The organism is Pseudokineococcus sp. 1T1Z-3 (assembly GCF_037482365.1).
In the GTDB taxonomy this organism is placed as follows: Bacteria; Actinomycetota; Actinomycetes; order Actinomycetales; family Quadrisphaeraceae; genus Pseudokineococcus.
Genome location: NZ_JBBHZF010000024.1, coordinates 57,067 through 153,241, shown reverse-complemented (window position 1 = coordinate 153,241; position 96,175 = coordinate 57,067). Strand labels below are relative to the sequence as shown.

Annotated in this window: 85 protein-coding genes (1 of these 85 cut by a window edge); 14 read left to right on the top strand and 71 right to left on the bottom strand. The window is 76.8% G+C overall.

Annotated features, from left to right (window positions below; all coding sequences use genetic code 11):
* Nucleotides 1-372: 372 nt before the first annotated feature.
* The 16 genes from tyrS to infC form a co-directional block, all read right to left on the bottom strand.
* A complete protein-coding gene (tyrS, locus tag WDV86_RS10695; RefSeq protein WP_339567619.1) occupies nt 373-1,650 on the bottom strand; it encodes a tyrosine--tRNA ligase in 1,278 nt (425 codons plus the stop codon).
* A gap of 134 nt (nt 1,651-1,784) precedes the next feature.
* A complete protein-coding gene (locus tag WDV86_RS10690) occupies nt 1,785-2,462 on the bottom strand; it encodes a DNA-3-methyladenine glycosylase (RefSeq protein WP_339567618.1) in 678 nt (225 codons plus the stop codon).
* Between the two features lie 14 nt (nt 2,463-2,476).
* Nucleotides 2,477-3,886 carry an argininosuccinate lyase gene (argH, locus tag WDV86_RS10685; RefSeq protein ID WP_445263034.1) on the bottom strand — a complete coding sequence of 470 codons (1,410 nt, stop codon included), beginning with the start codon at nt 3,884-3,886 and terminating at the stop codon, nt 2,477-2,479.
* A 55-nt stretch (nt 3,887-3,941) separates the two neighbouring features.
* On the bottom strand, nt 3,942-5,144 hold the full coding sequence (locus WDV86_RS10680; RefSeq protein WP_339567616.1) for an argininosuccinate synthase: 1,203 nt from the start codon (nt 5,142-5,144) through the stop codon (nt 3,942-3,944).
* A 117-nt stretch (nt 5,145-5,261) separates the two neighbouring features.
* Nucleotides 5,262-5,780: an arginine repressor gene (locus WDV86_RS10675; protein ID WP_339567615.1), complete on the bottom strand. Its 519-nt coding sequence runs from the start codon at nt 5,778-5,780 to the stop codon at nt 5,262-5,264.
* A complete protein-coding gene (locus tag WDV86_RS10670; RefSeq protein WP_339567614.1) occupies nt 5,777-7,090 on the bottom strand; it encodes an acetylornithine transaminase in 1,314 nt (437 codons plus the stop codon). Before WDV86_RS10670 ends, WDV86_RS10675 begins: the two co-directional genes overlap by 4 nt.
* The gene (gene argB / locus WDV86_RS10665) at nt 7,087-8,067 is read right to left on the bottom strand and encodes an acetylglutamate kinase (RefSeq protein ID WP_339567613.1); all 981 of its coding nucleotides are present in this window, start codon (nt 8,065-8,067) and stop codon (nt 7,087-7,089) included. Before argB ends, WDV86_RS10670 begins: the two co-directional genes overlap by 4 nt.
* An 11-nt stretch (nt 8,068-8,078) precedes the next feature.
* Nucleotides 8,079-9,230: a bifunctional glutamate N-acetyltransferase/amino-acid acetyltransferase ArgJ gene (gene argJ, locus WDV86_RS10660; RefSeq protein ID WP_339567612.1), complete on the bottom strand. Its 1,152-nt coding sequence runs from the start codon at nt 9,228-9,230 to the stop codon at nt 8,079-8,081.
* A 49-nt stretch (nt 9,231-9,279) separates the two neighbouring features.
* On the bottom strand, nt 9,280-10,323 hold the full coding sequence (gene argC / locus WDV86_RS10655; protein WP_339567611.1) for an N-acetyl-gamma-glutamyl-phosphate reductase: 1,044 nt from the start codon (nt 10,321-10,323) through the stop codon (nt 9,280-9,282).
* A 234-nt stretch (nt 10,324-10,557) separates the two neighbouring features.
* Nucleotides 10,558-13,179, bottom strand: coding sequence for a phenylalanine--tRNA ligase subunit beta (gene pheT, locus WDV86_RS10650; protein ID WP_339567610.1), 2,622 nt, complete (start codon nt 13,177-13,179; stop codon nt 10,558-10,560).
* The gene (locus tag WDV86_RS10645; RefSeq protein WP_339567609.1) at nt 13,179-14,381 is read right to left on the bottom strand and encodes a phenylalanine--tRNA ligase subunit alpha; all 1,203 of its coding nucleotides are present in this window, start codon (nt 14,379-14,381) and stop codon (nt 13,179-13,181) included. The genes pheT and WDV86_RS10645 overlap by 1 nt, the downstream gene beginning before the upstream one ends.
* A gap of 124 nt (nt 14,382-14,505) precedes the next feature.
* Nucleotides 14,506-15,624 (bottom strand): sensor histidine kinase, encoded by a 1,119-nt coding sequence (locus WDV86_RS10640; RefSeq protein WP_339567608.1) that lies wholly within the window; start codon nt 15,622-15,624, stop codon nt 14,506-14,508.
* Complete coding sequence (locus WDV86_RS10635) at nt 15,621-16,508, bottom strand: TrmH family RNA methyltransferase (RefSeq protein WP_339567607.1); 888 nt, start codon at nt 16,506-16,508, stop codon at nt 15,621-15,623. Before WDV86_RS10635 ends, WDV86_RS10640 begins: the two co-directional genes overlap by 4 nt.
* Nucleotides 16,509-16,519: 11 nt before the next feature.
* Entirely contained in the window at nt 16,520-16,930 is a 411-nt protein-coding gene (rplT, locus tag WDV86_RS10630; protein ID WP_339567606.1) for a 50S ribosomal protein L20, read from the bottom strand.
* Between the two features lie 163 nt (nt 16,931-17,093).
* Nucleotides 17,094-17,288 carry a 50S ribosomal protein L35 gene (gene rpmI, locus WDV86_RS10625; protein WP_339567605.1) on the bottom strand — a complete coding sequence of 65 codons (195 nt, stop codon included), beginning with the start codon at nt 17,286-17,288 and terminating at the stop codon, nt 17,094-17,096.
* A gap of 80 nt (nt 17,289-17,368) precedes the next feature.
* The gene (infC, locus tag WDV86_RS10620; RefSeq protein ID WP_445263033.1) at nt 17,369-17,950 is read right to left on the bottom strand and encodes a translation initiation factor IF-3; all 582 of its coding nucleotides are present in this window, start codon (nt 17,948-17,950) and stop codon (nt 17,369-17,371) included.
* Nucleotides 17,951-18,333: 383 nt separating this feature from the next.
* On the opposite strand from infC, the gene WDV86_RS10615 reads away from it, so the two are divergent.
* The 3 genes from WDV86_RS10615 (at nt 18,334) to WDV86_RS10605 (ending at nt 21,062) form a co-directional block, all read left to right on the top strand.
* Nucleotides 18,334-18,651, top strand: a complete 318-nt coding sequence (locus tag WDV86_RS10615) for a DUF1844 domain-containing protein (RefSeq protein WP_445263032.1) — start codon at nt 18,334-18,336, stop codon at nt 18,649-18,651.
* 137 nt (nt 18,652-18,788) lie between these two features.
* Nucleotides 18,789-19,289 (top strand): Fur family transcriptional regulator, encoded by a 501-nt coding sequence (locus WDV86_RS10610; protein ID WP_339567602.1) that lies wholly within the window; start codon nt 18,789-18,791, stop codon nt 19,287-19,289.
* Between the two features lie 249 nt (nt 19,290-19,538).
* Nucleotides 19,539-21,062, top strand: a complete 1,524-nt coding sequence (locus WDV86_RS10605; RefSeq protein ID WP_339567601.1) for a catalase — start codon at nt 19,539-19,541, stop codon at nt 21,060-21,062.
* 118 nt (nt 21,063-21,180) lie between these two features.
* Here WDV86_RS10605 and WDV86_RS10600 read toward each other — a convergent pair whose 3' ends face one another.
* The 5 genes from WDV86_RS10600 to WDV86_RS10580 all read right to left on the bottom strand — a co-directional run bounded on the left by WDV86_RS10600 (nt 21,181) and on the right by WDV86_RS10580 (nt 25,074).
* Nucleotides 21,181-22,173: a hypothetical protein gene (locus WDV86_RS10600; RefSeq protein ID WP_339567600.1), complete on the bottom strand. Its 993-nt coding sequence runs from the start codon at nt 22,171-22,173 to the stop codon at nt 21,181-21,183.
* On the bottom strand, nt 22,170-22,823 hold the full coding sequence (locus tag WDV86_RS10595) for a MerR family transcriptional regulator (protein ID WP_339567599.1): 654 nt from the start codon (nt 22,821-22,823) through the stop codon (nt 22,170-22,172). Before WDV86_RS10595 ends, WDV86_RS10600 begins: the two co-directional genes overlap by 4 nt.
* A gap of 253 nt (nt 22,824-23,076) precedes the next feature.
* Complete coding sequence (locus tag WDV86_RS10590) at nt 23,077-23,598, bottom strand: isoprenylcysteine carboxyl methyltransferase family protein (protein WP_339567598.1); 522 nt, start codon at nt 23,596-23,598, stop codon at nt 23,077-23,079.
* Nucleotides 23,595-24,731: a type III polyketide synthase gene (locus WDV86_RS10585; protein WP_339567597.1), complete on the bottom strand. Its 1,137-nt coding sequence runs from the start codon at nt 24,729-24,731 to the stop codon at nt 23,595-23,597. Before WDV86_RS10585 ends, WDV86_RS10590 begins: the two co-directional genes overlap by 4 nt.
* A gap of 109 nt (nt 24,732-24,840) precedes the next feature.
* Nucleotides 24,841-25,074 carry an RNA-binding S4 domain-containing protein gene (locus WDV86_RS10580; RefSeq protein ID WP_339567596.1) on the bottom strand — a complete coding sequence of 78 codons (234 nt, stop codon included), beginning with the start codon at nt 25,072-25,074 and terminating at the stop codon, nt 24,841-24,843.
* Between the two features lie 80 nt (nt 25,075-25,154).
* On the opposite strand from WDV86_RS10580, the gene WDV86_RS10575 reads away from it, so the two are divergent.
* From WDV86_RS10575 to WDV86_RS10565, 3 genes are all read left to right on the top strand, one after another.
* Nucleotides 25,155-26,189, top strand: a complete 1,035-nt coding sequence (locus tag WDV86_RS10575; RefSeq protein ID WP_339567595.1) for an MsnO8 family LLM class oxidoreductase — start codon at nt 25,155-25,157, stop codon at nt 26,187-26,189.
* Nucleotides 26,190-26,369: 180 nt separating this feature from the next.
* The gene (locus WDV86_RS10570; protein ID WP_339567594.1) at nt 26,370-27,965 is read left to right on the top strand and encodes an FAD-dependent monooxygenase; all 1,596 of its coding nucleotides are present in this window, start codon (nt 26,370-26,372) and stop codon (nt 27,963-27,965) included.
* On the top strand, nt 27,959-29,311 hold the full coding sequence (locus tag WDV86_RS10565) for a glycosyltransferase (RefSeq protein WP_339567593.1): 1,353 nt from the start codon (nt 27,959-27,961) through the stop codon (nt 29,309-29,311). The genes WDV86_RS10570 and WDV86_RS10565 overlap by 7 nt, the downstream gene beginning before the upstream one ends.
* Before the next feature lie 37 nt (nt 29,312-29,348).
* Here WDV86_RS10565 and WDV86_RS10560 read toward each other — a convergent pair whose 3' ends face one another.
* Entirely contained in the window at nt 29,349-30,125 is a 777-nt protein-coding gene (locus WDV86_RS10560; RefSeq protein WP_339567592.1) for an SseB family protein, read from the bottom strand.
* On the bottom strand, nt 30,122-30,856 hold the full coding sequence (gene priA, locus WDV86_RS10555; RefSeq protein WP_445263031.1) for a bifunctional 1-(5-phosphoribosyl)-5-((5-phosphoribosylamino)methylideneamino)imidazole-4-carboxamide isomerase/phosphoribosylanthranilate isomerase PriA: 735 nt from the start codon (nt 30,854-30,856) through the stop codon (nt 30,122-30,124). Before priA ends, WDV86_RS10560 begins: the two co-directional genes overlap by 4 nt.
* A gap of 102 nt (nt 30,857-30,958) precedes the next feature.
* On the opposite strand from priA, the gene WDV86_RS10550 reads away from it, so the two are divergent.
* Together WDV86_RS10550 and WDV86_RS10545 are read left to right on the top strand one after the other, a co-directional pair.
* A complete protein-coding gene (locus tag WDV86_RS10550; protein ID WP_339567590.1) occupies nt 30,959-31,441 on the top strand; it encodes a hypothetical protein in 483 nt (160 codons plus the stop codon).
* Nucleotides 31,438-31,986, top strand: a complete 549-nt coding sequence (locus tag WDV86_RS10545; RefSeq protein WP_339567589.1) for a hypothetical protein — start codon at nt 31,438-31,440, stop codon at nt 31,984-31,986. The genes WDV86_RS10550 and WDV86_RS10545 overlap by 4 nt, the downstream gene beginning before the upstream one ends.
* A gap of 26 nt (nt 31,987-32,012) precedes the next feature.
* On the opposite strand, the gene WDV86_RS10540 is transcribed toward WDV86_RS10545, so the two are convergent.
* The 6 genes from WDV86_RS10540 to hisD form a co-directional block, all read right to left on the bottom strand.
* Nucleotides 32,013-32,189 carry a hypothetical protein gene (locus WDV86_RS10540; RefSeq protein ID WP_339567588.1) on the bottom strand — a complete coding sequence of 59 codons (177 nt, stop codon included), beginning with the start codon at nt 32,187-32,189 and terminating at the stop codon, nt 32,013-32,015.
* Nucleotides 32,186-32,845, bottom strand: a complete 660-nt coding sequence (gene hisH / locus WDV86_RS10535) for an imidazole glycerol phosphate synthase subunit HisH (protein ID WP_339567587.1) — start codon at nt 32,843-32,845, stop codon at nt 32,186-32,188. Before hisH ends, WDV86_RS10540 begins: the two co-directional genes overlap by 4 nt.
* A gap of 200 nt (nt 32,846-33,045) precedes the next feature.
* On the bottom strand, nt 33,046-33,693 hold the full coding sequence (locus WDV86_RS10530) for a hypothetical protein (RefSeq protein WP_339567586.1): 648 nt from the start codon (nt 33,691-33,693) through the stop codon (nt 33,046-33,048).
* A gap of 89 nt (nt 33,694-33,782) precedes the next feature.
* The gene (hisB, locus tag WDV86_RS10525) at nt 33,783-34,439 is read right to left on the bottom strand and encodes an imidazoleglycerol-phosphate dehydratase HisB (protein ID WP_339567585.1); all 657 of its coding nucleotides are present in this window, start codon (nt 34,437-34,439) and stop codon (nt 33,783-33,785) included.
* Nucleotides 34,440-34,521: 82 nt separating this feature from the next.
* Entirely contained in the window at nt 34,522-35,667 is a 1,146-nt protein-coding gene (locus WDV86_RS10520) for a histidinol-phosphate transaminase (RefSeq protein ID WP_445263030.1), read from the bottom strand.
* Nucleotides 35,668-35,716: 49 nt separating this feature from the next.
* A complete protein-coding gene (gene hisD, locus WDV86_RS10515; RefSeq protein ID WP_445263020.1) occupies nt 35,717-37,066 on the bottom strand; it encodes a histidinol dehydrogenase in 1,350 nt (449 codons plus the stop codon).
* Between the two features lie 76 nt (nt 37,067-37,142).
* Here hisD and WDV86_RS10510 point away from each other — a divergent pair, with 76 nt between their 5' ends.
* The gene (locus WDV86_RS10510; protein ID WP_339567583.1) at nt 37,143-37,799 is read left to right on the top strand and encodes an LON peptidase substrate-binding domain-containing protein; all 657 of its coding nucleotides are present in this window, start codon (nt 37,143-37,145) and stop codon (nt 37,797-37,799) included.
* Between the two features lie 70 nt (nt 37,800-37,869).
* On the opposite strand, the gene WDV86_RS10505 is transcribed toward WDV86_RS10510, so the two are convergent.
* Both WDV86_RS10505 and dnaE read right to left on the bottom strand, forming a co-directional pair.
* A complete protein-coding gene (locus tag WDV86_RS10505; protein ID WP_339567582.1) occupies nt 37,870-38,427 on the bottom strand; it encodes a hypothetical protein in 558 nt (185 codons plus the stop codon).
* A gap of 4 nt (nt 38,428-38,431) precedes the next feature.
* Nucleotides 38,432-41,977, bottom strand: a complete 3,546-nt coding sequence (gene dnaE / locus WDV86_RS10500) for a DNA polymerase III subunit alpha (RefSeq protein WP_339567581.1) — start codon at nt 41,975-41,977, stop codon at nt 38,432-38,434.
* A 599-nt stretch (nt 41,978-42,576) separates the two neighbouring features.
* Between dnaE and WDV86_RS10495 the strand changes: the two genes are divergently transcribed.
* Nucleotides 42,577-44,103: an SLC13 family permease gene (locus WDV86_RS10495; RefSeq protein WP_445263029.1), complete on the top strand. Its 1,527-nt coding sequence runs from the start codon at nt 42,577-42,579 to the stop codon at nt 44,101-44,103.
* A gap of 102 nt (nt 44,104-44,205) precedes the next feature.
* Here the strand turns inward: WDV86_RS10495 and WDV86_RS10490 are convergent, their stop codons facing one another.
* From WDV86_RS10490 to mraZ, 20 genes are all read right to left on the bottom strand, one after another.
* On the bottom strand, nt 44,206-45,111 hold the full coding sequence (locus WDV86_RS10490) for an RluA family pseudouridine synthase (protein ID WP_339567579.1): 906 nt from the start codon (nt 45,109-45,111) through the stop codon (nt 44,206-44,208).
* A 10-nt stretch (nt 45,112-45,121) separates the two neighbouring features.
* Nucleotides 45,122-45,772: a signal peptidase II gene (gene lspA / locus WDV86_RS10485; RefSeq protein WP_339567578.1), complete on the bottom strand. Its 651-nt coding sequence runs from the start codon at nt 45,770-45,772 to the stop codon at nt 45,122-45,124.
* Between the two features lie 29 nt (nt 45,773-45,801).
* Entirely contained in the window at nt 45,802-46,473 is a 672-nt protein-coding gene (locus tag WDV86_RS10480) for a DivIVA domain-containing protein (RefSeq protein WP_339567577.1), read from the bottom strand.
* A gap of 142 nt (nt 46,474-46,615) precedes the next feature.
* Nucleotides 46,616-46,903, bottom strand: a complete 288-nt coding sequence (locus WDV86_RS10475) for a YggT family protein (protein WP_339567576.1) — start codon at nt 46,901-46,903, stop codon at nt 46,616-46,618.
* A 7-nt stretch (nt 46,904-46,910) separates the two neighbouring features.
* Nucleotides 46,911-47,498, bottom strand: coding sequence for a cell division protein SepF (locus WDV86_RS10470; RefSeq protein WP_339567575.1), 588 nt, complete (start codon nt 47,496-47,498; stop codon nt 46,911-46,913).
* 54 nt (nt 47,499-47,552) lie between these two features.
* On the bottom strand, nt 47,553-48,329 hold the full coding sequence (locus tag WDV86_RS10465; protein ID WP_339567574.1) for an alanine racemase: 777 nt from the start codon (nt 48,327-48,329) through the stop codon (nt 47,553-47,555).
* A 13-nt stretch (nt 48,330-48,342) separates the two neighbouring features.
* A complete protein-coding gene (locus tag WDV86_RS10460; RefSeq protein WP_339567573.1) occupies nt 48,343-49,263 on the bottom strand; it encodes a polyphenol oxidase family protein in 921 nt (306 codons plus the stop codon).
* A 17-nt stretch (nt 49,264-49,280) separates the two neighbouring features.
* Nucleotides 49,281-50,522 carry a cell division protein FtsZ gene (ftsZ, locus tag WDV86_RS10455; protein WP_339567572.1) on the bottom strand — a complete coding sequence of 414 codons (1,242 nt, stop codon included), beginning with the start codon at nt 50,520-50,522 and terminating at the stop codon, nt 49,281-49,283.
* 456 nt (nt 50,523-50,978) lie between these two features.
* Nucleotides 50,979-52,037 (bottom strand): cell division protein FtsQ/DivIB, encoded by a 1,059-nt coding sequence (locus WDV86_RS10450; RefSeq protein ID WP_339567571.1) that lies wholly within the window; start codon nt 52,035-52,037, stop codon nt 50,979-50,981.
* Nucleotides 52,034-53,551, bottom strand: coding sequence for a UDP-N-acetylmuramate--L-alanine ligase (gene murC / locus WDV86_RS10445; protein ID WP_339567570.1), 1,518 nt, complete (start codon nt 53,549-53,551; stop codon nt 52,034-52,036). The genes WDV86_RS10450 and murC overlap by 4 nt, the downstream gene beginning before the upstream one ends.
* Nucleotides 53,552-53,553: 2 nt before the next feature.
* Nucleotides 53,554-54,597: a UDP-N-acetylglucosamine--N-acetylmuramyl-(pentapeptide) pyrophosphoryl-undecaprenol N-acetylglucosamine transferase gene (locus tag WDV86_RS10440; RefSeq protein ID WP_445263028.1), complete on the bottom strand. Its 1,044-nt coding sequence runs from the start codon at nt 54,595-54,597 to the stop codon at nt 53,554-53,556.
* Nucleotides 54,598-54,656: 59 nt separating this feature from the next.
* Nucleotides 54,657-56,027: a putative lipid II flippase FtsW gene (ftsW, locus tag WDV86_RS10435; protein WP_339567568.1), complete on the bottom strand. Its 1,371-nt coding sequence runs from the start codon at nt 56,025-56,027 to the stop codon at nt 54,657-54,659.
* 3 nt (nt 56,028-56,030) lie between these two features.
* Nucleotides 56,031-57,629: a UDP-N-acetylmuramoyl-L-alanine--D-glutamate ligase gene (gene murD, locus WDV86_RS10430; protein ID WP_339567567.1), complete on the bottom strand. Its 1,599-nt coding sequence runs from the start codon at nt 57,627-57,629 to the stop codon at nt 56,031-56,033.
* Nucleotides 57,626-58,717: a phospho-N-acetylmuramoyl-pentapeptide-transferase gene (gene mraY, locus WDV86_RS10425; RefSeq protein WP_339567566.1), complete on the bottom strand. Its 1,092-nt coding sequence runs from the start codon at nt 58,715-58,717 to the stop codon at nt 57,626-57,628. Before mraY ends, murD begins: the two co-directional genes overlap by 4 nt.
* A complete protein-coding gene (locus WDV86_RS10420) occupies nt 58,711-60,246 on the bottom strand; it encodes a UDP-N-acetylmuramoyl-tripeptide--D-alanyl-D-alanine ligase (RefSeq protein ID WP_339567565.1) in 1,536 nt (511 codons plus the stop codon). Before WDV86_RS10420 ends, mraY begins: the two co-directional genes overlap by 7 nt.
* Nucleotides 60,243-61,925 carry a UDP-N-acetylmuramoyl-L-alanyl-D-glutamate--2,6-diaminopimelate ligase gene (locus WDV86_RS10415; protein WP_445263027.1) on the bottom strand — a complete coding sequence of 561 codons (1,683 nt, stop codon included), beginning with the start codon at nt 61,923-61,925 and terminating at the stop codon, nt 60,243-60,245. Before WDV86_RS10415 ends, WDV86_RS10420 begins: the two co-directional genes overlap by 4 nt.
* A gap of 139 nt (nt 61,926-62,064) precedes the next feature.
* Nucleotides 62,065-63,915, bottom strand: coding sequence for a peptidoglycan D,D-transpeptidase FtsI family protein (locus WDV86_RS10410; RefSeq protein ID WP_339567563.1), 1,851 nt, complete (start codon nt 63,913-63,915; stop codon nt 62,065-62,067).
* Entirely contained in the window at nt 63,915-64,574 is a 660-nt protein-coding gene (locus tag WDV86_RS10405) for a hypothetical protein (protein ID WP_339567562.1), read from the bottom strand. The genes WDV86_RS10410 and WDV86_RS10405 overlap by 1 nt, the downstream gene beginning before the upstream one ends.
* Nucleotides 64,571-65,581 (bottom strand): 16S rRNA (cytosine(1402)-N(4))-methyltransferase RsmH, encoded by a 1,011-nt coding sequence (rsmH, locus tag WDV86_RS10400; protein ID WP_339567561.1) that lies wholly within the window; start codon nt 65,579-65,581, stop codon nt 64,571-64,573. The genes WDV86_RS10405 and rsmH overlap by 4 nt, the downstream gene beginning before the upstream one ends.
* 403 nt (nt 65,582-65,984) lie before the next feature.
* Complete coding sequence (gene mraZ / locus WDV86_RS10395; protein ID WP_339567560.1) at nt 65,985-66,416, bottom strand: division/cell wall cluster transcriptional repressor MraZ; 432 nt, start codon at nt 66,414-66,416, stop codon at nt 65,985-65,987.
* Between the two features lie 522 nt (nt 66,417-66,938).
* Between mraZ and WDV86_RS10390 the strand changes: the two genes are divergently transcribed.
* The 3 genes from WDV86_RS10390 to WDV86_RS10380 are packed head-to-tail and all read left to right on the top strand — an operon-like array spanning nt 66,939 to nt 72,140.
* The gene (locus WDV86_RS10390) at nt 66,939-67,979 is read left to right on the top strand and encodes an AAA family ATPase (protein WP_339567559.1); all 1,041 of its coding nucleotides are present in this window, start codon (nt 66,939-66,941) and stop codon (nt 67,977-67,979) included.
* Between the two features lie 7 nt (nt 67,980-67,986).
* Nucleotides 67,987-69,582, top strand: a complete 1,596-nt coding sequence (locus tag WDV86_RS10385; RefSeq protein ID WP_339567558.1) for a DUF58 domain-containing protein — start codon at nt 67,987-67,989, stop codon at nt 69,580-69,582.
* Nucleotides 69,579-72,140, top strand: coding sequence for a transglutaminase family protein (locus WDV86_RS10380; RefSeq protein ID WP_339567557.1), 2,562 nt, complete (start codon nt 69,579-69,581; stop codon nt 72,138-72,140). Before WDV86_RS10385 ends, WDV86_RS10380 begins: the two co-directional genes overlap by 4 nt.
* A 329-nt stretch (nt 72,141-72,469) precedes the next feature.
* Here the strand turns inward: WDV86_RS10380 and WDV86_RS10375 are convergent, their stop codons facing one another.
* From WDV86_RS10375 to WDV86_RS10350, 6 genes are all read right to left on the bottom strand, one after another.
* Entirely contained in the window at nt 72,470-72,898 is a 429-nt protein-coding gene (locus tag WDV86_RS10375) for a DUF3040 domain-containing protein (RefSeq protein WP_339567556.1), read from the bottom strand.
* A gap of 268 nt (nt 72,899-73,166) precedes the next feature.
* Nucleotides 73,167-74,438, bottom strand: a complete 1,272-nt coding sequence (locus WDV86_RS10370) for a DNA polymerase IV (RefSeq protein ID WP_339567555.1) — start codon at nt 74,436-74,438, stop codon at nt 73,167-73,169.
* Nucleotides 74,439-74,598: 160 nt separating this feature from the next.
* Nucleotides 74,599-75,459: a class I SAM-dependent methyltransferase gene (locus tag WDV86_RS10365; RefSeq protein ID WP_339567554.1), complete on the bottom strand. Its 861-nt coding sequence runs from the start codon at nt 75,457-75,459 to the stop codon at nt 74,599-74,601.
* A gap of 226 nt (nt 75,460-75,685) precedes the next feature.
* The gene (locus WDV86_RS10360; protein ID WP_339567553.1) at nt 75,686-80,500 is read right to left on the bottom strand and encodes a PHP domain-containing protein; all 4,815 of its coding nucleotides are present in this window, start codon (nt 80,498-80,500) and stop codon (nt 75,686-75,688) included.
* Complete coding sequence (locus tag WDV86_RS10355; RefSeq protein ID WP_339567552.1) at nt 80,497-80,916, bottom strand: SAV_6107 family HEPN domain-containing protein; 420 nt, start codon at nt 80,914-80,916, stop codon at nt 80,497-80,499. The genes WDV86_RS10360 and WDV86_RS10355 overlap by 4 nt, the downstream gene beginning before the upstream one ends.
* 88 nt (nt 80,917-81,004) lie before the next feature.
* Entirely contained in the window at nt 81,005-81,445 is a 441-nt protein-coding gene (locus tag WDV86_RS10350; protein ID WP_339567551.1) for a DUF6504 family protein, read from the bottom strand.
* 202 nt (nt 81,446-81,647) lie between these two features.
* Here WDV86_RS10350 and WDV86_RS10345 point away from each other — a divergent pair, with 202 nt between their 5' ends.
* The gene (locus WDV86_RS10345) at nt 81,648-82,388 is read left to right on the top strand and encodes a YbaK/EbsC family protein (protein WP_339567550.1); all 741 of its coding nucleotides are present in this window, start codon (nt 81,648-81,650) and stop codon (nt 82,386-82,388) included.
* Nucleotides 82,389-82,462: 74 nt separating this feature from the next.
* Here WDV86_RS10345 and WDV86_RS10340 read toward each other — a convergent pair whose 3' ends face one another.
* From WDV86_RS10340 to WDV86_RS10275, 14 genes are all read right to left on the bottom strand, one after another.
* Entirely contained in the window at nt 82,463-82,768 is a 306-nt protein-coding gene (locus WDV86_RS10340) for a hypothetical protein (RefSeq protein ID WP_339567549.1), read from the bottom strand.
* A gap of 130 nt (nt 82,769-82,898) precedes the next feature.
* Nucleotides 82,899-83,219 (bottom strand): hypothetical protein, encoded by a 321-nt coding sequence (locus WDV86_RS10335; RefSeq protein WP_339567548.1) that lies wholly within the window; start codon nt 83,217-83,219, stop codon nt 82,899-82,901.
* Between the two features lie 106 nt (nt 83,220-83,325).
* Nucleotides 83,326-84,645 (bottom strand): thymidine phosphorylase, encoded by a 1,320-nt coding sequence (locus tag WDV86_RS10330; protein ID WP_339567547.1) that lies wholly within the window; start codon nt 84,643-84,645, stop codon nt 83,326-83,328.
* A 145-nt stretch (nt 84,646-84,790) separates the two neighbouring features.
* Nucleotides 84,791-86,116, bottom strand: coding sequence for an ABC transporter substrate-binding protein (locus WDV86_RS10325; RefSeq protein WP_339567546.1), 1,326 nt, complete (start codon nt 86,114-86,116; stop codon nt 84,791-84,793).
* An 85-nt stretch (nt 86,117-86,201) separates the two neighbouring features.
* Nucleotides 86,202-87,035, bottom strand: coding sequence for a carbohydrate ABC transporter permease (locus WDV86_RS10320; protein ID WP_445263026.1), 834 nt, complete (start codon nt 87,033-87,035; stop codon nt 86,202-86,204).
* A 188-nt stretch (nt 87,036-87,223) separates the two neighbouring features.
* Nucleotides 87,224-88,153, bottom strand: coding sequence for a carbohydrate ABC transporter permease (locus tag WDV86_RS10315; protein WP_339567544.1), 930 nt, complete (start codon nt 88,151-88,153; stop codon nt 87,224-87,226).
* A gap of 245 nt (nt 88,154-88,398) precedes the next feature.
* Nucleotides 88,399-91,338, bottom strand: coding sequence for a bacterial transcriptional activator domain-containing protein (locus tag WDV86_RS10310; RefSeq protein ID WP_339567543.1), 2,940 nt, complete (start codon nt 91,336-91,338; stop codon nt 88,399-88,401).
* Nucleotides 91,339-91,343: 5 nt separating this feature from the next.
* Nucleotides 91,344-91,862 (bottom strand): pilus assembly protein TadG-related protein, encoded by a 519-nt coding sequence (locus WDV86_RS10305; protein WP_339567542.1) that lies wholly within the window; start codon nt 91,860-91,862, stop codon nt 91,344-91,346.
* Nucleotides 91,862-92,305, bottom strand: coding sequence for a TadE/TadG family type IV pilus assembly protein (locus WDV86_RS10300; RefSeq protein ID WP_339567541.1), 444 nt, complete (start codon nt 92,303-92,305; stop codon nt 91,862-91,864). The genes WDV86_RS10305 and WDV86_RS10300 overlap by 1 nt, the downstream gene beginning before the upstream one ends.
* A complete protein-coding gene (locus WDV86_RS10295; protein ID WP_339567540.1) occupies nt 92,295-92,771 on the bottom strand; it encodes a TadE/TadG family type IV pilus assembly protein in 477 nt (158 codons plus the stop codon). Before WDV86_RS10295 ends, WDV86_RS10300 begins: the two co-directional genes overlap by 11 nt.
* Nucleotides 92,772-92,778: 7 nt before the next feature.
* Nucleotides 92,779-93,027 (bottom strand): hypothetical protein, encoded by a 249-nt coding sequence (locus WDV86_RS10290; protein ID WP_339567539.1) that lies wholly within the window; start codon nt 93,025-93,027, stop codon nt 92,779-92,781.
* Between the two features lie 86 nt (nt 93,028-93,113).
* Nucleotides 93,114-94,022: a type II secretion system F family protein gene (locus tag WDV86_RS10285; protein ID WP_339567538.1), complete on the bottom strand. Its 909-nt coding sequence runs from the start codon at nt 94,020-94,022 to the stop codon at nt 93,114-93,116.
* Entirely contained in the window at nt 94,019-95,023 is a 1,005-nt protein-coding gene (locus WDV86_RS10280) for a type II secretion system F family protein (RefSeq protein WP_339567537.1), read from the bottom strand. The genes WDV86_RS10285 and WDV86_RS10280 overlap by 4 nt, the downstream gene beginning before the upstream one ends.
* Nucleotides 95,020-96,175, bottom strand: partial view of a CpaF family protein gene (locus tag WDV86_RS10275; protein ID WP_339567536.1) — the 3' portion only. It continues 143 nt past the right edge of the window; 1,156 of the gene's 1,299 nt are visible here — the last part of the coding sequence; the start codon falls outside the window, past its right edge; the stop codon is at nt 95,020-95,022. Before WDV86_RS10275 ends, WDV86_RS10280 begins: the two co-directional genes overlap by 4 nt.

The following is a 96,175-nucleotide window of genomic DNA, read 5'->3' as shown; positions in this document are numbered from 1 at the left end:
CGACATCGGTACGCTGTTGAGTTCTCAAGAAGCAGACCCGCATCGCGGTGACGGCCTCTGGGGCCGCCCTCGTCGAGGGGCTGTGATCGCTACGTTACCCCACCATGCTGGCCGGTCTGACCGGCGAGCCTCTGGTCGAGGCGCCCGGGGCATCGTGACTGGCTCCCAGATCCAGATGGACCGGGGAGCTGGCACGAGCTCCGAGGTGGCCTACCCGCTGGGGACCGACCACCTCGCGGTGTCCGTTCCTCCCTCCCGGGCGACGTCGAGAACAGTAGACCGACGTCGCCGGCCGGTGCAAGTCCGTCGTCGGGGCGGCTCGCAGGAGCCCGCCGAGGGAGCGCCGCGACAGGCAGGCTCACGTGCGGCGACTCAGGCGGGGCGCGCGTCGACCGCCGCGAGCGTGCGCTTGCCGCGGCGCAGCAGCACCCACCGACCGTGCAGGAGCTGGTCCGCCGCCGGCTCGGCGTCGCCGTCCTCGACGACCACGTTGTTGACGTAGGCGCCGCGGTCCGCGACCGCTCGCCGGGCGGCCGACCGGCTCGGGGACAGACCGCTCGCGACGAGCAGCTCGACGACCGTCCGTGCCCCCTCCCCCACCACGGCGCGCGGCAGCTCGGCCAGGGCTGCCCGCAGCGTCGCCTCGTCCAGCGCCGCCAGCTCCCCGCGGCCGAAGAGCGCACCCGCGGCCTCCTCCGCGGCCGTGACCGCTGCCTGCCCGTGGACGAGGGCGGTGACGTCGTGGGCGAGCGCGCGCTGCGCCGTCCGCGCCCCCGGGCGCTCGGCCGTCGCGGTCGCCAGCTCGGCGAGCTCTTCCGGGCTGCGGTCGGTGAAGACGCGCAGGTACCGGTCGACGAGGGCGTCCTCGGCCTGCAGCCAGAACTGGTGGAAGGCGTACGGCGACGTGAGCCCCGGGTCCAGCCACACGGTGCCGCTCTCGGTCTTGCCGAACTTCGTGCCGTCGGCCTTGGTGACCAGCGGCACCGTGAAGGCGTGCACCTGCTGCTGCTCGACGCGGTGCACGAGGTCCACGCCGGCGGTGATGTTGCCCCACTGGTCGCTGCCCCCGAACTGGAGCGAGCACCCGTGCCGGCGCCACAGCTCGAGGTAGTCCATGCCCTGCAGGACCTGGTAGCTGAACTCGGTGTAGCTGATGCCCTCGGCGCTGGCCAGGCGCGCGGCGACGGCGTCCTTCGCGAGCATCCGGCCGACCCGGAAGTGCTGGCCGACGTCACGGAGCAGGTCGACCGCCGACAGCCGGGAGGTCCACTCCATGTTGTCGACCATCTGCGCCGCGCGGGGGCCGGTGAGGTCGACGTAGGGCTCGATCTGCGCGCGGACCCGCTGCACCCACCCCGCCACCACGTCCGCGTCGTTGAGCTGGCGCTCCGCCGTCGGCTTGGGGTCGCCGATGAGACCGGTGGCGCCGCCCACGAGCAGCAGCGGGGTGTGGCCGGCACGCTGCAGCCGCCGGGCCACGAGGATCTGCACCAGGCTGCCGATGTGCAGGCTGGGCGCCGTCGGGTCGAAGCCGACGTAGAAGGTGAGCGGCCTCGCGAGCGCGGACGCCAAGGCGTCCTCGTCCGTCGACTGCGCCAGCAACCCACGCCACCGCAGGTCTGCGAGCACGTCGCCCGCGACTGCACCCACCGCTCCGGCGTCCGCTCCACCCACCGCTCCACCCACCGCTGGGCCTCCCGCCTCCGCGCCGCCCGCCGGTCGGACGACGGCGTCAGCCTGCCACGGCGCACCGCGGCTCCCCCTCGCCCCAGACGGCGGCCGGCTCACCCCGTCGCGGTCGGCCGGGACGCCGGGCGAGACCGCCGAGGACGCCCGCCGGGGCGGTAGGCGGAGACGGACCGCTCGCCCGCCAGCGACAGCCTCCACGGGAAGGCCGCTCCGTCACCGCCCGGGCCGCTGACGCCGACGCGGGGCCCGGCGACGACGTCCTCGGGGCGGCGCTGCGACGGCTCGACCGGTGCCAGCAGGTGCGCTCCGGTGGGCGCCGTGAGCGGCGCCGCGTCGAGGCCGCCGTCGACGCCGCACGCGGCGGCGAGCCGGGCGGGGCCGCGGGCGAGGTCGCGGTCGGTGCGGGCCGCGGGGCGGCGGGCCCGGGCGAGGTCGTGGCCGTGCGTGACGTCGCCCGCGCGCAGCAGCACCGCCGACGCGCTGCCCTCGGGGCCCGTGACGACGTTGGCGCACCAGTGCATCCCGTAGGAGAAGTACACGTAGAGGTGCCCGGGCGGGCCGAACATCACCGCGGTGCGGGGCGTGCGCCCGCGGGCGGCGTGGGAGCCCGGGTCCTCGGCGCCGCCGTAGGCCTCGACCTCGGTGAGGCGGACGACGACGCGGCCGGCGCGCTGCCCCACCACGAGCCGGCACCCCAGCAGGTCGCGGGCGACCTCGAGCACCGGACGGTCGTAGAAGGCCGCGGGCAGAGGGGCGTCGCCGTCCGGAGGCACCGTCCCGCCGACGCTCAGGTGCGGGCCCCCGGCACCTGCCGCGCCCACTCCCGCAGCTGCCCGCTGCGCTCCCGCGCGCCCGCCAGCTGCTCGGCCACCCGCACCGGCGCCGTCCCGCCCACGGCGTCCCGCGAGGCGAGGGAGCCCTCGACGCTCAGCACCTCGCGCACGGCCGGGGACAGGTGCGGCGAGATGTCCGCGAGCTCGTCGTCGGTGAGCTCGTCGAGCTCGACGCCGCGCCCCTCGCAGCGGCGCACGCAGGCGCCCGCCACCTCGTGCGCCTCCCGGAAGGGGACGCCGGACCGCACGAGCCAGTCGGCGACGTCGGTCGCGAGCGAGAAGCCCTGCGGCGCCAGCTCGGCCATCCGCCCGGTGCGGAAGGTCAGCGTGGCGACCATGCCCGTCACCGCCGGCAGGAGGAGCTGCAGGGTGTCGACGGCGTCGAAGACCGGCTCCTTGTCCTCCTGCAGGTCGCGGTTGTAGGCCAGCGGCAGGCCCTTCAGCGTCGTCAGCAGCCCGGTGAGGTCGCCCACCAGGCGCCCCGCCTTGCCGCGGGCCAGCTCGGCGACGTCCGGGTTCTTCTTCTGCGGCATGATGCTCGACCCCGTCGAGAAGGCGTCGTCGAGCACGACGAAGGAGAACTCCTTCGTCGCCCACAGGACGACCTCCTCCGACAGCCGGGAGAGGTCGACGCCCGCCATCGCGAGGACGAAGCAGGCCTCGGCGACGACGTCGCGGGCCGCCGTCCCGTCGATCGAGTTCTCCACCGGTCCGTCGAACCCGAGCTCGGCGGCGACGGCTGCCGGGTCCAGGCCGAGGGAGGAGCCGGCGAGCGCCCCCGAGCCGTAGGGCGAGCGCGCGGCCCGGGCGTCCCAGTCCCGCAGCCGCTCGACGTCGCGCAGCAGCGGCCACGCGTGGGCGAGGAGGTGGTGGGACAGCAGCACCGGCTGGGCGTGCTGCAGGTGGGTGCGCCCCGGCATCGGCGCGCGCGGGTGGGCGGCGGCCTGGTCGGCGAGGGCGTCGACGAGGTCGAGCAGCAGGCCCGCGACGACGCGCAGCTCCTCGCGCATCCAGGCGCGCACGAGCGTCGCGATCTGGTCGTTGCGCGAGCGACCCGCGCGCAACCGCCCGCCCAGCTCGTCGCCGGCTCGCTCCAGGAGCCCGCGCTCGAGGGCGCCGTGGACGTCCTCGTCGGCCGGCGTCGGGGAGAAGGCGCCGGAGACGACGTCGGCCTCGAGCCGCTCGAGCGCCGCAAGCATCCCGGCGAGCTGCTCGTCGTCCAGCAGCCCGGCGCCGGCGAGCACCCGGGCGTGGGCCCGCGACCCCGCGAGGTCGTGGCGTGCCAGCCGCCAGTCGAAGTGCGTCGAGCGGGAGAGCTCGGTCAGCGCCTGCGCGCTCGTGCCGGCGAAGCGCCCTCCCCACAGGCGGCCCTCGCCCGTCGCGCCCGTCGCCGTGGTGGGGCCGGGGTCTGCCGACGCCTCAGCCACGAGCGCGCTGGTCGCGGCCGGCGGCGATCTTGCTGGGCAGGCCCCAGATGTCGACGAAGCCCTTGGCGAGGGACTGGTCGAAGGTGTCGCCGGAGTCGTAGGTGGCCAGGGAGAAGTCGTAGAGGCTCGTGTCGCTGCGCCGCCCCGTGACGACCGCGCGGCCGCCGTGCAGGACGAGCCGGACCTCGCCGTTGACGTGCTCCTGGCTGTCGGCGACGAAGCCGTCGAGCGCCCGCTTGAGCGGGCTGAACCACAGGCCGTCGTAGACGAGCTCGGACCAGCGCTGGGAGACGGTGCGCTTGAAGCGGGCGAGGTCGCGCTCGAGCGTGACGTTCTCCAGCTCCTCGTGCGCCGTCAGCAGGGCGATGGCGCCCGGCGCCTCGTAGACCTCGCGGCTCTTGATGCCGACGAGACGGTCCTCGACCATGTCGATGCGCCCGACGCCCTGCTCGCCCGCGCGCGCGTTGAGCTCGGTGATCGCCTGCAGCATCGTCACCGGGCGCCCGTCCAGGGCCACCGGGACCCCGCGCTCGAAGGTGACGACGACCTCGTCGGGACCCGGTGACTGACCCGGCTCGGAGGTGTAGGAGTACACGTCCTTCGTCGGGGCGTTCCAGATGTCCTCGAGGAAGCCGGTCTCGACGGCCCGGCCCCAGACGTTCTGGTCGATCGAGAAGGGGTTGTTCTTCGTCGTCTCGATCGGCAGCTCGCGGCTGGAGGCGAACTCGATGGCCTTGTCACGCGTCAGCGCCAGGTCCCGGACGGGCGCGATGCACGCCAGCTCGGGAGCCAGGCTCTGGATGCCGACCTCGAAGCGCACCTGGTCGTTGCCCTTGCCCGTGCAGCCGTGGGCGACGACGGAGGCGCCGTGCTGGCGCGCGGCCGCGACGAGGTGCTTGACGATGACGGGCCGCGAGATCGCCGAGACCAGCGGGTAGCGGTCCATGTACAGGGCGTTCGCCTGCAGGGCCGGCAGGCAGTACTCGTCGGCGAACTCGTCGCGGGCGTCGGCCACCTCGGCCTCGACGGCGCCGCAGGCGAGCGCCCGGTCGCGGATGGTCTGCAGGTCCTCGCCGCCCTGGCCGACGTCGACGGCCACGGCGACGACCTCGGCGCCGGTGCGCTCGGCGATCCAGCCGATGGCCACGGAGGTGTCGAGACCTCCGGAGTAGGCGAGGACGACGCGGTCGGTCACGGGGAGCTCCTGGTGCTCGGGGGTGTGCTGGTCGTGGTGGTGCTGGTCGTGGTGGTGCTGCAGGGGGCGCGTGCTGCGCCGAGCCTGCCGCCCGCGGCGCCGCCGCGGGGGCCGCGCTCAGCCTCCCGTGCGCCCGGCCGCGAGGTCGAGCAGGCGGCGGGCGGTCGCCTCGCCGTCGCTGCCGCGGCCGATGACGAGGACGGTGTCGTCGCCGGCGATGGTGCCGAGCACCTCGGGCAGCACGGTCGTGTCGACGGCGGAGGCGAGGTACTGCGCGGCGCCCGGCGGCGTGCGCAGGACGACGAGCGGGCCGGACGCCTCGGCGGTGACGAGCAGCTCCTCGCACAGCCGGGCGAGCCGCGCGAGCGAGGTCGCCGGGCCCTGCGCGGCCTGCAGGCTGCGGTCGCCGCCCTCGCCGGGCACGGCGTAGACGAGGCCGTGCTCGGGGTCGCGGACCTTGGTGGCGCCGAGCTCGACGAGGTCGCGCGAGAGCGTCGCCTGCGTCACCTCGACGCCGTCCGCGGCGAGCAGGCCCGCCAGCTCGGTCTGGGAGCGCACCGGCTGGCCCCTCAGCAGGTCGACGACGCGGGCGTGCCGGGCGGCCCGGGTACCCGGCCGGCTGGTCGAGGAGCTCATGCGCCCTCCTCCCGCGCCGCCGCGGCGAGGACGGAAGGCAGCGCGGCCGTGAAGGAGTCGGCCTGCTCGTCGGACAGGACGAGCGGCGGGGCGAGCCGGATCGCGTCCGGGGCCACGGCGTTGACGACGAAACCGGCCTCCAGCGCGGCGCGGGCGACCGCGGGCGCGGACGGGCGGCTCAGGACGAGCGCCAGCAGCAGGCCCTCACCGCGGACGCCGGCCAGCAGGCCGCCCGGGTCGTCGACGGCCGCCAGGTCGGCGCGCCACCGCGCACCGAGGTCGGCGGCGCGCCCGACGAGGCCGTCACGCTCCAGCACGTGCAGGACGGCGAGGGCCGCGGCGGCGCACACCGGGTTGCCGCCGAAGGTCGTCCCGTGCTGCCCGGCGCCGAGCAGGGCACCCGGGCCTTCGCCGAGGCCCACGACGGCGCCGACGGGCAGCCCGCCGCCGAGGCCCTTGGCGAGCGTGACGACGTCGGCGTCCACCCGGCCGTCCGGCCCGGCGCTGGCGAACCACCGCCCGGTGCGGCCGACACCGGTCTGCACCTCGTCGACGACGAGCAGCGCGCCGGCCGCGGCGGTGAGCTCCCGCGCCGCCGCGAGGTACCCCGGCGGCAGCGGCCTGACCCCGGCCTCGCCCTGGACGGGCTCGACGACGAGCGCGGCGACCTGCTGGCCGGCGTCGCCGCCCAGGGCGGCGGCAAGCGCGTCCAGGTCGCCGAAGGGCAGGTGCCGGACGCCGGCGGGCAGCGGCGCGAAGGGCTCGCGGATGGCCTGCTTGGCGGTCATCGCCAGGGCGCCCATCGTGCGGCCGTGGAAGGCGCCCTCCAGCGCGAGCACCTCGGGCCGACCGGTGCGCCGGGCCATCTTGAACGCGCCCTCGTTCGCCTCGGTCCCGCTGCTGCACAGGAAGACCCGGCTGCCCTCGGGAGCGCCCAGCAGCTCCAGGAGCCGCTCGGCGAGCGCCACCTGCGGGCCCGTCGCGAAGAAGTTCGAGACGTGCCCCAGCGTGGCCAGCTGCGCCGTCACGGCCGCCGTCAGCACGGGGTGGGCGTGCCCGAGGGCGTTGACGGCGATGCCGGCGAGCAGGTCGAGGTAGCGCCGTCCCTCGGCGTCCCACACCCATGCGCCCTCGCCGCGCACGAGCACCCGCTGCGGGGTGCCGTAGGTGCCCATGAGCGCCCGGCCGTGGCGACCGGCGACGTCGGCGCCCAGTGCTGAGAGGACCTCGGGCGCCGCGGCGGTGGCGCGGTCGAGGTCGGGGACCGGGACAGCCGCCGCGGCAGAGGTCGAGCGTGCGGTGGCGCTCACGACGGCACCACCTGCGTGCCGACGCCCTCGGGCGTGAAGACCTCGAGCAGGACGGCGTGCTCGACCCGCCCGTCGAGCACGGTGGCCTGCGGCACACCGGCTCTCACGGCACGCAGGCACGCCTCCATCTTGGGGATCATCCCGGCGTCCAGGCTCGGCAGCAGCGCCTCCAGCTCGCCCGCGCCGATCGAGCGCACGAGCGAGGACCGGTCGGGCCAGTCGGCGTAGAGGCCCTCGACGTCGGTGAGGACGACGAGCTTGGCGGCGCCGAGGGCCGCCGCGATGGCGGCGGCCGCGGTGTCGGCGTTGACGTTGAGCACGGCCGCGCCGTCCCCCACGGCCTCGCCGGCCGCGGCGCCGCCGTCGTCGCCGTCACCGTCGAGCCCGGAGATCTCGGGTGCCACCGTGGCGATGACCGGGATGCGCCCGGCCTCGAGCAGGTCGAGGACGGCGGTCGGGTCGACGTCGACGACGTCGCCGACGAGCCCGACGTCCACGTGCTCGCCGTCGACCAGGGCGTCACGCCGGACCGCCTGCAGGAGACCGGCGTCCTCGCCCGACAGGCCCACGGCGAGGGGCCCGTGGGCGTTGAGCAGCCCGACGAGCTCACGGCCCACCTGGCCCACGAGCACCATCCGGACGACGTCCATGGCCTCCGGCGTCGTCACGCGCAGGCCACCGCGGAACTCGCTCTCGATGCCGAGGCGCCCGAGCATGCTCGAGATCTGCGGGCCTCCGCCGTGGACCACGACGGGCCGCACGCCGACCGAGCGCAGGAAGACCATGTCGGCGGCGAAGGCACGCCGCAGGTCGTCGTCGACCATCGCGTTGCCGCCGTACTTCACCACGACGACCTGCCCGGCGAAGCGCTGGAGCCACGGCAGCGCCTCCACGAGGACGGCGGCCTTGGCACCGGCGGACAGGGGCTGGCTCGCCCCCGGCGCTGCGGCAGAGCCGGTCTCGGCTGCTGGGCTCACATGTCCTGCGCTCACGTCGAGTACGCCGAGTTCTCGTGCACGTAGGCGTGTGTGAGGTCGTTGGTCCACACGGTGGCCTCCTCGGCGCCCTCCTTGAGGTCGACCTCGATGGTCACCGCGCGGGCGCTGAGGTCGACGAGGTCGCGCGGCTCACCGATGCCGCCGTCACGGCAGAGCTGCACGCCGTTGAAGGCGACGTCGAGGACGGCCGGGTCGAAGGCCGCCGACGTCGTGCCGACGGCCGCCAGCACGCGGCCCCAGTTCGGGTCGCGCCCGAAGATCGCCGTCTTCAGCAGGCCGCTGCGGGCGACCGCCCGGCCGACGAGCAGGGCGTCGTCCTCGGTGGCGGCGCCGCGGACGGTGATGGCGACGTCGTGCTCGCTCCCCTCGGCGTCGCCGAGCAGCTGCGCCGCCAGGTCGGCGCACAGCGGCGTGAGGGCCTCGGCCAGCTCGGCGGCGCCGACGGAGACGCCGGAGGCGCCGGAGGCCAGCAGCGCGACGGTGTCGTTGGTGGACTGGCAGCCGTCGGAGTCGAGGCGGTCGAAGGTGGCCGCCGTCGCCGCCCGCAGGGCCTCGTCGGCGTCGGCAGGATCGACGACGGCGTCGGTCGTGAGGACGACGAGCATGGTGGCGAGCGCGGGAGCGAGCATCGCGGCTCCCTTGGCCATGCCGCCGGTCGACCAGCCCTCGCGCGCGACGACGGCCTCCTTGGGCCGGGTGTCCGTCGTCATGATGGCGAGCGCGGCGTCGTGGCCCGCGCCGGCGTCGAGGACGTCTGCTGCAGCGTCGATCCCGGCGAGCAGGCGGGGCCGGTCGAGCTGCTCGCCGATGAGGCCGGTGGAGCAGACGAGCACCTCGCCGGCGCCGCAGCCGAGCAGCCCGGCGACGCGCTCGGCACTCGCGTGCGTCGTCGCGAACCCCTCGGGGCCCGTGTAGCAGTTGGCCCCGCCGGAGTTGAGGACGACGGCGCGGCCCCGGGCGCCGCGGGCGACGACCTCCGACCACAGGACGGGCGCGGCGCGGCAGCGGTTGCTCGTGAACACGGCGGCGAGGGTGTCGGTCGGGCCGTCGTTGACGACGAGCGCGACGTCCGGGCGACCGCTCGCCTTCAGGCCGGCGGTGACGCCGGCGGCGCGGAAGCCGGCGGGGGCGGTGACGCTCACGGGAGCACCTCTCTGGCAGTGGCGGACGGCACACGCACGGGCGCGGCGGTCACGGCGCGAGCCCGACGGCGGACAGGCCGGCCCTCTCGGGCAGGCCGAGCGCGAGGTTGAGGCCCTGGACGGCGGCGCCGGCCGTCCCCTTGACGAGGTTGTCGACGGCGGCGACGGCGACGACCCGGCCCGCGCGCTCGTCGAGCGTCACCTGCAGGTGGACGGCGTTGGAGCCGGCGACGTCCTTGGTGCGCGGCCAGCGCCCCTCGGGCAGGAGCGCGACGAACGGCTCGTCGTCGTAGGCCTGCGCCCAGGCGGCGCGGACGTCGGCGGCCGTGGCGCCCGGGCGGGCCCTCGCCGTCGTCGTCGCGAGGATGCCGCGGGGCATCGGCGCGAGCGTCGGCGTGAAGGACACGGAGACGGCCTCCCCCGCAGCGGCTCCGAGTCCCTGCTCGATCTCGGGGGTGTGCCGGTGGGTGCCACCGACGCCGTACGGGCTCATCGACCCCATGACCTCGGCGCCGAGCATGGCGACCTTGGCGGCGCGACCCGCGCCCGAGGTGCCGGAGGCCGCGACGACGACGACGTCGGCGGGCTCCAGCAGCCCGGCGGTGAACCCGGGGGCGAGGGCGAGCGTGCACGCCGTCGGGTAGCAGCCGGGGACGGCCAGGCGCCGGGCCCCGACGAGGGCGTCGCGCTGGCGTCCACCGCCGGCGAGCGGCAGCTCGGGCAGGGCGTACGGCCACGTGCCGGCGTGCGGGGAGCCGTAGAAGGCCTCCCAGGCGCCGGCGTCGGCGAGCCGGTGGTCGGCGGCGGCGTCGACGACGAGCACCTCCTCGCCGAGCTCGGCGGCGAGCGGCCCTGAGGCCCCGTGCGGCAGCGCCAGGACCACGGCGTCGTGGCCGGCGAGCGTCTCGGCCGTGGTGGGCTGGAGCACGCGGTCGGCGAGCGGCAGCAGGTGCGGCGCGTGCTCGCCGAGCGTCGTCCCGGCACTGGAGGCGGCGGTGAGCGCACCCACCTCGACGCCCGGGTGCCCCAGCAGCAGGCGCAGGACCTCCGCCCCCGCGTACCCGCTGGCTCCCGCCACCGCGACCCTCACCATGTGCATGACCATACATTGCCGCGGATGCCGATGCGAGCGCCCCGTGCCCTCGGCGCGACCGTGACGCCCGGCCGTCCCACCCCACCCCGCGACGTGTGACCTCGACGACGGCTGGAGCCGCTCCACCTCACCCGCCGTGCGTGACCTTGACGCACCGAGCACGCGGCGCCCAGCGGCGCGACGAGGTCACACATCGCGGACGAGCAGCGCGGCGGAGGGGTGGGTCAGGTCAGGTCAGGTGCCGCGCAGCACCGCCCCGGTGGCCTCGCCGGCGGCGGCGACGGCAGCCTCACGCGCCTGCGCGGCCTCCGGGCCGGTGAGCGTGCGGTCGGGCGCGCGCAGGCGCAGCGAGAAGGCGAGCGACCGGCGTCCCTCCCCGGCCTGCTCGCCGGTGTAGACGTCGACGAGCCGCAGGTCCTCCAGCAGCGGGCCGGCGCCGCGGCGCAGCGCCCGCTCGACCTCCGACGCCGGGACCCCGGCGTCGACGACGAGCGCGACGTCCTGCTTGACCACCGGGAAGGTCGAGATCGGTTCCGCCTGGGGCGGCCCCGGCAGCGCCGCGAGCAGCGGCTCGAGGTCGAGCTCCATCGCCACGGTGCGGGGCGGCAGGTCGAGGGCGGCGACGACCCGCGGGGCGAGCTCGCCCGCGTGCCCCACGGCACGCGGCGCGGGACCCGACGCCGCCCCGGCGACCCCGCCGCCCGGGGCGCCGCCCGCCAGGCGCAGGGCGACGCAGCGCCCGGGGTGGAAGGGCGCCCGGTCGGGGTCGGCGACGGCCTCCAGCGGGACGCCGAGCACCTCGCCGACCAGCAGCGCCAGCTCGACGGCGTCGCGGGCGTCGGCGCTGCGGCCGGTCCCCTCCCAGCCGCGGGGTGACCTGGCCCCGGTGAGCACCGCAGCCACGTGCAGCGGCTGGTGCGGGACGGCGTCGCGCACCGCCTGCTCCTCCTGCGCCGACGGACGCGAGGTCACCGCCGGCCGCGGCGCGGGCGCCCGGGCCCCCTCGGGGCCGGGCAGGACGACCGCGGCGAGCTCGACGAGGGCGACGTCCTCGGCGCCGCGACCGACGCCGCGGCGCAGCACGTCCACGAGCGTCGCGAGCAGGCTCGTGCGCAGCAGCGGCTCCTCCGCACGCAGCGGGTTGGCCACCCGCAGGGCGTGGCGGCGCTCGTCGTCCGCGGGCACGCCGAGCGCGTCGGCCCGCTCGGGGGCGGTGAAGACGCTGGCCCGCACCTCGACGAGCCCGGCCTCGGCCAGCGCCCGGGCCAGCGAGCGCACCGCTCGCCGGCGCGGGCTCAGCCCGCCGAGACCGGCGCCCCCGGTCGTCCCCGGCAGCGCACGCGGGAGCACGGAGGGGATGCGGTCGTAGCCGTCGAGCCGGGCGACCTCCTCGACGAGGTCGGCCGCCTGCAGGAGGTCGGGCCGCCATGACGGCGGACGCACCGTGAGGTGCCCCTGCGGCCCGTCGGCGACCTCGCACCCCACCTGCTCGAGCAGCTCGGCGACCCGGGCGGGCGGGTAGTCCACCCCCATGAGGCGGGTCGGCTCGGCCAGCGGCAGCACGACCTCGGCGAGCGGCTGCGGCGCGCCGACGTCGGTGATGCCGTCCTCGGCCGTGCCGCCGCCGTGCGCCACGAGCAGGTCGACGGCCAGCTGGGACGCCGCGGCGCTCATGGCGTCGTCGACGCCGCGCTCGAAGCGTCGGCTGGCCTCGCTGGGCAGCCGGTGGCGTCGTGCGGTCCGGGCGACCGAGACGGGGTCGAAGCAGGCGGCCTCGAGGACGACGTCGCGCGTCGAGGCGGTCACCTCGGTGGCCTGACCTCCCATGACGCCGGCGAGCCCGACCACGCGCGCCCCACCGGCGCCGTCGGCGATGACGAGGTCCTCGGGGTCCAGGGCCCGGTCGACCCCGTCGAGGGTCACGAGCCGCTCGCCGGCGCGGGCCCTTCGCACCGTGATCGCGCCGTCGAGCCGCTCGGCGTCGTAGGCGTGCAGGGGCTGCCCGACGAGCAGCATGACGTAGTTGGTGACGTCGACCGCCAGCGAGACCGGGCGCATGCCCGCCTGCACGAGCCGGCGACGCAGCCACCACGGCGACGCCGCGCCGGCGTCCACGCCGCGCACCGTCCGCGCGGTGAGCCGCCGCGCACCCGGAGCACCGTGGACCGGCGCCCCGTCGGCGAGCACGACCTGGCGCTCGCCTGCGGCAGAGCGTGTCTCGACCCCGGCGAGCGGGTCGCGGAAGGCCGTCGCGACGTCGGCACGACGGCCGTGGGCCAGCTCGCGCCCGAGACCGCGGACGCTGAGGCAGTAGCCCCGGTCGGGGGTCACGTTGACCTCGACGACGCGGTCGTCCAGCCCGAGCAGCGTGAGCGCGCTGTCCCCCGGCGACGCCGCCTCGGCAGCCACCCCGAGGGTCTCGCCGAGCACGACGATGCCGGCGGACTCCTCGCCGAGGCCGAGCTCGGCGGCCGAGCAGAGCATCCCGTCCGAGACGTGCCCGTAGGTCCGGCGCGCCGCGATGGCGAAGCCGCCGGGCAGCAGGGAGCCGGGCAGCGCCACGACGACGAGGTCACCGGCGCCGAAGTTGCCCGCGCCGCAGACGATCCCGCGCGGCTCGTCCTCCCCGACGTCGACCTGGCACCAGGAGATGGTCTTGCCGTTCTTCTGCGGCTCGGGCTCGGCCGAGAGGACGCGGCCGACGACGACGGGCCCGCTCACCTCGCCGCCGTGCAGGCCTTCCTCCTCCAGGCCGACACGCACCAGGGCCGCCGCGACGCCGCGGGCCGTCGCCTCGGCGTCGGGCGCCGCGTCGACGTCGGAGACCTCGGCCAGCCAGCTCACGGGGACGCGCATCAGACCCCCGCCCCGAACTGCCGGCTGAAGCGGGGGTCGCCCTCGACCATGTCGCGCATGTCGCCCACCCCGTTGCGGAACATCAGCGTGCGCTCGATGCCCATGCCGAACGCGAAGCCCGTGTAGCGCTCCGGGTCGACGCCGACGGCGCGCAGCACGTGCGGGTTGACCATGCCGCAGCCGCCCCACTCGATCCACCCGGTGGACCCGCAGGTGCGGCACGGCGCTCCCGCCGCCTCCCCGGCGGCCGCGACCACCTGGGTGCCGACGGCGTCCTGCACCGCCGTCGCCGGGCCCGACGCCGCCTGCTCGCCCGGGGCGAGGCCCGTGCCGGCGCACACGGGGCAGCGGACGTCCATCTCGGCGCTGGGCTCGGTGAAGGGGAAGAAGTTGGGGCGCAGGCGCGTCGTCGTCCCCGCCCCGAACATGGCGACGGCGAGGGCGTCGAGGACCCCGCGCAGGTGCGCCATCGTGAGGTGCTCGTCGACCGCGAGGCCCTCGACCTGGGTGAAGACGGGCGTGTGCGTCGCGTCCAGCTCGTCGGTCCGGAAGACCTTGCCGGGCACCGCGACGTAGAGCGGTGCGCCGTGCTCGAGGAGCGCCCGCGCCTGCGCGGGCGAGGTGTGCGTGCGCAGCACCAGCCCGTCCTGCGGCGGGTCGACGACGAAGGTGTCCTGCATCTGCCGGGCCGGGTGGTCGGGGCCGAAGTTGAGCGCGTCGAAGTTGAACCACTCGGCCTCGACCTCGGGGCCCTCCAGCACCCCCCACCCGAGCCCTGAGAAGAAGTCCTCGACCTCCTCGACGAGCAGCCCCAGCGGGTGGCGGGCCCCGCGGGGCCGCCGGGCCGTCGGCTGGGTGAGGTCGAGCGCCTCGGTGACGAGGACGGCGGCGTCGCGCTCGGCCTCCAGGACGGCGCGCCGCTCCGCCGCGGCGACCCCGACCCGCCGACGGGCCCCGCCGACCCGCTTGCCGGCCTCGGCCTTCGAGGGGCCCGGCAGCTGGCCGATCGCGCGGTTGGCCAGCGCGAGCGGGCTGCGGTCACCGGTGTGGGCGCGCACGACCGCCGTCAAGGCGTCCAGGTCCGCCGCCGCGGCGAGCGCGTCGAGCGCGGCACCCGCGGCGCTCTCGACGGCGTCGGCGTCGGTGGGGTCGACGCCGCCCGCCGAGACCCCGCTCGGGACGCCCTCGGGGCTGCCGGTCACGGGCGGGTCTCCTCGTGCGCGTGCGGGCGGGCGGGGGCGGAGGTCGCTGGCACGGCCGGGAGTCTAGGGAACGGGCGTCGCCGCCCCCGACCGCTTTCCGGCCCGTCCGCCCGCACCGGCGGGCTCAGGAGGCGCTGATCTCCGGGTGCAGCCCCTCGGTCGGGTCGCCCGTCGGCAGGGTGAGCAGGAAGCGTGCGCCGCCCAGGTCGGAGCGGCGCACGACGATGCGGCCGCCGTGGGCCTCGACCAGGCCCCGCACGACGTAGAGACCGAGCCCGGTGCCGCCACGGCTCTCCCCGCGCCAGAACTTCGAGAAGACCAGCGGGATGTGCTCCTCGGCGATGCCCTTGCCGCCGTCGTCGACGCAGACGACGACGGCGGGCGCGTCGGCGCGGACGTCGTCGTCGACCTCCTCGGCGGCCAGCGGGCCCGTCCCGAGGCGCAGGCGGATCGGCCCCTCCCCGTGGCGGACGGCGTTCTCGACGAGGTTCGCCAGGATCTGGTCGAGCCGGTCCCGGTCGGCCCAGACCTCGGGCAGGGCCCCGAGGTCTGGTGCCTCCACGGTGATGCGGTCGGGGTCCAGCCCGGAGGCGACGGCGCGCTCGGCGTGCCCTCGCAGGGCCGCGCCGACGTCGACCGGCAGCGTCCGCACCTCCAGGCGACCCGCGTCGATGCGGGAGATGTCCAGCAGCTCGGTGATGAGGCGGGTGACACGGTCCGCGTCGTGCTCGACGGTGCGCAGCATGAGCTGCTTCTGCTCGTCGGTGAAGCGGTCCCAGCGCCGCAGCAGGGTGGAGGTGAAGCCCTTGACGCTGGTCAGCGGGGAGCGCAGCTCGTGCGCGACGGTCGTGATGAGGCCCGCGTGGTCCTGCTCGGCGCGGCGCCGGTGACCGGTCGGGCGGATGGCGACGACGACGCGCCGCACCGGCCCGCTGGGCTCGTCCCGGACGTAGCGCGCCGTCACGAGCAGCTCGCGGCCGCCCGGGAGGACCAGCAGCCGCTCGCGGTGCCCGCGCCGGGTCTCCAGGCCCTCCCACGGGTCGGTGCAGGCCCACCAGCGGCGCCCCGCGGTGTCCTGCCACGGGAGGACCTCGCGGATGTCGCCGCCGAGCAGGTCGCCCGCGCGCAGGCCGAGGACCCGCTCGGCCTCGGGGGTGACGACGACGACGCGGGCCTCGCCGTCGGCGACGACGACGCCGTCGGGCACGTCGGTGGGGTCGAGCAGGACAGGGTCCGCCGTCACCGCGGACCTCCCGGCGGCGGGCGCCGGAGCGCCCGCCGGGACGCGCGGGCGGCGGCGTAGAGGCACACGGTCGCGGCGGTCGCGAGGTTGAGGCTCTCGGCGCGGCCGTGGATCGGCACGCGGACGACGGCGTCGGCGAGCGCCCGCTGCGGCGCCGAGAGCCCCTGCGCCTCGGTGCCGAAGAGCCAGGCGACCGGCCCGGCGAGGGCACCCTCGCCGTGCTCGGCGGCGTCGGACAGGTCGTCCAGGTCGACGTCGCCCTCGCCGTCGGCCGCCAGCACGGCGGCCCCGCCGCCGCGCAGCGCCGCGAGGGTCTCCCCGAGGTCCGCGCCGACGACGACGTCGACGTGGAAGAGGCTGCCCGCGCTGGACCGCACGCACTTGGGGTTGGTGACGTCGACGCTGCCCGTGGACAGGACGACGGCGCCCGCCCCCGCGGCGTCGGCGGCGCGCAGGACGGCTCCGGCGTTGCCGGGGTCGCGGACCTCGGCGAGCACCGCGACGAGGCGCGGCCGCCTCCCGAGCGCGACGTCGAGGGGGACGTCGACGGGCCGGCAGACCGCGACCAGCCCCTGCGGCGTCACGGTGTCGGCCATCTCGGCGAGCACCTCGTCGGTGCACGCGTGGACGGCGACCCCGCCGGCCCGCGCCGCGACGACGACGTCGTCGTGGCGTCCCAGGGCCTCGGGGGTGCCGTAGAGGTCCCGGGCGGCCACGTCACCCCGGGGGCCGGGCCGGACCGCCTCCCGGGCCGCCTGCGGGCCCTCGGCGAGGAAGAGCCCGGCCCGGACGCGCGCGGGGCGCCCCGACAGCCGGCGCACCGACCGCACCCGCTCGGCGCGGGGGTTGGTCAGCAGGCCGGGGTCGGGGCGCCCCGGGGTCATGCGGGTGGCTCTCAGGCAGCCGCTGCGCCGGGCTCGCCCGCGCCGGGCTGACCCGCGCTCGACTGAGCCGGCACGTGGGCCCGGGAGAGCTCGACGAGTGCCGCGAAGGCCGCCTCGTCGTTGACGGCGAGCTCGGCGAGCATGCGACGGTCGACCTCGACGCCGGCGGCCTTGAGGCCCTGCACGAAGCGGTTGTAGGTCATGCCGTGGGCGCGGGCGCCCGCGTTGATCCGCTGGATCCAGAGCCGGCGGAAGTCCCCCTTGCGCGCCTTGCGGTCGCGGTAGGAGTACACGAGGGAGTGGGTGACCTGCTCCTTCGCCTTGCGGTACAGCCGCGAGCGCTGGCCGCGGTAGCCGCTGGCGCGCTCGAGGGTCTCCCGGCGCTTCTTCTGGGCGTTGACCGCCCGCTTGACGCGTGCCACGTACGTGCTCCTCGTGTCGTCCCGGCCAGGGAGCCGGGGGACCCGCCGTCAGCCCGGCGCGGGCCGGGGGCACCGTGCGGTGCCGGGAGGGCGGGGGTGTTCAGGGCGATGGGTCCGGGACGTCGTCCCGGGGGTGGGCCCAGCAGGCGCTGGGCCCGCGGGCTCAGCGGCCCAGCAGCCGGCGGGCCGTCTTGCGGTCGGCCGGGGCCACCTCGACGTCGCCGGCCAGGCGGCGGGTCACGCGCGAGGGCTTGCCCTCGAAGAGGTGACGGCGGCCGGCGCGCTCACGCATGATCTTGCCGGTCCCGGTGACACGCAGGCGCTTCTTGGCGCCGCTGTGGGTCTTGTTCTTCGGCATGGCCGCGGTTCTCCTCGGTTCGTGCTCGTGGGTCGTGCTGGTCGGTCGGCGGGCGCGGGGCTCGCGGCCTGGCCCGCCCGTCAGGTCTGGTCGGCCGAGGACTCCTCGGCCGGGGTGTCCCGGCGACGGCGCTGCTCGGCGCGCGCCTCCGCCTTCTTCCGGTGCGGGCCGATGACCATGACCATGTTGCGGCCGTCCTGGGTGGGCGCGCTCTCGACCGAGCCCAGCTCCTCGACGTCCGTGGCCATGCGCTGCAGCAGCCGGTAGCCCATCTCGGGCCGCGACTGCTCGCGGCCGCGGAACATGATCATGACCTTGACCTTGTCCCCCGCGGAGAGGAACTTCTCGGCCTGGCCCTTCTTCGTCGCGTAGTCGTGCGGGTCGATCTTCAGGCGCAGCCGCACCGTCTTGAGGACGGTGTTGGCCTGGTTCTTGCGGGCCTCCCGCGCCTTCATGTCGGCCTCGTACTTGTACTTGCCGAAGTCCATGAGCTTGCAGACGGGCGGCCGTGCCTGCGGGGCGACCTCGACCAGGTCGAGGTCGGCCTCCTGGGCCAGGCGCAGGGCGTCCTCGACGCGGACGATCCCGACCTGCTCCCCGCCGGGGCCGACGAGTCGGACCTCGGGGACGCGGATCCGGTCGTTGATGCGCGGTTCGCTGATGTGCTGCTCCTCCTCGTGCGCTGCCAGGTGCCGTCCAGCGCCCCGAGGAGGACCCCCGGGGCGCGGTCGCGTCGGCGTCGACGTCCCATCCGGGGTCACGGCGGCGGCGTCACCACGCAGGGCGACGCAGCGCACGCGCCGATCACCTCGGCGCGGACCGGGACCCGGCCACCCCGCGGCGAGGCCGGGGGTCGCGATCGGGTGGGAGGGATCTCCGCTTGGCGTCCCGCCCTCGTGTCCCGGCGTGCGGGCGCGCGAGAGCGGTCGGTCTGCGTGCCAGGCTAGCAGCCGTGGACCCCGACATCGCAGCCGACAGCTCCGCCCCCCGCCTCGCACCGCCCACCGGGCCGTCGTCAGGTGGGGAGGCCGGCGCCGACCAGCAGGTGCGCGACATCGCCGAGGTGCCGGCGGTCGAGGTCATCACGACGGCGGCGGTCCACCTCATGAGCGCGGCCGCCGTCAAGTGCGGGCTGGCCGAGGGCGAGGACGCGCGCGACCTCGTCGACCTGGCAGAGGCCAGGACCCTCATCACGGCCCTGGCCGGGCTCGTCACGACGGCGGCCCCAGACATCGGCAACCAGCACGCGCGCGCCCTCCGCGACGGGCTGAGGTCGCTCCAGCTCGCCTTCCGCGAGGCGTCCACGCTGCCGGACGCCCCGGGCCAGGGGCCGGGCGAGCGGCTCACGGGCCCGGTGCGCTGAGCGGCGACGACCGAGCGGGGGGCGAGCGTGCGCGCAGGCCCGCGGCGCCACCGGAGGAGGAGGCCGCCCCGCCTCCCGACCGGGCGGCCCCGCCCCTCCCGCTTGACCAGTTCCAGTCTGGGTGGTCAGGTGCAGGGGTGGACACGACTCGGGGCACCGCCGGCACGGCAGAGCCCCCCCTCGACGCGGCCGGGGTGCTGCGGGCCGTCGGCCTGCGCGCGACCGGGCCGCGGGTCGCCGCCCTCGCGGTCCTGGCCGACCAGCCGCACGCCGACGCCGACGACGTGGCCCGCGGCGTCCGCGAGCGCATCGGCAGCGTCTCCACCCAGGCGGCCTACGACGTCCTGCACGCCTTGTGCCGCGCCGGCCTGGTCCGCCGGATCGAGCCGGCGGGCTCGCCGGCACGCTTCGAGCTGAGGGTCGGCGACAACCACCACCACCTCGTGTGCCGCTCCTGCGGCCGGGTGCAGGACGTCGACTGCGCCGTGGGCGCCGCGCCCTGCCTCGTGCCCTCGCCCGCGGCGCCCGCACGCGACGGCGCGGCCGACGACGCCGTCGACCTGGCCGCGACCGGCTTCGTCGTCGACGAGGCCGAGGTCATCTACTGGGGCACCTGCGGAGCCTGCGCCCAGGGCTGAGACGCCCGGCGCCGCGCCCGCGTCGGCCTGCACGCCCCCTCGGCGTGCAGGCCCGTCGCGCGCGTCTCATCGTGGTCCTGGCCACGGTCGACGCCAGCGCCCGACCGTGGCGACCCGGAACAGCTGGTGGCGTCGTCCTGCTGCACGAGAGGACACCGGGAGGCGCACGTCGCCGCCACCGGGAGAACCCTCCTCACCGACCACGTCCCTCGGCCGCGACCGGCCGAGGCCCCCGACCCGAAGGACGCCATGACCACGCAGGCCACCTGGACGACGAACAACGCCGGCATCCCCGCCGGCAGCGACGAGCACTCGATGACGCAGGGCCCGGGCGGCGGCACGATGCTGCACGACCACTACCTCGTCGAGAAGATGGCGCAGTTCAACCGTGAGCGGGTGCCCGAGCGTGTCGTCCACGCCAAGGGCGGTGGCGCCTTCGGCACCTTCGAGGTGACCGGTGACGTCAGCCGCTACACCCGCGCGGCCTTCCTGCAGCCGGGTACGAGCACGCGCATGCTGGCGCGCTTCTCGACCGTCGCCGGCGAGCAGGGCACGCCCGACACCTGGCGTGACCCGCGCGGCTTCGCGCTGAAGTTCTACACGAGCGAGGGCAACTACGACCTCGTGGGCAACAACACGCCCGTGTTCTTCGTCAAGGACGCGATGAAGTTCCAGGACTTCATCCGCTCGCAGAAGCGCCTGCCCGCCTCGGGGCTGCGCGACAACGACATGCAGTGGGACTTCTGGACCCTCTCCCCCGAGAGCGCCCACCAGGTCGTCATCCTCATGGGCGACCGCGGGGTGCCGCGCACGTGGCGCCACATGAACGGCTACGGCTCGCACACCTTCCAGTGGGTCAACGCGCAGGGCGAGGCATTCTGGGTCAAGTACCACCTCAAGACCGACCAGGGCAACGAGTTCCTCGAGCAGGACGAGGCCGACCGGATCGCGGGCGCCTCGCCCGACCACCACCGCCAGGACCTCTTCGCCTCGATCGCCGACGGCGACCTCCCGAGCTGGACGATGTCGGTCCAGGTCATCCCGGTGGCGGAGGCGGAGTCCTACCCGGTCAACATCTTCGACGTCACGAAGACGGTGTCGCAGCAGGACTACCCGCTGGTCGAGGTGGGCCGGATGACGCTCGACACCAACCCCGAGAACTTCCACGCGCAGATCGAGCAGGCGGCCTTCGACGTCAACAACATGGTGCCGGGCATCGGCGCGAGCCCCGACAAGATGCTCATGGGCCGGATGTTCAGCTACGCGGACGCCCACCGCTACCGCATCGGCACCAACTACACCCAGCTCCCGGTGAACTCGCCCGCAGCCCCGCTCGGGACGTACGCCAAGGAGGGCTCCATGGCGTACCGCTGGAACGACCCGAAGCTGCCGGTCTACCAGCCGGCGAGCTACGACGGTCCCGTGGCCGACCCGCAGCGCGCCGGCGAGACGCCCGGGTGGGAGGCGGGCGGCCGCACCGCGCGGACGGCCTACGTCGACCACCGCGACGACGACGACTGGAGCCAGGCCGGCACGCTCGTCCGTGACGTCATGGACGACGGCGCCCGCGAGCGCCTGGTCACCAACGTCTCGGGCCACCTGCTCAACGGCGTCAGCGAGCCGGTGCTCGAGCGGGCCTTCGCCTACTGGCGGAACATCGACAAGGAGACCGGCGACCGCATCGAGGAGGCCGTGCGCGAGCAGAAGCCCGCCTCGGCGCCGACGACGAGCGCCTCCCCCACCGCGCCGGGCGACGAGGCCGCCAAGCGCTGACCTGACGCACGTCGCAGGGCCCGGGAGCACCGCTCCCGGGCCCTGCGTACGTCCGCGCGCCGGCTTGGCCGCGACCGGGGGCCGACCGGGGACGTCCACCCGTGCACCCGGCGCGGCGTCACACCGCCGCGCGTCCCCGGTCGCGGGTGGCGGCGTCGGCGGCGGCCCGTCGGGCGCGGAGGAGGACGACGACGAGCGCGGCGAGCCAGAGCGCGGCGGCCAGGGCCCCGACGACGAGGACGGGTCCTGCCGGGGCGAGGACGGGCTGGCCGGCGAGGGCCTGCCAGGTGAGCATGACGAGGGCGAGCGCCCAGCCGGTGCCGGCGAGAGCGACGAGGCGGTGGCGCGTCGTCGGCGAGAGGACGGAGGCCGCCGGCGGCCATCGGCGGGCCAGCAGCGTGAGCCCGAGGGCGAGCAGCGGCAGCCCCTGGAGGGCGTGCAGCCCCACGAAGTGGGGCACCCGGAGGTCGCCGGCGACGGTGCTCCAGCCGAGCAGCGGCAGCCCGGGTCCGCCGTCGACGCCGCCGACCGTGTGGGCGCCGGCGACGCCCTCGACGTCCGCGAGCTGCGCCGGCGTCGGCGACGTCATGACGAAGGCCACGGCCATGCCGACCAGCCCGAGGACGACGCCGGCGCGGACGGCGAGGTCCAGGGCGGCGTCGCCGCAGGGGCTGCGCCACAGCAGGACCCCGACCACAGCCGTGATGAGCCAGACCGCGGAGATGCTGACACCCATGACGGCCCACGCCGCGGCGTGCGCCGGCGTGGAGACGTTGAAGTGGCTCGTCGTGCCCAGGGCGGCGGCGCCGAGGATGACCACCATCTCGACGACGAGCAGGCCGCCGGCGGCCGTGCCGAGGGTCGCGGCGAGACGCCGACCACGGCGGAGCAGGGTGAGGAGCCAGGCGAGGGTCACCGCGTAGAGCGCGATGGACAGCTCGAACTTGAGCGGCTTGAGCCATCGGTTCGCGCCGGTGACGGGGACCGGGTCGACGACGGCGAGGACCGTGGTGACGGCCGCCAGGCCGAGCATGGCGGCGGCGAGCCAGACCAGCGGTGAGCGCCTGAGCTCCGGGCGCGACCATAAGGACGGGGGCGGGCGGTGGGTCATGGCGTCTCCTCGGGGGCGGACGTGACGCCGTGCGCGGGGTGGACGGCGGTGCGGGCGACGTGCTCCTGGGCGATGCGTCGGAGCCCGGCGAGGAGGGCGTCGCCGAGGAGGGTCCCGACGACGACGGTCTCGGCGCTGCGGTCGCGGTCGGCGGCGTCGGGCCAGACCCGGGCGAGGTCGGCGCGGGCGACGACGTCCGCCGCCCGGGCGTAGGCGGGCAGGCTGTCGAGCAGGTCCTTGCGGCCGAGCCTCACCCACCCGTCGAGGACGGCGGCGGCCTGCGTGAGGCCGGGGTTGTCCTCGTCGACGACCCAGCCCTGTGCCGCGACGAGCTCGGCGACTGCCGCCCGCGAGGGGTCGGTCGGTGTCGCAGGACGCCCGGGCAGGGCACGCTGTGCGGCGCCCATGACCTGAGGGAGCCCGACGCCGGAGTCGTCGACGGCGGCGACGACGTCCCGCACCCGGGCGATCGGCAGCCCCGCGACGTCGACGAGGGCGCGCACGAGGTGCAGCCGGCGGACGTGAGCCTCGCCGTAGTCGACCTGGTTGTAGCCGGTGTGCTCCGCGGGCGGGAGCAGGCCCTCGCGGGCGTAGAACTTGATTGTCGCCGGCGCGGTGCCGGTGCGGTCGGCGAGCTCGGAGATGCGCACGTGCTCGACGGTAGTCCTGGATAGCGGCGCTGTCGATAGCGTTGCTGACCATGCGTGGTCATGACGGCGCAGCAGGCCGCACCCGTCGGCCTTGACGGCGTCGGCGGGTCACGCGTCGAGCGGGTGGGGCTCGGGTGGGCGCAGGTGCGCGGCAGGCACGTCAGGCCGGCGCACCCGAGACCAGCGGCACCTGGCCGACGAGGCGCCGAGGCAGTCCCAGAGCGCACCCGCGGCCCCCCGCGGGTCTACGGGCTCAGGAGCGCAGCCGCGCGAGCGCCTTCTCCTCGGCGGGGATGCGCCAGCCGAGCAGGAGCACGGCGTTGAGCACGGTGAAGACGAGCGCGGTGAGCCAGGCGGTGTGGACCAGGGGCAGGGCCACGCCCTCGACGGCGACGACGACGTAGTTGGGGTGGCGCAGCCAGCGGTAGGGGCCGGTGGTGACGCGGGGCATCCCGGGGACGACGACGACGCGGGTGTTCCACTGCCGCCCGAGGGTCAGCACGATCCAGGCGCGGGTGGCCTCGGTGAGCAGCAGCACGGCGAGGGCGGTCCAGCCGAGCAGCGGGACGAAGGGCCGGTCGAGGACCACCACCTCGACGAGGCAGGCGACCAGCAGCCCGCTGTGCAGGGCGACCATCGCCGGGAAGTGGCCCTGGCCGGTCTCGGCGCCGCCGCGCCGCAGGGCCCAGGCGAGGTTGCGGCGGGAGACCCGCAGCTCCACGAGCCGCTCGACGCCGACGAGCAGGACGACGACGGCGTAGAGGGCGACGCTCACGCGGGAGCCGCCAGGGCCTCGCCGGACCGGGCGGCCAGCGGCGCGGGCGCGGCGTCGTCCGGCCAGCGCAGGAGCACGAGCTCGGCGCAGAAGCCGGGGCCCATGGCGAACAGGACGGCGTGGTCACCGGCCCCCGGCGGGTCGGCCAAGGTCCTCGCGAGCACGGAGAGCACCGAGACCGATGACATGTTGCCGTTGGCCGCGAGGTCGGCCCAGGAGGGCGCGAGGGCGTCGTCGGGCAGGTCGAGGACGTCGGCGACGGCGTCGAGCACCTTCGGCCCGCCGGGGTGGGCGACCCATCGGGCGACGTCGCGGGCGGCGAGCCCGCGACCGGCGAGGAAGCCGCCGACGTCGTCGGCGAGGTGGGTGCGGACGACGTCCGTCACGCTCGTCGTCAGCCGGACGCGGAAGCCGCTGCCGCCGATGTCCCAGCCCATGACGCCGGCGGTGTCCGGGTAGAAGCGGCTGCGGGAGGCCACCACGTCGGGGCCTGGCAGGCCGAGGGCCGCGGCGCGACGCTCGCCGAGGACGACGACGGCGGCGGCGCCGTCGCCGAACAGGCCCGAGGCGACGAGGTTGGCGGTCGAGTGGTCGTCGTGCTGCACCGTCAGGGAGCAGAGCTCGACGCCGAGCAGCACGGCGACGGCGTCGGGGTCACCACGCAGGAGGTCGTCGGTGCGGGCGAGGCCGGCGGCACCGGCGACGCAGCCCAGCCCGAAGAGCGGGACGCGGCGGACGTCGGGGCGCAGGCCGAGCAGGCCCACGAGCCGGGCGTCCAGGGTGGGCGAGGCGACGCCGGTCGTGCTGGCGACGACGAGGACGTCCACGTCCTGCGGCGCGAGGCCGACGGCGTCCAGGGCCTGGCAGACGGCGCGCTGGCCGAGGTCCAGCCCGACGCGCAGGTAGGCCTCGTTGGCGGCGGTGAAGCCCTCGAGGCGGGGGTAGTCGGCCAGCGGCAGCGCGAGGTGGCGGGTGCGGACGCCGGCGTTGGCGTGGAGGCGGTGCAGGAGGGCGCGTCGGGAGGGGTCGAGCTCGCCGGAGCGGGAGACGACCCGCGCGAAGGTCTCGGTGATGTCGGCCTGGGCGTCGGTGCGGTCGGGGACGGCCGTGCCGACCGAGACGATGCGGGACATGGGGGCAGGAGCTCCTTCGGGCGGCACCGTGACGCGGGCGCCCATCGTGCGGTGGCCGGCCCCGTACCCGCGCGCCGGGGGTCCGCGGCGGCGGGGGCACGGGCGGGGCTCAGCCGACGCGGACGGGCGCGGCGCCCTCGACCGCGACGACGTCGCCGCGCTCCAGCTGGCGGCCACGGCGGACCTCGACCTCGCCGTTGACGCGGACCACGCCGGCGGCGAGCGCCTCCTTGGCGTCGGCGCCCGTGCCGACGAGCGAGGCGAGCTTGAGCAGCTGGCCGAGGCGGATGTGCCCGTCGGTGGGCACCTGCGCGAGGTCGTCGGCGGGGAGGTCTGGGGTCATGCCGGCAGTGTGCCGGGCCGGCCCCGAGCCCGCGGGGTGCCGCGGGGAGCACAGGCGCGGGCGCGGGCGTTGCCGCACTCGTGCTCGACGTCCCCCTCTCGCTCCTCGACCGCGCCCGCACCCGGGCCGGGGAGGACGACGCGCAGTCGCTCGTCGGCGTCGTGGCCCGCTCGCGGCGCGCCGAGGAGCTCGGCTTCTCGCGCTTCTGGGTGGCCGAGCACCACGCGGTGCCCGGGGTCGCCGGCTCCGCCCCGACGGTGCTGGCGATGGCGGTCCTGGACGCCACCACCCGGCTGCGCGTGGGGACCGGCGGCGTGATGCTGCCGAACCACGCCCCGATCGTCGTCGCCGAGCAGCTGGCCACGCTCGCGGCCCTGCACCCCGGGCGCGTCGACGCCGGCGTCGGCCGCTCTCCGGGCTTCACGGCTCCCGTCCGCCGCGCCCTGCGCCGGGAGGCCACCGACGGCCCACCCGCTCGGCCGGCGGACGACGCCTTCGCCGCGGACCTCGCCGAGCTGCGCGACCTGCTCCTCGGACGGGCGGACGTCACCTCCCGGCCCCAGGTGGGACCTGTGCCCCTCCTGGTGCTCGCCACGGGCGGAGGGCTTCGCGTCGCGGCCCGGCTGGGTCTGCCCGCCGTCGTCGGCGGCCCGCTGGTGACCGGGCTGCTGGGGGACGACGAGAGGGCCACCGGACGCGCCGCAGAGGCCCTCGAGGACTACCGGCGCGCCTTCGTCCCCTCGGAGCAGGCGCCGGAGCCGCGGGTCGTCCTCGCCGTGGACGTGCTGCTCGCCGACGACGCCCGAGCCGCCGCCGAGCTGGCGCTGCCCGAGGCCTGGGCGATGGCCGAGGCCCGCACGACGGGCAGCTTCCCACCGCTGCGTCCCGTGGCCGAGCTGCGGGGCCGGCCGGCGACGGGCGCGCACGCCCGGCACCTGGCGTCGGCGCAGGCCGCCGTGGTCACCGGCACGCCCGAGCTGGTGGAGGAGCGGCTCGCGGCGCTGGTCGCCCGCAGCGGCGCGGCCGAGGTGCTGGCCACCTCCAGCACCACCGACCGGGCCGCGCTGGCGCGCTCGGACGCGCTGCTGGCGGGGCTGGGTCGAGGTCGTGGCTGAGGCCGCGGTCCTCGACGCCACCGCCGTGACCCGACTGTGGCGCCCCGTGGCGGGTGGTCGCTGGGCCGTCCGGACGTCGTCGTCGCTGGCGGCCCGGCCGGTGGCGCGGACGGGTCTACGCTCGCGAGCGATCGGTGCCTCACCACACCACTCGGCACCGCCCGCGCCAGGAGAGTCCCGATGACCGACCACCCCACCGCCGACCGCACCACCGCCCAGCAGGCCACCCTCGTGCAGCCCACCCTGGGGCGCCCCGACGTGGACGTCCTCGTCGTCGGCGCCGGGCCGGCCGGTGCCACCCTCACCGCCGACCTGCTGCGTCGCGGCGTCCGCGTGCGCCTGCTCGACCGGGCGCCGCAGCCCTTCGCCGGCTCGCGCGCCAAGGGTGTGCAGCCGCGGACGCTGGAGGTGCTGGAGGACCTCGGCGTCCTCTCCCAGGCCCGCAGCCAGGGCGGGGAGTACCCCCTGCTCGGCCTGCACGTGGGCCCGGTGACGGTGCCGTGGCGGATGCAGCAGCGGCGCCGGCCGACCTCGGCGGTGCCGTACCCGAACATCCTGCTGCTGCCGCAGCACCGCACCGACGCCGTGCTGCACGACCTGGTGCGCCGCGACGGCGGGCAGGTCGAGCTCGGCACCGGGGTGGACGCCGTGGCGCAGGACGGCGCCGGCGTCACCGCGACGCTCAGCACCGGCGAGCAGGTCCGCGCGGCGTACCTCGTCGGCGCCGACGGCGGGTCGAGCACCGTCCGGCGGGCCGCGGGGCTGCGCTTCGAGGGGGCGACGGACGACTCCGACCGCACCCTGCTGGTCGACGCCGAGGTCGAGGGCCTGTCCCGCTCCCGCTGGCACGTGTGGCCGCGCACGGGCGGCACCTTCGTCGGCGCCTGCCCGCTGCCGCACTCGCGCCAGTTCCAGGTGATGATCCGGCTGGACCCGGACGCGCCGGCCCCGGCGACCGACGAGGCCTCGGTGGCCGCCCGCTTCGCCGAGCTCACCGGGCACCGGCTGCACTCGGTGACGTGGACCTCGGTCTTCCGGCCCAACGTCCGCCTGGTCGAGGGCTACCGCGCCGGCCGCGTGCTGCTGGCCGGGGACGCCGCGCACGTGCACACCCCCGCCGGCGGCCAGGGCATGAACACCGGCATCCAGGACGCCTACAACCTCGGCTGGAAGCTGCAGCAGGTGCTCGCCGGCGCGCCCGACGCGCTGCTGGACTCCTACGACGGCGAGCGCCGTCCGGTCGCGGCGCGGGTGCTCGGACGCTCCAGCGAGCTCTACGCCGGCATGGGCTCGGGCACCCGCCTGGCCAGCCTGCGCCGCGGGGACCAGGAGCGGCAGATCACCCTCTCCTACCGCGGCGGCCCTCTCGCGCCGGCGGACGCACCCGCGACGTCCACCCTGCACGTCGGCGACCGCGCCCCCGACGCGCCGTGCGAGGGCGAGGTCGACGGGCGCCCGGTGCGACGGCTCTTCGACGTCTTCCGAGGCCCGCACTTCACCGCCCTGGTCCTCGACGGCGGGGACGGCGACCGGGTGGCCGCGCAGGTCGCCGGCGCCTGGCCGCAGAGCGGGGCCCGGCTGCGGACCGCCCTCGTGCGCGGTGACGGCCCGGCCGGGCCGGGCGTCCTGCTCGACCGCTCCGGCGCCGTCGCGCGGACCTACGGCGCGACGCCGGGCACGAGCCTGCTCGTGCGCCCCGACGGGTACGTCGGAGCCGTCGTCACCGGTGGCGCGGACGGGCTGGTCGAGGCCGCGCGGGCGCTCCTGCCGTGCTGACCGGGCCGAGGGGCCAGGCGGCCGGGCCGAGCCGGGAGCTGCGGGTCCTGCTGGCGACCATCCCGATGCAGGGCCACACCGCCCCGGCCCTGCCGGTCGCGGCCGAGCTCGTGGCGCGCGGCCACGAGGTGCGGTGGATCACCGGGGCCCACCTGCACGACGCCGTGGCTCGCACGGGCGCCGAGCACCTCGCCGTCGAAGCCGCCCCGGACTACGAGAGCACCGACTGGATCGAGGCGTTGCCCGGTCGGCGGCGCCCGGGGCCTCGGCGGCTGGCGCAGGACTTCGAGCACCTCTTCGTCCGGTGCGTGCCGGGGTGGGTCGCCGACCTCGAGGCGCACCTGGCGCAGGCCCCGGCCGACGTCGTGCTCGTCGACCTGGGGCTGCTCGAGGCCGCCCGCGCCCTGCACGAGCGTGGCGGACCGCCCTTCGCGGTGTTCGGCGTCTCGCCGCTGATGCTGCGCGACGCCGACACCGCCCCCTACGGGCTCGGGCTGCAGCCCGCGCGGGGGCCGCTGGGGCGGCTGCGGAACCGGGCGCTGGACCTCCTCGTGTGGCGGGGGCTGATGCGCCCGGCGACGCAGGCGCTGCGGCAGGAGCGGGTCGGGCTGGGCCTGCCCCCGCGAGCGCCGGGGGCCAGCCCCGGTGACGTCTCGCCCTTCCTGCACCTGCAGTCCGGGGTGCCCTCCCTGGACTACCCGCGCCGCCGGCTGCCCGCCTCGGTGCATCACGTCGGCCACCTGGCCCCGCCCGGTGGCAGCGCGCCGACGCCGCCGTGGTGGGAGGACGTCGCCGCGGCGAGGGCGGCCGGCCGGCGCGTCGTCGTCGTCACCCAGGGCACGGTCGCCACCGACCCGGAGGACCTCCTGCTGCCGGCCGTGCGCGGCCTGAGCGGCCTCGGGCACCTCGTCGTCGTGGCGACGGGACGCCGCGACGTGACGACGCTGCCGCTGGACTCGGTCCCGGACGACGTGCGGGTGGGCGGGTTCCTGCCGATGGGTGAGCTGCTGCCCCTGGCCGACGTGGCCGTCACCAACGGCGGGTACGGCGGCGTGCAGACGGCGCTGGCCGCCGGCGTGCCGCTCGTGGTGGCGGGGCGGACGGAGGAGAAGCCGGAGGTCGCGGCGCGCGTGGCCTGGTCCGGCACGGGCATCGACCTGCGCACCCAGCGCCCCAGCCCGGCGCAGCTGCGGGCCGCCGTCACGCGGCTGGTGCAGGAGAGCCACTTCCGTGAGCGCGCCGGCGTCCTGGCCGCCGAGTACGCCGCCCTCGATGCCCCTAGCCGCTGCGTCGACCTGCTGGAGCAGCTGGTCGCCGGCACACCGGCGCGTCCGCGCGAGGGCTGACCGCGGGCGCTCGCGGTGCTGCGGCGGACGGACCGGCTCAGGCCTGGCCTTGGCCTCCCCCGGCGCCGACCACGCGGAGCTCGAGGGAGTCCACGGCCTCGGCGACCACCTCGGCCGCCGCCAGCCGCGCCTGCACGCGCTGGATCAGGGCGTCCAGGTCGGCGCGGTCCAGCCCCGGGGCGAGCGTCAGCACGACCGCGGTCTCGGCCCGTCGCCCGCGCTCGACCCGGGCGCTGGTCACGACGCCCTCGGACGCCACCGCCGCGGCGACCACGGCGGCGACGTCCTCCCGCGCCCACGACGGCGTCCAGGGCCGCTGCTGCGCGAGTGCCTCGACGGCGGGCCGGGGCACGACGAACGGACGCTCCGAGCCGAGGTCGACCACCAGGAGCGCGCAGCCCTCGTCCACGGCCGACAGGGCCGCCCGCTCGACCTCGCTCGGCACGGGCCGGGCGTCCGCCCGCCACGCCGCGAGGGCGGCGGTGGAGGTGAAGACCGGCAGCGCCCGGCGCCCGTCGGGCGCCGTGAGCGTGACGACGGCCATGTCGGCGCCCGCGTCGCCGGTGGTGGCGGTGGGCTCCTCCCCCGCCGCTACCGCCACGACGGGCACGAAGACGCGGGTCGCGGCCAGGGCGGCGACCACGGCCGCGGGCCCGTGGGAGTCCCGCTCGGCCAGCGCCGCGACGACCTCCGGCTCGGCGGCGCCGTCGTCCCCGGCGAAAGGGCTCGGGGTCAGCGTGCGGCCGGCCCACGGCACCCCGCCGGAGTCCGCGCCGCCCGGGCCGGCGTGCGGGCCGGCGCCGGGAGCCGTCACGCCCGCCCGGCGACGTCGAGCGCCTCGGCGAGGGTGAAGGCGCGGGCGTAGAGGGCCTTGCCGACGATGGCGCCCTCGACGCCCGAGGGCACGAGGGCGCGCAGCACCTGCAGGTCCGCCAGGCTGGAGATGCCGCCGGAGGCGACGACCGGCTTGTCGGTGGCGGCGCAGACCTGCTCCAGCAGAGCGGCGTTCGGCCCCCGGAGGGTGCCGTCCTTGGTGACGTCGGTGACGACGTAGCGGGCGCACCCGTCGGCGTCGAGGCGCGCGAGGACCTCCCAGAGGTCACCGCCCTCGCGGGTCCAGCCGCGGGCCGCGAGCGTCGTGCCGCGCACGTCGAGGCCGACGGCGATGCGGTCGCCGTGCTCGGCGATGGCCCGCCGGGTCCACTCCGGGTCCTCCAGGGCCGCGGTGCCGAGGTTGACCCGCCGGCAGCCGGTGGCCAGCGCGCGCTCCAGCGACGCGTCGTCGCGGATGCCGCCGGAGAGCTCGACGGCGACGTCGAGGCGCCCGACGACCCCCGCCAGCAGCTCGGCGTTGGAGCCGCGCCCGAAGGCGGCGTCCAGGTCGACGAGGTGGATCCACTCGGCCCCGCCCTCCTGCCACGCGAGCGCTGCGGCGAGCGGGTCGCCGTAGGAGGTCTCCGAGCCGGCCTCGCCCTGGACGAGCCGCACGGCCTGCCCCTCGGCGACGTCGACGGCGGGCAGCAGCTCCAGCCGGGGGGCGTCCACGGCGACGTCGCCGGGGGTCGAGGAGGCGGAGAGGTCGTCGGGGGCGCTCACGGGGTCATCCTCCCAGGCCGCCGCGGGCACCGACGGCCGTACGGTCGCCCCGTGCACCGGGTTACGAGGACGGACGAGGAGAGCGGGCGCCCGTCGTCGCGCTTCCTGGCCCTGGCGCTCAGCGCCACGCTGGCCGACGGCGTGCTCGTCGGCGGCTGGTACGCGACCGACGGCGACAGCCCGCGACGACGCCGCCGCCGGCGCCTCGCGGTCTCCGGGCTGTGGGTGGCCCAGCTGGGCGTCGACACGGCCGCCGAGGTCACCTCCCACCCGGGCGGCGTCACCGCGTGGGCGCTGGCGGGGACGCCGCCGCACGAGCGCGCCTTTCTCCTGCGCACCCTGGCGGTGGCGGGCGCCTGGACGGCGGTGCTGGGCGCCGCCGAGCCGACCCGCCGGCGACGGCTCGCAGGTGCGGCGCCGCTGGCGCACCGCCGGCTCGGCGCCGTCCTCGGCGCGGCCTTCGCCGCGAGCGTCCTCCCGCTGCACCTGGCCCGGGCCCGCGGCCGCTCGGCGGCTCGTCGAGGGCCGTGGTGACGCCGCCCGAGATGGCGCTCGCCCGGCGCAAGGCCGTCGCGCGGGCCGTCGCCGGGCGCAGCCGGGTCGGCGGGCTGGCGCTGCTCGACGAGCCCGACGGCGCGCTCGAGGTCGTCGTCAGCTCGTGGATGCCACGCCCGGCCGCCGAGGTCGTCGCCTTCTGCCTGCAGCGGGAGAACTTCGTGGCGATCATGCCGGACCGGATGCAGGTGCTCTGGTGCTCCACCGAGGTGGGCGAGCTGGGCGGCACGTACCGCTTCCGGTGGTGGCTGAGAGACGTCGTCCCGATCACCTGGGTGGCCTTCGTCGACGACCACGAAGCAGGGCAGGGGTTCAGCGACCAGCAGGTGCGCGGCCCCTTCCGCTACTTCCACCACACCCACACCGCCGTCGACGAGGGCACCGGCAGCCGGTACACCGACACGCTGCGCCTCGTCGGTCCCCTGGGCACCCGGGCCGACCGCGTGCTGGTGCGCCCGCTGCTGCGCAGGACCTTCCGCGAGCGGCACCGGAGGATGCGCCGGCTGCTCCGCGAGCAGCGCTGAGGCGCAGGGGTGCCGCGGTGGTGGTCCTACCGGTCGAGCACCTCGGGGACGAGGTACAGGCCCGCCGCCACGAGCGAGGCGACGGCGAGCACACCGACCACGACGGCACCGGGCACGAGCTTCTGCCGGCCCAGCGACAGCGCGCCCCCGCCGAGGAAGGCGGCGAGGAGGGCGAGCAGCAGGCCCGTGACGAGGTCGCTCACCCGGCGTCCCCCAGCGAGCCGACCCATCGCCGCAGCAGCCGTTGACCGGCGTCACCGGACTTCTCGGGGTGGAACTGGGTCGCCGCGAGCGGGCCGTCCTCGACGGCGGCGACGAAACGGGTGCCGTGCTCGGCCCACGTCACCCTCGCGCTGGCGGGCCCCGACCACGCCTGAACGGCGAAGGAGTGCACGAAGTAGAACCGCTCCTCGGGGTCGGGCTCGGCGCCGAAGAGCACCGACCCGCCGTCCGCCGCCGACGGCGCCTCGACGGTGTTCCAGCCCATGTGCGGGACGACGCCGGTCGGCAGCCGCGCGACGTCACCAGGCCACACGCCGAGACCCGCTGCGGCGGAGTCCTCGTCGGCGGCGTGCTCCAGGCCCCGGGCGAAGAGCACCTGCAGCCCGACGCAGATGCCGAGCACCGGGCGTCCCGCCGCGAGCCGCTCGGCGACGATCTCGTCCCCACCGACCGCCCGCAGGTCCCGCGCCACCGCCGCGAAGGCGCCGACGCCCGGGACGACGAGCCCGTCCGCCGCCAGCGCCGCCGCACGGTCGCCCGTCAGCGCGACGTCGGCGCCCGTCGCCTCCAGCGCGCGCACGGCCGAGCGGACGTTGCCCGACCCGTGGTCGAGGACGACGACACGCGGTGCAGCCACACCCCGAGCCTAGAGGTGGGGCGCCGGCGACCTCGGCGCCGTCCGCTCGTCTTGCTGCGACGACGAGCAGGCCGCCCCGTCGTGACCCGCCGAGGCGACGAGGTCACACGTCGCGGCGACGAGGTGTGGGTGAGGCCGGTCCCGCGAGGACCGCCGAGGCAGGTCCTGCGGCGCCGGCGGCGTGGGCCCCGGTGAGGCGCTCAGCCGGCGTCGTCCGCCTCCTCGCGGCGGGCGGCCCGGCGGCGCAGCGCGACCGAGGTGCCGAGGACGACGCCGAGCAGGGCGACCGCGGCGACCAGCGCCGAGCCGCGGCCCGAGAGCAGCTGGGCGACCTCCAGGAGCAGGACGAGGACGCCCGAGACGGCGAGGACGGCCGGCAGCACGGGCGAGGGCAGCCGCGGCGCGGCCAGACCGCCGGCCCCTCGACCTCCCGCACCACGGCGGGCACCACGACCACCGGCGGAGGCGCGTCGGGCGGCCTCCAGGCGACCGAGACCAGCACTCGACGTCGCGCCCTCCAGGTCGCCGACGCGGGCGCGCCCGTGGACGACGCGCTCGGCGTCGGTCGGCAGACCGGCGAGCACGAGGCCGGGCGAGCGCTCGACGTCCGCGCCGTGCTCGCGGGCGCCCGTGCGCCAGCGCTCGGCGCGCACGGACCCGCCGCCGGGACCGGCGTCGCTGCGCAGGACGAGGACGGGCACGGCGCCGAGGGAGCGCGAGACGGCCCTCGCCAGGGCGTCACCGTCGGCCGGGCCACCCGCGTCCGCGTCCTCCCCCACGGCGGCGACGAGGCACCCGCGGTCGCCGAGCGGGGCGACGTCGGCGCGGACCTTCGCGAGCGCCAGCACGCCCGCGAGGCGGTCGGCGTCGGCGACCGGCGCGAGGACGACGACGCTCTCGGGAGCCCCGCCCAGCTCGGCGGCGCCGGCGTCCTCGCTCAGAGCGCGCCCTTGGTGCTGGGGACACCGGTGACGCGCGGGTCCAGGGCGAGGGCCGCCTTGAGGGCGCGAGCCAGGGCCTTGAACTGCGTCTCGACGACGTGGTGGGCGTCGCGCCCGGCGAGGACGCGCACGTGCAGGCCGATGTGGGCGTGGACGGCGAAGGACTCCATCACGTGCCGGGTCAACGAGCCCAGGTAGGGCGTGCTGCCCGGGCCGCCCCCGATGACGACGTGCTCCTGGCCGGCGGGCTCGCCCGTGTGCACGCAGTAGGGACGCCCGGAGACGTCGACGACGGCGTGGACGAGGGCCTCGTCGAGCGGGACGGTCGCGTCGCCGAAGCGCACGAGGCCCTTCTTGTCCCCCATCGCCTGCCGGAAGGCCTGGCCGAGGCAGATCGCGACGTCCTCGACGGTGTGGTGGGCGTCGATGTGCAGGTCACCCTCGGCCTCGACGACGAGGTCGACGAGGCTGTGCCGCGCGAGCGCCGTCAGCATGTGGTCGTAGAAGCCGACGCCGGTGCTGACGCGTGACTCGCCGCTGCCGTCGAGGTCGACCTCGACGACGACGTGCGACTCGCTCGTCCGGCGCTCGACACGGGCCCGCCGGGCGGGGCGCTCCTCGAGCGCGCCTGCGCTGCTGGGGGTCTCGGTCACGGGAAGTCTCCGGGGTCGGGCGTCGGGGGTCGGGGGCAGCAGTCAGGGATCGGGGCGGACGGGAGCAGCCAGGTGCCACTGCTCAGGCGACGCGGGCCCCCGCAGGCTCGTCGAGCACCTGCAGCAGGGCGTCCTTGAAGAGGGTGGTCTCCTCCGGCGTCCCGACGGAGACGCGCAGCCAGCCGTCGGGGCCGGTCTCGCGGACGAGGACGCCACGGTCGAGCAGCCCCTGCCAGGCGGCGTGCCGGTCGGCCAGGCGGCCGAAGAGGACGAAGTTCGCGTCGGACTCGGCCACCTCCAGGCCGAGGGCGCGCAGCCAGAGCACGAGGTCGTCGCGCTCGGCGCGCAGGGCGTCGACCCCGCGCAGCAGCTCCGCCGAGTGCCGCAGCGCCACCCGCGCCACCGCCTGCGTGACGCCGGAGAGGTGGTACGGCAGCCGGACGACCCGCAGGGCGTCGACGACGGCGGGCGAGGAGGCGAGGTAGCCGACGCGCGCGCCGGCGAGGCTGAAGGCCTTGCTCATCGTCCGGCTCACGGCCAGGCGCGGGTAGCGCTCGAGCAGCTCGAGGGCGCTCGGGACGCCGGCGCGGCGGAACTCCGCGTAGGCCTCGTCGACGACGACGACGCCCGGGGCGACGTCGCACACGGCCTCCACGACGGCGGCCGGCAGCGCCGTGCCCGTCGGGTTGTTCGGCGAGGCGAGCAGGACGACGGACGGCTGCTCGGCCCGCACGAGCGCCACGGCGGCGTCGGGGTCGACGGTGAAGTCCTCCGCGCGGCGCCCCGCCACCCACCGGGTGCCGGTGTCGCGGGCGTACTCGGGGTACATCGAGTACGTCGGCGCGAAGGACACGGCGGTGCGCCCGTGCCCGCCGAAGGCCTGCAGCAGCTGCAGCATCACCTCGTTGGAGCCGTTGGCCGCCCACACCTGCTCCGGCGGCAGCCGCACACCCGACTCCAGGGCCAGGAAGTCGGCCAGGTCGGCGCGCAGGTCGAGGAACTCGCGGTCGGGGTAGCGGTTGAGGCCGCGCGCGGCGGCGGCGACGGCCTCGCCCATCTCGCGGGCGACCTGCTCCGACGGCGGCACCGGGTTCTCGTTGACGTTGAGCAGCACCGGCACGTCGAGCTGCGGCGCGCCGTAGGGCTCGACGCCGCGCAGCTCCGCGCGCAGGGGGAGGTCGGCGAGCGCCGTCGTCGCCCTGCCTGCGGCGGAGGAGGCGGGGCGCACCGCCACCGGGTCGGTCGTCGTCGTCGGCTGGTCAGTACTCACGACGGGCTCACGACGGCGTCCCCGCGGCCACCTCGGCCGGCACCCGGGTGCGGGCCGTCACGGCCTGGCCGTGGGCGGGTAGGTCCTCGGCCTCGGCGAGGGCGACGACGTGCGGGGCGACGTCGGCGAGCGCCTCGGCGGAGTAGTCGACGACGTGGATGCCGCGCAGGAAGGTCTGCACCGACAGCCCGCTGGAGAAGCAGGCGCAGCCGCCCGTGGGCAGCACGTGGTTGGAGCCGGCGCAGTAGTCCCCGAGCGAGACCGGCGAGTGCGGGCCGACGAAGATCGCCCCGGCGTTGCGCACGCGGGCGGCGAGCGCGGCCGCGTCGGCCGTCTGCACCTCCAGGTGCTCCGCGCCGTAGCCGTCGGCGACGGCCAGCAGGCCCGCCTCGTCGTCGACGAGGACGACAGCGGACTGCTCGCCCGACAGCGCCGTCGCGACCCGCTCCGCGTGCTTGGTGGCGGGCACCTGGACCGCGAGCTCGGCGAGGACACGCTCGGCGAGGTCCTCCGAGGTCGTGACGAGGACGCCGGCGGCGACCTCGTCATGCTCGGCCTGGCTGACGAGGTCGGCGGCCACGAGCCGCGCGTCGGCACCCGCGTCGGCGAGCACCATGACCTCGGTCGGCCCCGCCTCGGCGTCGATGCCGACGACGCCGCGCAGCAGCCGCTTGGCGGCCGCCACGTACCGGTTGCCCGGCCCCGTGACGAGGTCGACGGGGGCGCACAGACGCGTGCCGTCCTCCGCGTCGGCGCCGAGCGCGAGCATCGCGACGGCCTGTGCCCCGCCGACGGCGTAGACCTCCTCGACGCCGAGCAGCGCGCACGCCGCGAGGACGCTCGGGTGCGGCAGCCCGCCGTGCTCGCGCTGCGGCGGGCTCGCGACGACGAGCTGCTCGACGCCCGCCTCCTGCGCGGGGACGACATTCATGACGACGCTGCTGGGGTAGACCGCGACGCCGCCGGGGACGTAGAGGCCGACGCGGCCCACGGGCACCCAGCGCTCGGTGACGGTGCCGCCCGGGGCGACCTGCGTGCTCGTGTCGGTGCGGCGCTGGTCGGCGTGGACGAGCCGGGCGCGGCGCACGGACTCCTCCAGCGCGGCGCGCACCTGCGGGTCGAGGCGCTCCAGGGCGCCGGCGAGGGCGTCTGCGGGCACCCGCAGGTGCGGCGGGCGGACGCCGTCGAGGCGCTCGGCGAGGTCGAGCAGCGCGGCGGCCCCGCGGGCGCGGACGTCCTCGACGACCGGCGCGACGACGGCGAGGGCCGACTCGACGTCCTCGTGCGCGCGCGGGAGGGTGCCGCGCAGCTCGCGCGCGTCGAGCCGGCGTCCGCGCAGGTCCAGGCGTCGCATCACGCCCCGATGGTAGGGGCGCGCCGCCACGGCCCGACCAGCCGTTCCGGCCGCAGAGCGGCCACGTAGGGTCCTTGGCGTGCAGCCGTTGCCGCTGTTCCCCCTGCCGCTGGTGCTGGTGCCCGGCCTCGTGCTGCCGCTGACCGCCTTCGAGCCGCGCTACCGCGCCCTGTGCCGGTACCTGCAGGACCAGCGCGAGGACCGGCGCGTGTTCGGCGTCGTCGCCCTGCGCGCCGGCCGCGACGTCCGCGAGGGCGCAGGCGCCCTCTACGACGTCGGCTGCACCGCCGTCGTGCGTGACCTCACCGCCCTGGACGACGGGCGCTTCGAGCTCGTGACGAGCGGTGCGCTGCGCTTCCGCGTCCATGAGCTGGACGCGAGCGCCGACACCCCGTGGGCGACGGGCCTCGTGACGCCGATGGAGGACCCCGAGGGCGAGCCGGCTCGCGCCGCCGCCCTCGCGGTGCGCGTCTCGGCGGCCTTCAGCGCCTACCGCTCGCGGCTCGGCGGCTCCGACGAGCCGGTCGCCGTCACCTCCCCGCGTGTCCTGTCCTACCTCGCCACCGCCGGCATGGTGCTCTCCCTGCCCGAGCGCCAGGCGCTGCTCGAGCTGCCCGACGCCGTCGCCCGGCTCGAGGCCGTCCAGCACCTGCTCGCGCGCGAGGACGCCCTGCTCCAGGCCACCCGGGCGTTGCCGCAGACGTCGCCGGACCTCAGCTACCTGACGCCGAACTGAGGACTGCGCCCGGCAGGCCTGCGCGTCCGTGACCACGCACGGGCTCGGGCACGGGCACGGACACGGACACCTACTGGTCCTCGTCCTCCGCCTCGCGGACGACGGGCCCCCGCAGCAGCCGGGCGATGAGCACGCCCGTGACGACGAGCGCCGCCGCGACCGGCCAGACGGCGAGGGCGACGTCCGAGGAGAGGGTCAGCTGGGACGACGCGACGGAGGCGCCGTCGACGAGGGTGTCGCCGATGTCCTCAGGCAGCGCCGGGGCGCGGCGCGGGCCGGCGACCCAGCCGCCGAGCCAGGTCCCCGCGAACGAGGTGACGTAGGCACCGCCCAGCGCCGTGAGCACCATGACGACGACCCGGTCCGCCGTCGGCCCGACCCGCAGGAGACCCAGGCCCATGAGGGCGCCCGCCGCCGCCGTGACGAGCACGAAGGTGCCGTCCTGGGCCGCCGCCAGCTCGGGCAGACCCGGTGCGACCCGCTGGGCGCCGTCCGTCACGACCTCGGGCTGCGGCGCGAGCAGCCACCACGCCAGCACGGCGGCGGCCACGAGCGCCCACCAGCCGAGCACGACCCGCCCCGCGCGCAGGGGTGGCGCGTCCCGGGTCGCCCCGCTCACCTCGGGCACGGGCTCACCCGAGGCACGAGGAGCCCAGCAGCGCCTTGAGGTCCCCGTACAGGGACGGCGACGGCGTCACCTTGAGGCCCGGGTCCAGGCGCATGAGGGTGGCTCGCTCCGGCGAGGAGCGCAGCCGCAGGTGAACCTCGGTGCCTCCGGAGTGCATCTGCAGGACGTCCTTCAGCTTCTCCACCCGCGGCGGCGTGCACCGGCTCGTCGCCATCTCGATGACCAGCGGGCCGCCCGAGGGGATCGAGGTGTCGGGCAGCGACATCTCGCTCGCGTAGATGGTGGGGACGTCGTCGCGCCGGTTGACCCGGCCCCGGACGACGCAGACGAGGTCCTCGCGCAGCTCGTGCATGACCTCGGTGTAGGTCTTGGGGAAGAAGAGGACCTCCACCGAGCCCTCGAGGTCCTCGACCGTCGCGATGGCCCAGGCGCTGCCCTGCTTCGTCATCTTCCGCGTCACCGAGGTGACCATGCCCGCGATCGTCACCGTCGAGCCGTCACGGCGGGACTCGTCGGAGACGAAGGAGGAGATGGAGCAGTCGGCGGCCCCCGCCAGGACGTGCTCCAGCCCGAAGAGCGGGTGGTCGGAGACGTAGAGGCCGAGCATCGCCCGCTCGCTGGCCAGCAGCTCGCGCTTGTCCCACTCGTGCGTCCCGACCGGGGGCAGCGCGGCCAGCTCGACGGCGGAGTCGTCGCCGAGCCCGCCGAAGAGGGAGTCCTGGCCGATCGCCTCCTGCCGCTTCTCGTCGACGAGCGCGTCGACGTACACCTCGTGGACGGCCGCGAGCCCGGCCCGCGTGTGGCCGAGGGAGTCGAAGGCCCCGGCCTTGACGAGGGACTCGATGGTCCGCTTGTTGCAGACGACGGCCGGGACCTTGCGCAGGAAGTCCTCGAAGGAGGTGAAGGCGCCCTTGGCCTCGCGGGCCGCGACGATCGCGTCGACGACGTTCTGCCCGACGTTGCGGATGGCCGCGAGCCCGAAGCGGATGTCGGCGCCGACGGCCGCATAGGTGCCGATCGAGGAGTTGACGTCGGGCGGCAGCACGGTGATGCGCATGCGGCGGCACTCGCCGAGGTACAGCGCCGACTTGTCCTTGTCGTCGCGCACGCTCGTCAGCAGCGCCGCCATGTACTCGGCCGGGTGGTTGGCCTTGAGGTAGGCGGTCCAGTAGGAGACGACGCCGTAGGCCGCCGAGTGCGCCTTGTTGAAGGCGTAGTCGGAGAACGGCAGCAGGATGTCCCACAGCGTCTTGACGGCCGCCTCGGAGTAGCCGTTGGCCGCCATGCCGTCGCGGAAGCCGATGTACTCGGCGTCGAGGACCTCGCGCTTCTTCTTGCCCATGGCACGCCGCAGCAGGTCGGCCTTGCCGAGGGAGTACCCGGCCAGCTTCTGCGCGATGGCCATGACCTGCTCCTGGTACACGATCAGGCCGTACGTCTCCCCCAGCACGTCCGCGAGCGGCTCGGCCAGCTCGGGGTGGATCGGGGTGATCTCCTGCTGCCCGTTCTTGCGCAGCGCGTAGTTCGTGTGCGACCCCGCCCCCATGGGACCCGGGCGGTAGAGCGCGCCGACGGCGGAGATGTCCTCGAAGACGTCGGGCTTCATCATCCGCAGCAGCGAGCGCATGGGCCCGCCGTCGAGCTGGAAGACCCCCAGGGTGTCCCCCCGCTGCAGCAGCTCGAAGGTCTTCTTGTCGTCGAGGGTGAGCTCGTCGAGGTCGACCGGCTGCCCGCCGTTGGTGACGATGTTCGCCAGGGCGTCGTCGAGGACCGTGAGGTTGCGCAGCCCCAGGAAGTCCATCTTGATGAGGCCGAGGCCCTCGCAGGTCGGGTAGTCGAACTGCGTGATGATCGCGCCGTCCTGCTCGCGGCGCATGAGCGGGATGACGTCGACGAGGGGCTCGCTCGACATGATGACGCCGGCCGCGTGCACGCCCCACTGCCGCTTGAGCCCCTCCAGCCCCCGCGCGGTGCCGACGACCTTCTGCGCGTCGGGGTCGCCCGCGTGCAGCTGGCGGAACTCCTCGGCCTCCTTGTACCGCTTGTGCTCGGGGTCGAAGATGCCCGCGAGCGGGATGTCCTTGCCCATGACGGTGGGCGGCATCGCCTTCGTGAGCCTCTCCCCCATGGCGAAGGGGTAGCCCAGGACGCGCGAGGAGTCCTTGAGGGCCTGCTTGGCCTTGATGGTGCCGTAGGTGACGATCATCGCGACGCGGTCGTCGCCGTACTTCTCGGTGACGTAGCGGATGACCTCCCCGCGCCGGCGCTCGTCGAAGTCGACGTCGAAGTCGGGCATCGAGACGCGCTCGGGGTTGAGGAAGCGCTCGAAGATGAGGCCGTGCGCCAGCGGGTCCAGGTCGGTGATGCGCATGGCGTAGGCCGCCATGGAGCCGGCGCCCGAGCCTCGGCCCGGGCCCACGCGGATGCCGTTCTCCTTGGACCAGGTGATGAAGTCGGCGACGACGAGGAAGTAGCCGGGGAAGCCCATCTGGGCGATGACCTGGCACTCGAAGTCGGCCTGCGCCTGGGACTCCGGCGGGATGCCGCCCGGGTAGCGCCGGTGCAGGCCGCGCTGGACCTCCTCGACGAACCAGGACTGCTCGGTGTGCCCCTGCGGCACGTCGAAGCGCGGCATGTAGGTGCCGTTGCCCTCGGTGAAGGACACCTCGCACCGCTCGGCGATGGCCAGGGTGCTGTCGCACGCCTCGGGCAGCTCGCGCCACGTGCGCCGCATCTCCTGCGCGCTCTTGAGGTAGAAGTCGTCGGCGTCGAACTTGAACCGGTTGGGGTCGGCGAGCGTGGAGCCCGACTGCACGCACAGCAGCGCCGCGTGCGCCGTCGCGTCCTCGGCGCGGGTGTAGTGCAGGTCGTTGGTCGCGACCAGCGGCAGGCCGAGCTCCTTGGCCAGGCGCAGCAGGTCCTCGCGCGTGCGGCGCTCGATGTCGAGCCCGTGGTCCATGAGCTCGCAGTAGTAGCTGTCGGCGCCGAAGATGTCGCGGTAGTCGCTGGCCGCCTGCAGCGCCTCGCGGTACTGGCCCAGGCGCAGCCGGGTCTGCACCTCCGAGGAGGGGCATCCCGTGGTGGCGATGAGCCCGCGCGCGTGCTCGGCGAGGATCTCCCGGTCCATCCGCGGCTTGTAGAAGTGCCCCTCGAGCGAGGCCCGTGAGGCCAGCCGGAAGAGGTTGTGCATGCCCTCGGTGCTCTCGGCGAGCATCGTCATGTGGGTGAAGGCGCCGCCGCCGGAGACGTCGTCGCGGCTGGAGGTGCCCTGGGCCCCCCACTTGACGCGGGTGCGGTCCCCGCGGTGGGTGCCGGGGGCGACGTAGGCCTCGAGCCCGATGATCGGCTTGACGCCGTGCTTCTGCCCCGCACGCCAGAAGTCGTAGGCGCCGAAGACGAACCCGTGGTCGGTCGTCGCGAGCGCCGGCATCCCCAGCCGTGCGGCCTCCGCCATGAGGTCGTCCACCCGCGCCGCGCCGTCGAGCATCGAGTACTCGGTGTGCACGTGCAGGTGGACGAACTGGTCCTTCGCGGCGGACGGGGACGGCATGCGAGGGCCTCCAGGGGTGCGCCCCGGGGAGAGGGCCCGGGAGAGGGCCAGGGGCGCGGGGGGTGGACTCAGGGGTGCGGGTGCTCCGCCCAGGCGGCGGGCGGTGGCGGGTCGGCGGGCTTCGAGGACGGGCTTCGAGGACGGGGTCGAGGGACGGGTCGAGAGGGGGGTTCGAGCGGCAGGCAGGAGCGTACGTCCGGGCACGGACACCGACGCCCCGCCGCGCCCTGCCCGCCCTGCGCCGCCCTCTCCCGACGCGTCGCGTGGCGCGGGTGCGCCGACCGGGGCCCGCGGGTGCGACGTCGGACACATCTGCGCGCCACGTGGGTGCATCGCCTCGTGGCTGTGCCACCGTGTGCCCACCAACGCGAGGAGGCGAACAGGTGACGACGACGTCGGGTACGGGATCGAGCAGCGGTGCGGGTGCTACCGGCACCGGGGGGCTGCCGGGGGGCGAGGGCAGGACGCCGGACGGACGCCCGGCCCCGCCGGGGCCGGCGGCCACGCGACCGGACACGAGCGGGCGCACGACCAACAACGCGACGGGCCCCGCCCACGACGCCGAGGGCGGCCCGGCGCGCGCGACCAGGACGACGTGGCTGCTCCGCGGGCTCGGGCTGGCCCTGGCCGTCCTGGTGTACTTCCTCCTGGGCGGGGCGGCCGAGCTGCCCGAGGAGGGTCGTCTCGTCGCCGCGATCGCCGTGCTCATGGCGACGTGGTGGATGACCGAGGCGATCCCGCTGTCGGCGACGGCGCTCGTCCCGATCGTGGCCCTGCCGGTCCTCGGCGTGCTCACGGTGCCCGAGGCGACCGCGCCCTACGCCAACCCGATCGTCTTCCTCTTCCTCGGCGGCTTCCTCATCGCCATCGCGATGCAGAAGTGGGGGCTGCACCGGCGCATCGCGCTCATGACGCTGCGGGCCTTCGGCACCCACCCCCGCCGGATCATCCTCGGGATGATGGTGTCGACGGCGTTCCTGTCGATGTGGGTCTCCAACACCGCGACGACGCTGATGATGCTGCCGATCGCCATGAGCATCCTGACGCTCGTCGTCGACCGGGCCTCCGGCGGCTCGCGGGCGGACAAGGCCGAGGTCAAGGACGCCATCCACGACGGCCAGACCGCCATCTCCGAGGCGGTCGCCGACCCGGCGGTGAAGACCTTCGGCGTCGGGCTCATCCTCTCCGTCGCGTGGGCCGCCTCCATCGGCGGGCTCGGGACGCTGCTCGGCAGCCCGCCGAACGCCATCGTCGCGGGCTACGTCAACGACGAGCTGGGTCTGAGCATCGGCTTCCTGCAGTGGATGGTCCTCGGCGTCCCGCTGGGGGCCGTCTTCATCGTCGTCGCCTGGCTGCTCATCACCCGGGTGCTGTTCCGCTCCACGCTCGGCGAGATCGACGGCGGCCGGGAGATGATCCAGGAGCAGCTGGACGAGATGGGCTCGATGAGCCGGGGCGAGAAGTGCGTCGCCGCCGTCTTCGCCTCCGCGGCCTTCCTCTGGATCGTCCCGGGCCTGCTCTCGAACATCCCCGCCCTGGGGGAGGCCGCACCCTGGCTCGGCGAGCTCAACGACACCGCCATCGCCATCGCGGCCGGTCTTGCCCTGTTCATCATCCCCGCCGAGAAGGGCGGGCGGATGGCGCTGGGCTGGGAGGACGCCCAGAAGGGCCTGCCGTGGGGGGTGCTGCTGCTGTTCGGCGGCGGCCTCAGCCTCGCCGGCGCCGTGGCGAGCAGCGGGCTCGACGTGTGGATCGGCGCGCAGGTGACGCCGCTCGGCGTGCTGCCGCTGATCCTGCTCGTCGCGGCCGTCGTCGGCCTGATCCTCCTGCTCACCGAGGTGACGTCGAACACCGCCACGGCGGCGACCTTCATCCCCGTGCTCGGAGGTGTCGCGCTGGGCCTGGGCGTGGACTCCCTCGCGCTGCTCATCCCCGCCGCGCTGGCGGCGACGTGCGCGTTCATGCTGCCGGTCGGGACCCCGCCGAACGCCATCGTGTTCGCCACGGGCAAGGTCACCATCGGCGAGATGGTGCGCGGCGGCATCGTCCTCAACATCACCGGCGTCATCCTCATCACGCTGGCGACCTACCTGCTGGGCGGGCTGGCCTTCGGCATCAGCTTCTAGCCTCGCCGCGACGCACGGACGCCCCCGACCACCAGGTCGGGGGCGTCCGTGCGTCCGTGCCGTCCGCGAGGGGAGAGGACCGACGCCGCGCGCGGGGCGGCGCTACTCCTGCAGCCGCCGCAGCGCCTCGGCCAGGTCGTCCGGGTAGGTGCTCTCCACGGCGAACGGCAGCCCGGTGCCGGGGTGGACGAAGCCGAGGCGGACGGCGTGCAGCCACTGCCGGGAGAGCCCCAGCCGCTCGGCGAGGACGGGGTCGGCCCCGTAGGTGAGGTCGCCGACGCACGGGTGGCGCAGCGCGGACATGTGCACCCGGATCTGGTGGGTGCGCCCGGTCTCCAGGCGCACCTCCAGCAGGGACGCGGCCCGGTGGGCCTCGAGCGTCGAGTAGTGCGTGACGCTGGGGCGCCCGCCCTCGACGACCGCGAAGCGGTGGTCGGCGGTGGGGTGGCGCCCGGTCGGCGCGTCGATCGTGCCGGCGCTCGGGTCGGGGTGGCCCTGCACGAGCGCGTGGTAGGTCTTCTCGACCGTCCGCTCGCGGAAGGCCTGCTTGAGCGCGGAGTACGCCCGCTCGCTCTTGGCGACGACCATGACCCCGGACGTGCCGACGTCGAGGCGGTGCACGACGCCCTGGCGCTCGGCCGCCCCCGACGTCGCGACGCGGTAGCCGGCGCCGGCGAGCCCCCCGACCACCGTCGGGCCCCGCCAGCCGGGGCTGGGGTGGACCGCGACGCCGACGGGTTTGTCGACGACGAGGAGGTCGTCGTCGTCGTGCAGGACGCGCAGCCCGGGGACCGGCTCGGCGACCACGGTCGGCGGCGCCGGCGGGTCGGGGATCTCGACCTCCAGCCAGCCGCCGTCGGGCAGCCGGTCGGCCTTGCCGACCTCGCGGCCGTCCACGCGCACCCCGCCGGCCTCGGCGACCTCCGCAGCGCCGGTGCGCGAGAGCCCCAGCAGCCGGGCGAGGGCCGCGTCGACGCGCTGGCCGACGAGCCCGTCCGGCACGGGCATGGCGCGGACCTCACCCACGGGCGTCGCCCTGCTGGCCCTCGCCGGCACCGGTGGCACCGCCACCGGCGTCCTCGCCGTCCTGGTCGTCGGCCGGGTCGCCGTCCTGCGCACCGGCGGGGTCACCGTCCTGCGCACCTCCGGCCTCGCCGCCCTTCTCGCGGGTCCCGTCGACGCCGACGCCCCGGACGGTGAGGAGGACGACGAGCAGGGCGCCGGCGACGATCGCCGAGTCCGCGAGGTTGAAGACGGGCCAGCGGGGAAGGCGGAGGAAGTCGACGACGTGACCTTCCGCGAAGCCCGGCTGGCGGACCAGCCGGTCAGTGAGGTTGCCGACCGCACCGCCGAGCAGGAGTCCCAGGGCCGTGGCCCACCCGCGCGAGCCCACGCGCCGGGCGACGAGGACGATGGCGACGACGACGCCGACCGCGACGACCGTGAGCAGCCACGTCAGGCCCGTGGCCAGGGAGAAGGCGGCACCGGGGTTGTACAGCAGGTACAGGTCCAGGACGCCGGGCACGAGCGGGACCGGCTGGCCCTCGACGAGGTAGGCGACCGCGAGGACCTTCGTCACCTGGTCGGCGACGTACAGCGTGCCGGCGACGGCCGCGAGCAGGAGGAGGAGCCGCCGACGACGACGAGGCGCGGCGCCCGTGGTGGGCACCGCGCCGTCGGCGGCGGGTCGTCCTGCGGTCAGCTGTGACCGCCGTCGGCGCTGGCCGGGACGACGGCCGCGGAGCCGTCGAGGTCGGCCAGCTGGCCCTCGAGGTAGGCCCGCAGCCGGGAGCGGTACTCGCGCTCGAAGCCACGCAGCTCGTCGATCTTGCGCTCGAGCAGGCTGCTCTCCCGCTCCAGGGCCCCGAGCTCGGTGACCCGGCGCTCCTCGAGGGCGGCGAGGGTGGTCCGCTCGGTCTCCTGCGCGGAGGTGACCAGGCGCTCGGCCTCGACCTGGGCCTCCAGGACCAGCCGGTCGCGCTCGACCTCGCCCGCGCGCACGTGCTCGTCGTGCAGCCGCTGGGCCAGGGCCAGGACGCCCGCGGCGCTGCCCGCCGACGCCGGCGCGACGTCGCCTCCGGCGTCCACCTCCGACGGGGCGGACGCGGCGGGCTCGGCCGCGGGGGCGGGCTCCTCGTCCACCGGCGCTGCCGCCGCAGGGGCGTCCTCGACGACCGGCGAGCCCGCCGTCGACGCGCCGGTCTCGGACGGCCCCTCTGCCGGCTGCCCCGAGGCGGACCCTGCCGCGAGGCGCTCGAGCTCCGCGACGACCTCGTCGAGGAACTCGTCGACCTCGTTCTGGTCGTAGCCCTCACGGAACTTGGTCGTGGTGAAGACCTTGCTCGCCACGGACTCGGGCGTCAGAGCCATGCGGGTGCACCTCGGTGTCGTCGGTCGCCTCGCGACCGCGAGGGCTGCTCGACCGTAGCGGACGGGCACCGGCGGGTGCGACGACTCGGGCGCTGCGGTGAGGGGCCTGGGCGCTGCGGTGAGGGGCCAGGGGCCCGCCGGGTCAGCCGAGGGACTGCAGGACGCTGCGCAGGATGGTCAGGCCGAGGAACAGCACGATGAACGCGAGGTCGAGCTGGATCTGCCCGAGCCGGATCGGCTTGATGAAGCGACGCAGCCACCGCAGCGGCGGGTCGGTGAGGGAGTAGACGACCTCGGCGACGACGAGGACGACACCGGTCGGGCGCCAGTCGCGGGAGAAGACCTGGATCCAGTCGAGGACCAGCCGCCCCAGCAGGACGATGATGTAGAGCAGGACGACGAAGGCCAGCAGCTCGAAGATCAGCGACACGGACGGCCTAGCTCTGGTTGAAGAAGGAGCTCGAGCTCCCCGTCCGCTGCGGGCTCGACTGCTCCGCGGTCACCTCGACGTGGGCCGGGGAGAGCAGGAAGACCTTGCTCGTCACGCGCTCGATGGAGCCGCGCAGGCCGAAGACCAGGCCGGCGGAGAAGTCGACCAGACGCTTGGCGTCGGCGTCGTCCATGTCGGTGAGGTTCATGATGACCGGGACCGACTCGCGGAAGCTCTCGCCGATGGCCTTGGCCTCGTTGTAGCTGCGGGGGTGGATGGTCGTGATGCGGCTGAGGTCGCCGCCCAGCGGCTCGGGCACGACGCGTGACATGGAACGCTCCCTGATCGGCGTGACGGCGGCCCGGTGGTCGGACGCAGGGCGCTCGGGGCCGGAGCGGTCGGACCCGGAGCGGTCCGTCAGGGCGCGGTCGCCGCGACCGTCGGCCCGCTGCTCGCGCTCGTCGGCCGCCCGGTCGTGGCTGCGGGAGGACCGGTCCTCCCGGCGCCCGTCGTCGTAGCCGTCGAGCTCGTCGTCGCGAGGGTCCTCCTCGGCCAGCCCCAGGTACACGAACGTCTTGCGCAGCGCGCCTGCCATGTCACTCCCTCGATGCCCGCTCTTCGGTCCCGCCCCTGCCGGCCAGCCGGGACGCTACCCGAGCGGCGGGCGCTCGCCGAGGACGGCGCGCCCGACACGCAGGTGGGTCGCCCCGGCCGCGACGGCCTCCTCCAGGTCGCCGGTCATGCCCGCCGACAGGACGACGGCGCCCGGGTGGTCGGCGCGCACCGCCGCGGCCAGCCCGGCGAGGCGGGCGAAGGCGCGGTCGGGCGGGAGGCCCTGCGGCGCCACCGCCATCACGCCGTCCAGGCGCAGGCCGGGGGTGGCCGCCACGTGGTCGGCGAGCGCGGGCAGGTCAGGGGCGGGCACCCCGCCGCGCCCGGGGTCCCCGTCGCCGTCGAGGTCGACCTGCGCCAGCACCGGCAGCACCCGCTCCGCCCGCCGCGCCCCCCGGGCCAGCGCGTCGGCCAGGCGGACGCTGTCGCAGGAGTGGACGAGGGCGGCCCAGCCGGCGACGGCCGCGGCCTTGTTGCGCTGCAGCCGGCCGAGGAAGTGCCACCGGAGGCCGTCGTCGGCGCGCACCTGCACTCCCCCCACCGCCTCGGCGGCCGCGTCGGGCCAGCCGGCGGCGAGGACCTCCTCCCGCTTGGCCCGCGCCTCCTGCTCGCGGGCCTCGCCCACGTCGCGCACCCCCAGGCGCGCGAGGGCGAGCACGTCCGAGGCCGGCCACGTCTTCGTCGTCACGACGACCCGAACGCCCGAGGGAGGTCGGCCGGCGGCCGCGCAGGCCCGCTCGACGCGGGCGTGCAGGCCCTCGAGCGCCGACCGGAGCTGGGCGGCGCGCTCGTCGCCGGCCGCCGCGCCGCTCACCGGTGCACCGTCCTCACGCGGGCACCCAGGCGAGCCCGGCGAGGCGGCCGCTGACCGCGCCGTCACGGCGGTAGGACCAGAGGTCGGCGCGCTCGGCCGTGCACCCGGGCAGCTGCTCGACCGGGACGCCCTCGCCGTGCAGCTGCTCCAGGACGACGGCGGCGACGTCGAGCGCGGGGCCGCCCTCCCACGTCGTCGTCGCGGCCACGGGGCTCACGGCGGCGACCTCCTCCCGCAGCGCGAGCGGCACCTCGTAGCAGCGCCCGCAGATGCTCGGCCCGAGCACGGCGACGACGTCGCGGGCACCCAGCACCCGCATCGCCTCCAGCGCACGCAGGGCCGTGCCCGCGACGGCGCCCCGGCGGCCGGCGTGGGCGACGCCGACGACACCGGCCGCGGGGTCGGCGAGGAGCACGGGCACGCAGTCGGCGACCAGGACGGCCAGAGCGAGCCCCGGGACGTCGGTGACGGCGGCGTCGACGGCGGGCACGTCCCCTGCTGCCCGCCCGGGCCTGGCCCCCGGGCCGGCGCCGGCGGCCGGCGGGGGCGCCGGCTCCTCCCGCAGCACGGCGACGTCCGCCCCGTGCACCTGCTGCAGGTACTGCACGGACCGGGCGCCGCGGCCGGCGAGGTCGGCGGCCAGGGCCGCGCGGGCGGCCAGCACGGCGCGCTCGTCGTCCCCGACGTGCAGCGCGAGGTCGAGGCCGGCGTAGGGGCCGGCGGGAGGCACGACCTCGGCCGTCGCGGCGCCTCCGCCGCCCGGGCGACGTCCCGGCGGCGTCCAGCCCGGACCCTGCCGCGACGTGTGGGCGAGCACCGCGCCGGGGGCGCCGTCACGACCGCCGGGCAGGGCCCGCGCCCACGGGAGCAGGTCGACGCCGAGGGCACCGGCGGTCCCCCCGTCGCGGGCGACCGCGGCGCCCTGGGACGCCACCGGCCGCGGTGAGGTGCTCAGCGCAGGAAGTCCGGCACGTCGAGGTCGTCGTCCGAGCCCCGCCCGCTGCGGCTCCACGCCGGGCCCGAGTCGAGGGACTGCGGGCGCCCCTGGGCCTCGGCCGGCTCGGCCTCCACCTCGGCGTCCGCCCCCTCGGGCGCGCCCTGGTCCTGCCTGCGGGACCCGAAGGGCGAGCTGACGTCGTCGCCGCCGGCCGGGGCCTGCTGCTGGCGCGGGGGCGCGCTGCGCGCCGGCTGCTGGCGCGCCTGCGGGGCCGCGGCGCCCGCCCGCTCGTCCCGGCGGCGCGAGGGCGTGCCGCCGTCGAAGCCTGCGGCGATGACGGTGACCCGTACCTCGTCGCCGAGGGCGTCGTCGATGACGGCGCCGAAGATGATGTTGGCCTCGGGGTGCGCGGCCTCCTGCACGAGGCGGGCCGCCTCGTTGATCTCGAAGAGGCCGAGGTCCGAGCCGCCCTGCACGGAGAGCAGGACGCCGTGGGCGCCGTCGATGCTCGCCTCCAGCAGCGGGGAGGAGATGGCCTGCTCGGAGGCGAGGACGGCGCGGTCGTCCCCGCGCGCCGAGCCGATGCCCATGAGCGCGCTGCCGGCGCCCTGCATGACGCTCTTGACGTCGGCGAAGTCGAGGTTGATGAGCCCCGGCGTCGTGATGAGGTCGGTGATGCCCTGGACGCCGGACAGCAGCACCTGGTCGGCGGAGCGGAAGGCGTCGAGCATGCTGACGGCGCGGTCGCTGATCGACAGCAGCCGGTCGTTGGGGATGACGATGAGGGTGTCGACCTCCTCGCGGAGGCTCTCGATGCCGCTGTCGGCCTGGTTGGCGCGACGGCGCCCCTCGAAGGTGAAGGGCCGGGTGACGACGCCGATCGTCAGCGCGCCCTGCTCGCGGGCGATCCGGGCGACGACGGGCGCGCCGCCGGTGCCGGTGCCGCCGCCCTCGCCCGCGGTGACGAAGACCATGTCGGCGCCACGCAGCGCCTCCTCGATCTCCTCCGCGTGGTCCTCCGCGGCCCGCCGCCCCACCTCGGGGTCGGCGCCGGCGCCGAGCCCACGCGTGAGCTCGCGGCCGACGTCGAGCTTGACGTCGGCGTCGGACATGAGCAGCGCCTGGGCGTCGGTGTTGACGGCGATGAACTCGACCCCCTTGAGGCCGACCTCGATCATGCGGTTCACGGCGTTGACCCCGCCGCCGCCGATGCCGACGACCTTGATGACGGCGAGGTAGTTCTGCGGTGATGCCACGAGGCGAGCCCTTCGCTGGAGTTGGTGCGTCGTCTGAGGTGGTGCGTCGTCTGATGTGGTGCGTCGCTTGGGATGGTGCTGCGGTCGGCGGCCGGGGCCAACCATCACCCTCAAGTTGAGGGTTATAGTTATGTCCGGTCCGTGCTGGGGTGAACCGTAGGTGCCTCGCCTCGCCGTTGTCGACCGCCGCGCCGGGACACGCCGCGACACGCGGGCGACGACGACGTCGTCACACGCCACCACCCCCGCACCACCGCGGACCACCAGGGTCGACACGCCGCCACCAGACCCGCGAGGTCCGCGCTCACCCAGCCCTAACCCAAAATGTCCGCGGACCGCGGACCCCGCGGGTCGACCGACTGGGGGCACCACGCCGCGGCGGACGGCACGGTCGGCGCGGCCGGCCCCTGCCCGCGCCCTACCCCGGGCGCGCACGCGCGCGGCTAGGGGTCGGTGTCAGGCGTCGCGGGTGACGGGCCAGTCGGGGACGCTGACGTCGTAGACCGCGGCGGCACGGGGCAGCAGCGCCGCCAGGACCTCGGCCTTGAGCGCGGTGTCGGCCGCGGAGCCCCAGACCACCTGCGCACCTGACCGCAGCTGCAGCACCACGCCGTCGCGGCTCGTGCCGCCGGCGGTGGCGACCTGCTCGCGCAGGTCGGGCGGCAGCTCGTCCAGCACCCGGGTGACCGCCTCGACCGTGCCCGGCCCCGCGGTCGCGAGGTCCACCTGGACGACGGGGACGTCGGCGGGCGGCTCGGGCGTGGACATCACCGTGACGGCCGAGCGGTCGACGACGTCGAAGCCCCCGGGCACCGGCAGCGCCGCGACGGGGACGCGCTCCAGGACCCGCACCTCCAGCGTCGAGGGCCACACGCGCGCCACGACGGCCGACTCCACGAGCGGCAGGTCCTCCAGCTGGCGCTCCAGGCCCCCGACGTCGACCCGGGCCAGCGGCACGTCGCGCGACGGGTCGACGACGCCGGCGACGGCGGCCGGGTCCAGCCGGTCCAGGCCGAGGACGCCGACGTCACGGACGACGAGCAGCGGCGAGGCCAGGAGCGCCCAGGCCGCTCCCCCGACGAGGACCAGGACTGCCAGCGTCACGAGCAGGGGCTTGAGCAGCGCGCGCCGCTGCTGGCGGGCCCGCGCCGCGAAGCGACGGGCCGTGCCCGGCGGCACGACCCGCCGGTAGGTGGCACCGACCCCCGAGGCGAGCTGCTGGCCCCGCGCCGGGGCGGGCCCCACCTCGTGCGCCGACGTGCCCTCGGGCCGGCGCACGGGCCGCCGCCGCAGGTGCACGGCGACCGGTGGCCCCGGGCGCCCGTCGGTGTCGCGCCCCTCACCGCCCCCGGCGAGGGCGGGCGTGGGCTCCTCCAGCAGCAGTCGGTCCTCGACCGTGACCGCTCCAGCGGGCCCGCCACCCTCGACGCCCTCGGCCTCCACCGGGGCGGAGGGGCCCGCAGAGGCCCTCGGCGCCGGCGGCCGCGGGCGCGGGGCGACCGGGCGCCCGCTCACGAGCTCCTCCCGAGGCGTGCGAGGGCCTCGCCCGCGACCATCGTCACGTCACCGGCACCGACGGTCAGCAGCAGGTCCCCGGGCCGCGTGCGCGCCACCGCGGCAGGGGCGGCGTCGCCCCACGACGGCACGTACGCCACCCGCTCGGGCGCCAGCGGCACCGCGGCGGCGACGAGCGCGCCTGACACCCCGGGCACCGGGTCCTCCCGCGCGGCGTAGACGTCCATGACCACCACCTCGTCGGCGGCGCCCAGCGCGACGCCGAAGTCGACCGCGAAGTCGAGCGTCCGGCTGTAGAGGTGCGGCTGGAAGACGACGACGAGCCGCCCCTGCCCCGCCACCTGCCGGCCCGTGGCCACGGCGGCCGCCACCTTCGCGGGGTTGTGGGCGTAGTCGTCGTAGACCCGCACCCCGCCGGCGGCGCCGCGCGCCTCGAAGCGGCGGCGCGTCCCGGTGAAGCCCTCGAGCCCGTGGGCGGCGACGTCCGGGGCGACACCGAGCCGGGTGGCGGCCGTGTACGCCGCCGCGGCGTCGAGGGCGTTGTGCGCACCCGGCACCTCCAGCTGCACCCGCCGTGGCGCGCCGTCCTCCGCGTCCGCTGCCGCACCGGCCGCGGCGTCGACCAGCCCGAAGGCGATCCGGCCGCCCCGGGGGTCGAGGTCGACGAGCCGCACGTCCGCCGTCGCCGCCAGCCCGTAGGTGACGACGCGCGGCCAGGCCCCCGGCTCACGCTCGCCGGCGTCCCGCACCGCCGCCGCGAGCCGGGCCGCCCCGGGGTCGTCGGCGCACACGACGAGCGTCCCGCCAGGGCGCACCCGGCCGGCGAAGGCGGCGAAGGCCCGCCCGACGGCGTCGGCGTCGCCGTAGTGGTCGAGGTGGTCGGGCTGGACGTTGGTGACGACGGAGAGCTCGGGCGCGTAGACGAGGAAGGACGCGTCGGACTCGTCGGCCTCGGCGACGAAGAGGTCGCCCGTGCCGTCGTGGGCGTTGGTGCCGGCGCCCGTCAGCTCTCCCCCGACGGCGAAGGAGGGGTCGAGCCCGGCGTGCTGCAGCGTGACGACGAGCATCGACGTCGTCGTCGTCTTGCCGTTGGTGCCGGCGACCGCGACGGCACGCCGGTCGGCCATGAGCGCCTGCAGCCCCTGCGAGCGGTGCAGCACGCGCAGCCCGCGCTCGCGGGCGGCGACCAGCTCGACGTTGTCGCTCCGGACCGCCGAGGACGCGACGACCGTCCCGACCCCCTCCAGCCGGGCGGGGTCGAAGCCGACCGCCACCCGGCCACCGACCGCGCGCAGCGCCGCCAGGACGGGGACGTCCTTCGCGTCGCTGCCGCTGACGGGCAGCCCCCGCGCGAGCAGCACCCGGGCGATGCCGGACATCCCGACCCCGCCGACGCCGAGCAGGTGGACCCCGCCGAGCTCGGCCGCGGCGGGCACCGGCTCGGTGACGTCGAAGGCCAGCGGCACCGGGCCGCCCGACAGCGGGTCGTGCAGCGGCGGCACGCCGGTCACCACGCTCACGACCGTCCCGCCGCGGCCAGCACGAGGTCGGCGAGCCGCTCGTCGGCGTCGCGCACTGCGCTGGCCTGGGCGGCGGCCGCCATCGTCGCGAGCGCGGCGGGGTCGGTGAGCACGGGCACCAGGTGCTCGCGCAACCACGCGGGGTCGAGGTCGCCGTCGGCGACGAGCAGTCCGCCGCCGGCCTCGACGACGGGGGCGGCGTTGCGCCGCTGCTCGCCGTTGCCGATCGCCAGGGGCACGAAGGCGGCGGGCAGCCCCACGGCGCTGACCTCGCAGACCATGCCGGCGCCCGCGCGGCACAGCGCCGCGTCGGCCGCGGCGTAGGCGAGGTCCATGCGGTCGGTGTACTCCAGCACCCGGTGCACGGGGCCGCCGGCGACCTCGGCCGTCCGCACCGGCTTGCCGGCCCCCGTCAGGTGCAGCACCTGCACGCCCGCGGCCGCGAGGTCGGGCCACGCGCTCTCGAGGACCGTGTTGAGCCGCTGCGCGCCGAGGGAGCCGCCCGTGACGAGCAGCGTCGGCCGGTCGGGGTCCAGGTCGAAGTGCGCGCGCCCCTCGGCGCGCAGGGACGCCCGGTCCAGGTGCGCGACGGCCGGCGACATCGGCAGCCCGACCCGGACGGCACGCCGCAGCGGCGTCCCGGGGAACGTCGTCGCGACGTGCGGGGTCAGCCGCGCCCCCAGGCGGTTGGCGACGCCGGGCCGCGCGTTCTGCTCGTGCACGACGACGGGCACGCCGCGGCGGCGGGCGGCCAGGTAGGCCGGGACGGCGACGTAGCCGCCCATCCCCACGACGACGTCCGCGCCACCTGGCCCGCACCGGCCGATCGCCTCGTCGGCGGCGGCGACGGCGGCGCGCAGCCGACCCGGCAGGGCAAGCATGTCCCGGGAAGGCTTGCGCGGCAGCGGGACGCGCGGGACGACGGCGAGCTCGTAGCCGCGGGCGGGCACCAGGCGCGACTCCAGCCCCTCGCGCGTGCCGAGCGCCAGCAGGGCGGCGTCGGGGTGGCGCCGACGCACGGCGTCGGCGAGCGCGAGCATCGGGTTGACGTGCCCGGCGGTGCCGCCGCCGGCGAGGAGGACGGAGGGCGCGGCGTCGTTCACCGCGCCGCCCGGCGTCCCGCCCGCCGCCCGAGCGGCGAGGCGACGACGAGCGAGCGGCGCACCACGCCGGCCCGGGCCGCGAGCAGCTCGGGGGCGCCCGGCTCGGTGCGGGCGAAGGACAGGACGACGCCGAGCGCGAGGAGCGTCGCGACCAGCGCCGAACCCCCAGAGCTGATGAGGGGCAACGGCACCCCGATGACGGGCACGAGCCCCAGGACGACGGCCATGTTGACCATCGCCTGGCCGACCACCCACGCCATGACCCCCGCCGTCGCGATCTTGGCGAAGGGGTCCTCGTGCCGCCGGATGACCCGCATGCAGCCGACGGCCAGGCAGGCGAAGAGCGCCAGCACGAGCAGCGTGCCGACCAGGCCCAGCTCCTCGCCGATGATCGAGAAGATGAAGTCGTTGTGGGCCTCGGGCAGGTAGGACCACTTCTCGCGGCTGGAGCCGAGCCCGAGCCCGGTGACCCCGCCGCTGGCCAGCGCCATGAGCCCGTGGGCGGACTGGTAGCAGCCGGCCTGGACGTCGCACTCGCCGGACAGGAAGTCCCCGATGCGGGTCATCCGGTTCTGGCTCGTGAGGACGAGCAGGGCCGCCACGCCGACGAGAGCCGCCGCGGGCGCGAGCAGGATCTTGATCGGCACCCCGCCGACCCACAGCGCCGCCGCGATGACGAGCATGATGACCATGCCGGTGCCGAGGTCGCGGCCCAGCAGCACGAGGCCGAGCACCCCGCCGGCCACCGGCACGACGGGGACGGCGACGTGCTTCCAGTCCCGCAGCAGGGGTGCCTTGCGGACGAGCACCGCCGCCATCCACACGGCGAGGGCGAGCTTGGCGAACTCGGCGGGCTGCAGGGAGAAGCCGCCGACCCGGATCCAGTTCTGGTTGCCGCCGACGTCCTGGCCGGCGACGACGACGACGAGCAGGAGCGCCGCGGCGAGGCCGACCGCGGGCCACGCCAGCGCCTTCCAGGCCGCGACGGGCACCCGCGAGGCGGCGTAGGCCAGGGGCACGCCGAGGACGGCGAAGCCGAGCTGGCTCGTGAACTCGGCGAACGGCGAGCGGTCCGCCTGCATCGACTCGACGCTGGAGCTCGACAGCACCATGACGAGGCCGAGGACGACGAGCACGCCGGTCGTCGCCGCGAGCAGGTAGAAGCTCGTGGCGGGGGTGTCGGCCCGGGCCAGCCAGCCGGTGAGGACGTCCCCCGCGTGCGCCAGGGAACCCCTGGCCCGCGCGAGACGACCGGCCGGCCGGTGCTCGCCGCCCTGCTCGTCGCCCGACCGGCGCTGCGGCGGGACCCCGCGGGCCTGACGGTCCGCCTGCTGGTCGGCGCTCGGGCTGGGCGTGCGCGTGGCCACGGCTCAGCCCCGCCTGGCGAGGCGATCGCGCACGGCGGCGGCGAAGGCGTCGCCGCGGGCCCCGTAGTCGGTGAACTGGTCCATCGACGCGCACGCGGGCGCCAGCAGGACGACGTCGCCGGGACGCGCGGCGTCCCCGGCCAGGGCGACGGCGCGGTCCATCACCGCGCGCCCGCCCAGCTGCCGAGCCTCCAGCTGCCCACCGACCTGCTGCCCACCTGCCCCGCCCACCGGGTGATCCTCCGTCGCGGGCACCTCCAGGACGGGGACCTCGGGCGCGTGTCGGGCCAGCGCGCCGCGCAGCGGGGACGGGTCGAGCCCGAGCAGGACGACGGCGCGCAGCCGCCGGGCGTGCCGGGCGACGAGCTCGTCGAAGTCCGCGCCCTTCGGCAGCCCGCCCGCGACCCACACGACGGGGTCGTAGGCGGTCAGCGACGCCGAGGCGGCGTGCGGGTTCGTCGCCTTCGAGTCGTCGACCCAGCGGACCCCGCCCGCCTCGCCGACCAGCGCGATGCGGTGCGCGTCGGGCCGGTAGCCGCGCAGCGCCGCCCGCACCGCCGCGGGCGGCACCCCGTGGGAGCGGGCCAGCGCCGCGGCGGCCAGGGCGTCGGAGACGACGTGCGGGGCCGGGCCGGTGCCGCCCGAGGCGCCGAGCAGGTCCTCCAGCGTGCCGAGCTCGGCGGCCGAGTCCGCCCGGCCGTCGACGAAGGCACGGTCGGCGAGCACGTCCTCGACGACGCCGAGCATCCCGACCCCCGGCACGCCCAGCGTGACGCCGATGGCGCGGGCGCCCTCGACGACGTCGGCCTCGCGCACGAGGGCCTGCGTCGCGGGGTCGGCGACGTCGTAGACGCAGGCGCGCTCGACGCCCTCGTAGATGCGGCCCTTCGCGGCGGCGTACGCGCCCATGCCGCCGTGCCAGTCGAGGTGGTCCGGCGCCAGGTTGAGCACGGCGGCCGACTGCGCCGCGATGCTCGCCGACCAGTGCAGCTGGTAGCTCGACAGCTCGACGGCCAGGACGTCGTAGGGCTGCGGGTCGACGACGGCGTGCAGCACCGGCACGCCGACGTTGCCGACGGCCGCGGTCCGCAGCCCTGCCGCGGCGAGCATGGCCGCGAGCATCCGCGTCGTCGTCGTCTTGCCGTTGGTGCCGGTCACCGCGAGCCACGGCGCCCGCGCCGGGCTGCCGACCGGGGCCTGCAGCCGCCACGCCAGCTCGACGTCGCCCCAGACGGGCACGCCCGCCGCCGTCGCCGCCACGAGCAGCGGCGACGTCGGCCGCCAGCCGGGCGAGGTGACGACGAGGTCGGGGGCCGTGCCGTCGACGTCCGGCAGGCGACCGGCGAGCGCGGTCGCGGCGTCGTCGCCGAGCCGCACGCGGACGTCGAGCACGTCGAGGACCCGCGCCTTCTCGACCTCGTCGGCGCCGGCGCGCGCGTCGAGCACGAGCACCCGCGCGCCGCGCTGGGCCAGGGCGTCCGCGGCGGCGAAGCCCGACGTCCCGAGCCCGGCGACGACGACGCGCAGCCCCGCCCACTCCCCTCTCGCGTCGAGCAGCCCGGCGGTCCGCCGGGTCACCGGCTGGTCGGGCGACGCGGTCACAGCCCCGTCCCCACGACCCACTCGGCGTAGAAGATCCCGAGGCCGAGCGCGGCGAAGAGCACCGCGACGATCCAGAAGCGGATGACGATGGTCACCTCGGCCCAGCCGGCGAGCTCGAAGTGGTGCTGGAGCGGAGCCATGCGGAACACGCGTTTCCCGGTGAGCTTGAAGCTGCCGACCTGGATGACGACCGACAGCGTGATGATGACGAAGAGGCCGCCCAGCAGGACGAGCAGCAGCTCGGTGCGCGAGAGGATCGCGAGCCCGGCGAGCGCGCCGCCGAGGGCCAGCGAGCCGGTGTCGCCCATGAAGATCTTGGCGGGCGAGGCGTTCCACCACAGGAACCCGAAGCAGGCACCCATGAGCGCCGCGGCGACGACGGCGAGGTCGCGGGGGTCGCGCACCTCGTAGCAGTTGGGCCCGGCCGTCGCGACCGCCTGGCAGCTCTGGTTGGACTGCCAGACCCCGATGAGGACGTAGGAGCCGGCCACCGCCGTCGTCGCGCCCGTCGCCAGGCCGTCGAGGCCGTCGGTGAGGTTCACCCCGTTGCTGGCGCCGGCCACCATGAGCAGCGCCCACAGGACGAACAGGAACGTCCCCACCAGCGCGCCCGCGAAGGCGAGGTCGACGCCCGTGTCGCGGATGAAGCTGACCGAGGTCGACGCCGGCGTCCGGAAGCGCTCGTTGGGGAACTGCAGCGCCAGCACCGCGAAGACGACGGCGACGCCCACCTGCCCGGCGAGCTTGGGCAGGCTCCGCAGGCCGAGGCTGCGCTGCTTGGAGATCTTGATGTAGTCGTCGAGGAAGCCGACGACGCCGAGCCCCGTCATGAGCAGCAGGACGAGCAGCCCCGACGCCGTCGGCGGGTCCAGGGTCGCGAGGTGCGCAGCCAGGTAGGCCAGGACGGTCGCGGCGACGATGACGAAGCCGCCCATCGTCGGGGTCCCGCGCTTGGTCTTGTGGGTCGTGGGGCCGTCGTCGCGGATGAACTGGCCGTAGCCCTTGCGGACCAGCCAGCGGATGAAGACGGGCGTGCCGAGCAGGGACAGGACGAGCGCGACGCCCGCGGCGACGAGGACGGTCAGCACGCGGCGCCCTCCTGCCGACCTGCGGTCGAGGCGTCCCCGCCGCCGGTGGGTGGGGCGTCGGCGACGAGCTGCTCGCCGAGCGCGCGCAGCCCGGCGGCGTTCGAGGACTTCACGAGGACGACGTCGCCGGGCGCCAGCTCGGCCCGCAGCAGGGCCAGGGCGGCGCCGGCGTCGGCCACGTGGACGGCCTCGTCGCCCCAGGAGCCCTCGTGCTGGGCGCCGGAGTGCACCGCGCGGGCGCCGGGGCCGACCGCGACGAGGTGGGAGACGTTGAGGCGCACCGCGAGCCGGCCCACGAGGTCGTGCTCGTGCGTGCTCGCCGACCCGAGCTCGAGCATCTCCCCCAGCACCGCCCAGGTCCGCCGTGGCGTCCCGTCGGGCCCGCGGCGCATCGCGACGAGCGCCTTGAGGGCGGCCCGCACCGACTCGGGGTTGGCGTTGTAGGCGTCGTTGACGACCGTGACGCCGTCGGCCCGCTCGGTGACCTCCATCCGGTACCGGCTCGCCGGCTCGGTGGTCGAGAGCAGGTGCGCGACCCGCTGCAGCGGCAGCCCGGCCTGCAGCGCCACGGCCGCCGCGGCCACCGCGTTGGCGACGTGGTGCTCGCCGACGAGCCGCAGCGCGACGGGCGCCTCCTGCGGGGCGGCCTCGTCGGCGCGGGCGTCGGCCCCGAGCCGCGTGCGCAGCGTGAAGGTCGCCCGCCCGCTCGCGTCGAGGTCGACGTCGTGCGCCCAGACGTCCGCGCCGGCCTGCGCGCCGGAGCCGCGCACCCCCAGCACCCGCGCGCGCGTGCGGCCGGCCATCCGGGCGACCCGCTCGTCGTCGAGGTCCAGGACGGCGACGCCGTCCTCGCCGAGGGCCGCGGGCAGCTCGCCCTTGGCCGCCTCGACGGCGTCGACCGAGCCGAACTCCCCGACGTGCGCGGAGCCGACGTTGAGCACGACGGCGACGTCGGGCGGGGCGACCCGGCACAGCGCGGCGATGTGCCCGGCGCCGCGGGCGCCCATCTCCAGCACGAGGTAGCGCGTGGCCTCGTCGGCCGCGAGCACCGTCAGCGGCAGCCCGACCTCGCCGTTGTAGGACAGGGGCGTCGCCGTCGTGGGGCCGAGCTCGGCGAGCAGGACGGCCAGCAGGTCCTTCGTCGTCGTCTTGCCGGCGCTGCCGGTGAGGCCGACCACGAGCGCGCCACGGGCGTGCAGGGCGTCGACGGTCCACCGGGCGAGCGCCTCGAAGGCGGCCTGGACGTCGTCCACGACGACCTGGACCCCGACGGGGGCGCCGTCAGGGCCGGTGACCTCGCGCGCCACGAGGCACGCGGCGGCGCCGGCGGCCACGGCGGCCGGCACGAAGTCGTGCCCGTCGGCGTGGGCGCCGGCGCGCGCGACGAAGAGCCCGCCGGGCTGGACGGCGCGGGAGTCGGTCGTGGCGGGTGCGCTCACGTCGCGGTGGCCGTCGCCGGCCGACGTCGCGGCGGTGCGCAGGGCGCCGCCCACGACCTCGGCGAGCGCGGTGGGGGTCAGGGTGATCATGTGTCGCCGTCCGTGTCGTCGCCCGGGTCCTTGCCCGGGTCCTCGTCCGTGCTCCCGGCCGGCCCGCCCAGCTCGACCAGCGCCGCCCGGACCTCGTCGCGGTCGTCGAAGGGGTGCACCACCCCCGCGACCTCCTGGCCCCGCTCGTGACCCTTGCCGGCCACGAGCACCGTGCCGTCGGGCCCGGCGGCGGCGAGCGCCACCCGGATCGCCCGGGCCCGGTCACCGACCTCCTGCACCCGCGGCGGCCCCTCCGGCCCCGGCCCCGGTGCACCGGAGGCGCCGGGCACGCCGACGGCACCGGCCAGCACGGCCGCCCGGACGGCCGCCGGCTCCTCCGAGCGGGGGTTGTCGTCGGTGACGACGACGACGTCGGCGCAGGCGGCTGCGGCGGCGCCCATGGGACCGCGCTTGCCGCGGTCGCGGTCGCCGCCGGCGCCCAGGACGACGACGAGCCGCCCGCTGGTGCTGGGGCGCAACGTCTCCAGGGCGGCGGCGACCGCGTCGGGGGTGTGGGCGTAGTCGACGAGCACGCGCGGTGCGCCGGCCGGCCCGGGCACGAGCTGCAGCCGGCCGGGCACCTGGCCCGCCGCGGCGAGGCCGCGGGAGACGTCGTCCTCGTCGAGGTCCCCCAGCCCTCGACCTGCCAGCCCTGCACCCGCCTCCAGCAGCATGACCGCCGCGAGCGCGGTGTTGGCGACGTTGAAGGCGCCCGGCAGCGGTGCGCGGGTCGAGAACGTGCGCCCGTCGCGGGCGCGCAGGTCGACGTCGGTGCCGTCCGGGCCGGCCTCGCCGGCGACGGCGTGCCAGTCGGCGTCGACGTCAAGGCGCGTGCTCACGGTGACCACGGGCACCGTCGCCGTCGCGGCGAGCCGCCGGCCCCAGGCGTCGTCGACGACGACGACGCCGCGGCGGGCGCGGGCCGGGGTGAAGAGGCTCGCCTTGGCGGCGAAGTAGTCCTCCATGCCGGCGTGGAAGTCGAGGTGGTCCTGGGAGAGGTTGGTGAAGCCGGCCACGTCGAGCACGAGGCCGTCGACGCGGTGCAGCACCAGCGCGTGGCTGGAGACCTCCAGCGCGGCGGCGTCGACGCCGGCGCGGGCCATCCGGGCGAGCAGGGCGTGCAGGTCGGTCGCCTCCGGCGTCGTGCGGACGCTCGCGACCACCTCGCCCGCCACGCGCGTCTCGACGGTGCCGACCAGCGCCGTCGTCCGCCCCGTGGCCGCCAGCGCGCCCTCCAGGAGGTAGGCCGTCGTCGTCTTGCCGTTGGTGCCGGTGACCCCGAGCAGCACCGGGCCGGGCCCGCGGCGGTGCACGCCCGTGCCGTGCACGCGGGCGGCCAGGTCGCCCAGCACCGCGCGCGGCTCGGGCACCACGAGGACCGGCACGCCGTCGACCCCGGGACCCAGGCGGTGGGCGCCGCCTGGGTCGGTGAGGACGGCCACCGCGCCCGCGGCGACCGCACCGCCCGCGTGGTCCGCCCCGTGGGTGCGCGCCCCCGGCAGCGCCGCGTAGAGGTCACCGGGACCGGCGGCGCGGGAGTCGAGCACCGCGCCCGTGACGGTGACGCCGTCGGGGGCGCGCCCGAGCAGCCGAGGCCCCGGGAGGGCGGCCACCAGGTCCACCAGCCGGACCCCCTGCGCGGCAACCGGTCCGACCGACGACGACCCCGGGGAGGTCATGCCGACCCCCGTGACCGAGATGTCCGGCTGCTCCCGCCGGGTCTCCCCGGGCAGGCAGCTCCGGGTCGGTCTCGGCACCGGGCGAGGCTACCGGCGCGCCGCCGGTCCCCTTCCTGGGCCGGGCCGCGCACGAGCGCGCTCACCACTCCTGCGGGTAGAGGCGCGCCGGCTCGGTGGAGGGCGTCACGCCCCGCGAGGTCATCGCGTAGGACATGACGTCCTGGAAGACGGGCGCGGCGACCTGGCCGCCGAAGTAGCCGTTGGTGGGCCGCTGGACGATGACGGCGACGACGACCTCGGGGTCCTCCGCCGGCGCGTAGCCGATGAAGGAGCTCGTGTAGCCGCTGTAGCCGCCCCGGTCGTCGGGCGCCTCGGCCGTCCCGGTCTTGCCGGCCACGCGGTAGCCCTCGACGGCGGCGTTGCCGCCCGTGCCCTCGGCGACGGCCCCCTCCAGCATGGTCGAGACCTGCTGCGCCGTCTCCGCGCTCACGGCGCGGACGCCGGGCGCCTGCGGGGCGGGGTGCTCGGTGCCGTCCGCGTCGACCGTCGCGGCGACGAGGCGGGGCGGCACCCGGACGCCGTCGTTGGCGACGGTCGCGAAGACCTCGGCCGCCTGCAGGGCGTTGACCGACACGCCCTGCCCGAACAGCACGGTGAACTGCTGCCGGCCGTCCCAGGCCTCCGGCTGGGCCAGGATGCCGCGCGCCTCGCCGGGCAGCTCGATGCCCGTGGACTGCCCGAAGCCGAAGCGCTCCATGTAGTCGTGCCGCTGCTCACGGCTGAGCAGCTCGCCCGCCATCACGGTGCCCGTGTTGGACGAGGTGCCCAGCACGCCGGCGAAGGTGAGGTGCTCGACGTCGTGGTAGTGGGAGTCGCGGAAGCTCTGCCCGTTCGAGGCCTCCCAGCGGTAGGGCACGACGAAGGGGGTGAGCGGGTCGACGACCCCCTCCTCCAGCGCGGCGGCCGCGGTGATGACCTTGCTCGTGGAGCCTGGCTCGAAGATGTCCGAGACCGCCCGGCTGCCGAGCTCCTCGGGCCGCGCGGCGGCGAAGTCGTTGGGGTCGACGGAGGGGGACTCGGCGAGGGCCAGCACGTGCCCGGTGCCCACCTCGAGGGCCACGACGGCGACCCACTCGGCGCCCGCCTCCTCGCGCGCCGTGGTGGCGCGCTCCTGCGCCGTCCACTGCAGGTCGCGGTCGATCGTCAGGCGCACGTCACCGCCGGGGACGGGCTCGACCAGCTCGCTCTCCCCCATGGGGATGGCCTGGCCCATGCGGCCGCGCTCGACCCGCTGGGAGCCGTCGACGCCGCGCAGCTCCTCGTCCATGACCGCCTCGACACCGCCCAGGCCGGCGTCGTCGTGCCCGTCGGCGTAGCCGGTGTACCCGAGGAGGTTGCCGGCGAGCCGGCCACCGGGGTACTCCCGCGACCAGCGCCGCTCCGAGGTGATGCCCGGGACGCCGAGCGCGGCCACGCGGTCCCACAGCTCGGGGGTGATGCCGCGCGTGACCATGCTCCAGCGCGTGCCCTCGCGCGTGAGGGCGGCGCGGACGGCGTCGGGCTCCAGGCCCAGCAGCGCCGACAGGTCGGTGACGGCGCCGTCGACGCCCTGAGCCACGACGACGTCGTCGTCGTCCTCGCGCACGTAGCCGTCGACGATGGTCGGGTCGGCGACGACGTCACGACGCTCGACGCTGGTCGCGAGCACCTGCCCCCCCGCGTCGAGGATCTCCCCGCGGGGGGCGGGGACGAGCGTGGTGAGGCCCATCCGGTCGGCGAGGGCCCGGTCGGCGACGGCGCTCGCGTCGACCGCCTGGACCTGGACGAGCCGTCCGGCGAAGACGACGAGCAGCGCGAGGACCGCGGCCAGCAGCAGCCGGGCGCGTCGCTCGGGCCGCACCAGGGGGCGCGCGACCGCCCTGCTGCCGCTGGACGTGCCCGACCGGCTCGGGCCGGGCGGGGTGCTCCGGCTCCGGGTGTCGCGTGCCATCAGGGCTGGGCCTCCTCGTCGGCCTGCTCGTCGGTGACCTGCTCGTCGGTGACCTGCTCGTCGGCGTCCTGGGCGGCCTGGCCGTCGGCGGGGTCGGTCGCGGCCTCCTCCGGCGCCGGCGGGGGCTCGGGCGCGGGCACGGGCTCGCCCACGACGGTGCCGTCGGGCAGCGTCACGAAGCCGGCCGCGCCGGCCGGGACCATGCCCAGCCCGGCGGCGCGCCGGCCCAGCTCCTCGGGCGAGGACGTGCGCTCCAGCGTCTCGGTCAGGGCCTGGCGCTGCTCGGCCGCCGCCTGCTGGCGGGCCTGCACCTCGTGGAGGTGGTAGGCGCCGTGGGAGAGGGAGATGTTGAGCGAGAGCACCGCCAGCAGCGAGGCCAGGACCAGGACGCCGCAGAGCACGCCGAAGGGCAGGCGCCGGCGCGAGGAGGGGGGCGGCGGCAGGAGGCGGACCCGCGGCTCGGCCGCGGGGCGCTGCTCCGGACGCCGCGACGGGGCGGCCGAGCGCGAGGCCGCGGCTCCCGGGCGCACGGCCCGGGCGGCGGGGGCCCGGCCGCTCGCCGTCCGCGCGAGCGCGCCGGGGCCGGCCGCACCACGCACCCCGGACCGGCCGACGAGCCGGCCGCCCGTCGTCGCGGCGGCCGCGCGGGCGGCGCTCACGCGACCCCCCGCTCGACGGTGCCCTCGCGCAGGCGCTCGGCGGCCCGCAGCCGCACCGAGGCCGCGCGCGGGTTGAGGGCGGCCTCGGCCGCGGGCACGGTCTCGGCGCCGCGGGTCAGCAGGCGAAGGCGGGGCGCGTGCTCGGGCAGCTCGACCGGCAGCTCGGGCGGCGTCGTGCTGGCCGCGCCGGCCGCGAGCACCTGCTTGGCGATGCGGTCCTCCAGCGACTGGTAGCTCATGACGACGAGGCGGCCGCCCACCGCGAGGGCGTCGAGCGCGGCGGGCAGCGCCGCCCGCAGGGCGTCCAGCTCGCCGTTGACCTCGACCCGCAGCGCCTGGAAGGTGCGCTTGGCCGGGTTCCCGCCGGTCCGCCGCGTGGCCGCCGGGACGGCGTCGCGGACGAGGTCGACGAGCTGCTGCGTCGTCCGCAGGGGCTCACGACTGCGGGCGGCGACCACGCGGTCGGCGATGCGCCGGGCGAACCGCTCCTCGCCGTACTCGCGCAGCACCCGGGCCAGGTCGGCGGCCGGGTAGGTGGCGAGCACGTCTGCGGCGCTGACGCCCCCGGCCTGGTCCATCCGCATGTCCAGCGGCGCGTCGCGGGCGTAGGAGAAGCCTCGCCCGACCTCGTCGAGCTGGAGGGAGGAGACGCCCAGGTCGAACAGGACCCCGTGCACCCGGTCGATGCCGAGGTCGTCGAGGGCGTCGGCGATGCCGTCGAAGACGGTGCGGCGCAGGTCCACCCGGTCGGCGTGCGGCGCGAGGCGGGCCTGGGCGAGGGCGAGCGCCTGGGGGTCGCGGTCCAGCCCGACGAGCCGCACCTGCGGGCACGCGGCGAGGAGGGCCTCGGCGTGCCCGCCGAGGCCGAGCGTCGCGTCGACGACGACCGAGCCCGGCTCCTGCAGCGCCGGGGCCAGCAGCTCGACGCACCGCTCCAGCAGCACCGGGACGTGCCGCGCCGACCCGGGAGCGCCGGCGGGCGGGACGGCGTCGTGCTCGTCGGTCATCGCCCCTCCTCCTCCGCGGCCGCGCCGCTGGTCCGTGCTGGTGGTGCCCCGTGCTGGTGGACCCGTGCTGGTGGACCCGTGCTGGTGGTGCCCCGCCGGACGGTCTGGTCCCCACCCGCTCCGGCCGGCCCGGTGCCTGGCGCCGGGGAAGTGCGCCAGGTCCCGGACGGCAGGAGCGGCTGGAGGCCGGGCCGGACGCCGAGGTGCAGGTGTTGCGGTGGTGCGGTGGTGCTCAGGTGGTGCTGGGGTCGCGCGGGGTGGTGCTGAGCGGTGCGGGGCGATCGTGCGATGCCTCGCCGCGCGGTGCGGGGAGGCGCGCGGCGCGTCGTCGTGGTGACGGGACCCGCTGCGCTCCAGTGAGACTGATGTGACAGGTGTGACAGCGGGACCGTCGGCGGAAGAGTCAGAAGAGGCCGGGGACGACCTCCTCCGCCGTGCTCGAGAAGGCGGGCTCCTGCTCCTCCAGGTAGGTCGACCAGGCGCCGGCGTCCCAGATCTCCAGCCGGGTCCCGGCGCCGATGACGACCAGGTCGCGGTCGAGGCCGGCGTAGGCCCGCAGGGGCTGGGGCACCGTGATGCGCCCCTGACGGTCCGGGACCTGGTCGAACGCCCCGGCGAGCAGGACGCGCGCGTAGTCCCGGGCCTGCTTGCTCGTCACGGGCGCCCGGCGGAGCTGCTCGTGCAGCTCCTCGAACGCCCGCTCCGGGAACACGTAGAGGCAGCGTTCCTGCCCCTTCGTGACCACCAGTCCGGCGGCCAGCTCGTCCCGGAACTTCGCCGGGAGGATGAGCCGACCCTTGTCGTCGAGGCGCGGGGAGTGCGTGCCGAGGAACACCGGCCGCTCCTCCCCGAGGCCTGGTCTGCCCCACCTCGCCCCGGTGGTCCCGGGTCCGGCGAGGCCGACGCCGCCCCAACTGCTCCGACGTGCTCCACCGTACTCCACTTCCCTCCACCGTCAACGCCCCATCGGCCCGGCCCGTCACCCGGACGGAGCAGCCGGGACAGCGTCACCGCAGGTCAGCGCGTCAAGGGGCCGCACGGTGGACGGTGGGGGGCGGTGGAGGACCCGCCCACCCGCGACGTCCACGCGGGCCGCCGCGCCGCCCCGAGCGCGACCCCGGCCGCCCCACGACCGCCGGAGCGCCCGGCGGGCCGCCGCGCCGGGCCCTCTCGCGGGGCCGACCGGAGGCGGACGGCGCCGCGGCCCGTGCCGGTGGGGGGAAGTGGAGGGGTCGCCTCGGCAGCGGCTCCGGGCCGGCCCAGCGAGAAGGCCGAGGAGGGCCGCCCAGGGAGCAGACCCAACGAGAGGTCCCAGCACGAGGGTCGGGCGCGGCGGCCCCTCACGTACCGTGCGACGGTGACGTCGACGAGCGCGCCACCCGCCGCGCAGGCCGCGAGCCGCCCCGGCGACGCGCCGGCACCGCCCTCGCCCACCGAGGCCGAGGACGCCGCGCGCCTCGCCGGTGGCGTCACGGACGCCGTCCGCTCGGTGGTGCGCGGCAAGGACGCGGTGGTCGAAGCCGCCGTGACCGTGCTCGTGGCCGGCGGCCACCTCCTCGTGGAGGACGTGCCGGGCGTCGGGAAGACGGTGCTCGCGACGGCGCTGGCGCGGGCGGTCGACCTGCCCACCTCCCGCATCCAGTTCACGCCGGACCTGCTGCCCAGCGACGTGACGGGCGTGAGCATCTGGGACCCCTCGGAGCGCCACTTCACGTTCACGCGCGGGCCCGTCTTCGCGGGTCTCGTCGTCGCCGACGAGATCAACCGCGCGTCGCCGAAGACGCAGTCCGCACTGCTGGAGTGCATGGCCGAGCGGCACGTCACGGTCGACGGCACGAGCCACGCGCTGCCCGACCCCTTCTTCGTCGTCGCCACGCAGAACCCCGGTGACATGGAGGGCACCTACCCGCTCCCCGAGGCGCAGCGAGACCGCTTCACCGCTCGCCTGTCGCTCGGCTACCCGGACCCCGCGGACGAGGTCGAGGTCCTGCTGGCCCGCTCCGGCGGCGCCGCGCACGACCCGTTGGCGCGGTTGCGCCCGGTCGCCTCGGCCGCCGACGTGCGCGCCCTCGTGGGCCTGGCGTCCCGCGTGCACGCGGCGCCGGCGCTCGTGCGGTACGTCGTCGACCTCGTCGGCGCGACCCGGGCCCACCCGGCCCTGGCCCTCGGTGCCTCGCCGCGGGCGGCCCTGCACCTGCTCGGCGCCGCGCGGGCCCGCGCCCTGCTCGACGGCCGGCCGCACGTGCTGCCCGACGACGTGCAGTCACTCCTCGTGCCCTGCCTGGCCCACCGCCTCGTCAGCGGGGACGACGTCGACGTGGCCGCGGGCGGGCGCGCCGCCGCCGCAGCCCTGGAGGACGTCCTCGCCACGACGCCGCTGCGCGCCGAGGCGCGCTGACGCGGCGGTGGGCGACGACGGCTCGGCGCCCGGGCGGACGAGCGCGCCCTCGCTCCCCCCGGAGCCCACCGCCGGACGTCACGGCGGGACGGACCGGCGCAGGAGGACCGGGGAGCACGGGGCCGGCCGGCGCGGGCGGCTGCGCCGGGCCTGGGGCCTGGCGTGGCGCTCCGGGCCGGGGGCGCTGACGGCGCGCGGCGGCGTCCTCCTCGTCCTCGGCGCCGTGGTCGTCGCGCTCGGCGTCGGGCTCTCGCACCGGGACGTGCTGCGCCTGGGTGTCCTGCTGCTCGTGCTCCCGCTGCTGGGGTGGCTCGTGGTGCGCCTGCGCCCGCCGTCCCTGCTCGTCGAGCGAACCCTCTCGCCCCCGCACGTCGCGGTCGGCGAGAGCGTCGCCGTCCGGCTGGACCTGCACGGGCGCGGTCGCGGCAGCGGCACGCTGCTGGCCGAGGACGTCCTCCCGCGCCGCCTGCGCGCCTCGCCCCGCTTCGTCGTCCCGCGCCTGGCCGCCGGCGCGTCGGCGTCGGTGCGCTACTCGCTGCGGGCCGAGACCCGCGGCCGCCACCACCTCGGGCCGCTGCGGCTGGTCGCCCGCGACCCCCTCGGGCTGGTCGCCCTGGAGCGGGCGACGACGGCGACCGACCCGCTCCTCGTCGTCCCGGCCACGCACCCGCTGCCGCGGCTGCGGGTGCGGGGGGCAGCCGCAGGGTCGGCGGTGGCCGACCCCGGGGCCGGGGAGGACGACGTCGTCCCGCGCGAGTACCGGCCCGGTGACGACCGTCGGCGGGTGCACTGGCGCACCAGCGCGCGGGCGGGCGAGCTGATGGTGCGCCGCGACGAGCGGCCGCGTCGTGCAGGCGGCTCGGTGCTGCTCGACCTCGACGCCGGCCAGGTGCTCGACGGCGACGACGCCGTGGGGCGGCACGTCTTCGAGCTCGCCGTCACGGCGGCGGCCTCGGGCGCGGAGCGGCTGGCCGCGGACGGCGTCGCCGTCCGCCTGCTCACCGGCGCTCCCCAGGACGTCGTGCGGGCCGGGCGGCGGGGGCGCGCCGACCGGCTGGAGCGCCTCGCGCTGCTGGACCCGCGGGTCCGAGAGGAGGACGGCGCGGGCGCCGACCGCGCGGACCGGTCGCCCGGCTGGCAGGAGGTGCTGCGCCTGCTGGGGCGCAGCCGGGAGGACGTGGTCGTCGCGGTCGTCGGCCCCCGCGCGGGGAGCGCCCTCGCGGCCGCCACGGCCCGCGCCCGGCCGGCCCGCGCCGTGGCGCTCGTGGTCACGCGCGGCGACGAGCGGGGCGAGCCCGCCGACCGCGCCCTGGCCGAGCTGGTGGCGGCGGGCTGGGGCGCCGCCGACCTCGCCCCCGGACGGCCCGAGGCGGGGGCGATGGCCGACGCGTGGGCCCGCGCGGTGGCGGCGACGACCCCGCGACGTCCGGTCGGGGCCGCCGGGCAGCCCTCCACCGGCCGAGCCGACGACCGGGCCGGGTCCAAGGGCGCGGGCCCTGGTCGTCCGGGCCCTGGGCGCAGGGACATTGGACGCACGGACCCTGGGCGCACGGACCCTGGACGTGCGGGCCCGGGTCGCACGGGCGTCGGGACACCCGCGTGAGCGTCCCGACGGAGCGGCCCCCGGCCCCTGCCCGGCGGGGCGGCGCCGGGCCGGGGCGACGCCCCGCCGGGAGCTCCGGGTCGACGTCCGTCCCCGTGGGTGCGCTCGGCGGGCTCGCGGTGCTCGGTGCCGCCGCCCCGCTGCTGCCGCTCGTCGAGGGCTCGCGGTGGTACCTCGACACGGTCGGGGTCGTCGCGCTGGTCGTCCTGGCCGGGGCGCTCGTCGGGCAGGTGACCGGCTCGGTGCTGCTGCGGGTGGGCGCCCAGGTCGTCGTGGTCGTGTGCGCCCTCACCGCGCTGCACCTGCCCGGCGGCGCGGCGCTCGGGGTGGTGCCCGGTCCGGCGTCGGTGTCGGCGGCGCGCCAGCTGCTCGCCGACGGCTGGGCGGTGGTCGAGGAGTCCGTCCCCCCGGTCGCCGACCCGCCGGGCCTGCGGCTGCTCCTCGTCGGCGCGGTGGCCCTGCTCGCCGTGTGCGTCGACGTGCTCGCAGCGGCGCTGCGGCGGCCGGCGCTGGCCGGCCTGCCGCTACTCGCCGTCGTGGTCACGGCCGGCGCCCTGCTGCGGGAGGGGATGCCGGCAGGCCTCTTCGCCGCCGCCGCCCTGCCCTACCTCCTGCTCCTCGCCGCCGACGGGCCGGGGCAGACGACGCGGTGGGGACGTACCGCCACCCGCTGGCGCCGCGAGGCGGGCGGGGCGGCCGGCGGGTCCGCGGGGGCGGCCGTGGCGGTCGTCCTCGTCGGCGCCCTGGCGGCGGCGCTGGTCGTGCCGGCCCTCGGCCCCTGGCGCAGCACCGGCTCGCTCGCGCTGGGAGGGACGGGCGGCGGCGTGGACGACGAGGCCGTCGACGGGCGCGTCAACCCGCTGCTCGACCTGGCCCAGGACCTCGACCAGCGCTCCGACGCCACCGCCCTGACCTACGAGCTGCTGGAGGGCGAGGACGCGGTCGAGCCCCTGCGGCTGGTCTCGGTCGACGCCTTCGACGGCCAGACCTGGCGCCCCCGCGAGGAGGGCGCCGCCGCCGAGCCCCTCGAGGCCGGGGCCGAGCTGCCCGAGCCCCCCGGCCTCGACGTCGACGCGGCGCTCGCGGGCGGCACCGCGGCGCCGCAGCGGGTGTCGGTGAGCGTGGTGGGGCTGCGCCAGGAGTACCTGCCGGCGCCCTACCCGGCCACGTCCGTCGACCTCGCCGGCGACGGCTGGCTCGTGGACCCGGGCACGCTCGACCTGCTCGCGGCGCCCGGGACGACGACGACCAGGGGCCAGTCCTACGAGGTCGACGTGCTGCGGCTGCAGCCGCGGGAGGAGGACCTGGTGGACGGCGGCCCCGTCCCCGGCCCGGTGCGATCGACGTGGACGGCGCTGCCGGAGGACCTGCCGCCGGAGATCGCCGAGATCGCCGCCGAGGTGGCCGGTGAGGGCGAGCCGCTGCAGCAGGCGGCCAGGCTGCAGGCCTTCTTCCGCTCCACCGGCGGCTTCACCTACAGCGAGCAGGCGCCCGGCGGGACGGGGACGGGATCGGTCAGCGCCTTCCTCGAGCGTCGGTCGGGGTACTGCGTCCACTTCGCCTCGGCCATGGCTCTCATGGCCCGCTCCCTCGACCTGCCGGCGCGGGTCTCGGTCGGCTTCCTCCCGGGCACGCGGCAGCCCGACGGGCGCTACGAGGTCAGCTTCAGCGACGCCCACGCCTGGCCCGAGGTCTACGTCGGCGGCACGGGGTGGGTCCGCTTCGAGCCCACCCCGGGCGTGCGGACGGGCGCGGCGCCGGCCTGGACCGACGTGGGCCGCGCGGACGCTGCCGTCGAGGAGGCCGAGGCGGCCGAGGAGGCCGTCCCGGAGCCCGCACCGGAGCCGGAGCCCGCACCGGCCCCCGAGGCGCCGGGAGCGCCGGAGGGCGGCGGCGACGGCGCCGGTGGCCTGCCCCTGCGCGCGGTCCTCCTTCCCCTGGCCCTCGTCGCCGGGCTCGCGGGACTGCTCCTGGCCCCGGCCGGGGCGGCCGCGGCGCTGCGGCGGCGGCGCTGGCGGCGCGCCGAGCAGGAGGCCGCCGCCGGGAACCGGCTCGCGCTCGTCGACCGCGCCGACGACGACCTCCGCCGGGGGCTCGCCGACCTGGGCGCCCCCGCGTCGCCCGGGGCCACGCCACGCTCGGAGGAGACTCGGCTGGCCGCGCTCGTGTCGACTCACCCTCGACCTGAGGTCCAGGGTGAGGGTAGTCCTACCGACGTCGCCCAGGACGGCCTGGAGGCCGCGACCCCAGCGGATCCCGCCCTCGGAGCCCGGCTGGCACGCCTGCGCGCGGCCCAAGAGGCAGCGCGGTACGCACCGGTCGCCCTGCCACCCTCCGCCGCCAGCCCTGACCGCGACCGTGGCCGTGACCGTGGACCTGACGCCGAGACCCGGCGCCCCGGCGGCCGTCGAGCCCCTGCTGCCGGCAGCCGCACCGGCCCCGGAGACGGCGACCTGCGCGCCGACGTCGACGGCGTCCTGGCTGCCGTCGCGGCCTCCGTCAGCCGGCCCCGCCGCTGGCGCGTCCGTTGGGTCCCTCTCGCCCACCTCCGTCGCTGACACCGAGGGCTCGACGACGACGTCGGACCCAGGCGCCGTGAGCGCGACGGGCGCTCGGAGCAGAGCCCGACGTGGCCGCCCGTCGACGACCCGGCCCTCGTCGCGTCCGACTCCGACGGGTACGACGAAGCCCCCGCGAGGTGGCGAGGGCGCGGTGGTCAGCGGGGCTCGGGCAACGGGGTCCAGTCGTCAGGCCTCGGCGTCAGGCCTGTCGCGGGGTTCCGGTCCTGGGAGCCCTGTCGCGGGAGCCCTGTCGCGGGAGCCCTGTCGCAGAAGCCCAGCCGTGCGGGCGGTGCCGTCGTCGTCGACGGGCAGGCGCTCGGCCAGGGTCAGCGACCGCCGCCCTCGTCGCGACGCTTCTGCCACCGCTCCTCCATGCGCTCCATGAAGGAGGACGACCCACGGCTGGTGCCTCGTCCGCCCTTCCCGGACGGGCGGGGCCCCGTCGAGCCGTCTCCGCGGACGACACCGCGCGGGCCCGGGCCGGAGGGACGACGAGGGCTGGAGATCGCCCACGCCGCACCACCGAGCATGAGCGCGAAGGCGAGGACCCCGACGATGACGAGCTGGTAGGCCACGCCGACGACGAGGAGGACGAGCCCCAGCAGGATGCCCGCGCCTCCGAGGAGCAGGCGACCGGCGGACCCGCCGCCGCGGCGGACCGACCCCTTCATCGCCGAGGCGAACTTCGGGTCGTCGTTGAGGAGCTGCTGCTCCATCTGCGAGAGCAGGCGCTGCTCGTGCTCGGACAGCGGCACAGGACCTCCCCGGTCAGGACGACGCAGTCGCGAGGGCGATGCGTCCTCCAGAAGGATAGGTCCCGCCGGGCGCCGGGGAAAGCCGCCCCTAGCACGTCGGCGGCCGATGTCGTCCGACCGAGGAGCGGTGAGTCCCGGGAGGGGGCGCAGCCACCCCGCGGGGTGGTGAGACACCCGCTGGCGCAGGCGGTCTGCGACCTCCGACCCGAGGGCGACCCCCGGTGCCCCGTCCGGGGGCCCGTCCGCGGCGCCGGCGCGGCCGGCCGGTTCAGCGGTCGACGCCGCTGCCGGGGTCTCCCCGGCGTCCGCGCAGGAGGCTGGCCGTCGTGATGCTGCTCGCGCCGAAGCGGGCCGCTGCGCGGTCGGTCGCCCGGTCGGCCTCGCGCCAGCCGTGCTCGCGCTCGTCCAGGCGCAGCTGGCGGTGGGCGTCCGCTGCCGCCGAGAGCCCTTCGACGCGGACGCCGACGAGCCGGATCCGGGCCCGCTCCAGGCGCAGCGCCTCCCACAGCCGGCGGGCGGCCGTGTAGACGTCCTGGCTCACGTCGGTGGCCTCGTCGAGGGTCCGCGAGCGGGTGATGGTGGCGAAGTCAGCGAAGCGGACCTTGAGGGTGACGGTGCGCCCGACCGTCCCGGCCGCCCGCAGGCGGGAGGCGACGAGGCCGGACAGGCGCAGCAGCTCGCGCAGCACGACGCTCTCGTCGTCGACGTCGGAGGAGAAGGTCTCCTCCGCGCCGACGCTCTTCTCCCGCGCGTGCGGGACGACGGGCCGGGGGTCGCGCCCCCACGCGAGCTCGGCGAGGTGCGCGCCCGAGGTAGCCCCGAGGGCCCGCAGGAGCGTGGCCCGCGGGGTGTGGGCGACGTCCCCGACGGTCCGCAGCCCCAGGCGTTCCAGGTGCTCGGCGGTCTTCTCCCCCACCCCCCACAGCGCCGAGACCGGCAGCGGGTGCAGGTAGTCCACGACGCGGTCCACCGGCACCACGAGCAGCCCGTCGGGCTTGCACCGGGACGAGGCGAGCTTGGCGACGAACTTCGTCGGCGCCACCCCGACCGAGCACGTGACCCCTTGCTCGTCCTCGACCCGGCGACGGATCTCCGCCGCGATCTCCCGTGGCCGCCCGACCCGGCGCAGCGCACCGCTGACGTCGAGGAAGGCCTCGTCGAGGCTGAGCGGCTCGACGGCCGGGGTGACCGACCGGAAGACCTCCATGACGCCGGCGGAGACGTCGGCGTAGCGGCGGTGCTCGGGGCGCAGGACGACGGCGTGCGGGGCGAGCCGGCGGGCCCGGCTCATCGGCATCGCCGAGTGCACGCCGAGGGCGCGCGCCTCGTACGTGGCGGACAGGACGACGCCGCGCCCGCCGGCTCCCCCGACGACGACGGGCGTCCCCACCAGCTCGGGGTGGTCCAGCAGCGAGACGGAGGCGTAGAAGGCGTCCATGTCGACGTGCAGGACGGTGCAGCCGCTGTCGTCGGCGTCGGGCCCGACCACGGCGTCGCCGTGAGCGGCACCGCGGGTGCGGTCCAGCTGGGAGCGGCTCACGGGCAGGCCTCCTCGGGTCGGTCCTCCGACGACGGGGCCGACGGGTGGTGGTGGCACCGGCCGCTGGCGGGCTCGTGGGACGCCAGACCGGGCGGTCTGGGGCGGGCGGTCTGGGGCGGGCGGTCTGGGGCGGGCGGTCCGGGGGCGGGCGGTCTGGGGGTCAGACGGGGGCGGCGTGCAGGTGGATCGCGGCGGCGACGCCGAGCAGGGTGGGATCGGTGCTGGCGCTGCGCTCCATCTGCTCGAGCACGTCGGCGGCGGCGGGGTCCGCGGCGCTGCGGGGGGCGACGGCGCGCAGGACGCCGACGCCGTGGGTCCGCAGGACGCTGAAGCCGGCCGCCCCGAGCAGGGCCCGGGCGCCGTCGACGTCGAACCGGCGCAGGAGCGGGTCGTCCGGCCCCCAGCGTCCGGCCGGGTCCACCTGCAGGGCGCGGGCGTGCCGCAGGTGCCCCGAGGCGACGCGGGAGAGCACGGCGGCGCCCCGGCCGGCGACGAGGACGCTGAGGCGCCCGGTCGGTCGCAGCGCCCGGCGGCAGGCGGCGAGGGCGGCGCGCGGGTCGTCCACGACCTCCAGGACGCCGTGGGCGAGCAGGACGTCGACGCTGGCGTCGGGGACGTGGGCGGAGAGGTCCTCGCTGTCGCCCTGGACGCCGGTGAGCCGCTCGCCGACACCCATCTCGTCGGCGCGGCGCGCGAGCGAGGCCAGGGCGTCGGGGCTGGGGTCGACGACGACGACGTCGTGGCCGCGGCTGGCCAGCTCGACCGCGAGGCCGCCGGTGCCCCCGCCCAGGTCCAGGACCCGGACGGGCCGCGCCTCGCCGCCCGCCCTCGCACCGCCAGCCCCAGCCCCGCCCGACCCGAGGCGGGCGGGGCCGGCCGCGGACGCGGCCAGGGCGACGACGCCGTCGAGGAGCACCGAGGGGGTCCCGCCCCCGGCCCGCCGCCCCGACCAGGGGGTGGCCTCGTCGGCGGCGGTCTCGCCGGAGGTGCTCACGGCGTCGGTGGCTGGCTGCGCTGCCACGGTGGCCTCTCCTTCGTCGCTCGTCGCCTCGTGCGCTGGGCGCTCTTCTCGGCGCGCCCGCCAGCGGCGCCCGGCCCCCGCCCGACGTCCTCGTCGCGCTCGCCGAGGAACCGCGTGAGGACCCCGTCGGTCTCCACCCTAGGCGAGGGATCCCTCCCAGGCCGCCCTCGCCGGGAGGTGCCGGTGGTCGACGCCGGGCGCCGGCAGCCGTCGGCCAGCAGCCCGCTCATCGTCCCGAGCTGCCGGAGCTGGAGTGCCACAGCTTGCGCGGAGCCCCCTCGGAACCCCGAGGGACAGGGGTGCCCTGGCTGTCGTGGGGAGCCTGGGTGTCGTGGGAGGGGCTCGGCCGCCCCTGCCGACCGGCCGGGCCGACGCCGCCCTGGTCGGCCGTGGGAGCCGACCGCCGGGTATCCCCGACCGCTGCGGTCTGGCCGTCGCGAGCCATGCCACGGGTGTCGCGGACGTCCCCGCCGGGCCCCCGGACGTCGCTGTACGGCGACTGCCGGAACCCGCTGGCGTGCACGAGCACCCGACGGGTGCGCCCCGGGCTCCCGGCCCCTGGCTGACCTCCGGCGCCCTGCCGCTCCCGTCCCCGGGCCCTCTCCTGCACGCTCTCCTGGACCCTCCCCCTCTGGGCCGTCCCCTCCTGGGCCGTCCCCTTCTGGGCCGTCTCCCGGTCGAGCTCCCGGGCCTCCTCCGCCTCCGCCCGCGCGGCCGCGGCGGCCGCCGACCGGGCCGCCACCGCCGTCGCCCGGCGGTGGGCGGCGGCGGCGCGGCGCTCGGCCTCCGCCCCGGCGGCCCGGCTGGCCCCGTCGTCGCGGACCGCCCCGTCGTCGCGTCCCACGGCCACGGTCCGGCCGGTGCGCTGCTCGACCGCCGCCCACCGGGTCGCCGCCGGCGCGAGGTCCGCGCTGCGCACCGGCACGGGTCGCAGCGCCCGCGCCCCGGCCGCCCCGGCCACCGCCGCCTCCCGGCCGGCCCAGCCCTCACCCGCCGCCTCGGCCGCACCGTCGACGTCGGCCGGGCCGCTCGTCCCGAGGGCCTGCCGCAGCGCCACGGCCCCGGCGGCGGCGCCCCCGGCGGCGCACGCCCGCGACCACACCTCCTGCAGCAGGGGAAGGTCCCATGCGCCCGTGGCGCGCAGGGAGACCCCTCGCGGCCCCGTGCGCCGCAGCTCCCCGCGGACCACGAGCAGCCACGAGCCGAACACCGTGGCGGCGTAGGGCCCCTGGACGTCCTCGAAGAAGGTCGCGTCGACCGGGCCCGTCGAGTCGTCGAGGGTGAGGAAGACCACCCGCCGCCCCGAGCGGACCGGCGGGGTCTGGGTGGCGACCTTGACGCCGGCGACGAGCAGCTCGCTGCGGGTGCGACGCGACGCCAGCTGCGGAGAGCTCGTCGTCCCCAGCGCCCGCAGCAGCGGGGCGTAGAAGTCCAGGACGTGGGCGCTGGCGTCCAGGCCCAGCACCTCCAGCTCGGCCCGCACCCGCTCCGCGCCCGTCATCTCCGGCAGCCCGGACGGTGGTGCGTCGCCGGGGCCGCCGACGTCCAGGGCCAGCTGCACCGCGAGCTCGCCGACCCCGGGAACCGGCGCGGCCGCCCGCGACTGGCGCGCCGCCGCCGCCGCGACGTCGACCTCGCCCCTCGGCCCGGGCACGCCCGCGGGTCCGGCGGCACGACGTCGGCGCGGGCCGCGCGCCGCGCGCTCCAGGCCGCGGGTCCACCGGTCCAGGTCTCCCAGCTGCAGCAGCAGGTCGCGGCGGGTCAGCGCGCCGCGACGGCGCACCGGGCCGGCAGAGCCGGCTCCCCCGCCAGCACCCGCCCCCGGCCTCCGAGACCCGTGGACCCCGAGCCCGTAGAGGGAGTCCAGCGCCCCCGCCAGCACGAGCCGCTCGGCCACGGGCCGGCTCGGGCGGGCCCGCTGCCACAGGTCGGCCAGCGAGGCGTACGGCCGGCCGGCGACCACGCGCGCCACCTCGGCCTCGCTGATGCCCGTGACGTCGGTGAGCGCCAGCCGGATGCCGTAGCCGCGCCCGTCCGGCACGGCGGCGTCGACCCGCAGCGCGGCGCCGCGCCACGGCGGCTCGCCGTCCCGGCCGGGCACCGGCCCGCCATCCTGGGCCGAGAGCTCCCCCGGGGCGGCCGACGACGGCGGGGGCACGGGCGGGCACAGGTGCGTCTGGGCGCCACCGGGCACGGTCGGCCGCGGCGGGCCGCCCTCGGCCTCGGGCAGCACCTCGACCCGCTCGACCCGGTAGGTCGCGTCGGAGGCGTTGACGTCGAGCCCGAGGACGGCGATGCCGAGGTTGCGGGCCTCGTCGAGCAGCAGCCGCTTGGGGTACATGCCCGGGTCGTGGGTGAGGACGCCGGCGAGGAAGGCCGCCGGGTGGTGGGTCTTCAGCCAGGCCGACTGGTAGGTCGGCAGGGCGAAGGCGGCGGCGTGGGCCTTGCAGAACCCGAACGAGGCGAACGCGGCGAGCACCTCCCACACCCGCTGGGCCTGCGCGCCGTCGAGGCCGCGGGCGGCGGCCAGGGGGAACCACTGCTCGCGCACCTGGTCCTGGCCCGCGCGGGTGCCGAGGCGGCGGCGGACCTCGTCGGCCTCCCCCAGCTCGACGCCCGTCGTCGCGGCCACGAGCCGGATCACCTGCTCGTGGAAGACGACGACGCCGCACGTCTCCGCCAGCGCCGGGTCGACGAGCGGGTGGACCCGCTGCGGGGGGTCCCAGCCCTGCCGGGCCCGCAGGAACGGCGTGATCATGTCCGACTTCACGGGTCCGGGCCGGAACAGGGAGATGTCGGTGACGAGGTCGCCGAAGTCCTGCGGCGCGAACCGGCCCACGAGCTCGCGCTGGCCGGGGGACTCGATCTGGAAGCACCCGAGCGTGCGGGTCGAGCGCACGAGCCGGTAGGTGGGCTCGTCGTCCAGCGGCACCGCGTCGAGGTCGATGCGCCCGGTCGCGGGGTCGAGGTAGGGCGCGTCGGTGGCGTGCCCACCCGCAGCGGCGGCGCCGGCGCCGTCGACGCGCTCGACCTCCTCCAGGGCGTAGGCCATGGCCGACTGCATCCGGATGCCGAGGACGTCGAGCTTGAGCAGCCCGAGCACCTCGACGTCGTCCTTGTCGAGCTGGCTCATGGGGAACCCGGCCCAGCTGGCCTCGACGGGCGTGCGGTCGCCCAGCCCGGCGTCGGACAGCAGCACGCCGCAGGGGTGCAGGGCCACGTGCCGGGGCAGCGCGTCGAGGTCCTCGACGAGGTCGAGCAGCAGGGCCAGCCGGTCCGAGCCCAGGCCGGAGGCGCGCAGCTCGGGCAGCTCGGCGATGGCCGCGCGGGCGTCGCGGGCGCGCACGTGCGGGAAGGCGGTGGCCAGGGCGCCCACCTCGGCCGGCGGCATGCCGAGGGCCGCGCCGACGTCGCGCACGGCGTGCCGCACCCGGTAGGTGTCCATCATCGAGACGGCGCTGACCCGCTCGCCGCCGAAGCGCTCCACGACGCGCGCGTACACCTCCTCGCGCCGCGCGGACTCCACGTCGACGTCGATGTCGGGCAGCTGGGCGCGCTCGACGGTGCAGAAGCGCTCCATGAGCAGCCCGTGGGACAGCGGCTCGACCCCCGAGATGCCGAGCAGGTGGTTGACGAGGCTGCCGGCGCCCGAGCCGCGCGCGGCCACGCGGACCCCGAGCGCGCGGATCTCGTCGCAGACCTCCGCCACCGTGAGGAAGTAGGAGGGGTACCCGAGCCGGCGGACGACGGAGAGCTCGTCCTCCAGCCGCTCCTCGACCCGGCGCCGCAGCGCCGCCGAGGCGCCGGGGTAGCGGTCGCCCACCGCGGCCTCGCAGCGCCGGCGCAGCGTGCCGTCGAGGTCGCCGTCGGCCACGCCGAGGACCGAGGCCTCGGGCAGGTGCACCCGGCCGATGCCGAGGTCGCCCGCCGGGTCCAGGCGGCAGCGGGCGGCGAGCGCCTCGGTGTCGCGCAGCAGCCCGGAGCCGGTGCCGCCCAGTCCTGTCACCGGGCCTCCCGTCGAGCTCCCCTCGGCGCCGGCGGCAGCCTCGACCTCGGCGGCGACGGCGTGCATCGCCGCGGTGCCGGCGAGGTGCCCGCGGGCGCTCGTGCGGTCGAGGTGGCGCAGGTCCAGCGGGACGAGGCGACGGGTGGCGTCGAGGACGTCGGCCGTGCGGGCGCCCTCGGGGCGGGCGTACCGGACAGCGGCCGTGAGCACCGCGGGCAGCCCGGCAGCCCGGGCGAGCGCGAGCATCCGTCCGGCGTGGGCGGCGCTGGCGGGGCTGCCGGGCGGGCCGGCGTGGCAGACGACCTCGACGGCCAGCGAGCCCAGCGGCAGGGCGTCGTACCAGCGGGCGAGGACGGCGCGGGCCAGGTCGTCGCGGCGGGCCAGGACGGCGCGGCCCAGCTCGGAGCCCGGCCCGAGCAGCACGGTGAGCGCCGGGGCGCCCGTGCGCGCGCCGACGGCGTGCCCGGCGACGAGGTCGGTCGTCGTCACGGGCACCCCGCGCTCGCCGCGCAGGTGGGTCGCGGAGACCAGGCGGCACAGCGCGGCCCATCCCTCGCCGGGAGCCAGCACGTCACCGCCCACGTCCCCGTGGACGCTCCCGGCCGCGCCCCGCCGGGCCCGCTCGCGCCGGGAGGGGCGGCGGCCGTCGGCGTCGGTGCCCCCCGCGTGGGCGAGGACGGTGACGCGGGGCAGCCGCGGGTCCACGACCGCCCCGCCGCGGGCCGGGCCGCCCGCCGCCGCCCGCTCGCGCACGGCCCGGGCGGGGTCGGCCCACCCGGGCAGGCCGGCTGCGAGCCCGGACGGCTCGACGGCGAGGTCGACGCCGAGCACGGGCGCGATCCCCGCCTCCGAGCACGCCGTCACGTGCTTGACCGCCCCGTAGAGACCGTCGCGGTCGGTGAGCGCCAGGGTGTCGAGGTCGAGCTCGGCCGCCCGCGCCACGAGCGCCGCGGGGCTCGAGGCGCCGTGGCGCAAGGAGTAGCCCGACGCCACGTGCAGGTGCGGGAAGGCCACTCCTCCGGACGGGGTGCTCACCGGCGTCCGGCGAGCACGGCAGGAGCGGCCGGCTCGGGTCGGGGCAGCCCGAGCAGCGCCGCGACGACGCCGGTGAAGGTCTCGGCGTCGCGCAGGAGGTCGTCGGCGTCGCGGGCCGTGACGACGCCGGCCCGCCCGGCCTCGACGGCGGCGCGGCGCGGGGCGCTGGCGGCGAAGAGGGACGCCCACTCGGCGAGCTCGGGTGCCACCCGGGGCACGACGTCCCAGACGCCGAGGGCCGCACCACGCCGCGGCCGCCCCCGCACGGCCAGGACGGCGGCGGCGCTGCGCAGCGCCGAGAGGTGGGCGGCGACGTACCGCTGCCCGACGGACGGTGCCGTGCGCGCGGCGTCGAGGCCCTGGCGGGCGCGGACCAGCAGGTCGACCGCCGCAGCCGCGGGCGCGCCGGCGAGCACGGGCCCCGCCCCGCTCGACCCTGCCCCGCTCGACCCTGCCTCTCTCCTGGAGCGTCCTGCTCTGCTCGTCGACCGGGTCGTCGCCACCTCAGTCGTCGACACGGCGCAGGCTCCAGCCGCCGGGCCGGGCCGGGTCCTCCCGGCACAGCTCGTAGACGCCGCTGGCGGCGGACCGGCCGGTGCTGGCCTCCACCCGCCAGACCACACGGTCCAGCGACGGCGACCGCTGCGGCCCGCGCCCGGACTGGCCGCCGTCGGACGTCTCCGCCGCCCCGGCTGCCGCCGCCCCGACGGCGGCGAGCGCCCGGGACGGGTCCGCAGGAGAGGGGTCGGCAGGAGAGGGGTCTGGGGCGCGCTGGGGGTCCTGCTCCCACCACGCCCGGCGCTCGAACCAGCGCCCCAGGACGGCGCGGACGACGTGCAGCCGCCCGTGCCAGAGGAAGGCGTCGGGCTGCTCCTCACCGGCGTGGGCGGGCGCCTGCGCCGCGGCGGTCCGGACGGCCACCGCGTCGTCGTAGGTGCGTGCCACTCTGTGCCTCCTCCACCCCGCACGTGGCGGACCTCCCGTGGGTCGAACACCAGTTCGACCGCAGGCCCAGTGAAGCCTTCACGACGACGCCCGTCAAGAGGAGACCGCGCCCGGCCTACCGGCACCTCGGCCCGGCGGCGCCTCGGCGCGCCGTGCCCGAGATCCGCGGGCCGCCGGTCGGCGGCGGACCTAACCTCCGGGCATGGTCACGGCCGCCGGCGGGCTCCCGGGGACGCCCAGTCACGTCGAGGGTCATGTCGAGGGTCATGCCGAGGGCCTCGCCGATGGCCTCGCCGAGGGTCTCGACGACGAGGTCGTCGCCGGCGCGCAGGCCGACCCCGTCGTCACCCGCGTGCGCCAGGCCCTCGCCGACGTAGGCGCCGAGGCGGACGTCGTCGTCCTCGACCACGCCCCCCGCTCGCTCGAGGACCTGGCCGCCGAGGTCGGCGCCCCCGCCGGCGCGCTGGTGCGCTGCACGCTCCTGCTCGTGGCGGAGGACCCCTGCGCCGAGGTCCACCACGGCGAGCATCCCGCCCTGCCCCTCGCCCCCACCCCCCAGCCAGAGGCCGAGGGCGACCTCCGGGACGACGCCGGAGCCGGGCCGACGACCCGGCCGGTGCGCGCCGTCATGGTGCTGGCCCCCGCCGAGAGCCCGGTCCGGGCCGCCGACGTGGCCGAGGCGGCCGCCGGGCTCGGCGCGGTCGTCGTCCGCCCGGCACCTGGCGACGTCGTCCGCGACCTCACCGGCACCGACCCGGACGAGACGCCTCCCGTGGGCACCGCCGCCGACGGACGCCTCGTCGTCGAGGCCGTCCTCGTCGACACCACGCTCGGCGCCCACGAGCGGCTGTGGACCCCGGCCGGACGGGCGGGCACGGTGCTGACGCTGGGCCACGACGAGCTGCTCCGGATCACCCTGGGGCACCCGGTCGAGCGGGCCTGAGCCCGCGGCGGGTCCCACCGCCAGCCACGAGGACGGCCACCGGCGCGACGGTCGACGAGGCGGCGGCCGAGAGGTCAGCCCCGAGGTCGGCCCGGTGGCGTCTGCGGCCCGCTTCCCTGCCGCGGGAGGTCCGCTGCCCTCGTCCGGGCACCCGGCCACCGGAGCAGGGCGCCGACTCCCAGGGCTACGAGCGCGGCCACCCCGACGCCGAGCACGAGGAGCCCGACGTCGAGCCCGACGACCAGCACCGGGGCGACTCCGGGCTCGAGACCCCGGTCCTCCTGAAGCCGGTAATGGACGCCGGAGGCGACGAGGAAGCCCGCGGACGTCAGCAGGCCGAGGCCCGTCACCACCAGCGCACCCAGCACGGCTCTTCGCACGCCGGCACGGTGCCAGACCAACCGGCTGCTCGGCGAGCCGTCCCGCTCACCTGTCGCGAGTCCGACGGCTCACGTCTGACGCGAGTCCCCGGCGGCGGCCGACGGCCGGCCGGGCTCAGCCTGCCGCCCGTCAGTACCCGTCGCCGTGCTGGCCGGGGTGCTCGGGGCCCGTGTCGCCACTGACGGCCTCGTCGGTGCCGGGGGCGTCCTCGCCGGCGAGGACGCCGCCGAGCGGGTTGCCGCCGGAGGTGCCGGTGTCGTCGGGCAGGTGGGTGCTCTCGTCCTGGTCCTCCGGGGGCGAGCCGCCGGCAGAGGCGCGCGAGACGTAGTTCGTCTGCTCGCCCTGCACCGTCTCGACCTCGGTGCCGGTGAAGACGTCGACGTCGCGGGGCTCCTCGGTCGGGTCCTCCTCGGTGCCGTCGGTACCGGTACCGGGTGCCTGCTCGCTCAACGCATCTCCTCGTGGACTGGGCGGGCACGCGCCCGCCGCCCCACCTTGGGCGCTCCGCCCCCTGGGCGCGACCGGACGGCGGGCACTGGCGGCCCCGGCCACCAGCTCAGTCGCCGACACGCTCCAGCACGAGGTCGGGGACGTCGACGACCGAGCCCGCCGAGACGACGTCGACGGCGCCCTCCAGCGCCTCGCGGGCGCGGGCGAAGCGCCCGGGCGTGTCGGTGTGCAGGGTCATGAGCGGCTGCCCCGCCCGGACCTCCTCGCCCGGCTTGGCGTGCAGCTCCACGCCGGCGCCGGCCTGCACCGGGTCCTCGCGCCGGGCCCGGCCGGCGCCCAGGCGCCACGCGGCCACCCCGACGGCGAGCGCGTCCAGGCGCGCCAGCACCCCGTCGGCCGGTGAGAGCACGACGTCGCTCTCCCGCGCCGTCGGCAGGCTCGCCGAGGGGTCCCCGCCCTGCGCGGCGACCATCGCCCGCCAGGCGTCCATCGCCCGCCCGTCGGCCAGCGCCGCGGCCGGGTCTACGCCGTGCACCCCAGCGGCGGAGAGCATCTCGCGGGCCAGCGCGAGCGTGAGCTCGACGACGTCGGCCGGCCCGCCGCCGGCGAGCACCTCCACCGACTCGGCCACCTCGAGGGCGTTGCCGGCGGTGAGCCCCAGCGGCGTCGCCATGTCGGTCAGCAGCGCGACGGTCCGCACCCCGGCGTCCGTGCCGAGCGCGACCATCGTCTGCGCCAGCTCCCGCGCCGAGGCGCGGTCCTTCATGAAGGCGCCCGAGCCGACCTTGACGTCCAGGACGAGCGCGTCGGTGCCCTCGGCGATCTTCTTGCTCATGATCGAGCTGGCGATGAGCGGCACCGACTCCACCGTGCCGGTGACGTCGCGCAGCGCGTACAGGCGCTTGTCCGCGGGCGCGAGGTCGGCGCCCGCGGCGCAGACGACGGCGCCGACGTCCTCCAGCTGGCGGCGCACCTCGGCGGTGGACAGGCTCGCCCGCCACCCGGGGATGGCCTCCATCTTGTCGAGCGTCCCGCCGGTGTGCCCGAGGCCACGGCCGGACAGCTGCGGCACGGCGACGCCGCACGCCGCGACGAGCGGCGCCAGCGGCAGGGTGATCTTGTCGCCGACCCCGCCCGTGGAGTGCTTGTCGGCGGTCGGGCGCGAGAGCCCGGCGGAGAGGTCCAGCCGCTCCCCCGAGGCGATCATCGCCGCCGTCCAGCGCGCCGTCTCGGCCCGGCTCATGCCGTTGAGCAGCACCGCCATCGCGAGCGCCGACATCTGCTCCTCGGCGACGACGCCGCGCGTGTAGGCGTCGACGACCCAGTCCACCTGCTCCCCGGTGAGCTCGCCCCGGTCCCGCTTGGCCCGGATGACGTCGACGGCGTCGAAGGGCTCCACGGTCTCGGCCTCGCTCTGCTGGCTCACCCGCCGGACCCTACGGGCGCCCCGCGGCAGCGGCGCGTCCCTGCGTGAGCGCTGACGGGCGCGGGCGCACGCACGCCGCTCCCGGACCGGACGAGGCCCGCCGCCCGACCCGACGGGGTCGGGCGGCGGGTCCGGCGTGAGCGGGTCACTCCAGCTCAGAGGCCAGGTCTCGCTCGTAGAGCTCCTCCAGGGAGGCCTGCACGGACTCCATCTCCGTCGCGACGTCCACGTCGCTGGTGAGGATCCGCTGCAGGGCCTGCGAGAGCTCCAGGTCGCCCCCGGGGAGGAACACCCGGGCGTTGTCCTGCGAGCGCGCCCGCTCCAGCTGGTCCACGGCGACCTCGAACTGCGGGGTCTCGGCGTAGACGGCCGACATGTCGGCGTCCTGCTGGACCGGCATGTAGCCGGTGGCCGCGGAGAACGTCGCCGTGTTCTCCGCGTCCGTCATGAAGCCGACGAACATCGCCGCCGCCATCTGCTCCTCGGGCTCGGACGCCGCCGAGACCATCAGGCCCGCACCGCCGGTGGGGGTCTGGCCCTCGGCCTGCGGACCACCCGGCAGGAAGGCCACGCCCACCTCGAAGCCGGCGGTGTCGAGGATGCCGCCGAGCGACCCGGTGGACTGCACGATCTGGCTGGTGGCGCCGGCGCTGAAGTCGTCGGCCGGGTCACCGGAGGAGACAGAGGCCCAGCTGTCGGTGGCGTCCTGGGCGAACTGGAGCGCCTCGACGGTCTCCGCAGAGGCCACCGGGGCGAGGTCCCACTCGTCGGACCAGGCTCCGCCGTAGCCCCAGACCAGGTTCTGCATCCACCAGGCGGGGTACTCGTCCTGGGGCGGGAAGGAGAACGCGGAGCCCGCGGTCCCGGCCTCCACGAGCCGCTCGGAGACCTCGGCGACCTCCTCCCAGGTCTCGGGAGGCGCCTCGATGCCGGCCTGCTCGTAGTGCTCGACGTTGTAGTAGAAGAGCGGGGTGGAGCGCGCGTAGGGCACGCCGTAGTGGGCACCCTCGTAGAGGTAGTCCTCGTAGAGCGCCTCGACGTAGCCGTCGGTGCTGACCTCGGCGGCCTCCAGCACCTCGTCGACTGGCAGGAGCGAGCCGGCGAGGTAGTTGGGGAACCAGGTGGCGTCCGAGAGGACGACGACGTCGGGGGTCGCGCCGGTCCCCTGGGAGGTCTGGAAGGCCTGCGAGGTCTCCTCGTAGTTGGCGCCGGAGTTCTCCAGCCGCACGGAGATGCCGGTCTCCTCCGCGAAGGCCGCGATCAGCGCCTCCTCCTGCTCCACGGACCCGCCGGGATGGTTGGACCAGAAGACGATCTCCTCGGCCGGCTCGACCTGGGCCCAGTCGACCGCCTCGCCGGCGACCTGGTCGCCCCCCGAGGTGTCGGGACCGCCGCAGGCGCTCAGCGCCAGGACCGCGGTGCCGAGGGCGGCCATGCCCGTCGTCGTCCGGCGGCTTGTGGGGTTTCTCATGCTGCTCCTCGATGGTCGGTCGGTGGTGAGGGCTGGTGACAGGTCGGCGTCCAGGGCGCGAGGCGCCCGGGCACCACGACCCGGATCACTTGACGGACCCCTGCGTCAGGCCGGCGACGATGTACTTCTGCAGCGCGGCGAAGATGACGAGCATGGGCACGATGACGATGACCGCGCCGGCCATGAGGACCCCGTAGCTGCCGGCCTGGGTCTCCACCGACTGCAGCAGGTTCAGGCCCACGGGGAGCGTCATCTTCTCGGCGCTGCCGGTGATGACGAGCGGCCACAGGAAGCTGTTCCACTCGTTGACCACGGTGACCAGGCCGACGGTGGCGATCGCCGGGACGGAGACCGGTGCCGCGATCTGGAAGAGCTTGCGCACGTGCCCGGCCCCGTCGAGCTCGGCGGCCTCGAAGATCTCCTTGGGCAGGGCCTTGAAGTGCTGGCGCAGCAGGAAGGTGCCGAAGGCGGTGCCCAGGCCCGGCAGGATGATCCCCCAGAGGGTGTCGCGTCCGCCGAGGCCGGTGATGGTCAGGTAGTTCGGCAGCATCGACACCTCGGGCGGCACCATCAGGGCGACGAGGATCCCCAGGAAGATCAGGTTCCGGCCGGGCACCGGGATGAACACCAGGGCGTAGGCGGTGGTCACCGCCAGGAGCACCTTGATGGCCGAGCCGACCGCCGTCACGTAGACGCTGTTGCCGAGCATGGTCAGCAGCGGGACCCGGTCGACGACGTCGCCGTAGTTGCTCGCCGTGGGGTCCTGCGGCAGCAGGGTGGGGTTGAAAAAANTCGCCGTGGGGTCCTGCGGCAGCAGGGTGGGGTTGATGGTGAGGATCTCGGTGGGCGGCTTGAAGCTCGAGGAGACCATCCACGCCAGCGGCAGGACGACCACCACCAGCGCGACGAGGATCGGCAGGTACCCGGTGAGGACGGTGTCGGCGAGGTTCCTGGCGCTGAAGGCGTCTCGCCAGCCGCCCGTGCGCCTGCGCCTCGGCCCGGCCCCGCTCGGCGGCTGCGTCGACGCCCGTTGGCCCGGGTCGCCCCCGCGGCTCCGCCGGTCCGACGTCGACCGGTCCTGCCTCGACGTCCGCGGCCGGGTCAGGCTCATGAGTAGTGCACCTTCCGCTCGACGAAGCGCAGCTGGGCAGCGGTGACGAGGAAGAGGGTGAGGAAGAGCACCACGGCGATGGCGGCGGCGTAGCCCGCGCGCTGGTAGGCACCGAAGGACTGCAGGTAGATCTCGAAGATGATGGTGTTCGTGCCGTGGCCGGTCGGGGTCATGGTGCGCAAGATGTCGAAGGCGTTGGTCATCGAGAAGAGGACGTTGGTGACCAGCAGGAAGAAGACCGTGGGGGTCAGCAGGGGCAACGTCACCGAGACGAAGCGGCGGACCGGCCCGGCCCGGTCGATCATCGCCGCCTCGAGGAGGTCGCGGGGGATCGTCTGCAGCCCGGCGAGGAAGACCACCGCGCAGTACCCGAGGTTCTTCCAGACGTAGACGAGGACCACCATGACCAGCGACCAGTCCGCGTCGAGGTACCACTCCGGAGAGCTGACGCCCAGGAAGCCGAGGAGGTAGGAGAGACCGCCGCGGGTGGGGTCGAAGATGAAGTTCCACACCAGGGCCACCCCGACCCCGGAGAGCACGTAGGGGGAGAAGACCGCGGTCCGGGCCGCCGTCGTGCCCGGGATCTTCTTGTCGAGCACCAGCGCGACCAGCAGCCCGAGGACCATCGAGCCCAGCACCGCCCCGGCGGTGAAGATGCCCGTGACCCGCCACACCTCGAGGCCGGAGTCGGAGGTGAAGAAGGTGGTGTAGTTCTCCAGCCCCACCGGCGTGGCGGTGGAGGACCCGAGCCGCCAGTCCAGCGTGGAGTAGTACATGTTGGACAGGAGCGGGTAGTAGATGAATGCCAGGATCAGCAGGATGTTGGGCCCTGCGAGGAGCAGGAAGAGAGACCAGTTCTTGGACTGCCGCCGCCGGCGCGCACGCACGCGAACCCGCTCCAGCTCGGCCTGCACAGCAGAGGTCACCCGTTCCCCTTCCGGTGTCGACCGCTCGACGATGCTAGAGGGGTCGTCTACCGCCAGGCCGACGGCCTGTGAACGGGGCATGAAGGGCCGGCGGCTCGGACGGTCGCCCGGGCGCCCCATCGAGCCAGCGGGTGGTCGCCGACCGACGCCCTCCTGAGAGGGCTCGCTGCGCGTCGGTCACGCACGCCCGTGCGTGCACCTGGTGCGCCGCCGCCGGCCCCGGACCCGCCGGCGCCGAGGGCGCCTCAGCCGCTCGGCGTCCCCAGCGCCAGCTCCACGAGCAGCGCCAGCGTCTCGCCGTCGGGCTCGGCGTCGGCCGCCGCCAGAGCCGCCCGCAGCGCCCGCTCGGTCTCGCGCACGTCCTGGCCGGCGGCGGCGCGGGAGGACAGGAGCAGCCGCCACAGCTCCTGGGAGGCCGGGACGGCACGCAGACCCGCGACGGCTGCGGCCTCGGCCCCCTCGTGCTCGCCGCGCCCTCCGTCCAGCCGGCCCAGGCGCAAGGCCGCGTCGACGACGAGCGTCGCCGTGCTGCGCTCGGCCCCCGTCCGCGCGAGCCAGGCGTACCGCCGCGGCGGGCGGTCCTCCAGCAGGGGCCCCCGGACGAGCGCGAGCGCCCGGCGCAGCAGCTCGCGCTCCTGCTCCGGCGGGGCCGACCGGCTGCGCCGCAGCAGGTGCACGAGGACGTCCCGGTCGACGACGGCGCCCCGACCCAGCACGAGGCGGCCGTCGTCGTCCTCCCCCAGCCGGTAGCTGCCGTCCGGCTCGCTGCCGAGGACGTCGCGGGCCCGCTCGACCACGGCGGCGCGGACGGCGAGCCCAGCGCCCTGCGGCCACACGTCGCCGCCCAGGACGGTCGGGTGCACGCCGCCGGGGTGCAGGGCGAGGTGGGCCACGACCTCCTCGACGAGCTCGCGGCGGGAGGGGTCGACCGCACCGGGCGCCTCGACGCGCAGCCCGCCGAGGACGCCGACGCGGACGTAGGCGGTCACCCATGCGGCCTCGTCGACGCCCGGGCCCGGCGGCACGGGTGGACGGTCGACACCCGACCTGCCGTCGTCGGCCGGCGCCAGGGCGCGGAAGAGGTCGGCGACCTTCTCGAGCGCCCCCTCCCCCAGGCGGTTCGCGGTGAGCTGCAGGCCGAGGGCGTCGACCTGCATCGAGCCGCCGTCGTCGACGCGCAGGCTCCACCGGGCGCCGAGCACGCTGCCGGCGGCGTCCCCGGCGACGAGGACGGCGTCCGCGCCGTCGCGGGCCAGGGGCTCGGCGACGCCGGGGGGCGGTGGCGCGCCGAGGACGACGGCGCGACGGGGCGCGGACCCCGGCGGCGCCCCGAGCCCCGTGAGCACGTCGACGCCGCGCGACGCGGAGGGCAGCAGGTCGGCGGGCTCGGCGACCACCTGCGCCCGTGGGCCCAGGTCGGCCAGCGCGGGCGGCAGGTGCCACAGCCCCACGTCCAGGCCGCGCCCCCACGGGCTCGTCACCAGCTCGGCCGCCATCGCGGCGACGACCTCGTGGGAGGCCGGGCCGCTCACCTCGACGGGGCCGCCGGCGGCGGCGAGGTCGACGAGCACGTCGCGGCCCGCCACGTCCCGGCCCAGCCCGACGAGCGCGGCGAACGGCCCGGAAGCCGTGCCGTCCTCGACGGGGTGGTCCGCGGCCCGCGAGCCCAGGTCAGCCGCCGTCACGACCCAACGGGCGCCGCCGTCCGCGGCGGTCCACGGCGACGGCGCGTCCGGGCGCGGCGGTGCGAGCCGCACCTCGACGGCGTCGTCGTCCAGGACGACGGCGTACGCCCCCGTGACGGCTGGACCGCGACGGTCGAACGTGGCGAGAGCCCGCAGGAGCAGCGCCTGGCGCGCCGGGTCGGCGCCGACCCGCAGCTGGGCCTCGGCGTCGGCGGCCGCCGCCCCCGGGTCCCGCCCGGGGACGCTGCGACGTCGCCGACGCAGCACGGCGAGCAGTCCGGCGGCGGCCAGCGCGCCCAGCCCGAGAGCCCCCTGCGCCGTCGGGATCCCGTCGGCGGCGGCGTCGACCGCCCCGGGCGTGGGCTGGGGAGCGGCCCCATCTGTGGCCCCGGACGAGGCCTCAGAGGTGGCACCGGACGAGGTCTCGTGCCCGCTCCTGCTGCCCGGCTCGCCCAGCGCGTCGGCGCCCGGCGGCTCGACCGGCGGGTGCACCGGCGGCTCGACGGGTGGCTCGACGGGTGGCTCGACGGGTGGCTCGACAGGTGGCTCAGCGGGTGGTGCGGCCACCTCGGGCGCCGGCGGGCTTGCCGGCGCGACGACCCGCTCGACCCCGACGGCGTCCTCGGGCATGACGAGCTGCCACCCGGGCTGGATGAGGCGGGCGAGCTCCAGCTCCCGGCCGTCGGCCTGCACCCGGCCCTCGTTGAGGGCGTAGATCTCGGCGTAGCGGCGGCCGTCGCCGAGCTCGCGCTCGGCGATGTCCCAGAGGTTGTCGTGGTAGCGGCCCTGGGGCGGCGCGACGGTGTACACCCGCCGGCCCACGAGCTCGACGAGCTCGGGTGGGAGCGTCGGCACGCCGCGCGCCAGCTCTCCGGTGGCCGGCTCCCCGGTCGCCCGGTCCCCCTCGGCCGGACCACCTCCGCCGACGGACCGCTCCGAGGCCGGGGCGGCCTGCTCCCCGAGCTCGGCCTGAGCGCTCGCCGCGTACCCGGCGCGCTCCGGCGAGCTGACGAGCGGGACCGCGGCAGAGGCCTGCCCGGCGACGACGCCGGAGAGCAGCAGGGTCCCGACGAGCACGCGCGCCAGCCGCTGGCTCCCCCCGGCGAGAGGCACGGGGCGCGGCAGGCCGCCGTCGCGGACCGCCGCGACCACCTCCACGGCGACGCAGACGCAGAACTGCAGCCACGCCAGCCACACCACGAGCAGGAGCACGGCGAGCAGCTGCTCGGCGCCGAGCACGCCGGTGAGGTCCGAGCGCGTCGGCAGCGACCGCGGGACGGGCGGCACCGCCTCCAGCGCCAGGAGCCCGGCCGGGACGCCCACCACCAGGGCGAGCAGCGCCAGCAGGGCGCCGGCGGCGGCCACCGGGGAGCGTCGCCCCTCGTGCGGCACCGCGGCGAAGCGCTCGGCCCCACGACCTCTGGGCCGCCCCCCGCCGGTCGTGCCGGCCGGCTGCTCCCGCCGCGCTCGTGGGCGGGTGCGCGAGACGTCGTGCGCCACGCCGATCAGCTCCCCTCGGTGGTGATGCCGACGGCCGGGGCGGCCTGCGCCGTGGCCTCGACGGAGAAGTCGCCCACGCCGACGAGCGAGAGCACCGCCGTGGGCACGCGCGCACGCGTCGTGACGACGACGGCGTCCTCGCCGGCAGCCACGGTGCAGTCGGCCGGGCCGTACCCCCGCTGGCCGCACCAGGCCGAGGCGGCCGCGGCGGCGACCTGCGGGTCCAGCCGCACCTCGCCGGTGGCGCGCAGGGCCAGCACGTCGACGGCGTCCGCGCCGGCCCGGGCCGCCTGCTCGGCGTCGTCGGCGGCGCTCGCCCGGGCGTTGATGGCCTGGCCGCCGTCGTGGACGAGCCCGCCGAGCAGCAGCAGCAACGGGGCCGCGAGCACGAGGAAGGTGGAGGCGGCGGCGCCTCGCTCCTCGGTCCCACGCACCCGGCGCACGCGTGCACGCACGCCGTCCCCGGGTGTCTCCTGCGGCAGCCTGTGCTGCGTCGCAGCCGGTCTCAGGTCGGGGCGCGTCATCAGCCGGTCCTCCGGTAGGTCTCGAGCGGGGCCGCGCCGGTGGCCTCCAGGGTCAGCGACGGCCCGAGGCCCAGACCGGCGAGCGTCCGCATCGGCACGGTGCAGCGGACGGTCACCTCGACCAGGCCGCCGGGGGCGAACCGCCCGCCCGTGGTCGCCGGCTCGCACACGTAGTCGGGGGTCGCGACGGCGTCCAGGGCCGCCTGCGCGGCGGCGCCGGCTGCCTGCGGGGTGCGCTCGAAGGACGCGGCGCGGGCGGCGTCCCGGGCGGCGGAGTCGACGTCGCCCTGCAGGAGCGCGACCCGCCCCATCGCGAGCACGAGGACGACGAGGAGCACGAGCAGGGGCGCGACGAGCACGACCTCCGCCGACATCGAGCCGCGGTCGCCGGCGTCGTCCCCCGTCCGCCTGCGGGCCGGGGGGAACAGTGCCTCAGGTGTCACCGCGGAACACCTCCACGGGCCCCTCGGCGACCTGGGTGATGCGCCCGCCCAGCGCCGGTACGAGCGCGTTCGCCTCGGCGGTGACGGTGGCGCGCACCGTGAGCCCGCCGTCACCCGCGACGACCTGCACGTCGGCGCTGCGGAGCACGCCGGCGCCGACGGTCTCGGCGTAGGCCTGCCCCCGGGCGGCGGCCGCCCCCAGGGCCGCCGGGTCCCCGCCGCCCGTGCGGGCGACCCTCGCGGCCTCGCGGGCGGCGGCGAGCGCCGCCTGGTTGCCGAGCATGACCTGACCCACCTGGACGCCGGCGAACAGCAGCGCCAGCAGGAGCGGGACGAGGACGACGAGCTCGACCGAGGTGGCCCCGCGGTCCCCGCCGCGACGCGGCGCGGCGGTCCGTCGGCGGGGCCGCCGCGTCCACGGCGACGTCGCCGCGGCCGGGCACCCGGCGAGGACGACGGGGGTCACGGCAAGCTCAGCCCTTCGGGATGTCGACGGTGATCGAGCGGGCGTTCGAGACGACGAGGTCGCGGATGACCACGGCCACGACCCCGACCACCACGACGACGACGGCGGTGATGAGCACCCACTCGATGGCGGTGGCACCCTGCTGCGGGGCGGCGCGCAGGGCAGCCAGTCGGGGCTCGAGCACCGCGTGCCACCACCAGGTGAGGGCGACCACGAGGGCGAGCGGCAGGTCGAGGGCGGTGCGGGCGGGGCTCATGGGTCTCTCCTGGAGGTTTCCGGACGTCGGGTGGCACGGGGATCAGAGGGGGACGGGGATCAGGCCGAGCTGGCGTCGGTCGGCGCTCACTGCGTGATCCGGGCCAGGGCCGGGTAGAGCAGGAAGAGCAGGAAGCCGGCGGCCAGCAGCAGCTGGGCCACGACCATGGACTGCGAGCGCTCCTGGGCCGCGCCTTCGAGCTCGGCGATCTCCTTGCGGCGCAACGACTCCGCGCGGGCCGAGAGCGACTCCTTGACCTTGGCCCCGTCCTCGGCGACCAGCGCCAGGGCCGCACCGAGGTCGACGAGCTCCTCGACGCCGACGTCGGCGCCGAGACGACCGAGGGCGTGCCACGGCGTCGTGCCCTGCAGCCGGGCGTCCAGCAGCGCGCGACGGATGGCCGCCATGGCCGGTGCGTCGCTCACCGCCGCCGCGGTCGCCAGCGCCTCGGGGACGCCGCGCCCGCCGGCGAGGCTCATGGCCACGAGGTCGAGGAAGGCGCCGACGACGTGCCGGAAGGCCCGGCGCTGCTCGGTGGCCTGGCTCCGGACGACGAGGGTCGGCAGGAGCAGCCCGCCGACGGCGAGCACGAGCGAGGCGAGCACGGGGACGGCGCCCACGGAGACGCCGGTGGCCACCGCGAGGACCCCGAGCACGGCGGGCAGCACGAGACCGAGGACGCCGGCGAGCGCGCTCGTCGCGAGGTGCGTCTCGACGGAGGTCCCGGTGACGGCGAGGTCCGCCCCGACCCGTCCGAGCCGGACACCTCTGCGTTCCAGCACCTCTCGGAGGACGGCGCCGACCCGGCGGACGACGCGGCGCTCCCCCGCGCGGCCCTCCTCGGCCTCCATCGCGCTCGTGCGGCGGGCCCGCAGCCGGTCGGCGTCCAGGCGCGCGAGCGTGGCGGCACCGGTGGCCGTCGGCCCGACCAGCGTGCGCACGAGCAGCAGGAGGCCCGCCCCCACGACGGCGCCGCCGAGCAGGACGCCGATCACGACGTCACCTCGCCGGCGCCGCGGACGCCGACCTGCCGCGGCGGCCGGCCCGCGGGCGCGGGGGCCCGGCCGGCCAGCTGCTCGCCCGCCGGGCCGGTGAGCAGCCGCGCCGGCGTCACGTGCGTGGCCAGGCGGCGCATCCACCAGAAGCCGGCGACGAAGAGGGCGACGACGACGGCGAGCACCAGCTGCCCGAGCGCGGTGGAGTACGGCTCGACGTAGGTGCGGTTGAGCACCGAGAGCCCGCCGACGAAGGCGATGGTGACGACCATGATGATGAGCACGCTGCGGCGGGTGCTGCGACGGTCGGCCTCGACCCGACGACGGGCGTCGATCTCCTCGCGCACCGACGCGGCGAGCGAGGAGAGCACCATCCGCAGGCCCGGACCGCGCAGCCGGGCGTTGAGCACGAGCGCCGCGACGACGAGGTCGGCCGTGGCGTCGTCGAGCTCGTCGCCGAACCGCAGGAGGGCCTGCGGCAGGGGCGTCCTGACGGCGAGCCGGTCGGCGAGGGTCCGCAGCGGCGGGGCGATCGAGGGTGCTGCGGCGTAGGCCGTCGCGGGGATGGCCTGCTCAAGCCCGACCGCCCCGGCGATGGTGTCGCGCAAGGACTCCGTCCACGCGGCGAGGCCCTCCAACCGCTCGACCTGCTGGCGCTCCTCGCGCGCCCCGCCGAAGAGCTGCCCGCTCACGAGCCCGAGCCCGGCGGCCGTCAGGGCGGCGACGGGCCAGCGGGTCACGGCGAGGACGACGAGGCCGGCGACCAGCGCGAGCGGCACGCGCCGGCCGGCCGCACCCGCGACGCGCCGCGCCTGCGCGAGCAGCGACGACGACCCGCTGGAGGCCCCCTCCGCCGGTCGCAGCGCCGGCACGAGGGCCCGCGCCAGCAGGAGCAGCCCGCCGCCGGTGGCGGCGCCGGCGGCGACCGCGAGGACCAGCGACGTCGTCGTCGCTCCCCCGACCGCCGGCAGGCCTGCGGTGACGGCGAGCACGCCGCTCACAGCACGCCCACCGGCAGCCGGTAGCCGTGCTCGGCCAGCTCCGCGGCGCAGGCGAGCGGCGCGGCGGGGACGGCCAGGCCGTCAGGCCCGGCGACGAAGACCTCGCTGGACAGGACCCGGCCGTCGACGCCGTTGACCTCCCGCACGCTCGTCACGGTGCGCCGCAGCGTGCCGCCGGCGGCGTAGTCGTTGCGGCGCTCGACGAAGACGACGAAGTCGACGGCGCCGGCCACGAGCATCGCCGTCGCCTCGGCGGGCAGGCGCTCGCGGGACTGGATGGCGTACGTCGAGATGCGGTTGAAGACCTCGAGGGAGCTGTTGGCGTGGATGGTCGACAGGGAGCCGTCGTTGCCCTGGCTCATCGCGTTGAGCATCGTGACGATCTCGTCGCCGAGGACCTCCCCGACGATGACGCGGCTGGGGTTCATCCGCAGGCTGCGCCGCACGAGCTCGGCCATGGTCACCGCGCCGCCGCCCTCGGAGTTGGGCAGCCGCTCCTCGAGGGCGACGACGTTGGGGTGCAGGTCGGGGTAGTCCCCGAGCCCGAGCTCCAGGGCTCGCTCGACGGTGATGAGCCGCTCCGCCGGGTCGATCTCGTGCGCCAGGGCGCGCAGGAGCGTCGTCTTCCCGGCGTTGGTGGCGCCCGCGACCATGATGTTCTTGCGCGCCGCCACCGCGGCCGAGCAGAAGCCCGCGAGCTCGGCCGTCATCGAGCCACCGTCGACGAGGCCGTCGAGGCTCACGCGCGTCACCCGGGCCCGCCGGATCGACAGCGACGGCCGCGCGCACACGCCCATGACCGCTGACAGCCGGCTGCCGTCGGGCAGCCGCAGGTCCAGCTGGGGGTTGGCGGAGTCGAAGGGCCGCGAGGCGAGGCCGGAGTAGGCGCCGAGGAGCTGCACCAGCTCGACGAGCTCGTCGTCGCTGTCGGCGACCGGCGGCATCGCCTCCTCGCGCCCGTCCGCGTAGCCGACGAACACCCGGTCGCAGCCGTTGATGTCGACGTTCTCGACCATCGGGTCGTCCAGCAGGGGCTGCAGGCGCCCGACGCCGAAGAGCGCGGCGTGGATGCCGGCGGCCAGCTCCTCGTCCTCGGCCGCGGTGAGCGGCGAGCGTCCGCCGGCGAGCTCGCCGCGGGCGTGCTGGTCGAGC

What these genes read in the sequence shown, in the direction of transcription:
- WDV86_RS10605 (WP_339567601.1), top strand. Translation starts at nt 19,539, where the DNA reads ATGACCACGCAGGCCACCTGGACGACGAACAACGCCGGCATCCCCGCC.
- pheT (WP_339567610.1), bottom strand. Translation starts at nt 13,179, where the DNA reads ATGCGCGTCCCCGTGAGCTGGCTGGCCGAGGTCTCCGACGTCGACGCG.
- rpmI (WP_339567605.1), bottom strand. Translation starts at nt 17,288, where the DNA reads ATGCCGAAGAACAAGACCCACAGCGGCGCCAAGAAGCGCCTGCGTGTC.
- WDV86_RS10305 (WP_339567542.1), bottom strand. Translation starts at nt 91,862, where the DNA reads ATGACGCGCCCCGACCTGAGACCGGCTGCGACGCAGCACAGGCTGCCG.
- WDV86_RS10585 (WP_339567597.1), bottom strand. Translation starts at nt 24,731, where the DNA reads ATGTCCCGCATCGTCTCGGTCGGCACGGCCGTCCCCGACCGCACCGAC.
- WDV86_RS10600 (WP_339567600.1), bottom strand. Translation starts at nt 22,173, where the DNA reads ATGACCCACCGCCCGCCCCCGTCCTTATGGTCGCGCCCGGAGCTCAGG.
- WDV86_RS10325 (WP_339567546.1), bottom strand. Translation starts at nt 86,116, where the DNA reads ATGAGAAACCCCACAAGCCGCCGGACGACGACGGGCATGGCCGCCCTC.
- WDV86_RS10440 (WP_445263028.1), bottom strand. Translation starts at nt 54,597, where the DNA reads ATGCTCGCGCTCGCCGACGCCGTGCGTCGGCGCCACCCCGACGCCGCC.
- WDV86_RS10570 (WP_339567594.1), top strand. Translation starts at nt 26,370, where the DNA reads ATGACCGACCACCCCACCGCCGACCGCACCACCGCCCAGCAGGCCACC.
- argC (WP_339567611.1), bottom strand. Translation starts at nt 10,323, where the DNA reads ATGGTGAGGGTCGCGGTGGCGGGAGCCAGCGGGTACGCGGGGGCGGAG.
- WDV86_RS10470 (WP_339567575.1), bottom strand. Translation starts at nt 47,498, where the DNA reads ATGGCAGGCGCGCTGCGCAAGACGTTCGTGTACCTGGGGCTGGCCGAG.
- rsmH (WP_339567561.1), bottom strand. Translation starts at nt 65,581, where the DNA reads ATGACCGACGAGCACGACGCCGTCCCGCCCGCCGGCGCTCCCGGGTCG.
- WDV86_RS10420 (WP_339567565.1), bottom strand. Translation starts at nt 60,246, where the DNA reads ATGATCACCCTGACCCCCACCGCGCTCGCCGAGGTCGTGGGCGGCGCC.
- WDV86_RS10580 (WP_339567596.1), bottom strand. Translation starts at nt 25,074, where the DNA reads ATGACCCCAGACCTCCCCGCCGACGACCTCGCGCAGGTGCCCACCGAC.
- WDV86_RS10415 (WP_445263027.1), bottom strand. Translation starts at nt 61,925, where the DNA reads ATGACCTCCCCGGGGTCGTCGTCGGTCGGACCGGTTGCCGCGCAGGGG.
- WDV86_RS10480 (WP_339567577.1), bottom strand. Translation starts at nt 46,473, where the DNA reads ATGGCTCTGACGCCCGAGTCCGTGGCGAGCAAGGTCTTCACCACGACC.
- WDV86_RS10490 (WP_339567579.1), bottom strand. Translation starts at nt 45,111, where the DNA reads ATGCCCGTGCCGGACGGGCTCGTCGGCCAGCGCGTCGACGCGGCCCTC.
- WDV86_RS10635 (WP_339567607.1), bottom strand. Translation starts at nt 16,508, where the DNA reads ATGACCCCGGGGCGCCCCGACCCCGGCCTGCTGACCAACCCCCGCGCC.
- WDV86_RS10675 (WP_339567615.1), bottom strand. Translation starts at nt 5,780, where the DNA reads ATGAGCTCCTCGACCAGCCGGCCGGGTACCCGGGCCGCCCGGCACGCC.
- WDV86_RS10345 (WP_339567550.1), top strand. Translation starts at nt 81,648, where the DNA reads ATGGTCACGGCCGCCGGCGGGCTCCCGGGGACGCCCAGTCACGTCGAG.
- dnaE (WP_339567581.1), bottom strand. Translation starts at nt 41,977, where the DNA reads ATGCCGTCCCCGTCCGCCGCGAAGGACCAGTTCGTCCACCTGCACGTG.
- WDV86_RS10290 (WP_339567539.1), bottom strand. Translation starts at nt 93,027, where the DNA reads ATGAGCCCCGCCCGCACCGCCCTCGACCTGCCGCTCGCCCTCGTGGTC.
- WDV86_RS10410 (WP_339567563.1), bottom strand. Translation starts at nt 63,915, where the DNA reads ATGGCACGCGACACCCGGAGCCGGAGCACCCCGCCCGGCCCGAGCCGG.